107 protein-coding genes, 1 tRNA gene and 3 pseudogenes (1 of these 111 cut by a window edge) are annotated in these 114,415 nt (G+C 56.6%); 94 read left to right on the forward strand and 17 right to left on the reverse strand.

From position 1 onward, the window contains the following. Positions 1-211 precede the first annotated feature (211 nt). A complete protein-coding gene (locus B0T39_RS05495) occupies positions 212-1,966 on the reverse strand; it encodes an AMP-dependent synthetase/ligase (RefSeq protein ID WP_081545174.1) in 1,755 nt (584 codons plus the stop codon). Between the two features lie 234 nt (positions 1,967-2,200). Here B0T39_RS05495 and B0T39_RS05500 point away from each other — a divergent pair, with 234 nt between their 5' ends. The 3 genes from B0T39_RS05500 (at position 2,201) to B0T39_RS05510 (ending at position 5,333) form a co-directional block, all read left to right on the forward strand. Further along, positions 2,201-3,346: a trans-sulfuration enzyme family protein gene (locus B0T39_RS05500; protein ID WP_081545175.1), complete on the forward strand. Its 1,146-nt coding sequence runs from the start codon at positions 2,201-2,203 to the stop codon at positions 3,344-3,346. A gap of 68 nt (positions 3,347-3,414) precedes the next feature. Further along, entirely contained in the window at positions 3,415-4,470 is a 1,056-nt protein-coding gene (locus B0T39_RS05505) for an NAD(P)H-dependent flavin oxidoreductase (protein WP_081545176.1), read from the forward strand. A gap of 80 nt (positions 4,471-4,550) precedes the next feature. Further along, entirely contained in the window at positions 4,551-5,333 is a 783-nt protein-coding gene (locus B0T39_RS05510) for a ferredoxin--NADP reductase (RefSeq protein ID WP_081545177.1), read from the forward strand. A 19-nt stretch (positions 5,334-5,352) separates the two neighbouring features. On the opposite strand, the gene B0T39_RS05515 is transcribed toward B0T39_RS05510, so the two are convergent. Both B0T39_RS05515 and B0T39_RS05520 read right to left on the reverse strand, forming a co-directional pair. Further along, entirely contained in the window at positions 5,353-5,802 is a 450-nt protein-coding gene (locus B0T39_RS05515) for a GNAT family N-acetyltransferase (RefSeq protein ID WP_081545178.1), read from the reverse strand. A 7-nt stretch (positions 5,803-5,809) separates the two neighbouring features. After that, positions 5,810-6,421, reverse strand: a complete 612-nt coding sequence (locus B0T39_RS05520) for a LysE family translocator (protein ID WP_081545179.1) — start codon at positions 6,419-6,421, stop codon at positions 5,810-5,812. A 107-nt stretch (positions 6,422-6,528) separates the two neighbouring features. On the opposite strand from B0T39_RS05520, the gene B0T39_RS05525 reads away from it, so the two are divergent. Continuing rightward, positions 6,529-6,915 (forward strand): DUF488 domain-containing protein, encoded by a 387-nt coding sequence (locus tag B0T39_RS05525; protein WP_081545180.1) that lies wholly within the window; start codon positions 6,529-6,531, stop codon positions 6,913-6,915. Positions 6,916-6,977: 62 nt separating this feature from the next. Further along, on the forward strand, positions 6,978-7,607 hold the full coding sequence (locus tag B0T39_RS05530) for a LysE family translocator (protein WP_081545181.1): 630 nt from the start codon (positions 6,978-6,980) through the stop codon (positions 7,605-7,607). 148 nt (positions 7,608-7,755) lie between these two features. Here the strand turns inward: B0T39_RS05530 and B0T39_RS05535 are convergent, their stop codons facing one another. The 3 genes from B0T39_RS05535 to B0T39_RS05545 form a co-directional block, all read right to left on the reverse strand. Next, on the reverse strand, positions 7,756-9,189 hold the full coding sequence (locus B0T39_RS05535; protein WP_081545182.1) for a sensor histidine kinase: 1,434 nt from the start codon (positions 9,187-9,189) through the stop codon (positions 7,756-7,758). 105 nt (positions 9,190-9,294) lie between these two features. Beyond that, positions 9,295-11,550 (reverse strand): arginine/lysine/ornithine decarboxylase, encoded by a 2,256-nt coding sequence (locus B0T39_RS05540; RefSeq protein WP_081545183.1) that lies wholly within the window; start codon positions 11,548-11,550, stop codon positions 9,295-9,297. Between the two features lie 437 nt (positions 11,551-11,987). Beyond that, complete coding sequence (locus B0T39_RS05545) at positions 11,988-13,508, reverse strand: phospholipase D-like domain-containing protein (protein WP_081545184.1); 1,521 nt, start codon at positions 13,506-13,508, stop codon at positions 11,988-11,990. Between the two features lie 282 nt (positions 13,509-13,790). On the opposite strand from B0T39_RS05545, the gene gltB reads away from it, so the two are divergent. The 44 genes and pseudogenes from gltB (at position 13,791) to B0T39_RS05755 (ending at position 57,891) form a co-directional block, all read left to right on the forward strand. Continuing rightward, positions 13,791-18,239 carry a glutamate synthase large subunit gene (gltB, locus tag B0T39_RS05550; RefSeq protein WP_081545185.1) on the forward strand — a complete coding sequence of 1,483 codons (4,449 nt, stop codon included), beginning with the start codon at positions 13,791-13,793 and terminating at the stop codon, positions 18,237-18,239. Between the two features lie 98 nt (positions 18,240-18,337). Continuing rightward, positions 18,338-19,750, forward strand: a complete 1,413-nt coding sequence (locus B0T39_RS05555; RefSeq protein ID WP_081545186.1) for an FAD-dependent oxidoreductase — start codon at positions 18,338-18,340, stop codon at positions 19,748-19,750. A 189-nt stretch (positions 19,751-19,939) separates the two neighbouring features. Beyond that, positions 19,940-20,920, forward strand: coding sequence for an NAD-dependent 4,6-dehydratase LegB (locus tag B0T39_RS05560; RefSeq protein ID WP_081545187.1), 981 nt, complete (start codon positions 19,940-19,942; stop codon positions 20,918-20,920). Positions 20,921-20,927: 7 nt separating this feature from the next. After that, positions 20,928-22,070, forward strand: a complete 1,143-nt coding sequence (locus B0T39_RS05565; RefSeq protein ID WP_081545188.1) for a LegC family aminotransferase — start codon at positions 20,928-20,930, stop codon at positions 22,068-22,070. A gap of 11 nt (positions 22,071-22,081) precedes the next feature. Further along, the gene (locus tag B0T39_RS05570) at positions 22,082-22,504 is read left to right on the forward strand and encodes a MaoC family dehydratase (protein ID WP_254894497.1); all 423 of its coding nucleotides are present in this window, start codon (positions 22,082-22,084) and stop codon (positions 22,502-22,504) included. A gap of 7 nt (positions 22,505-22,511) precedes the next feature. Continuing rightward, a complete protein-coding gene (locus B0T39_RS05575; RefSeq protein ID WP_081545189.1) occupies positions 22,512-23,309 on the forward strand; it encodes a GNAT family N-acetyltransferase in 798 nt (265 codons plus the stop codon). Between the two features lie 8 nt (positions 23,310-23,317). Continuing rightward, entirely contained in the window at positions 23,318-24,490 is a 1,173-nt protein-coding gene (neuC, locus tag B0T39_RS05580) for a UDP-N-acetylglucosamine 2-epimerase (RefSeq protein WP_081545190.1), read from the forward strand. Beyond that, entirely contained in the window at positions 24,477-25,160 is a 684-nt protein-coding gene (locus B0T39_RS05585) for a PIG-L deacetylase family protein (RefSeq protein WP_081545191.1), read from the forward strand. Before neuC ends, B0T39_RS05585 begins: the two co-directional genes overlap by 14 nt. Continuing rightward, positions 25,157-26,230 carry an N-acetylneuraminate synthase gene (neuB, locus tag B0T39_RS05590; protein WP_081545192.1) on the forward strand — a complete coding sequence of 358 codons (1,074 nt, stop codon included), beginning with the start codon at positions 25,157-25,159 and terminating at the stop codon, positions 26,228-26,230. Before B0T39_RS05585 ends, neuB begins: the two co-directional genes overlap by 4 nt. Further along, complete coding sequence (locus B0T39_RS05595; RefSeq protein ID WP_081545193.1) at positions 26,230-26,871, forward strand: NeuD/PglB/VioB family sugar acetyltransferase; 642 nt, start codon at positions 26,230-26,232, stop codon at positions 26,869-26,871. The genes neuB and B0T39_RS05595 overlap by 1 nt, the downstream gene beginning before the upstream one ends. Continuing rightward, positions 26,872-27,921, forward strand: coding sequence for a nucleotidyltransferase family protein (locus tag B0T39_RS05600; protein WP_081545194.1), 1,050 nt, complete (start codon positions 26,872-26,874; stop codon positions 27,919-27,921). A gap of 2 nt (positions 27,922-27,923) precedes the next feature. Continuing rightward, positions 27,924-28,847, forward strand: a complete 924-nt coding sequence (locus B0T39_RS05605) for a Gfo/Idh/MocA family protein (protein ID WP_081545195.1) — start codon at positions 27,924-27,926, stop codon at positions 28,845-28,847. Beyond that, the gene (locus B0T39_RS05610) at positions 28,844-29,566 is read left to right on the forward strand and encodes an acylneuraminate cytidylyltransferase family protein (RefSeq protein WP_081545196.1); all 723 of its coding nucleotides are present in this window, start codon (positions 28,844-28,846) and stop codon (positions 29,564-29,566) included. The genes B0T39_RS05605 and B0T39_RS05610 overlap by 4 nt, the downstream gene beginning before the upstream one ends. Then, a complete protein-coding gene (locus B0T39_RS05615; protein ID WP_081545197.1) occupies positions 29,559-30,350 on the forward strand; it encodes an oxidoreductase in 792 nt (263 codons plus the stop codon). The genes B0T39_RS05610 and B0T39_RS05615 overlap by 8 nt, the downstream gene beginning before the upstream one ends. Before the next feature lie 23 nt (positions 30,351-30,373). Continuing rightward, positions 30,374-31,348, forward strand: coding sequence for a Gfo/Idh/MocA family oxidoreductase (locus B0T39_RS24825; RefSeq protein ID WP_141111093.1), 975 nt, complete (start codon positions 30,374-30,376; stop codon positions 31,346-31,348). Between the two features lie 15 nt (positions 31,349-31,363). Continuing rightward, complete coding sequence (locus B0T39_RS05625; protein ID WP_081545199.1) at positions 31,364-32,323, forward strand: Gfo/Idh/MocA family protein; 960 nt, start codon at positions 31,364-31,366, stop codon at positions 32,321-32,323. Further along, positions 32,323-33,009 (forward strand): SGNH/GDSL hydrolase family protein, encoded by a 687-nt coding sequence (locus tag B0T39_RS24830; protein ID WP_141111094.1) that lies wholly within the window; start codon positions 32,323-32,325, stop codon positions 33,007-33,009. Before B0T39_RS05625 ends, B0T39_RS24830 begins: the two co-directional genes overlap by 1 nt. A 162-nt stretch (positions 33,010-33,171) precedes the next feature. Next, positions 33,172-33,444 (forward strand): hypothetical protein, encoded by a 273-nt coding sequence (locus tag B0T39_RS05630; RefSeq protein WP_141111095.1) that lies wholly within the window; start codon positions 33,172-33,174, stop codon positions 33,442-33,444. Further along, on the forward strand, positions 33,441-34,409 hold the full coding sequence (locus tag B0T39_RS05635) for an IS481 family transposase (RefSeq protein ID WP_081545201.1): 969 nt from the start codon (positions 33,441-33,443) through the stop codon (positions 34,407-34,409). The genes B0T39_RS05630 and B0T39_RS05635 overlap by 4 nt, the downstream gene beginning before the upstream one ends. 68 nt (positions 34,410-34,477) lie before the next feature. Continuing rightward, on the forward strand, positions 34,478-34,705 hold the full coding sequence (locus B0T39_RS05640) for a hypothetical protein (protein WP_081545202.1): 228 nt from the start codon (positions 34,478-34,480) through the stop codon (positions 34,703-34,705). Next, positions 34,696-35,433 carry an IS5 family transposase gene (locus B0T39_RS05645; protein ID WP_081545203.1) on the forward strand — a complete coding sequence of 246 codons (738 nt, stop codon included), beginning with the start codon at positions 34,696-34,698 and terminating at the stop codon, positions 35,431-35,433. Before B0T39_RS05640 ends, B0T39_RS05645 begins: the two co-directional genes overlap by 10 nt. Positions 35,434-35,441: 8 nt before the next feature. Beyond that, positions 35,442-35,732 carry a hypothetical protein gene (locus B0T39_RS24835; protein ID WP_141111096.1) on the forward strand — a complete coding sequence of 97 codons (291 nt, stop codon included), beginning with the start codon at positions 35,442-35,444 and terminating at the stop codon, positions 35,730-35,732. Positions 35,733-35,800: 68 nt separating this feature from the next. Then, positions 35,801-37,249, forward strand: a complete 1,449-nt coding sequence (locus B0T39_RS05650; RefSeq protein ID WP_081545204.1) for a lipopolysaccharide biosynthesis protein — start codon at positions 35,801-35,803, stop codon at positions 37,247-37,249. Then, the gene (locus B0T39_RS05655) at positions 37,246-38,625 is read left to right on the forward strand and encodes a hypothetical protein (protein ID WP_081545205.1); all 1,380 of its coding nucleotides are present in this window, start codon (positions 37,246-37,248) and stop codon (positions 38,623-38,625) included. Before B0T39_RS05650 ends, B0T39_RS05655 begins: the two co-directional genes overlap by 4 nt. A 59-nt stretch (positions 38,626-38,684) precedes the next feature. After that, positions 38,685-39,872 carry a hypothetical protein gene (locus tag B0T39_RS24840; RefSeq protein WP_141111097.1) on the forward strand — a complete coding sequence of 396 codons (1,188 nt, stop codon included), beginning with the start codon at positions 38,685-38,687 and terminating at the stop codon, positions 39,870-39,872. A 27-nt stretch (positions 39,873-39,899) separates the two neighbouring features. After that, a complete protein-coding gene (locus B0T39_RS05660) occupies positions 39,900-41,048 on the forward strand; it encodes an N-acetyl sugar amidotransferase (RefSeq protein WP_081545206.1) in 1,149 nt (382 codons plus the stop codon). Beyond that, positions 41,045-41,662, forward strand: a complete 618-nt coding sequence (hisH, locus tag B0T39_RS05665; RefSeq protein ID WP_081545207.1) for an imidazole glycerol phosphate synthase subunit HisH — start codon at positions 41,045-41,047, stop codon at positions 41,660-41,662. Before B0T39_RS05660 ends, hisH begins: the two co-directional genes overlap by 4 nt. Before the next feature lie 3 nt (positions 41,663-41,665). After that, entirely contained in the window at positions 41,666-42,451 is a 786-nt protein-coding gene (locus B0T39_RS05670; RefSeq protein ID WP_081545208.1) for an AglZ/HisF2 family acetamidino modification protein, read from the forward strand. Between the two features lie 18 nt (positions 42,452-42,469). Beyond that, complete coding sequence (locus tag B0T39_RS05675; protein ID WP_081545209.1) at positions 42,470-43,498, forward strand: polysaccharide biosynthesis protein; 1,029 nt, start codon at positions 42,470-42,472, stop codon at positions 43,496-43,498. Between the two features lie 3 nt (positions 43,499-43,501). Then, positions 43,502-44,638: a UDP-2-acetamido-2,6-beta-L-arabino-hexul-4-ose reductase gene (wbjC, locus tag B0T39_RS05680; RefSeq protein WP_081545210.1), complete on the forward strand. Its 1,137-nt coding sequence runs from the start codon at positions 43,502-43,504 to the stop codon at positions 44,636-44,638. After that, positions 44,638-45,774: a non-hydrolyzing UDP-N-acetylglucosamine 2-epimerase gene (wecB, locus tag B0T39_RS05685; RefSeq protein WP_081545211.1), complete on the forward strand. Its 1,137-nt coding sequence runs from the start codon at positions 44,638-44,640 to the stop codon at positions 45,772-45,774. Before wbjC ends, wecB begins: the two co-directional genes overlap by 1 nt. Positions 45,775-45,784: 10 nt before the next feature. Beyond that, positions 45,785-46,978 (forward strand): glycosyltransferase family 4 protein, encoded by a 1,194-nt coding sequence (locus tag B0T39_RS05690; RefSeq protein ID WP_081545212.1) that lies wholly within the window; start codon positions 45,785-45,787, stop codon positions 46,976-46,978. 135 nt (positions 46,979-47,113) lie between these two features. Continuing rightward, the gene (locus tag B0T39_RS05695; RefSeq protein ID WP_081545213.1) at positions 47,114-48,217 is read left to right on the forward strand and encodes an MraY family glycosyltransferase; all 1,104 of its coding nucleotides are present in this window, start codon (positions 47,114-47,116) and stop codon (positions 48,215-48,217) included. A gap of 160 nt (positions 48,218-48,377) precedes the next feature. After that, positions 48,378-48,901, forward strand: a pseudogene (locus B0T39_RS05700) (transposase); the annotation flags it as partial. A gap of 119 nt (positions 48,902-49,020) precedes the next feature. Then, positions 49,021-50,158 (forward strand): annotated as a pseudogene (locus B0T39_RS24845) (IS3 family transposase). A gap of 51 nt (positions 50,159-50,209) precedes the next feature. Next, positions 50,210-50,653 (forward strand): annotated as a pseudogene (locus tag B0T39_RS05715) (transposase); the annotation flags it as partial. Between the two features lie 354 nt (positions 50,654-51,007). Beyond that, complete coding sequence (groES, locus tag B0T39_RS05720; RefSeq protein ID WP_081545216.1) at positions 51,008-51,295, forward strand: co-chaperone GroES; 288 nt, start codon at positions 51,008-51,010, stop codon at positions 51,293-51,295. A gap of 49 nt (positions 51,296-51,344) precedes the next feature. Further along, positions 51,345-52,985, forward strand: coding sequence for a chaperonin GroEL (groL, locus tag B0T39_RS05725; RefSeq protein ID WP_081545217.1), 1,641 nt, complete (start codon positions 51,345-51,347; stop codon positions 52,983-52,985). Between the two features lie 120 nt (positions 52,986-53,105). Continuing rightward, a complete protein-coding gene (locus tag B0T39_RS05730; RefSeq protein WP_081545218.1) occupies positions 53,106-53,852 on the forward strand; it encodes a Nif3-like dinuclear metal center hexameric protein in 747 nt (248 codons plus the stop codon). 114 nt (positions 53,853-53,966) lie between these two features. Next, a complete protein-coding gene (gene petA / locus B0T39_RS05735) occupies positions 53,967-54,551 on the forward strand; it encodes a ubiquinol-cytochrome c reductase iron-sulfur subunit (protein WP_081545219.1) in 585 nt (194 codons plus the stop codon). A gap of 14 nt (positions 54,552-54,565) precedes the next feature. Then, a complete protein-coding gene (locus B0T39_RS05740; protein ID WP_081545220.1) occupies positions 54,566-55,903 on the forward strand; it encodes a cytochrome b in 1,338 nt (445 codons plus the stop codon). A 16-nt stretch (positions 55,904-55,919) separates the two neighbouring features. After that, positions 55,920-56,684 (forward strand): cytochrome c1, encoded by a 765-nt coding sequence (locus B0T39_RS05745; RefSeq protein WP_081545221.1) that lies wholly within the window; start codon positions 55,920-55,922, stop codon positions 56,682-56,684. Positions 56,685-56,835: 151 nt separating this feature from the next. Beyond that, the gene (locus B0T39_RS05750) at positions 56,836-57,438 is read left to right on the forward strand and encodes a glutathione S-transferase N-terminal domain-containing protein (protein ID WP_039756141.1); all 603 of its coding nucleotides are present in this window, start codon (positions 56,836-56,838) and stop codon (positions 57,436-57,438) included. A 9-nt stretch (positions 57,439-57,447) separates the two neighbouring features. Beyond that, the gene (locus tag B0T39_RS05755; RefSeq protein ID WP_081545222.1) at positions 57,448-57,891 is read left to right on the forward strand and encodes a ClpXP protease specificity-enhancing factor; all 444 of its coding nucleotides are present in this window, start codon (positions 57,448-57,450) and stop codon (positions 57,889-57,891) included. Positions 57,892-58,180: 289 nt separating this feature from the next. Here B0T39_RS05755 and B0T39_RS05760 read toward each other — a convergent pair whose 3' ends face one another. Together B0T39_RS05760 and glnK are read right to left on the reverse strand one after the other, a co-directional pair. Further along, positions 58,181-59,494, reverse strand: coding sequence for an ammonium transporter (locus tag B0T39_RS05760; RefSeq protein WP_081545223.1), 1,314 nt, complete (start codon positions 59,492-59,494; stop codon positions 58,181-58,183). A 29-nt stretch (positions 59,495-59,523) separates the two neighbouring features. Continuing rightward, positions 59,524-59,862 (reverse strand): P-II family nitrogen regulator, encoded by a 339-nt coding sequence (glnK, locus tag B0T39_RS05765; protein ID WP_081545224.1) that lies wholly within the window; start codon positions 59,860-59,862, stop codon positions 59,524-59,526. A gap of 312 nt (positions 59,863-60,174) precedes the next feature. On the opposite strand from glnK, the gene B0T39_RS05770 reads away from it, so the two are divergent. The 6 genes from B0T39_RS05770 (at position 60,175) to B0T39_RS05795 (ending at position 64,457) form a co-directional block, all read left to right on the forward strand. After that, positions 60,175-60,462 (forward strand): accessory factor UbiK family protein, encoded by a 288-nt coding sequence (locus B0T39_RS05770; protein WP_019103588.1) that lies wholly within the window; start codon positions 60,175-60,177, stop codon positions 60,460-60,462. Positions 60,463-60,467: 5 nt separating this feature from the next. Beyond that, a complete protein-coding gene (locus B0T39_RS05775; RefSeq protein WP_081545225.1) occupies positions 60,468-61,976 on the forward strand; it encodes a YifB family Mg chelatase-like AAA ATPase in 1,509 nt (502 codons plus the stop codon). 149 nt (positions 61,977-62,125) lie between these two features. Further along, complete coding sequence (locus tag B0T39_RS05780) at positions 62,126-62,773, forward strand: SPOR domain-containing protein (RefSeq protein WP_254894498.1); 648 nt, start codon at positions 62,126-62,128, stop codon at positions 62,771-62,773. Between the two features lie 26 nt (positions 62,774-62,799). Next, on the forward strand, positions 62,800-63,411 hold the full coding sequence (locus B0T39_RS05785; protein WP_081545227.1) for a thiol:disulfide interchange protein DsbA/DsbL: 612 nt from the start codon (positions 62,800-62,802) through the stop codon (positions 63,409-63,411). A gap of 83 nt (positions 63,412-63,494) precedes the next feature. After that, positions 63,495-64,316 (forward strand): undecaprenyl-diphosphate phosphatase, encoded by an 822-nt coding sequence (locus tag B0T39_RS05790; protein ID WP_081545228.1) that lies wholly within the window; start codon positions 63,495-63,497, stop codon positions 64,314-64,316. A 64-nt stretch (positions 64,317-64,380) separates the two neighbouring features. Then, a tRNA-Met gene (locus B0T39_RS05795) sits at positions 64,381-64,457 on the forward strand. A 129-nt stretch (positions 64,458-64,586) separates the two neighbouring features. Here the strand turns inward: B0T39_RS05795 and purB are convergent. The 3 genes from purB to ffh form a co-directional block, all read right to left on the reverse strand. Continuing rightward, positions 64,587-65,957: an adenylosuccinate lyase gene (gene purB, locus B0T39_RS05800; protein WP_081545229.1), complete on the reverse strand. Its 1,371-nt coding sequence runs from the start codon at positions 65,955-65,957 to the stop codon at positions 64,587-64,589. Between the two features lie 65 nt (positions 65,958-66,022). Beyond that, the gene (locus B0T39_RS05805) at positions 66,023-66,919 is read right to left on the reverse strand and encodes an ATP-grasp domain-containing protein (RefSeq protein WP_081545230.1); all 897 of its coding nucleotides are present in this window, start codon (positions 66,917-66,919) and stop codon (positions 66,023-66,025) included. A 49-nt stretch (positions 66,920-66,968) separates the two neighbouring features. Next, positions 66,969-68,324, reverse strand: a complete 1,356-nt coding sequence (gene ffh, locus B0T39_RS05810; protein WP_081545231.1) for a signal recognition particle protein — start codon at positions 68,322-68,324, stop codon at positions 66,969-66,971. Between the two features lie 107 nt (positions 68,325-68,431). Here ffh and B0T39_RS05815 point away from each other — a divergent pair, with 107 nt between their 5' ends. Continuing rightward, positions 68,432-69,253, forward strand: a complete 822-nt coding sequence (locus B0T39_RS05815) for a cytochrome C assembly family protein (RefSeq protein WP_081545232.1) — start codon at positions 68,432-68,434, stop codon at positions 69,251-69,253. 31 nt (positions 69,254-69,284) lie between these two features. Next, positions 69,285-69,668: a ComEA family DNA-binding protein gene (locus tag B0T39_RS05820; RefSeq protein ID WP_439896889.1), complete on the forward strand. Its 384-nt coding sequence runs from the start codon at positions 69,285-69,287 to the stop codon at positions 69,666-69,668. Between the two features lie 53 nt (positions 69,669-69,721). On the opposite strand, the gene B0T39_RS05825 is transcribed toward B0T39_RS05820, so the two are convergent. Then, entirely contained in the window at positions 69,722-71,167 is a 1,446-nt protein-coding gene (locus B0T39_RS05825; protein ID WP_081545341.1) for a cryptochrome/photolyase family protein, read from the reverse strand. A gap of 304 nt (positions 71,168-71,471) precedes the next feature. Here B0T39_RS05825 and B0T39_RS05830 point away from each other — a divergent pair, with 304 nt between their 5' ends. From B0T39_RS05830 to yacG, 7 genes are all read left to right on the forward strand, one after another. After that, positions 71,472-72,590, forward strand: a complete 1,119-nt coding sequence (locus B0T39_RS05830; RefSeq protein WP_081545234.1) for a porin — start codon at positions 71,472-71,474, stop codon at positions 72,588-72,590. 221 nt (positions 72,591-72,811) lie between these two features. Continuing rightward, a complete protein-coding gene (gene pilB, locus B0T39_RS05835) occupies positions 72,812-74,518 on the forward strand; it encodes a type IV-A pilus assembly ATPase PilB (protein WP_081545235.1) in 1,707 nt (568 codons plus the stop codon). A gap of 216 nt (positions 74,519-74,734) precedes the next feature. Next, entirely contained in the window at positions 74,735-75,958 is a 1,224-nt protein-coding gene (locus B0T39_RS05840) for a type II secretion system F family protein (protein WP_081545236.1), read from the forward strand. Next, a complete protein-coding gene (locus B0T39_RS05845) occupies positions 75,955-76,824 on the forward strand; it encodes a prepilin peptidase (RefSeq protein WP_081545237.1) in 870 nt (289 codons plus the stop codon). Before B0T39_RS05840 ends, B0T39_RS05845 begins: the two co-directional genes overlap by 4 nt. Beyond that, positions 76,814-77,425 (forward strand): dephospho-CoA kinase, encoded by a 612-nt coding sequence (gene coaE / locus B0T39_RS05850; RefSeq protein WP_081545238.1) that lies wholly within the window; start codon positions 76,814-76,816, stop codon positions 77,423-77,425. Before B0T39_RS05845 ends, coaE begins: the two co-directional genes overlap by 11 nt. Positions 77,426-77,463: 38 nt before the next feature. After that, a complete protein-coding gene (gene zapD / locus B0T39_RS05855; protein ID WP_019100891.1) occupies positions 77,464-78,222 on the forward strand; it encodes a cell division protein ZapD in 759 nt (252 codons plus the stop codon). A 37-nt stretch (positions 78,223-78,259) separates the two neighbouring features. Continuing rightward, positions 78,260-78,448 (forward strand): DNA gyrase inhibitor YacG, encoded by a 189-nt coding sequence (gene yacG, locus B0T39_RS05860; RefSeq protein WP_081545239.1) that lies wholly within the window; start codon positions 78,260-78,262, stop codon positions 78,446-78,448. Between the two features lie 63 nt (positions 78,449-78,511). Here the strand turns inward: yacG and B0T39_RS05865 are convergent, their stop codons facing one another. Together B0T39_RS05865 and tsaE are read right to left on the reverse strand one after the other, a co-directional pair. Continuing rightward, positions 78,512-79,753 carry an N-acetylmuramoyl-L-alanine amidase gene (locus B0T39_RS05865; protein ID WP_081545240.1) on the reverse strand — a complete coding sequence of 414 codons (1,242 nt, stop codon included), beginning with the start codon at positions 79,751-79,753 and terminating at the stop codon, positions 78,512-78,514. Next, the gene (tsaE, locus tag B0T39_RS05870) at positions 79,714-80,199 is read right to left on the reverse strand and encodes a tRNA (adenosine(37)-N6)-threonylcarbamoyltransferase complex ATPase subunit type 1 TsaE (protein ID WP_439823241.1); all 486 of its coding nucleotides are present in this window, start codon (positions 80,197-80,199) and stop codon (positions 79,714-79,716) included. Before tsaE ends, B0T39_RS05865 begins: the two co-directional genes overlap by 40 nt. Positions 80,200-80,242: 43 nt before the next feature. On the opposite strand from tsaE, the gene queG reads away from it, so the two are divergent. Beyond that, positions 80,243-81,280 carry a tRNA epoxyqueuosine(34) reductase QueG gene (gene queG, locus B0T39_RS05875; protein ID WP_368651271.1) on the forward strand — a complete coding sequence of 346 codons (1,038 nt, stop codon included), beginning with the start codon at positions 80,243-80,245 and terminating at the stop codon, positions 81,278-81,280. Positions 81,281-81,283: 3 nt separating this feature from the next. On the opposite strand, the gene B0T39_RS05880 is transcribed toward queG, so the two are convergent. Next, positions 81,284-81,700, reverse strand: a complete 417-nt coding sequence (locus B0T39_RS05880; protein WP_081545243.1) for a MaoC family dehydratase — start codon at positions 81,698-81,700, stop codon at positions 81,284-81,286. 319 nt (positions 81,701-82,019) lie between these two features. On the opposite strand from B0T39_RS05880, the gene B0T39_RS05885 reads away from it, so the two are divergent. The 23 genes from B0T39_RS05885 (at position 82,020) to B0T39_RS05985 (ending at position 105,804) form a co-directional block, all read left to right on the forward strand. Then, positions 82,020-82,769, forward strand: coding sequence for an electron transfer flavoprotein subunit beta/FixA family protein (locus tag B0T39_RS05885; protein ID WP_081545244.1), 750 nt, complete (start codon positions 82,020-82,022; stop codon positions 82,767-82,769). Positions 82,770-82,772: 3 nt separating this feature from the next. Further along, positions 82,773-83,705 carry an electron transfer flavoprotein subunit alpha/FixB family protein gene (locus B0T39_RS05890; protein ID WP_081545245.1) on the forward strand — a complete coding sequence of 311 codons (933 nt, stop codon included), beginning with the start codon at positions 82,773-82,775 and terminating at the stop codon, positions 83,703-83,705. A 216-nt stretch (positions 83,706-83,921) separates the two neighbouring features. Beyond that, the gene (locus B0T39_RS05895; protein ID WP_081545246.1) at positions 83,922-85,703 is read left to right on the forward strand and encodes an acyl-CoA dehydrogenase; all 1,782 of its coding nucleotides are present in this window, start codon (positions 83,922-83,924) and stop codon (positions 85,701-85,703) included. A 695-nt stretch (positions 85,704-86,398) separates the two neighbouring features. Further along, positions 86,399-87,004, forward strand: coding sequence for a hypothetical protein (locus B0T39_RS24850; protein ID WP_141111098.1), 606 nt, complete (start codon positions 86,399-86,401; stop codon positions 87,002-87,004). 887 nt (positions 87,005-87,891) lie between these two features. Next, positions 87,892-88,056, forward strand: coding sequence for a hypothetical protein (locus tag B0T39_RS25565; protein WP_176219490.1), 165 nt, complete (start codon positions 87,892-87,894; stop codon positions 88,054-88,056). A gap of 207 nt (positions 88,057-88,263) precedes the next feature. Beyond that, positions 88,264-88,890, forward strand: a complete 627-nt coding sequence (locus B0T39_RS05900; protein ID WP_081545247.1) for a hypothetical protein — start codon at positions 88,264-88,266, stop codon at positions 88,888-88,890. An 11-nt stretch (positions 88,891-88,901) separates the two neighbouring features. Further along, complete coding sequence (gene gspD, locus B0T39_RS05905; RefSeq protein WP_081545248.1) at positions 88,902-91,058, forward strand: type II secretion system secretin GspD; 2,157 nt, start codon at positions 88,902-88,904, stop codon at positions 91,056-91,058. Continuing rightward, positions 91,055-92,515: a type II secretion system ATPase GspE gene (gene gspE, locus B0T39_RS05910; protein WP_081545249.1), complete on the forward strand. Its 1,461-nt coding sequence runs from the start codon at positions 91,055-91,057 to the stop codon at positions 92,513-92,515. Before gspD ends, gspE begins: the two co-directional genes overlap by 4 nt. After that, positions 92,515-93,726: a type II secretion system inner membrane protein GspF gene (gene gspF, locus B0T39_RS05915; RefSeq protein ID WP_081545250.1), complete on the forward strand. Its 1,212-nt coding sequence runs from the start codon at positions 92,515-92,517 to the stop codon at positions 93,724-93,726. Before gspE ends, gspF begins: the two co-directional genes overlap by 1 nt. A 23-nt stretch (positions 93,727-93,749) precedes the next feature. Next, positions 93,750-94,010, forward strand: coding sequence for a hypothetical protein (locus B0T39_RS05920; RefSeq protein ID WP_081545251.1), 261 nt, complete (start codon positions 93,750-93,752; stop codon positions 94,008-94,010). 30 nt (positions 94,011-94,040) lie between these two features. Then, positions 94,041-94,484, forward strand: coding sequence for a type II secretion system major pseudopilin GspG (gene gspG, locus B0T39_RS05925; protein ID WP_019100905.1), 444 nt, complete (start codon positions 94,041-94,043; stop codon positions 94,482-94,484). Between the two features lie 14 nt (positions 94,485-94,498). Continuing rightward, positions 94,499-94,975, forward strand: a complete 477-nt coding sequence (locus B0T39_RS05930; protein WP_081545252.1) for a prepilin-type N-terminal cleavage/methylation domain-containing protein — start codon at positions 94,499-94,501, stop codon at positions 94,973-94,975. Beyond that, entirely contained in the window at positions 94,972-95,352 is a 381-nt protein-coding gene (gspI, locus tag B0T39_RS05935; RefSeq protein WP_081545253.1) for a type II secretion system minor pseudopilin GspI, read from the forward strand. Before B0T39_RS05930 ends, gspI begins: the two co-directional genes overlap by 4 nt. Continuing rightward, a complete protein-coding gene (locus B0T39_RS05940) occupies positions 95,349-95,924 on the forward strand; it encodes a type II secretion system protein GspJ (protein ID WP_081545254.1) in 576 nt (191 codons plus the stop codon). The genes gspI and B0T39_RS05940 overlap by 4 nt, the downstream gene beginning before the upstream one ends. Before the next feature lie 29 nt (positions 95,925-95,953). Continuing rightward, complete coding sequence (gene gspK / locus B0T39_RS05945) at positions 95,954-96,901, forward strand: type II secretion system minor pseudopilin GspK (RefSeq protein WP_176219491.1); 948 nt, start codon at positions 95,954-95,956, stop codon at positions 96,899-96,901. Continuing rightward, positions 96,888-98,078 (forward strand): type II secretion system protein GspL, encoded by a 1,191-nt coding sequence (gene gspL / locus B0T39_RS05950; RefSeq protein ID WP_081545256.1) that lies wholly within the window; start codon positions 96,888-96,890, stop codon positions 98,076-98,078. Before gspK ends, gspL begins: the two co-directional genes overlap by 14 nt. Before the next feature lies 1 nt (position 98,079). After that, the gene (gspM, locus tag B0T39_RS05955) at positions 98,080-98,589 is read left to right on the forward strand and encodes a type II secretion system protein GspM (protein WP_081545257.1); all 510 of its coding nucleotides are present in this window, start codon (positions 98,080-98,082) and stop codon (positions 98,587-98,589) included. Then, on the forward strand, positions 98,586-99,335 hold the full coding sequence (locus B0T39_RS05960) for a type II secretion system protein N (protein WP_081545258.1): 750 nt from the start codon (positions 98,586-98,588) through the stop codon (positions 99,333-99,335). The genes gspM and B0T39_RS05960 overlap by 4 nt, the downstream gene beginning before the upstream one ends. Positions 99,336-99,603: 268 nt before the next feature. Further along, the gene (carA, locus tag B0T39_RS05965; protein ID WP_081545259.1) at positions 99,604-100,731 is read left to right on the forward strand and encodes a glutamine-hydrolyzing carbamoyl-phosphate synthase small subunit; all 1,128 of its coding nucleotides are present in this window, start codon (positions 99,604-99,606) and stop codon (positions 100,729-100,731) included. A 15-nt stretch (positions 100,732-100,746) separates the two neighbouring features. Beyond that, positions 100,747-101,397: a leucine efflux protein LeuE gene (gene leuE / locus B0T39_RS05970; protein ID WP_081545260.1), complete on the forward strand. Its 651-nt coding sequence runs from the start codon at positions 100,747-100,749 to the stop codon at positions 101,395-101,397. A 91-nt stretch (positions 101,398-101,488) separates the two neighbouring features. Continuing rightward, positions 101,489-104,698 (forward strand): carbamoyl-phosphate synthase large subunit, encoded by a 3,210-nt coding sequence (gene carB / locus B0T39_RS05975; RefSeq protein WP_081545261.1) that lies wholly within the window; start codon positions 101,489-101,491, stop codon positions 104,696-104,698. Between the two features lie 138 nt (positions 104,699-104,836). Continuing rightward, entirely contained in the window at positions 104,837-105,313 is a 477-nt protein-coding gene (gene greA, locus B0T39_RS05980; protein ID WP_081545262.1) for a transcription elongation factor GreA, read from the forward strand. Between the two features lie 62 nt (positions 105,314-105,375). After that, positions 105,376-105,804, forward strand: coding sequence for a DUF4149 domain-containing protein (locus B0T39_RS05985; protein WP_081545263.1), 429 nt, complete (start codon positions 105,376-105,378; stop codon positions 105,802-105,804). Between the two features lie 100 nt (positions 105,805-105,904). On the opposite strand, the gene yhbY is transcribed toward B0T39_RS05985, so the two are convergent. Further along, positions 105,905-106,225, reverse strand: a complete 321-nt coding sequence (gene yhbY, locus B0T39_RS05990) for a ribosome assembly RNA-binding protein YhbY (protein WP_081545264.1) — start codon at positions 106,223-106,225, stop codon at positions 105,905-105,907. A gap of 139 nt (positions 106,226-106,364) precedes the next feature. Between yhbY and B0T39_RS05995 the strand changes: the two genes are divergently transcribed. From B0T39_RS05995 to B0T39_RS06020, 6 genes are all read left to right on the forward strand, one after another. Then, complete coding sequence (locus B0T39_RS05995; RefSeq protein WP_081545265.1) at positions 106,365-106,982, forward strand: RlmE family RNA methyltransferase; 618 nt, start codon at positions 106,365-106,367, stop codon at positions 106,980-106,982. Between the two features lie 83 nt (positions 106,983-107,065). Further along, a complete protein-coding gene (ftsH, locus tag B0T39_RS06000) occupies positions 107,066-108,976 on the forward strand; it encodes an ATP-dependent zinc metalloprotease FtsH (RefSeq protein WP_081545266.1) in 1,911 nt (636 codons plus the stop codon). Positions 108,977-109,074: 98 nt separating this feature from the next. Continuing rightward, positions 109,075-109,917, forward strand: coding sequence for a dihydropteroate synthase (gene folP, locus B0T39_RS06005; RefSeq protein ID WP_081545267.1), 843 nt, complete (start codon positions 109,075-109,077; stop codon positions 109,915-109,917). 78 nt (positions 109,918-109,995) lie between these two features. Beyond that, positions 109,996-111,330 (forward strand): phosphoglucosamine mutase, encoded by a 1,335-nt coding sequence (gene glmM / locus B0T39_RS06010; RefSeq protein WP_081545268.1) that lies wholly within the window; start codon positions 109,996-109,998, stop codon positions 111,328-111,330. 217 nt (positions 111,331-111,547) lie between these two features. Further along, positions 111,548-113,491, forward strand: a complete 1,944-nt coding sequence (locus B0T39_RS06015) for an ExeM/NucH family extracellular endonuclease (RefSeq protein WP_081545269.1) — start codon at positions 111,548-111,550, stop codon at positions 113,489-113,491. Then, complete coding sequence (locus B0T39_RS06020) at positions 113,473-114,063, forward strand: rhomboid family intramembrane serine protease (protein WP_176219492.1); 591 nt, start codon at positions 113,473-113,475, stop codon at positions 114,061-114,063. Before B0T39_RS06015 ends, B0T39_RS06020 begins: the two co-directional genes overlap by 19 nt. Here B0T39_RS06020 and alr read toward each other — a convergent pair. Further along, positions 114,009-114,415, reverse strand: the 3' end of a protein-coding gene (alr, locus tag B0T39_RS06025) for an alanine racemase (protein WP_081545271.1). 667 nt of this gene lie beyond the right edge of the window; the window shows 407 of its 1,074 coding nt (coding positions 668-1,074); its start codon lies off the right edge, out of view; the stop codon is at positions 114,009-114,011. The genes B0T39_RS06020 and alr overlap by 55 nt on opposite strands.

The following is a 114,415-nucleotide window of genomic DNA, read 5'->3' on the forward strand; positions in this document are numbered from 1 at the left end:
GGTCACTGCAAGGGCGTGGACGATCCATTGAGGATCAATTTTCTGAGAAAGAGCAGAGAAATCAGGGTGTTTGTGAGCCTTGCCAACCATAGGGACGGAAATGAGTGAGTCAACATGAGCGAAGTATGAGCAAGATTCGCACCATGAAAAATGCCGTTCACTTGCTTAAGTGAACGGCATTACCGCGTTGCGGGGCTTTGTCGCGTAGCGTTCAGGCCGGGGCGTAGAGGCTTTCTATCATTGCGCGGCAGCGTTCGGCAATGACTTTGCGGCGCAGCTTCAGCGTGGGCGCCAGTTCGCCGGCGTCAACGCACCAGGGCTTGTCGATCAGGGTGAATTTCTTGATGTGTTCCCAGTTGCCGAAGTAGCGGTTGAAGCGCTTGATCTCGCGGTCTATCAACTCGACGATCTTGGGGTGGCAGCTCATCTCGCTGTCGGTGGTGTAGGCGACGCCGTGCTCGGCGCACCATTCCTTCAGTTTCTCGAAGAGCGGGACAATCAGCGCCGCCGCGTATTTCTGACCGTCGCCCACCACCATGATCTGGTCGATAAAGGCGGATTCCTTCAGCTTGTTCTCCAGCGCTTGCGGCGCTATGTATTTGCCGTTGCTGGTCTTGAACATTTCTTTTTTGCGGTCGGTGATGCGCAGGTAGCCATGTTCCAGCACGCCGATGTCGCCGGTGTGCAGCCAGCCGTTGTTCAGCGCTTCGGCGGTGAGTTTGGGCTCCTTGTAATAGCCGAGCATGACATTGTCGCCGCGCACCAGGATTTCGCCGTCGTCGGCCAGGCGCACTTCCACGCCGGGCAGGGGCAGGCCCACGCTGCCGATCCGGGTGTCCCGGGCGTTGAACGGGTTGGCGGAGATCACCGGCGCGGATTCGGTCATGCCGTAACCTTCCGCTACAGAAACGCCGCAGGCCCAGAACAGGCGCGCCAGCCGCGGTTGCAGCGCGGCGGAGCCGACATTGATCCATTTGAGCTCTCCGCCCATGGCCGTCCGCCATTTGCGGTAAACCAGCTTGTCGGCCAGCGCGTGTTTGGCGGCTTCCAGCGGCGAGCGCCGCGCATTGGGGTCGAAGCGTTCGGCGTGCTCCACCGCCCATAGATAAAGACGACGTTTGAGGCCGCTGAATTCGCGCGCCTTGCCCACCAGCTTGTCGTGCACTTTCTCCAACACGCGCGGCACCGCGCTGAAGGTATGCGGACGGATGTCGGCGAGGGCGGAGGATAGACATTCCACGCTGGAGAAATAGACCCCGGCACTGCTGTACATATAGTAGAACACTCCGGCGCGCTCGAAGATGTGCGACAGCGGCAAAAAGCTCAGCGCGCGGCATTCTCCGTGAGGCAGACGGGTGAACTCCGCGGTGGCGATGACGGTGCTGAGCACGTTGCGGTGAGACAGCATCACGCCTTTGGAGCGTCCCGTGGTGCCGGAGGTATAAATGATGGTGTAGACGTCGTCCGGCTGGATGGCGTCGCGGCGGCGTTCCAGCTCGGCTTGACGCTCCGGTTTGGCCAGCGCCAGGATCTCGGTCCAGGACGGGCAGCTTTCGATCTGGGCCAGGCCGTAGATCGGACAGCTGAATTTGCCCAGCGCCTCATGCAATTTGCGTTGCAACGCGGCATTGCCGACGAAAGCGAGCTTGACCTCGGCATGAGTCAGGATATAGCGTGCATCATCGAGGGTCATGGTGGGATAGAGCGGCACGCTGACGGCGCCGATTTGTTGCAACGCCAGATCGGCGAGCACCCATTCGATGGAGTTATCGGCGGCGATGGCGACTTTGTCGCCGCTGGCGATGCCTAATTCCAACAGACCCAGACTGAAGCGGTTGACGCTGTCCGCAACTTCCTCGGTGGACAGCCTGCGCCATTCCTTGCCGGCCTTGGCGGCGAGGCAGTCGGTGCGCGGGTGGCGTGCGAGTTGGCGGGGCAGGATGTCAAATACGCGTTCTAGCTTCATTCGTACAATTGTTTGAATGCGAAACGCTGCAAAATAGTCCTAAAGCGCGTGGATGTAAAGCCAAAGCTGCTAAAAATTTAGTCAAGATCAAGGGAGTAGCCGCCATTTTTGCAGTGGTTTCCTTGAAGTTTTCGAAAAATGATGAAAGAGTCATGGCCGCGGGGCGCTAGGAGCTTGATTGCGGTCAGTTTGTCGGACAATGTAGGCAAGTAAGTGATTTTTTGAGGAAAAGCCGTGAAATTTGCAACCAGATCCATTCATGCCGGCTATGACAACGCAGATCATGGCAAGGCGGTGATGCCGCCTGTGTATCAGACTTCGGTGTTCGAATACGGGCATGTGGGCGAATCCATGCCCTTTGTTTATGCCCGTACCGGCAATCCCACGCGGGCGGCGCTGGAGGCCTGCCTGGCCAGCCTGGAAAACGCCCGCCACGGCCTGGCCTTCGCCAGCGGCATGGCGGCCATCGACGCGGTGCTGCGCGCTTGTCTGAAGCCGGGCGACGAGGTGATCGCGGTGGCGGATCTGTATGGCGGCGCTTACCGCTTGCTAAGCAAGGTGATGGAGCCGGCTGGCGTCAAGGTCACTTTCGCGGATTTGAGCGATAGCCGGAGCTTGTCGGTGCTGATCAGCGCGTGGACCAAGCTGCTGTGGCTGGAGTCGCCCACCAATCCGTTGTTGGGCATGGTGGACATCGCTGAGTTGTCCAAGATCGCGCACGCCCACGGCTCGCGAGTGGCGGTGGACAGTACTTTCGCCACGCCTTATCTGCAGAACCCGCTTGATTTAGGCGCCGACATCGTTGTGCATTCCGCCACCAAGTACTTGGCCGGTCACTCCGACGTCCTGCTGGGTCTGGCGGCGGTCAACGATGATGCCTTGCATCACGAGATCAAATTCATTCAGAACGCGGCCGGCGCGGTGCCGGGGCCGCAGGATTGCTTCCTGACCCTGCGCGGCATCAAGACCTTGCATCTGCGCATGGATCGCCATTGCGACAACGCGGAGCGGGTGGCGAATTACCTGCAATCGCACCCCAAGGTGGAGCGGGTGTTCTTCCCGGGGCTGCCGGAGCATCCGGGTCATGAGCTGGCCCGTCGGCAGATGCGCCGCTTTGGCGGCATCGTCAGCATCTGGCTGAAGGACGACCGCCGCGAGGCGGCCAGCAGATTGGCGGAGCGGCTGCGCTTGTTCGCGCTGGCCGAATCGCTGGGAGGGGTCGAATCGCTGATCAATCACAGCTATACGATGTCGCACGGCGGCATGCCGCCCGAGCAAAAGGCCCGCTTGGGGATCCGCGAAGGCGGGGTGAGGCTGTCTATAGGCATAGAAGACATCGAGGACATCCTAGCCGATCTGGAGCAGGCTTTGGCGGACTGATTGGAGAGCGCTTCTGAACAGCGCAGTCTTTCAACCGACGCCCGCGCGGGCGTAATCTGAGGATAAATATGGCTTCCGCTTTGTGCCGTCGCTGGCAGTTGCGCACCCCTTTGATTCAGGCGCCGATGGCGGGAGGCGCCACCACCCCGACCTTGGTGGCTTCGGTCAGCCAGGCCGGCGGCCTGGGTTTCCTGGCGGCGGCGTTGCTGCCGCCGGAACACCTGATCGGCGAGGCCGCCGCGGTGCGGCGCCTCACGGACAAGCCTTTCGGCATCAATCTCTTTGTACAGGACGATCCCGTTCCCAGCAGGGAGGCCTTGGAACAGGCGTTGGCATGGCTGGCGCCGCTGCACCGGGAGCTGGGGCTGCCGGCGCCGCAAATTCCAGAGCGCTTTTGCGAGCCGTTCGCACGTCAGTTCGAAGCGCTGTTGGAGGCTAAGCCGGCGGTAGCCAGCTTCACCTTCGGCATCCTCAACCGCAATCAGCTCAAATTGTTGAAGCAGGCCAAGATAGACGTGATCGGCACCGCCACCAATATGGCGGAAGGGTTGGCCTGGGCCGAGCTGGGCGCTGACGCGATCTGCGCCCAGGGCCGGGAAGCGGGCGGCCATCGCGGCACCTTCATCGGCCGGCCGCAGGACAGCCTGCGGCCCACGCTGTCGCTGGTTTATGAACTGGCGCAGAACCAACCGCTGCCGGTGATCGCCGCAGGCGGCATCATGCATGGGCGAGATATCGCCGCCTCGATGCGCCACGGTGCGCAAGCGTGCCAGTTGGGCACCGCGTTCTTGCGTTGTCCGGAGTCCGGCATTTCCGCCTTGTGGAAAAGCGAGCTGGCCAAGGCCGCTCCCGGCGGCACCCGTTTGACCCGAGCGTTTTCCGGGCGCCACGCGCGCGGCCTGAGCAACCGTTATATGGAGTTGATGGCCGACAAGGAAGACCTGGTGCCGGCTTATCCTGTGATGAACGCCTTGACCGGGCCCTTGCGCGCCGCGGCAGCCAAGGCCGGGCTGAGTGATTTTCTGTCCTTGTGGGCCGGGGAAAACGCGGCCGCCGGCCGCGAGCTGCCGGCGGGGCAACTGGTCGCCGCGCTGCATGAGGAATGGTTGGCCGCCTATCGTTGAGCGCCGCGGCGGCGCAGGCTTGAAGGCGTAGCCGATCTGGAGGACAATACTTGAGTGATTTACTTGGGTATTGGCGAGCAATGGATACAGCGATCGAAGAGAAATACACGGTTCAACCCATTTTGTGGTTGCGGCGCTGGGCGGACAATCTGCTCAGCTTCCGCTTGCGGCGTCCGGACGCCTATCGTTTTGAGCCAGGGCAGTTTGCGCGTTTGGGCTTGCCGCTGGGCGATCATGGCGGCCAAGTTTGGCGGGCGTACTCGATGTGTTCGGCGGTGACCGACGAGTATCTGGAGTTCTATTCCATCGTGGTGCCGGAAGGCCAGTTCAGTTCGCGTCTGGCGCAGCTGCAAGTGGGCGCAGAAGTGATGTTGGACAAGAAGGCGATGGGCTTCTTCCTGGCGGACCGGCTGCCGGCGGGCAAGGATCTATGGCTGCTGGCTACCGGTACTGGTTTGGCGCCGTATCTGTCGATTCTGCAGGATCCGGGGCAGTGGCGGCGTTTCGAGCGCATCGTGCTGGCGCACTGCGTGCGACGCGCCGAGGAGCTCAGCTACCAGGATTTCATCGCCGCTTTACGCGAGCATCCACTGTGGGACGAGCACGGCCATAAATTGCAATACCTGCCCATCGTGACGCGCGACGCGCCGGAAGGCGTGTTGGACGAGCGTATACCGGCCTTGCTGGCCAATGGGCGTTTGGAGCGGGCGGCGGGGCTGGCGATGTCGCCGGAAGACTCGCGCTTCATGATCTGCGGCAACCCGGCCATGGTGGAGGACACCCATAGGCAACTGATGAAGATGGGCTACCGGATGAGCCGGCAAAGCGCGCCCGGCCACCTGGTCTTGGAGAACGGCTGGTAGCCGTTACGCTCCAACAGGCCTACAAGGCTTTGCTCATGAACAGGCTGAGCGGATCGGGAACGTAGGCGCCGAATGGAGGACAGGGGCTGAAGCCGGCGCGTTGGTACAGGCCGATGGCCTCTGGCTGCGACACCCCGGTTTCCAGTTTCAGCGTGGATAGGCCGGCGACGCGGGCCTCCTCCTCCAGGCGGGCCAGTAGTGCCTGGGCCACGCCCTTGCCGCGTTGGGACGGAGCCACGAACATGCGTTTGATTTCGCCGCAATCCTCATGTTGCACCAGCGCGGCGCAGCCGACCGCCACGAGCTTCTCGTCGCGGGCAACGATGAAGCGTACCTGAGGTCGCTCCAGCGCCGCTGGGTCCATCAGATGATTGCTTTCTGCCGGATAGAGGGCGGCTTGGTATTCGTCCAGTTGGCGGATTAGCTCCAACACATCGTGTTGCCGCGGTGATTCCAATTGCAGATGCATGGCGTTTTTACTTGTTGGCGTTGGCGAGCAGAGCGCCGAACAGCAGGAAGGTCATGCCACCGGCTTTGTTCACCCATTTACCGCCGCGCTCGCTGGTCAGCCAGCGCCGCGCACGTTGCGCGGTCAGTGCGTACACGGTGTGAATCAGGATGATCAGGCTGCTGAAAGTGCCGACCAGTAATAGGAATTGCGGCGCGTAGGCGCCTTGGATGTCGATGAACTGCGGGAAGATGGATAGAAAGAAGAAGATGGATTTGGGATTGGTCAGCTGTACCGCCATGCCTTCTCCAAAGCGTCGGTCAAAACCGCGCGGCTGGGTTTGAATCTCATCAAAGCGGAAAGCCGGCGCGCGAAGCAATTTGACGCCCAGATAAAACAGATAAGCGGCGCCTATCCATTTCATCACGGTGAAAGCCAGCGCCGAGGCCGCCAGCAACAGGCCGAGGCTGGTGGCCGACACGCTGGCGACGATGAAGGAGCCGCAGGCGGTGCCGAGAATGCCGCCCATTGTGCCGCGTAGGCCGAACCGCAGAGAATTGGTCAGGGTCATCAAAATGCCGGGGCCGGGGCTGAGCACGGTGGCTGCCGCCATCAGTAGATAAAGCGGATAGTGTTGCATAAGGATTGTTCTGGTTGGAGGCAGGTCCTTAGTCTACTCAGGGTTCGCCATCGATGACAATGTTGTTCCGCGCGGCGCAGGGGCCGCGTAGTTTCGGAGAACGAGCTATGACGATACGCGTGGTGCAATTGGGCAGTCCGCGTCACCCGCAGGAGGGCACGCGCATCGGCACGGTGCGGAGGCCGCCGCGCGGTGTGCCCAAGGAGGCATTTGCCAGTGGTGATTGGTACGACGTGTGGTTTCCCAACCTGGCGCCCAGCGCGGAACTGGTGAAGCAGGCGCAGGCGGCGCAGAGCTCCGCCGAATGGCAGGCGTTCGAGCGGGCGTATCGCGCGGAGATGAAGGCGCCGGCGCAAAGCCGCGAGCTGGATTTGCTGGCGGCGCTGTCGCACGGCAGTCACTTTTCCATAGGCTGTTACTGTCAGGACGAGACGCGCTGCCACCGTTCGGTGTTGCGAGCCTTGCTGCGGGAGCGCGACGCGGCGCTGGATTGAGGCTTTGATTCCGTCGGGCCGGCTTGTATCATATCCATCTATATCTATTCGGAATGTCCGTCATGCCTGATTTGTCTACGTTATTGTTGTTCAGCCTCGCCTGCGTCGCGCTCGCGGCGACGCCGGGTCCGGATATGCTGTTGATCGCCAGTCGCAGCGCCAGCCAGGGGTGCAGGGCCGGCTTCGCCACCTTGGCGGGCATCCAGATGGGTACTTACTGCCACGCTCTGGCGGCGGCCTTCGGCTTGGCGCAGCTGTTCGCGCATGCGCCGCTGGCTTACGATGCGGTGCGCATCGCCGGCGCCGCCTATCTGTTCTACCTGGCCTGGACCACACTGCGAAGCGGCAGCGTGTTAAGCGTCCCAGGCGCGGCGGGCGCGCAGGCGATGCCGCGCATCGTGGCCCAAGGTCTGATCACCAACCTGCTTAACCCCAAGATGGCGCTTTTCGTGTTGGCTTTGTTCCCCCAATTCGTGCACCCGTCCGCGGGGCCGGTTTCCCTGCAGATCATGGTGTTGGCGACCTTGCTGAACGCGATTGGCCTGCTGATCAATGGCGCGATCATCTTGGCGGCCAGCCGTTTCGGACGCGCGCTTGGCGACAAATTGGGAAGCAGCCGGCTGCCGCAATGGCTGCTGGCGTCTGTGTTTGGCGGGCTGGCTTTGCGGCTGGCGCTGGCGAGCAAGGACTGAGAACCTGTTTACGATCTGCTACGCGTCGTGGAACGTTACACGGTGAGTACGTCTTCAAAATGCTCATGTACCGTGTGTACACTCCGCTTTTTCAGCCGCAACGCCTTGTCTCGCCCTTGCTGCGAGATCGTAAAGAGGTTCTGAGGCATCACGCGCCGCGCTTGGCCCAGGGCAATATCAGTTGGGCGATGACGCCGCCGTTGGCGGCGTTTTGCACGTGGAGCTTGCCGCCTTGGGCCCGTGCCAAGGTCTCGCAGAGCGGCAAACCCAGGCCCATACCGCGAGAGCGGGTGGTGAAGAAAGGCAGGAAGATCTTGGGCAGGATGGCGTCGGGAATCCCCGGGCCATTGTCCATGACTTTGAAACGATAGTTGTGCCCGTCGCTTTCGCCGCTGATCACGATGCGGCCTCCTTGTTCCTGTAACGCGTCGCAGGCGTTCTGCACCAGATTGTGCAGGATCTGTTCCAGCGCCGTGCGTTCCGCACGCGGCCATTCATCCGGGCTTAAGTTATGCCATTCCAGAGTGATGTTTTGGTTGGCTAGTTCGGCCTGGCGTAGGAACAGTAGGGAGCTCACCAGGGCATCTGGGTCCAGCGGTGTGGTTTCCGTGGCTTTGGGATGAGCTAGCAGGCGGCTGAGCCGACTGATTAAGGCGGCGGCGCGGCGCGCTTGAGCGCCGGTGGCCAGCAGCGTGTCGCGCACGGTTTCGCGCTGAGAGGGCTCGTCCAGCGTCCGCTCCAACTGGCGGGTGTTGGCGATGATGGCGGTTAGCGGCGGGTTCAATTCCTGCGCCAACCCGGCCATCATTTCATTCAGGGTGTTGAGCCTGGCTTGAGCGGCCAGCCGGTCCTGCTGCTGCTGGCGCTGTTGCGAGGCGCGTTGGCGATGTCTGGCGTATAGGGCGACGGCAATGGCCGCGAGCAGCGCGTTCCACAGCAGGATTTCTATCCAGGGCAAGCTGTTCCAACTCAAGGCGGTGCGGCTGGATAGACGGAAGGGTTGGCTGGCGCTGGGCAGTTTGCGATCCAGGCTCAGGTCCCAGTCATTGGCCGGCGCGCCGGCCTTGCGTTGCAGCAATTCGATGCGGTGGCCGCGCAATTGCAGGGAGATGTTTTCCAGCGGTTCGGGCAGTTCGGCTTGGACCAGCATGCGGAGCGGGTCGATCAGCAGCGCCCAGCCTTCGGGGCTTTGCAGCCAGTAGCGCTGTTGCGCGTCGAAGCCGAGGATGGTCTGGCCTTGTTGCTGGGCCTGCCACAACAAGGCCAACGGCGGGCGGAGACCGCCGGGGTCGCCATGCCATTGCTGTTGCCGCCAGTAACCAATGGCGCTGAGCTGGGGCATAGCCGTTTGCAGGCGCTTGAGCATGTCGGCCGGCAAACGGCTTTGCTCCGAGGCGGCCAGGGTGGCCAGCACCGCGTCGTGTTGCGAGGCTTTCTGGCTCAGCAGGCGCAGAGTAATAAAGGATTCCTGGCGGAAGCGCTGCTCCAATTCGCCAAACTGGCGCCAGCCCAGCCATAGGCAGCCGGCCAGGCTGAGTAATAGCCAGGCGGTGAGGGCGTAACGGCGGTCCAATGACATCATGGCGGCGATTATCGCACGCCGCCGCGAGCGCGCCAGCCTGGAGTGTTAAAGATTATTGTGTAGAAATTGTGCGGCGGCACATTGGCCGAGCGCCGCCGCCGTTCCTCATTTCACACAGTCGACGCAGTAGATCTTGCGGCCGTTAAGATCCGTCGCCACCAGCCCATGCACATCCGTCTCGAAACCGGGCAGCTCGCGGTTGAAGTCCTGGGCGAAGCGCAGGTAGTCGACGATGGTCTTGTTGAAACGCTCGCCGGGAATCAGCAAGGGGATGCCCGGCGGATACGGCGTCAGCAGCACCGCGGTGACGCGGCCTTCCAGCTGCTCCACCGGCACGCGTTCGATCTCGCGGTGGGCCATCTTGGCGAAGGCGTCGGCTGGGCGCATGGCCGGCTCCATTTCCGATAGATAGATCTCCGTGGTGATACGCGCCACGTCGTGCTGGCTGTAGAGAAGGTGGACGCGCTGGCACAGATCGCGCAGGCCGACACGCTCGTATTGCGGGTATTTGGCGATGAACTCCGGCATGACCCGCCACATCGGCTGGTTCTTGTCGAAGTCGTCCTTGAACTGCTGCAAGAGGGAGATCAGCGTATTCCAGCGGCCCTTGGTGATGCCGATGGTGAACATGATGAAAAAGCTGTACAAGCCGGTTTTTTCCACCACGACGCCGTGCTCGGTCAGATACTTGGTGACGATGGCGGCGGGAATGCCCATCTCCTCGAAGCTGCCGTCCACATCCAGGCCCGGCGTCAGCACCGTGGCCTTGATCGGGTCTAGCATATTGAAGCCGTCTTCGATGCCGGCGAAGCCGTGCCAGCGTTCATTCGGGCGCAGTTGCCACTCGGCGGGGTCGCAGATGCCGTCGTCTGACAGGTCGTCCGGTCCCCAGACGCTGAACCACCAGTCGCGGCCGTACTCCTCGTCCACCTTGCGCATGGCGCGGCGGAAGTCCAGCGCCTCCACCAGCGATTCTTCCACCAGAGCCTGTCCGCCTGGCTGTTCCATCATCGCCGCTGCCACATCGCAACTGGCGATGATGGAGTATTGCGGGCTGGTGGAAGTGTGCATCAGATAGGCCTCGTTGAACCAGGCGGTGTCCAGCTGTCGTTGCTCCGGATCTTGCACCAGAATCTGCGAGGCCTGGCTGATGCCGGCCAGCAGCTTGTGGGTGGACTGGGTAGAGAAGATCAGGCTGTCTTTGCAGCGCGGCCGGCCTTCGCCGATGGCGTGGAAGTCGCCGTAGAAATCGTGGAAGCTGGCGTGCGGCAGCCAGGCTTCGTCGAAGTGCAGGGTATCGACCTCGCCGTCCAGCAGATGCTTGATTTCCTCGACATTGTAAACAATGCCGTCGTAGGTGGACTGGGTCAGCGTCAGGATGCGCGGCTTGGCCCGCGGGTTCTTGGCCAGCGCTTCGCGGGCGAAGGGATTGGCCTGGATTTTCTTCTTGATGTTGTCGAGCTGAAATTCGGATTTCGGAATCGGGCCGATGATGCCGTAGTGGTTGCGCGTCGGCATCAGGAATACCGGGATGGCGCCGGTCATCATGATGGCGTGCAGATTGGATTTGTGGCAGTTGCGGTCCACCAGCACGATGTCTCCGGCCGCCACGCAGCTGTGCCAGACGATTTTGTTGGAGGTGGAGGTGCCGTTGGTGACGAAGAACAGATGGTCGGCGTTGAAGATGCGCGCGGCGTTGCGTTCGGAGGCGGCGATGGGGCCGGTGTGGTCCAGCAACTGGCCCAATTCGTCCACCGCGTTGCAGACGTCGGCGCGCAGCATATTTTCGCCGAAGAACTGGTGGAACATCTGGCCCACCGGGCTCTTCAGGAAGGCGACGCCGCCGGAGTGGCCGGGGCAGTGCCAGGAGTAAGAGCCGTCGTGGGCGTAATCCACCAGCGCGCGGAAGAACGGCGGCGCCAGGCTATCCAGATAGCTCTTGGCTTCGCGGATGATGTGGCGGGCGACGAACTCCGGCGTGTCCTCGTGCATGTGGATGAAGCCGTGCAACTCGCGCAGGATGTCGTTGGGAATGTGGCGCGCGGTACGGGTTTCGCCGTACAGATAGACAGGGATGTCCGGGTTGCGGCGGCGGATTTCCGCGACGAAGCCGTAGAGCTTGCCCAGCGCTTCCTGCGCCGCGTCTTCGGTGTGGAATTCCTCGTCGTCTATCGACAGGATGAAGCCGGCTGCGCGGCTTTGTTGCTGGGCGAAGGAAGTCAGATCGCCGTAGCTGGTGTAGCCGATCACGCTCATGCCTTCCGCCTCCATGGCGGCGGCGAGTTCGCGGATGCCGGAGCCGCTGGTGTTTTCCGAGCGGAAGTCCTCGTCGATGATTACGATGGGGAAATGAAAACGCATACCTGAGTCCTTGGTTGCTTTAACTCGGACACGCGCGGCGGGCGGGACGCGGGGAGGCCGCCGGTTCGCCCTAGGGCGGGGCCGGAGCCGCGGGCACCTGTAACCCTTTGCGGTGTCACTCGGTGCGCGTTGGGGCGCAGTTCTGTACGCACGGGCAGACCGGGGTCCGCCGCCGCCATGGAGGCTGGCCTTGAGGCGCGAATAAAAACAGGGCGCTTTGCGCCGCGGTCCGTAGTTGGCGCGCATCTCGATTCAGTCTGCGCGCGCTTCACGTCTGCCGGCCTGGAGAACATCCCAAGAAAGCGCGCATTTTAGACCTTTTGCTTGTCATGTTGTTGCGCAGCAAAAACTTTTCCGAGAAAAAAGCGACTGGCGACGGTCAGGCGCGGTGCGGCGGGGTTCTCCTGAAGACGTCGCCATAGGTCAAAGAGTTGTTTTTAATCGCATTTGTCCTGAGGCGCGCCATCTTGAGCGCTTGCCGGCGCGGCCGGCGGCGGCTGTTGTTTTTTGCCACGCCTTGCCCAGTACAAACCCAGGGCCTTGGCGACGATGGCCCCGCCGCTGAGCAGCAGCAGAAAGAGCAAAGGCGCCGCCACCAGCCAGGGGAAGAAAGCGATCAGGCCGGCGAAGATCAGCAGGGCCATGCCTATGGTCAGGAAGGCGGACGCTTCGCTGGCGTCGACACTGCGGGTGCCGCGCACCACCACGCCCAGCGCATCGCCAATCCGGGCTGCTTGTCGCGCGGCGGCGCTGGCGCCGCTGAGGGCGGCGGTATGCGGAGGCAGCAGCAGGCCGTGATAGTCTTTGGGGCGCGGCTTGGTCAAAGTCGGCCGACGGCGTTGCCCGGCCAGAATCACTTCGGTGGCGTGGTCCAGATCCTGCAGGAACCGCTCGGCCAGCTTTTCCGCCAAGGCCTGGTCCTCCACCGCCACGTCCAGTTCGCGGTTGGCCAGCCAACTGGAGAGGTTGAGATTGGTGGAGCCGATGCGCGCCCAGCGTCCGTCCGCCACGGCGGTTTTGGCGTGGATCATCGGGCCGTCCCATTCGAAAACGCGAACGCCGGCTTCCAGCAGAGGGCGGTATTGGGTGCGCGACACGGTGGCGATCCAGCCGATGTCGCTGGAGCGAGGCACCAGCAAGCGGACGTCGACGCCGTCGCGTGCGGCCTGTTTCAGCGCGGTCAGATACATGCTGGTGCCCATGAAGTAGGCGTCGGTCAGCCACAAGGTGCGCCGGGCGAAGCAGGCGATCAGCAAATCCAGCCGCATCATTTGCGCGGTGGCGGGCGTGGTGGCGATCAGGCGCGCCGCCACCGCGCCGCAGTTCTCCGGCGGCGGCGGAGTTATCCATTCCGCGGGCAACGGGCCGCCGCAGCTGGCCCAGCTGTCGGCGAAGGCCGCCAGCGCGTCGGCCGCCAGCGGCCCGCTGAATTTGACGCCGGTATCACGCCAGGGCTCTTGGCCGCGCTCCGGGCGACCTTCCCAACTGGAACTGATGCACAAGCCGGACACGAAGACGGTTCGGCGATCGATCACGATCAGTTTGCGGTGATTGCGGCCCAGCATGCTGAGGCCAGCGGTCAGCGATGGCGGGTTGTAGGCGCGCAGCTCCGCTCCCGCGGCCTGCAAAGGTTTGAAGAAACTACCCAGATGCGTTTTCCAGCTGCCCAGCCAGTCGTAAAGCACGCAGACCTTCATTCCGGCGCGCGCGCGTTCGATCAGTAGATCCCGGATTCGCAGGCCAAACGCGTCGTTGGCGAAGATGTACATTTCTATGAACACCGATTCCCGGCTGTCGGCGATGGCTTGCTCCCAAGCCGGGAAGTTTTCCACGCTGTCGTAGAGTAGTTCCAAGTGATTGCCGCCCACCAGAGGGGCGCCGGCGGAGCGGGAAAACGCCTGCTCGGCTAGGTGTCGGATCAGCTCCTGATTGGCAGGGTGGGGGGACAGAATGGGCATTATTTTTGGCTATTGTTTGACAATATACTTAATTTGATTGAAATGGCCATTTTGGATGTCCTTGACAAGGTGGCTTGACAGTCGTTTTATTGAACGTTCGCGTCACAAAATAACAATTAATCCGTAGCGAAAATACGATTTTTCGACATCGAAAAATCAAAAAAACATCTGTAACATGATGATTTTTATCGTCTAATGCGGTGCACAAAAACCGGTTGCAGGGTCAAGCTCCTTGCCCTTAGAATCGAAACATTCGTTTCACATTATAAGCAGGACAAAGCTATGGACAGACAACGCTGGCTACAGGGCACCCTGTACCATCCGGACTTCGAACAGGACAGCTGCGGTTTCGGCTTGATCGCCCAGCTTGACGATAAACCCAGTCACTGGCTGGTGGATACGGCCATTTCCTCGCTGGCCAAACTGACCCACCGCGGCGCCGTGGCCGCCGACGGCAAGTCCGGCGACGGCTGTGGCCTGCTGTTTCGCAAGCCGGACGGATTTTTGCGCGAAGTCGCCGCTGAGGCCGGCTTGACGCTGAAGCCAGTGTACGCCGCCGGGCTGGTGTTCCACCATCCCGAGCCGGAACAGGGGGAGCGCAGCTTGCGCCGTCTGCGCGAGTTTCTGGAATCCCAAGGCTTGGAGGTGGCGGGTTTCCGACAGGTTCCCACCGACAACAGCGCCTGTGGGGAGGCGGCCTTGGCATCGCTGCCCGCCATGGTCCAGGTCTTTGTTAACTGTCCATTCGGCATGGACGAATTAATGTTCCAGCGCCGTTTGTATATGGGTCGTCGCCAGGCTGAGAAAGCCAATAAGGCAGACGACCCATTTTTTTATCTGCCGACTTTGTCGCCGCACACCCTGTCCTACAAAGGCTTGGTCACACCGGAGAACCTGCCCAAATTTTTCCTGGATTTGAACGACTCCCGTTTCGAGTCCAGCCTGGCCGTGTTCCACCAGCGCTTCTCCACTAATACCTGGCCGCAATGGAAGCTGGCGCAGCCTTTCCGTTTTCTCGCTCACAACGGCGAAATCAACACTGTGCAGGGCAATCGTCATTGGGCGAGAGCGCGCGAGCGCATCATGGCGTCTCCGCATCTGGACATGGACGCGGTGCGTCCCATCGTGCAGACCGACGGCTCCGACTCGATGTCGCTGGACAATATGCTGGAAGGCCTGCTGATGGGCGGCATCCCGCTGTTCCGCGCGCTGCGTCTGCTGGTGCCGCCGGCCTGGCAGAACGTCGACTCCACCGATAAGGACTTGCGCGCCTTCTACGAATTCAACTCCATGCATATGGAGCCCTGGGACGGCCCGGCCGGCATCGTGCTCACCGACGGCCGCTACGCCGCCTGCATGCTGGACCGCAATGGCCTGCGGCCGGCCCGCTGGGTGCTGACCCGGGACAATGTGCTGACCATCGCCTCCGAAGTGGGGGTGTGGGACTACCAGCCTGAAAACGTGGTGCGCAAGGGCCGGGTCAAGCCGGGTCAGCTGTTCGCCGCGGACTTGGCCACCGGCGAGCTCTTGTTGCCGGAGGAAATCGACGCCCAGCTCAAGAGCGCCAAGCCGTATCGGCAATGGATCAAGGACAGTGCCAAATACCTGGAACTATCGATCGAGGACGATGCCGGAGTCGAGCCTTTGTCCAAGGATGAACTGGCGCGTTTGCAAAAGCTTTTCAATATCAGCTTTGAAGAGCGAGACCAAATCCTGCGCGTGCTGGCCGAAGACGGCCAGGAGGCGGTGGGTTCGATGGGGGACGATACGCCGATGGCGGTGTTGAGCCGGAAAGTGCGTTCGCCCTTCGACTATCTGCGCCAGCAATTCGCCCAGGTGACCAACCCGCCTATCGACCCGATCCGCGAAGCGGTGGTGATGTCGCTGAATACGGTGTTTGGGCCGGAACGCAATATGTTCGAAGAGAGCGCCGAGCACGCCAAGCGGCTGGAAGTGCGCTCCCCGGTGCTGTCGCACGAGAAATTCACCCGCGTCACCACGCGGCCGGAGCCTTATCTGAAGGCGACGACCTTCGACCTGTGCTATGACCCCAGCGAAACCGATTTGCGCCAGGCGTTGGAAACGCTGACCCGGCATGTCGTGGACGCGGTCAAGGAGGGTACTGTCATCGTGGTGCTGTCCGACCGCCATGTGACGGCGCAACGCCTGCCCATCCCGGCCTTGTTCGCCACCGGCGCGGTGCATCATGCGCTGATCGACAGCGGCCTGCGTTGCAAGACCAATATCCTGGTGGAAACCGGCACGGTGCGCGACGCGCACCAGATGGCCTGCATCATCGGTTACGGCGCCACCGCGGTCTACCCCTATCTGGCTTATCAAAGCATCATCGAGCTGGTGCAGAGCGGCGAGGTCAAACTCAAGCTCAACGAAGCCTTGCAGCACTATCGTAAGGGCATCAACAAGGGCTTGCTCAAAGTGCTGTCCAAGATGGGCATTTCCACCATCGCCTCCTATCGCGGCGCGCAGCTGTTCGAAGCCGTGGGCATCCACGAAGAGGTGGTGGAGCTATGCCTGAAGGGCACGGTGTCGCGAGTGTCCGGCGCGGGTTTCGCCGGCTTCGAGGACGATCAGCGCAAGCTGGCGCGTTTCGCCTTCAACCCGATGCGGCCGATCTCACACGGCGGCTTGCTCAAGTACGTGCATGGCGAGGAATATCACGCTTACAACCCCGATGTGGTGACCTTGCTGCAAAAGGCGGTGCAGAACGATGACTACCAGATCTATCAGCAATACGCCGAGGCGGTGAACCAGCGCCCGGTGGCGATGCTGCGCGACCTGATGCAGGTGCAGCCGCTGGGCGAGCCCATTTCTATCGACGAAGTGGAGCCGGTGGAAGCCATCCTCAAGCGTTTCGACTCCGCGGGCATGTCGCTGGGCGCTTTGTCGCCGGAAGCGCATGAAGCGCTGGCGATCGCGATGAACCGTCTGGGCGGTCGCTCCAACTCCGGCGAAGGCGGCGAAGACGCCGCGCGCTACGGCACCGAGAAAATGTCCAAGATCAAGCAAGTGGCTTCGGGGCGCTTCGGCGTCACGCCGCATTACCTGGTCAATGCCGAAGTGCTACAGATCAAAGTGGCGCAAGGCGCCAAGCCAGGCGAAGGCGGCCAGTTGCCTGGCGACAAGGTGTCCGGCCTGATTGCGCGGCTGCGCCACGCCAAGGAAGGCATCAGCCTGATCTCACCGCCGCCGCACCATGACATCTACTCTATCGAAGACCTGGCGCAACTGATTTTCGACCTCAAGCAGGTCAATCCGTCCGCGCTGGTGTCGGTCAAACTAGTGGCCGAGCCCGGCGTCGGCACCATCGCCGCCGGCGTGGCCAAGGCCTACGCCGACCTGATCACTATTTCCGGCTACGACGGCGGCACCGGCGCCTCGCCGTTGACCTCGGTCAAATACGCCGGCTCCCCATGGGAGCTGGGCCTGTCCGAGGCGCAACAAGTGCTGCGCGCCAATGGCCTGCGCGGCCGAGTGCGGGTACAGACCGATGGCGGCTTGAAGACCGGTCTGGATGTGATCAAGGCGGCGATGATGGGGGCGGAAAGCTTTGGCTTCGGCACCGGCCCCATGGTGGCGCTGGGCTGCAAATACCTGCGCATCTGCCATCTGAACAACTGCGCCACCGGCGTCGCTACCCAGGAAATCAAGCTGCGCTCCAAGTACTTCACCGGCTTGCCGGAAATGGTGATGAACTATTTCCTGTTCATCGCGCGCGAAACCCGCGAGTGGATGGCCAAGCTGGGCGTGCGCAATATGGAAGAGCTGATCGGTCGGATGGACTTGCTGAGCCTAGCTGCCGGAGACACCGACAAGCAGCAGAAGCTGGACCTGTCGCCGCTGCTGTCGCAAGGCCGGGTGCCGGACAGCGAGCCGCGTTTCTGCGTCAGCGCCAGCAATCCCTCTTTCGACAAGGGCGAATTGGCGGAATCCATTCTGCAGGATGCCTTGTCCGCCATCCACAATAAGCAGATGCTGGAACTGAGCTACCCGATCGAAAACACCCACCGCTCCATCGGCGCGCGCCTGTCCGGCGAGATCGCCCGCGTTCACGGAGCATCTGGCTTGCCGTTCGGCTGCCTCAAGATCAAGTTCAGCGGTAGCGCCGGGCAAAGCTTCGGCGTATGGAACGCGTCCGGTCTGCACCTGGAGCTGGAAGGCGACGCCAACGACTATGTGGGCAAGGGCATGGCCGGCGGCCGGGTGACCATCTATCCGCCCAAGAACGCGGGATACCGGGCGGGCGAGTCCATCATCATCGGTAACACCTGTTTGTACGGCGCCACCGGCGGCCAGTTGTTCGCCGCGGGCGTGGCGGGCGAGCGTTTCGGCGTGCGCAACTCCGGCGCGCTGGCCGTCATCGAAGGCGCCGGCGACCATTGCTGCGAATACATGACCGGCGGTAGCGTCATCGTGCTGGGCGAAACCGGCTACAACTTCGGCGCCGGCATGACCGGCGGCTTTGCCTTCGTCTACGACCCGAATGAGAAATTCGCTTATCGCTATAACAACGAGCTGATCGACATCCACCTGATCAACGGCGAAGCCATGGGCATGTATCGCGCCTATCTATTGGAGAAGATCGCCAAGCACGTTGAATTGACCGGTTCCGAGACGGCCAAAGCGATGCTGGAGAACTTCGACGATTACGTCGATTACTTCTGGCTGGTCAAACCCAAGGCGGCCAAGCTCGACAGCCTGCTCAAGGATTAAGACGCGCAAGGCGGAGCGGCCCTTGCGTCGTCCCGCCAATACCTCATTCAAAACCCGAGCGCCTGCGGGCGACGGGCCTAGCAAGACAGGAAACAACCATGAGCGATGTTTTCCAATTCATGAAGCTTTCACGCAACCCCGGGGACAAGGTGGACGCCTCGGTGCGCAAGATCGAATTCAAAGAAATCTACCAGCCGTTACACAGCGTGGACGCGGCCGACCAGGCCGGCCGCTGCTTGTCCTGTGGCAACCCGTATTGCGAATGGGAGTGCCCGGTGCACAACTACATCCCCAACTGGTTGAAGTTGGTGGAGGAGGGGCGTCTGTTCGAGGCGGCGGAAATGTCGCACAAAACCAATAGCCTGCCGGAAATCTGCGGCCGGGTCTGCCCGCAGGACCGGCTGTGCGAAGGCGCGTGCACTTTGAACCAAGGCGGCTTCGGCGCGGTCTCCATCGGCAGTATCGAAAAATACATTACTGATGAGGCCTTCAAGGCCGGATGGCGTCCTGATATGTCCAAGGTGGTGTGGACGGACAAGAAAGTCGCGGTAATCGGCGCCGGCCCGGCCGGACTCGCTTGTGCTGACGTCTTGGTGCGCAATGGCGTCAAGGTGGTGGTGTTTGACCGCTACGAGGAAATCGGCGGCTTGCTGACCTTCGGCATCCCTGAATTCAAGTTGGAAAAGTCCGTGATCAAGCGTCGCCGCGAGATCATGGACGGCATGGGGGTGGAGTTCGTGCTCAACACCGAGATAGGCAAGGATGTCCAGATAGAAGAGCTGCTGGAACAATACGACGCTATCTTCATGGGCATGGGCGCGTACAAGTATATGAAGGGCGGCTTTCCTGGAGAGGATTTGCCTGGAGTGTTGGAGGCTTTGCCTTATTTGATTAATAACGTTCGTCAGGGACTGGGTACGTTGCCAGAGGGCGAACCGCCGATCACGATGCAGGGCAAGCGTGTTGTGGTGCTGGGCGGGGGGGATACAGCGATGGACTGCAACCGCACCGCAATACGTCAAGGCGCGAAAAGCGTGGTCTGTGCTTACCGGCGTGATGAGGCGAATATGCCGGGCTCAAAACGGGAAGTAGCGAATGCGAAAGAAGAGGGGGTTGAGTTTTTATGGAATCGCCAGCCTCTGACCATAGAGCCGATGATAGGCGGCACGCTGGCGGTGAAATTGGCTGAAACTCATCTTGCAAGCGCCAAAAGTCGTGGAACCGTAGAGCTTGTGCCAGGAGGGGGGGGGGTCTTAGAATGCGACCATGTTATCATAGCGTTCGGCTTCCAGGCCAAGGCTGCAGCATGGTTTGATGGCTGCGGAGTACAAGCTGAGCATGGTTTTGGTAGGACAAAGGTTTCGCTGATCGGCAAATACCCTTACCAAACTAGCAATCCCAGAATATTTGCTGGTGGAGATCAGGTGCGTGGCGCTGATCTTGTTGTACGGGCTGTGTTCGAGGGGCGTCAGGCCGCGGAGTCTTTGTGTGCGTACTTGTTTGCCGAATGAGAGTGAGGTCCGGCTTTGCCGGACCAGCCATCTCGCGGCAAGACATTGCGCAAGGAAGTGAGGTCGGCTTATTCATTGAGTGAAATCCGGTCGGCCCGCGGAAACGCTATTTAAGCTGTCTCGCGAGAAGGATCGCTTACTGCGAGCAGCTAATTTTTCTGTATAAAATATCTACTCGCGTGGTGTTTGATGAAAACTGTTCTTGTTACCGGTGCAGATGGTTTTATTGGTTCCCATCTGACCGAGATGCTCGTGAAGCAGGGGTATAAGGTTAAGGCTTTATCGCAATACAATTCGTTCAATTACTGGGGCTGGCTGGAGGATGTAGATTGCCTTTCAGAAATTGAGGTGCTGAATGGCGATGTTCGTGATCCGCATTATTGTAAGCATATTACCAAGGAGGTGGATACGGTGTTCCATCTTGCTGCGCTGATTGCTATTCCTTACTCTTATGTAGCTCCTGACAGCTATGTGGATACCAACATCAAAGGCACGTTGAATATTTGTCAAGCAGCGTTGGATAACGGTGTTAGCCGAGTCATTCATACCTCGACCAGCGAGGTATACGGCACTGCGCGTTATGTGCCTATTGATGAAAATCACCCGCTACAACCTCAGTCGCCTTACAGCGCTTCGAAAATCGGTGCAGATGCGATGGCGATGAGTTTCTATAATGCTTTCGATTTGCAGCTAACTATCGCCCGTCCATTTAACACCTATGGCCCCCGGCAATCTGCTCGGGCGGTAATACCAACAATCATTAGCCAGATCGCTAGTGGTAAAAAGCAGATCCAGCTTGGGGATGTTACTCCTACCCGTGATTTTAATTATGTCGCAGACACTTGCCGTGGATTTATAGAGCTTGCGAATTGTGATAAGGCTATTGGCGAAACGATAAATATCGGTTCTAATTATGAGATATCGATAGGTGATACTCTTAAATTGATTCGCGAGCTGATGGGGAGTGATGTGGAATTTCTGGCTGATGAGCAACGTATTCGACCAGAAAAGTCGGAGGTTTTCCGCTTGTGGTGTGATAATGCAAAGATTCATGCCATGACGGGATTTGTGCCAAGCTATGATATTCGATCAGGACTGAAATCTACCATCGATTGGTTTGTCAATCCAGACAATCTGCGGAAGTATAAAATCGATATTTACAACGTATGAGGTAGTTATGATTGATGATCTTATTTGCTTTGTGCGCGATCAGTATCGTACTAAGGATTTCATACCACTTCATGCGCCAATCTTTCGCGGTAGAGAGCGCGAGATGGTTCTCGATACCATTGAATCCACTTTTGTCTCCAGTGTCGGTGCCTATGTAGATCGATTTGAGATGGATATGGCCAGTTTCACGGGGAGTCCGCGAGCCGTTGCAGTAGTAAATGGGACTGCTGGATTGCATACTGCGCTTAAATTGGCAGGTGTATCGCAGGGGGATCTAGTTGTAACTCAATCTTTGACATTCGTGGCTACCTGTAATGCAATTGCTTACTGTGGAGCTGACGCATTATTTGTTGATGTTGACAAAGATACGTTAGGCATGTCTCCGACAGCCTTGGAAGCTTGGCTGTCGGAACATGCATTTATAGATGATGAGGGCAATTGTAGAACACGCGAAGGGCATCGTAGAATTAAATCGTGTATTCCGATGCATACCTTTGGCCATCCTGTCGATTTGGATGCTTTAATTATTGTTTGTAAGCGCTGGAATCTCTTTCTTATTGAAGATGCTGCAGAGTCATTAGGTAGTTATTACAAAAATCAGCATACTGGTACGCTTGGTCAGATTGGTGTGTTGAGTTTTAATGGAAATAAAATCATGACTACCGGCGGCGGTGGCATGTTACTTACGAATGATATATTTGGAAAAAAAGCCAAGCATCTAACTACTACTGCGAAAATTCCACATCCATATGAGTTTTTTCATGATGAGATAGGGTATAACTATCGGCTGCCTAACCTTAATGCTGCTCTTGGCTGTGCGCAATTAGAGCAGTTGCCATTTTTTCTGAAAGCAAAGCGTGAATTAGCTTCGAGATATATTGATTTTTTCCGCGGGATTGGTTTGCAGCCGATTGTTGAGCCCGAGGGATGTTGTTCAAATTACTGGCTTAATGGAGTGATTTGTTCAGACATTGAACAGAGAAATGTACTACTCAAGGCGACCAATGATGCTGGGGTTATGACGAGACCAATTTGGATGCTGATGAATCGGCTTCCGCAATTTGAAAGTACAATTATGGGTCCGTTGCCAAATTCTGAATGGTTGGCAGAGCGAGTGGTAAATTTACCTAGCAGTGTACCTCAATATTAAGGAAAAATTAAGTGGGTATTTTTTTTGCTGACAAATCAATTGATGATCTTGCCGTGGGGATGTCGGAATCGTATTCACAAACAATAACAGATTCTGATATAAAAGCATTTGCGGGATTGTCAGGTGATAGAAATCCTGTACATCTTGATGAAGATTTTGCTTCTAATTCACGTTTTAAAGGCCGTATAGCACACGGTTTTTTGTCTGCATCATTTTTTTCAGCAATTTTTGGAACTAAAATACCAGGTCCTGGTTGTGTATATGTATCGCAGTCACTCAATTTTAAACGTCCAGTTTATCTTAATGATACAGTGGTAGCAACTGTTACTGTCTCAGGGATAGATATAGAGCGGAGGCGGGTGACTTTCTTAACCTTATGCACTGTTCGTGGGAAAACCGTTATAGACGGGGTCGCCGAACTATTTATTCCCTGATTAAACCATGAAGATAACATCTATTGCGAGTAAGAACGATTTGCTGTTCTTTCGGGAAGAAATTGAGGATTTGTTTTATTCTTGCTTTGGGCAGCGTTCTATAGGGGCTGTTTGGGACTGGGCGTACCTTGATAATCCAAACGGTGAACCAATCGTTACACTTTGCCATGATAACGAAAGGCTTGTTGGGCACTATGCAATTGTTCCAATGCCGCTGAGTAACGCTTTTCAAAGTAAAAATTCATATATTTCAATGACGACTATGGTCGCTGAGTCTCATCGAAAGTTTGGCTTATTTACTATGCTTGCACAAGCCTCTTATAGCCTGGCGGCTGAGAATGGTGTCGATTTTGTTTTTGGGTTTCCTAATGGTCAGTCGACGCCAGGATTCAGAAAGCGACTAAATTGGATGCTGCCAGAGTCGGACTATGTCGCTACTATCGATAAAAATGAGTTGGAGGCGTTTGTTAAGAAGGGGGGGGGTAAAAAGTATGATCTTTTGGGCTTGAATCTCATGGATCAAAATATACGAGAGTGGCGACTATCTCGGCCAGGTGCCTTCTATCAATTTGAAAATGGTGTTGCGTTTAAGGTTCATAATGATTCGTTAGATTTGCTTTGGTGGGAATCTCCTGAGTGTTTGTACTCTTTGCCGGATGATAAATTGATTAATTTCTTGGTTTTAGCAGATTCTGGGCTTCAGCGAAATATAGAGTTTGATTATCAATTCGGAGGGATTGGTCTTTGCTCTTCATTTGATGCTGCTGGGATCAATCGAGAGATGGCCATTTCTGATTTGTTCTGAGCTAGATTATGAAACGAATATTGGGTATGACTTCCATTAGGTCCGATTATGATCTAATGAGCGGTGTTTATCGCAGATTAAGCCAAGAGCCAGACGTAGATTTTAAGGTTTTGGTTTCGGGTGCTCATTTGTCGGCTCAGTATGGGTATTCCATTGATCTAATTAAAAATGATGGCTTGGATATTCTTGCTGATGTAGAGACTTTAATAAATGGTGACAGCAAGGCTGCTCGATTGAAAACAGCTTCGGGGCTGCTGAGCGGAGCGCTAGATTTGGTGAAAAATTTTCACCCTGATGTGTTGATTTATGCCGGTGACCGCGAGGATGTTCTTATCGGAGCAATGCTGGGGGCATTTCTCGATATTCCAACGGTTCACTTTTTTGGGGGGGATCATGCCGCTGATGGGCATGTTGATAATCCAGTTCGGCATGCGACATCGAAGCTTTCGACTGCGCACTTTGTTAGCATTCAAGAGCATGCCAATCGATTGGCGTGCCTGGGTGAGGATATGAGTCGCGTTTTCGTTATTGGGAGTGTCGCGTTGGATAAGTTCGTTGCGGAGCCTCGACTCGATAGAGACGCAACACTATCTGGTATAGGTGCTAAATCGCATGCCTTCCAGGGCCCCCCCCTCGCGATCCTAATTTTTCATCCTGTTGATCAGGAACGCCAATTGGCCCCTAGCTATGTTCGTGATGCGACTGAAATACTCATTGAGCGTGGATTTCATGTCTTGATTGGTGCTCCAAATGCGGACCCTGGAAATGCTCCGCTATTGAAAACAATGCACGAATTAGCCCGAGTTCCTGAGGTAACTTTCTACGGTAATATGGCACGGTTACACTTTGTGAATTTGATGCGTCATGCAGCATTGATGGTTGGTAACTCGTCAGCAGGAATACTAGAGGCGGCTTCAGTTGCTTTGCCCGTAATTAATTTAGGTGAGCGCCAGCGTGGTCGTCTTTGCGGTCAAAATGTTATTTTTTGCGATGGAGATCCTGAATCCATTACAAAGGCTCTCAGTCGTATTAGTGATGATGGGTATACAGCGGCAATGCACGGGATCGTAAATCCTTATGGTGATGGTCACAGCGAGGCTCGCGCAGTGGATCTGCTTAAGAGGCTCGATTTTGCTTCCATATTCAAAAAAACAGAGGATCCTCTGTATGTTCACTCCTGAACCCAAAATCATTGCTGTAGTGGCTCCACATCCTGATGACGAAACACTTGGTTGTGGGGGAACGATACTCAAGCACGTCGCACGTGGCGATCGCGTGCACTGGATTATTTTTACAAGTATTTCGACCGGGCAAGGCTTTACTGAGGAGCGCGTACGATCTCGAGAAGATGAGATTGAACGAGTTTCGAAAGCCTATGGTTTTCACGATGTTCATCGATTTTCTTTTGCTAGTATGCAGCTGGATCAATTGCCAAAATCAGATCTTGTTGGCACTCTAGGAGGGCTAATAAAGAAGCTCGGTGTTCAAACACTATATGTGCCATACCGCAATGATGCCCATAGTGATCATGCAGCTGTTTTTGATGCATGCGCTTCTTGTTCCAAATCATTTCGTTATCCTTCTGTTACATCCGTGCGAGTTTACGAAACTCTGTCAGAAACTGAATATGGCCTGAAACCTGAGGATCCAGGGTTTCGGCCTAATTTGTTTATAGATATCGCTGACTTTATCGATAAAAAACTCGAGATTATGAGTTTTTATGCTGGCGAAATGGCTGAATTTCCCTTCCCTCGCAGCGAAGTCACACTACGAGCCTTGTCACAGCTACGAGGAAGTCAATGCGGAGCAAATGCAGCCGAAGCTTTCATGCTTCTGAAGGAGATTGAGTGAAATCGAACTATGTCTATATAATTGCAGAGGCTGGTGTCAATCATAATGGTAGTCTTGAGCTGGCACGCAAACTGGTAGATTGTGCAGCTATGGCAGGCGCAGATGCTGTTAAATTTCAAACGTTTGATGCAAAAAAATTAGCTACTAATTCGGCTCCAAAAGCAAGTTATCAAAAAAAGACTACAGATGCATCAAAATCCCAGTTGGAGATGTTACATAAGCTCGAGTTGCCACGTGATTGGCATCATGAGCTGCGTGAGTATGCCTATACGAAAGGTATCCAGTTTTTATCTACGGCTTTTGACATTGGCAGCCTTCACTTTTTAGAAGGGCTTGATATGCCCTTTTATAAGGTTCCGTCTGGAGAGCTAACTAATGGGCCATTGCTTTGGCAGTTCGCTCGGCAGCGTCGGCCTCTGGTAGTTTCAACGGGCATGGCGACGATTTCAGAAGTAGAGCAGGCGTTGGCGGTCATTGCGCATGCTTTTAACGTCGATCGGGAGCCGCTGAGCGAGGCGGAAGTATGGGAGGGGTGGAGCAAACCGGCTTGGCGTGAGTCCTTACAGGGGCGAGTGACGCTACTGCATTGTACATCGCAGTATCCTACGCCGATGGCTGAAGTCAATCTAAAAGCCATGGATTCCTTGTGTGTTTTTGGACTCCCAGTTGGTTATTCCGATCACACAGAAGGTGTCCTGATTCCTGCGGCGGCTGTTGCTCGAGGAGCAGTTCTGATAGAAAAGCATTTTACGTTGGACCGTTCCCTGCCAGGTCCGGATCACCGAGCTTCACTGGAGCCTGATGAGTTGGCACTTATGGTGAGCCAGATTCGTCAGCTGCAAGATGCTATGGGAGATGGGGCCAAGTGTCCTCAGCCCAGTGAATGGAGTTCGCGTCAGGCTGCTCGCCAGCAAGTTGTGGCGGCCAGGGCGATCGAAGAGGGAAGTATCCTGACACGTGATGATTTAACGACTTCGCGCTGCGGCAGAGGCATGATGCCAAATGTTCTCTGGGAATTGGTTGGCTTGCGTTGTCCGCGCGCATATGAACAAGGCGAAGTTATTGAGTGATGAGTGTTCCTTCTATTATTGTTGTCGGCGCCGGCGGACATGCTGTTGCAGTGGCTGATGCGCTCCTGGCGCAAGGACGGTCGGTAAAGGGGTTTATTGACCCGGCTATTTCTATGAAAAACCGTTCTTTTTGTGGGTTACCCGTACTCGGTGGCGACGAAATTCTTGAGCAGTACAACAGTTCAGAAGTAATGCTGGTAAACGGAATCGGTGGAGTTGGGAGTACTCAAGTTAGAATGCGAGTGCAAAATCGCCTTCAGGACTTGGGGTGGAAGTTTGACGGAGCTATTCATCCCTCAGCGCTTATATCGCCGTTTGCAAAAATCGACTCAGATGTTCAAATATTGGCCCGTGCGGTAGTACAACCCAATGCACGTATTGAGACTGGTTGTATTGTTAATACCGGCGCGATTATTGAGCATGATGTATATCTCGGTGCTTGGACACATGTGGCTCCTGGAGCCATAATCTGTGGCGGCGTTCAAGTGGCTGAAGGTTGCCATGTGGGAGCCGGCGCGATCATGAAGCAAGGAATAAGGCTTGGTTCACAGACAGTGGTGGGTGCAGGTGCTGTTGTTGTACGTCCTTTTGAGGGATGTGGAACTTTGGTGGGTGTCCCGGCCCATAAGTTGGAGGTCTGAATGACACGTTGGGAGAAAGCGCTAATCAGTCCGGAAAGCACTTTGCGCGAAGCGCTGGAGCGGATAGATTCTTGTGGATGCCAAATGGCATTGGTAGTCGACGACTCGCGTAAATTATTGGGGATGTTAACTGATGGGGATGTGCGTAGGGCATTGTTAAAGGGTACGTCTCTCACAGACTTGGCCTCAAGTGTTATGAGGACTCGTCCGCATTGTGTCCATGTAGGAGACGATCGCGGTACAATTTTAGCCTTAATGCATGAACTCGGAGTTCATCACATTCCTGTTCTCGATGCCAACGATGTTATCGTTGATCTCGAAATGGTTGAAGATTTTTTGTTGCCAAGAGTGCGTGATGAGTGGGTGATTGTAATGGCTGGAGGTTTAGGAACTCGCCTCGAGGATCTGACGAGAGATACTCCTAAGCCAATGCTTAAGGTTGGTTCTAGGCCTTTGCTCGAAACTATTGTTCACAATTATGCGGATCAAGGTTTTAGAAAATTTTACTTCGCGGTTAACTACAAGGCCGAACAGATAGAGGCTTATTTCGGCGATGGCACAGAATTAGGTCTTGAGATTCGATATCTCAGGGAAAACAAGAGAATGGGTACTGCAGGGGCTTTGACATTGCTGCCTGAAAAACCTAATGCACCGATTATTGTTACGAATGCCGATTTACTGACTAAGCAAGACTTTGGACAAATGATGGATTTGCATATTGCCTCCCGTGCTGATGCGACAGTTAGCGCGCGCGATTATGAAATACAAGTTCCATTTGGAGTGATTTGTGAGTCTGGTGGTCGAATGCAGGGTATACAAGAAAAGCCAACCCATAGTTTTAACGTTAGTGCGGGCGTGAATATTCTGTCTCCTAATGTTCTGAATCTGATTCCAAAAGACACATTCTTTGATATGCCATCGCTATTTGAAGCGATGATGAGCCAAAGCTTGCATGTCCGAGTCCATAAATTTAATGGCTATTGGTTAGATATCGGGCGGTTAACTGATTATGAAAAAGCTAATTTAGATTTTGAAAGGGAGTTCTATTGAGCATGCTTTCAAAAAAAAATTGCTTAGTGGTTGGTTATGGATCAATTGGCTCTCGGCATTCACGCATTCTCCAGGAGTTAGGCTGCGATGTTGCGGTCGTCAGTCGGCGTGTTCAAGTTGGTCTGAATGCCTATGCGAGTATTGATGAGGCAGTAAGGCGGTATCAACCAGAGTATGTAGTGATAGCGAATGAAACAGCTTTACACCATGATGCATTGATTCAACTGATCAATGCGGATTATCAAGGGGCCGTTTTAATGGAAAAACCCTTGTTTGATTCTTCGCGGAAGGTTCCAAGTCATAAATTCAATAAATTGAGGGTTGCATACAATCTGAGGTTTCACCCGGTTCTTGTACGTCTAAAGTCATTGTTGGCTGGGCAGAGTGTTTTATCAGTTCATAGCTATGTTGGGCAGTATCTTCCAAACTGGCGGCCTGGAACTGATTATAAACAGTCATATTCAGCCCGGTCTGATATGGGGGGCGGAGCCTTACTCGATCTGAGCCATGATTTAGACTATTTAATATGGATGTTGGGTGATTGGGTGCAAGTCTCCGCACTTGGTGGGCACATGAGTGCGCTTGAGATAACAAGTGATGATTTATTTAGTATGCTTATAAGGTTCTCGCATTGCCCCGTTGCGGCGATTCAGCTCAACTATCTGGATCGTAGAGGACGGCGAGGGATTGTAGTCAATACTGCTGAAAACACCTACGAAGCAGATCTGATTGGAAATAGACTGATTATAGATGCAACTGAAGAATTGTTTTCCGTTGAGAGGGATGATGCCTACCGCCTTATGCATTTAGCTATGCTTGGGGTTGGCGAGGATTTTAGTTGCACAATTGAGGAAGCAATGACGACCCTGCATCTTATTGATGCATCCCGGCAGTCTTCCCATAAAAGTGAATGGATAACAAGATGAAGCAGATTTGTACTATTTGCGCCCGGGGAGGGTCTAAAGGTGTAAAAGGTAAGAATTTCAGGCTGCTACTAGGAAAGCCACTAATCGCATATAGTATTGAGCAGGCTCGTGCGTCAGATCAGTTTGATGTAATTGCAGTTAGTAGTGACTCGGAACATATCTTAAATGTTGCGCTAGAATATGGCGCAGATATTTTAGTAAAACGTCCAGATGAGTTGGCTACAGATAGGGCAGCAAAACTACCAGTAATAAGGCATTGCGTAGAAGAGGCAGAACGAATTTCCGGCCAGGTATTTGATGTCTGTGTTGATTTGGATGCAACTTCACCCCTTCGCTCAATCGATGATATCAAGCGGGCAGTTGAAATGCTAAAGTCACATAATGGGCTGAATGTTATCACTGCAATGCCTGCTAGGAGGTCTCCATATTTTAATTTGATTGAAGTTTTGAATGATGGAACACCGCGGCTAAGTAAAGTATTGGATCAAGCTATTGTACGTAGACAAGATGCTCCCGCATGTTTTGACATGAATGCGTCTATTTATGTTTGGACTAGAGAAACTCTATTTTCAGAATTGGGGCTATTTAATGAAGGGACTAAATTGTATGTGATGCCAGAAGAGCGTTCAATCGATATTGACTCTGAAAATGATTTTCTTTTTGTTGAGTTCCTGATGAAGCATACATGGGAGAAATCACAAGGAGGCAAAAGTGAGTGATATTATGCAAGAGCGACCTCTTAGTCATAAAGTCGTAGTCGTAAGCGGCGGAGCCGGTTTGCTAGGGCGTACTTTCAGTTTCTCTATTGCTGCTGCTGGCGGCATAGTTGTGGTAGCGGACATTAAATTAGAAAATGCTCAGCTAGTAGCAAACGAAATTTGTGCGGAATACCCTGATCGTGCTCTCGCCATAGAACTGGATATTACTAGTAAAGAGTCGATTGCTAAGGCAATTACGCTAGTGTGTGAAAAGTTTGGTACGATAGATGCTGTTGTGAACAATGCTTACCCTCGTAATACAAATTATGGTAGGCAAGTCGAAGATGTAACTTATGAAGATTTTTGTCAGAATTTAGGGTTACATGCAGGTGGGTATTTTCTTGTAATGCAGCAGTTCTCTGCCTACTTTAGTTTACTGGGACATGGAAATATCATAAATATTTCATCCATTTATGGGGTAATTTCTCCTCGTTTTGAAGTTTACGAGGGAACGACCATGACAATGCCGGTTGAATATGCGGCCATAAAGGCAGGTGTGATTCACTTAACAAAGTACTTTGCACAATACCTGAAAGGTAAGAATGTGCGCGTGAATGCTATTAGTCCTGGTGGTGTTCTAAATCAGCAACCTGAAGTTTTTCTAAATAAGTATAAAATGTATTGTAGTAGCAAGGGGATGCTAGAGCCCAGCGATATAGCAGGTGTTCTGCTATTTTTATTGTCGGATTCTTCTCATTATTTGACAGGGCAAAACATCATTGTGGATGATGGTTTTTCACTTTAAAATAAATTATTAAAGTAATAAATATGTATAATATTGCCGTTGTTGGTGCTGGACAGCTGGGCAGCCGACATCTCCAAGGTTTGCTGAAGTTGGATTTGAGGTGTCAATATTTTGTCACGGATCCTTCCGAGAATTCTTTGAAGGTTACCCAGAGCAGGGTTGCTGAACTGGGAATGCCTGAAAATTCTTTTAAAATTACTTACACAACCACACAAAGTGAGTTGCCAGAGCATCTCGACTATGTGGTAGTTGCTACTACCGCGGATGTTCGTCTTGAGGTGTTGAAGAATTTGCTTGGCAAGCATTCAGTTGGCAATTTGCTTCTTGAAAAAGTTCTCTTTCAGTATACAGATGACTACGAGGTTGCCGCAGAGTTAATTCATAAATCAGGCACCAAGGCTTGGGTAAATTGTCCTCGGCGTGCATTCCAGATATACCAGGATGTGCGCAATTTTTTTGCAAATCAAAATTTACTGCATTTCCATGTGCATGGAGGAGATTGGGGACTCGGATGTAATAGTATTCATTTTTTGGACTTGCTTGAATACCTAACTGATGAAGCTCCGAGCAAGCTATCAACCTCTGGATTAGATCGCTCTTTGATTGCAAGTAAGAGGGAAAATTTTTATGAATTTACAGGGTCGCTGAGGGGATTTAGTGGTGCAGCATCTTTTGAGATTACATCATTAGCATCATCAAAAGCACGGTTGATGGTTTTATTGCGTTCAGAAGAACGAACCTGTCTAATTGATGAAGCAGCTGGTCAAGCTTTTTTCTATGATATCAGATCACCCCAATCTTGGCTTCAAAAGGAGTTCAAGAGCCCGCTATTGAGTGAGCAGATTACAAGTATTGCTAGAGAAACCTTAGTCAATACATGTACATCACTGACTGATTTTGATAAGTCTGTTCAAATTCACTTGCCACTCATCAGTGCGTTGGGAGCTCACGCTGCAGAAATACTGCGCACATCTGAAGATTTTTGTCCAATAACATAATTTTACTGCTTAACTATGAATACATTGAATATTTGGCTTGTTGGTGCAGGTGGAATGGCTGTCGATTATGTTAAAGTCCTGAACGACTTAGAGGCCACTGTTACAATTATTGGTCGAGGTGAGGAGTCGGCTCGGCGTATGGAGGAGAAATGCGGCATACCTGTCGTGCGTGGTGGGCTTGAAGCATTTTTGAAAAATACCACTACTATCCCTGATGCTGCTATTGTCGCGGTAGGTGTAGAAGGACTTGCTTGTACTGCGATGCAATTGATTGAGGCTGGCGTTAAGCGTGTTCTCTTAGAGAAGCCTGGTGCATTATATTACTCTGAATTACAAGCACTGCATCAACGAGCGGAAAAATTTAATGCGGAAGTAAAAATTGCTTACAATCGAAGAATGTATTCTTCGGTATTAACTGCTCGGAAAATGATCGAAGAGGATGGTGGTGCCCAATCGATGCATTTTGAATTTACTGAATGGGGGCATGTTATAGAAGCATTGACTAAAGCTCCTGGTGTTAAGGAAGCGTGGTTGCTAGGGAACTCAACTCATGTAATTGATTTGGCATTCTATCTGGGGGGGGTACCAATTGAGTTGTACAATTTGAATAATGGCAGTCTGTCTTGGCATCCAAGCTCTTCTGTTTTCGCTGGCGCGGGGAAAACTGATCGAGGAGTTTTATTTTCGTATAATGCAAATTGGGATGCGCCGGGTCGTTGGGGACTTGAAATTCTTACTTCACAAAGAAGATATATTTTCCGCCCAATGGAGTCGTTACAAATTATGAAACGTGGCTCAATCGAGATAGTCCCGGTTGAGATTGATAGTGTAGAAGATATAAATTTTAAACCAGGTTTGTATAATCAAGTACAGGAATTCCTTTCGGTTGAAGGTAGTATTGGTCTTTGCTCGCTTAAAGAGCAATTAGAGATGTGGCCCATCTATGAAAAAATTGCCGGTTATGTGAGAGGGTGATGTCACTATCATCTCTGTCCGCTCATGAAAATGCAGAGCAGCCTTATATTCTTATATTTACTGATTCACTAGGGTTTCCTCGGTCTGAGCCTGAGATGGTTCGCTATGAAGAAACATATGTAGCGTTGTTGAAAGTTAATTTTCCTGACTATGATTTTATTCATGTTGGCAGGGGGGGCGCTACGATAGTTGATCTCTATAAGCATACGAACTACTTTCATGGCACGATTAAGCCCGCACTGGTGTTGATCCAGTGCGGTATTGTGGATTGTGCACCACGAGCACTTAAGCTGGTTGAGCAGCAAATCATTTCAAGAGTGCCGGTGTTCGGTTCATTGATTGGTCGTATTGTGAAGCGTTATGCGAAATCTATTCGACGGTGGAGAAAGATAAGCTATACCCCCCTCTCCATCTTTGTTGAATATAAGAACCGTTTTGAATTAATTTTTCCCAATATTTATTGGATAGAAATTTTACCTGCGGTTGATGAGTATGAAACTTCGATTGATGGGATATCAAAAAATATTCGCCAATACAATGAAGTTCTTGCTCGTGGAAACTCTATTTGTACTAACGACTTTTCAGGCGAACAGATTATGTCAGATTACCATCACTTGAATACTGACGGACATAGGAAAATGTTTGAAAAAATATCTTGCTTAATTTATAGCCAGATTTCGCGATAGCGTCAAAAGATATTGGAATTATTTATTGGGTGGGAGTTTTCTATTGAAATTAGACGTTGCTTTTGCTTGGGATTATAAATAATTTGGTTACAATTTAGTGAAATGAAATGTCTATTTAGAGACTAGTTACAGGCTTTTATCAGTACTTGTAAGCTGACGAAGATGATTGAAATAGTAATGCCCTTTCTTGTGAAGCTAATCATCAATATTCCAAAGCCAACGGCGGGTGACTTATTCATTGCAGGAGCAATGTCGAAGATGCCGTTGGCAACATCGGATCTAAAATTGAGTGTGGCTAATTCGCAATACATGGTCATTACGAAACTTAGGTGTCGTATCCCGGACGATCATCTGAGTAAACGTATCTGGAAGCTTACCCTGGCCCGTAAAGGTTTGGGTAAGCTTCTGGAGTCGCTCAAGGCTCAAGCAAAATGATCGTCAAACTGCACAAACGGGCTTGCACCACGCCAGCTACTCGCATGGAAATCCAGCAAGCCACCGGCACTCAGGCGGAGCTGGCTGCCCGCTACAACGTCACCATCGATACGATCCGCAAATGGAAAAGCCGGGATAGCGTCGAAGATCGTTCGCATACGGCGCACAGGCTACAAAGCACGCTGACACCGGCTCAGGAACGCGTCGCGGTTGAGCTACGCAAGACCCTCAAGTTGGGTCTGGATGATCTGTTGGTGGTGATTCGGGAATTCCTGAATCCAGCCGTGTCCCGATCTGGGTTGGATCGTTGTTTGCGTCGCCATGGCGTGGCTAGCCTGCGTGACCTGGAGCCTGTCACGGCGACAAAAAGCAGCAAGCCATTCAAGGCTTACGATCCGGGCTATTTCCACATCGACGTCAAATATTTGCCACAAATGCCGGACGAAACGGCTCGACGTTACCTGTTTGTGGCCACCGACCGAGCCACCCGCTGGGTATTCGTACAAATCAAACCCAACAAAACGGCGGCTGCCGCCAAGGCTTTCCTGAATGCCCTGCAGAAGGCGACCCCATGCCACATCCGAGCTATTCTCACCGACAACGGCAGCGAGTTCACGGATCGGCTGTTCAACAAACAAAAGCAGGCCAGCGGCGAACACGAATTTGACCAACTGTGCGTTGCTTTGAGTATCGAGCATCGCTTAACCAAGCCGAGCGGCCCGCAAACGAATGGGATGGTCGAGCGCTTCAACGGTCGCATCAGCGATGTGCTGGCGACACACCGTTTCGAGTCGGGGGAGGACTTGGCCCAGAAGCTGGGGCGCTATGTTCTGCTCTACAACCAACATCTCCCGCAGCTGGCTTTGCAGCACCAAACCCTCATTCAGGCGATGAAGAGTTGGCAGAAACAGCGGCCGGAATTATTCAAAAAGCCGGTCAGCAATCGTCCGGGACTGGACACTTAGGGATTGTCTGAACAAGCCCTGGCCTTCCTGTAAAATAACCCCATCTCAGACTGACCCAGGATGCAGCAATGCGACAACAGGTGACCTCCACCAATCTCGAACTCGCCGTTAAGAAGAAAGGGACCTGCTGCGAAGTCTTCCTAGCCGAGATTGAGCAGACCATACCTTGGGAGCAGCTCAAAGCCGTCATCGGCCCGGTCAATCCCAAGCCTGGCAACGTCGCTGTCCCTATCCACTGTCCGCTTGTTATGCATCTACGGCCTGCAGCAGTGGGGCTGCTTATCCGATGGAAGTAAGCCTGTACAAGATCGCCTCCAGGCGCCAGTTTGCTGGCTTCACTCAGGATGCCATCCCGAATGAAACTACCTTGCCCTACTTCCGCCATCTATTGGAGAAGCACCTCCTGACCCATGCGCTGTTTACCGCTATCAACGAGCATCTCTCCAATATGGAGCTGATGTTGATGCAAGGTACTATTGTTGATGCAACCTTGATTCACTCGACCGGCTCTACTAAGAACCCCCAGGACGAGAGCGATCTGGATATACATCAAACCAAGAAGGGGAAGCAGTGGTGTTACAGCAAGAAGGTCCATATCGGGGTGGATGCTGATTCCGGCCTGGTGCATCATGTGATCGTTCCCGTCCCCAACGTGGCGGATGTCACGATGGTCGATCAGTTGCAGCATAGCAAGGAAATCGATGCATTTGGCGATGCTGGTTTTACCGGTGTGTGCCAGCGAGTCGAACAGCGCTCGTGGAAGGTGCGCAGATGTCTCGCCTTGAAGTCAGGCCAGTGCAAAGCGTTGACCGATTTCGCAGATGAACAGCGTACCTGCTTGGTCGACACGGTCAACGCCAAGATCCGAGTCAAAGCCGAGTATCCCTTCCGGGTCAACAAACAACAGTCTGACTATATGAAAACGCACTACCAGGGTTTGAAGAGGAGCGCTGCGCAACTGATGACGCTGTTCGGGCTGGCTAATATCTGGCTAACGAGAGGGACTTTATTGATGGGCGGTTGAAAGGGCAGATGACTGGAGAATCTGGCCTTCCCGCTGGCGAAATACCTGAAATTGAGGAGTCAATTGCCACCAAAGTTCCTACAAGGAAATTGCATTTCTGTCAGCCGGGTGTGATTATTCAAACTTTCCTTAGTGGTGATTTATTCATGCTGCATCGACTTTTCGGAATAAAATTTTGTCAAATCTGGTCTGATCAAAAGTATGTCTCAAGTTTGAGAACAAAAAAATTTGTTTTTGATGTTTTTTTATTGAAACTGAAGCAGTTCTTGATAGTAAAATCACCAGATTTTCTCATTTAATTCGAGGGATTTTAGTGCATTTACTGTTTGGCCTATATGCTGTATAAACTAAAAATATAAAGCCATAATTGAATAGCGTATCAGAAATTGCAGAATTGGACAAAAAGCAAGTGACTAAGCCTGAATCTAAGCGAGAACGCATTGGTTGGCAAGTTTTGAATCAATTTGGGGTAGCTGTTGTAAGTAAGTTGAGTGCACTTGCGTCTATTTTTATTTATAGCCACTTTATCGGAGTTGCGGATTACGGTGTATTAAATATTAGTCAATCTTACTTTTGGATTTTCTTGCTGTTTTTGTCCTTTAATTTACATATTGCTGTTGGGCGCTATATATATGAGCCAGGAGCGGATGAAAATACTTTTCTTGGCGGAACCATTATTGTTGTTGGATTTGTTTTTTTGTTTAGTAGCGGCGTACTTTATTTTACAGCTAGCTGGTTGGCTCCGCTATTAAATTTGCCGGCATCTGTGATTTTAATAATCCTCCCGATTGTGCTTGGAATGCTTTCAGAGTCATTGTTGACGCAGTTGGCAATTCATGATCGAAGAGGGGGGGTGCTCTTCATTACTCTTGCAACTAAAGCATTGCTTAGCTTTTTTGGCAGCATAATTTTGCTTCAAACCCTAACGAAGGAGAAGTTTTTAGCAGTTCTTTTCTCTGAGTCGATTGCAAGTATAGGCTTATGTGGGTTTGTAATTTATTTCTTAAGGCATAGGGTTACTTGGAGATTGCGTAGTAGCGATGTCGCATATATGGTAAAATATGCGGTTCCCCTTATCCCATATATGCTTTCACTCACGCTTATGTCTCAATTTGATAGAGTTTTGGTGAGTAAATTTTACGGAAATGTCGTGACGGGTTATTACAGTCTTGCATTTAATGTTGGTGCTTTACTTACGATGGCAGTGAGCGCTGTGCTCAATGCTTTGACCCCGTCATTTTTTGATGCACTAAACAAAGATGATGTGTCTCAGTTAAAAAGGGACACAGCTGCAATATTTAACTGCTCCGTCATTGCTGCTGCTGTAATTGTTCTATTTGGTATTGATTTTGCAAATTGGATATTGCCTACGCGGTATAATGAAGGATTTAATTTAATTCCTATAGTTGCAGTTGGCGGATTGTGTTCTGTTATTTTCCAGAGCTGGATTCGTGTTTTAGCTTTTAAGCATCGCACTATGCTAATTGCAGGATTGGGTATGCTGGGCTGTGCCTTAAGTATGGGGCTTAATTTGTGGCTGTTACCTATAACGAGCTATAAGATAGCAGCTTATACAAATATGGCAACTTATCTCTTTATTAGTATTTTATGTGTAGTAATTGTAAATAAAGTGAGTTCATTCAGTATTTCATTGAAGAGAGAACTAAAATGGATTGGCTTGATGGGGATGTTGTTGCCATTGTCCCTCGTGAAACAAACACCCCAGTTGCTGCTGTTAAAAGCTATAATATTAGTTTGCTGTGTTTGGTCGCTTAGACAGAGTATCCAGTTATTGATTTCAAGGAAGCGGAGATGAGCATGGGTAGGCAGCTAAAATTTCTATTTTACGCATCGTTGATTATATTTTTGAATGTAATGATGCTGGCCCTGCCATGGGGAAGTGCTTATCTATCATTGATCATTATTGCAACCTATCTAATTTTTAGACCGCACCATGTTTTTCATCCGAATAATATGGTTTTTGCATCATATGGTTTGTATGTTGTTGTTTCAAGTACATTGACTTTGATATTGGATCTAATTGACTGGGAATATGTCTTGCCTTGGGGGCAGACAGTTTTCTGGAAGGAAATGTCTTTATATCTTTTGTTTCAAGTAGAGTTTACATTTTTAATTTTGTTTTTTGGGCTGCATTATTTTAGCCGGTCCAAAGGTATCGCAAGTAAGCAAGTTGTAGAAAGTTTTAGTGTCAAGGAAAATTTCACTAATGCGCTATATGTCGCATGTATTTTGTTAGTTTTCTTGTTTATGCAGTTGACGGCAGGTGTGAGTGAGTGGGTTGAAAATTATAGCTATACCTATCTCACAAAGCGGGAAGGGTTTGGCTTGCTTAATGTGACAATTATAGTGCTTGGGAATATTGTCGTATATTTGCTTGGGTTGCAGACAATAACGGCTCGCTGTAAATTCCCGCTGATCCTGAAGGCGATTTTCCTTTGCATGATACTTTCAGTTATTGGTGGAATTAAAAGCAGATTTATATTTCTTTTAATTGTTTACTTGTCACCGCGGTTTCTACATCTAAGCTTTAAACTGCGGTCTGTCGTTATGTTTTCGGTTGCATTTTTTGTGTTGTTGTATTTGGGTACTTTATTCAGGACAGATTTCTTTTATGCATCTGCGCCCTATTTCTTAGAAATGCTAATTGGTTACTTTAACTCGTATCAGTTGCATGATTTAGTTGTTACCAGTCGTGATTCTGCCTTTTTCCAAACGCTGTCGCAATTCTTCGTAAAACCTCTCCAAATTTTGGGTATTGAGTCGAAAGATGCAAGTTTTGATATTAGTATTATGCTGACAAAGGAGTTTTTTCCTGAGCAATGGGAGAATGAACACGCTACGCAACAATGGCCAATCGAAACTGAGATGTATCTAAATTATTTCGGATTTTACTTGTCTTGGGTGCCATTGTTATTGTATGCGGCTGCTATAGGCTGGTTATATAGAATAGCTATTATAGGTCGGAATTATTGGCTGTTACTGATTTATGTTATGGAGTTTCAACGTATTTTTAGCACATTGCGAGGGACATTAATCCCTTGGGAGATGCCAGTATACATTGTGCAGTATTTTTTAATATACATAACTTGCAAATATGCATGTCAAGTTAACACTAGTCGGGTGCAATCAAGTATAAGTTCAAATGAGCTTCTGAGCTATAAGCGGTGTTGACTAATTATTATTGAAGTTGTCTCTGTCGTCGTTTATCAAAGGCAAATTAGGTATAACAAATGAAATTTATTGGTATTGTTCGAGTTGTTTTAAATGATTGCTGGTTGCTAGCAAGATTGGTTTTTAACTCGTTGGAAAATGAAAGAGCAATTGATGTTAAACAGCGTGGGGTATATGTTAAAGATGAGGATGCAGGCTTTATACCAAATTATAAAGTAATGAAGCAAGTGGCTCTTACTAAACGTTTGGGTAAATTTTACCGTGTTTTTATTTTTATTTCTCCAGTTTTAATTGTTCTGTTGTGGCCTTTCCATTGGTTTTTGGGGGTTCTAGGTGGTGCGTTCAAAAGAGATGTATTTTCTGGTGTGAAAAGATATATCGTGGTAACTCCTAGCCGAGGCGGAATGAGTTTAATAAACTCAGCCATTTGTTTTGATATAGATGCTCAGGATGCAGCTATAAGTGAGCAAGAGTTATCATGCTATAAATTGGGCCGTACAATAGGTCTTGTAGAGGTGTTTTTAAGTATTGTTACACATTTTTTATTTCTATATTTTATTTTCACCTCCTCCCGTGGCATACGGAAGGATATGATGCTGCATGCAAGAGATTCTTTTTCTCTCTGTATGTTGGCAAATAGTAAATCGCTTAGGCAAAGCACGGTGCTTACCGATGACCACTATCAGCGATGGAGCTATATTCTTTCGCATTTAATCTCTGATTTCCGTATCGTACAACATGGCTTTCTTGATATTGACCTCGTGCTTCCCAATCCTTATGGGAAAGTCAGTTTGCTGTATTTGCGGGATCACCGCTTTTTAGAAGATTTTCAAAAGTTTTATCAAGTATTGCTCTGGCGGTTATTTGTTGTAGAACAAGTATTTGTTAAAACTAATTTTCCGGAGAAGTCTATATTTCTTGCTTCATCATTTCCCGCGATAGACTCTGAAATTGAGCTGCTGACTATGTTGAAGGAGCGGTGTAGCATTCCAATATTTGTCAAATTTCATCCCGCGCACTTGTATGATGGCAGAAAAAAAAAGTTGGCTAATTTAGCTGATGGCGTATTTGAGGGAGAGGGTAATCCTGTATGCGGAGCATTCGTTAGTTACAACTCTTTCATGGAGTTTGATTATAGTAGTCACGGAGTAGCAACGGTTTCCATCGTTCGATCTGGTAGTGTAAACCGAGCATGTTCTGATTTATTAAACCATATCCAGGAAATAGATCTGGTGCTGGCTAAATAGAGTCGGTTGTTTTTATGGTGAAATGCTATGAGTCACAATAATTCTTATCAAATCTGTTCTAATTGTATTATGGACACTTCAGACCAACATATTCACTTTGATGAAAATGGCGTCTGTGAGTATTGCAATAATTTTAATACTACTATCAGACCAGTTTGGCATGATCATATGATGAACGGTCAAAAACTGATGGAGATGAGCAGGTCCATTAAGGAAGATGGAAAGGGAAGCGACTTCGACTGCATTATTGGTTTGAGTGGTGGCCTTGATAGCTCTTATGCGGCTTATATAGCCAAAGAGAAAATGGGTTTACGACCACTATTATTCCATGTCGATGCTGGTTGGAATACCGATCAGGCTGTTGGAAACATTGAACGACTCGTCGATGGCCTAGGACTAGATCTGTACACGGATGTTGTGAATTGGGAGTCGGTCAAGCGAATGCAAGTTGCATTTATGCGGGCGGGTATACCGGATCTTGATTTGGTTCAAGATGCAGCTTTTTTCTCCGGGTTATATAAGTTTGCTCGGAAATATAAGATAAAGCATATTATAACGGGATCAAATTTTTCAACAGAATGTTGCCGCGAGCCTGAGGACTGGGGTGGGTATCTTGGTATTGATAAAACATTATTTGGAAGTATCTGGCAGCAGTGTGGCGATGGCAAGCAGAATGATGAGTTTCCTCTGGTAGACATCATGATTTATAAAATTTTTTATCAGAAAATTTTAGGTATGAAAGTGCATCACCCTTTGAATTGTGTGTCCTATGTCAAGCGAGAAGCTGAAAATGAACTGGATCAGCATTTTGGTTGGAAACGATTTCAGCATAAGCACCATGAGTCGCGTTTTACACGTTTCTATGAAGATTATTGGCTCCCGCGACGGTTCGGTTTTGAAAAGCGCCGGGCACACTTTTCTAGCCTAATTATGACGGGCCAAATGACGAGGGATGAAGCTCTGGAACGCATCTCAAAGCCTGAGATGAGTGAACACTTTCTTACTCAGGAATTTGAATACGTTTCGCACAAGCTGGGGTTAACTGTAGAGGAACTGCAGAAGCTTTTTGAATTGCCTAAGAAATCTTATCGTGATTACAAAAATAAGCGTTGGTTAATTACTCTAGGGGCTAACGCTATGCGCATGCTTGGTCTGGAGAAAAGGTATTTCCGATGATCTACTTAGTTGATTATGGTGTTGGTAATATACAGGCATTTCTGAATTTATTTAAGCGCCTTGGAGTTCATGCGCGTCGCGCTGAAACTTCTGAAGTTCTAGAGGATGCCACGAGGCTGATTTTACCCGGTGTAGGTCATTTTGACCATGCCATGAAACGACTCAATGATTCAGGTATGCGCTCTAAGCTTGAAGAATTAGTTTTAGAAAAGAAAATACCAATTATTGGAATTTGTGTCGGCATGCAGATGCTAAGTGAAGGCTCAGATGAAGGTGAGATGCCGGGCTTGAACTGGATTCCTGGCAGAGTAAGGGCATTTGCAAGTCAGACTGAAAGTGCGGCACTGCCTATGCCTCACATGGGTTGGAATGAGTTAAAACCCACTACGGGTAGCAAATTGTTTGCTACCGGGTTTGAGGATGGGGCGCAATTTTATTTTTTGCATTCTTATTTTTTTGATGCTGCTGATAAAAAAGATGTTGTGGCTACCGCGAATTATGGTTTGGATTTTGATGCAGTTGTGTCGAGGGGTCATATTCATGGTGTTCAATGCCACCCTGAAAAAAGCCACCATTGGGGTGAACAACTTCTAAAAAACTTTGTGGAGCTGTAAAGTATGTTGCGTCCTCGAATCATACCCTGCTTGCTGGTGCATCAGGGAGGGTTGGTCAAAACTCAAGGGTTCAAAGAACCAAAGTATGTTGGTGACCCGATTAATGCTGTTAGGATATTCAATGAGAAGGAGGCCGATGAGCTTATGATTTTGGACATCGATGCAACCGTCAAAGGGGTGTATCCAGATTTTGGTTTAATCGCGAAGTTAGCCGCAGAATGCCGTATGCCTTTATGTTATGGTGGTGGGGTCACCAAGGCCGAAGAGGCATTGCGCATTGTCGATATGGGAGTGGAGAAGGTGGCTGTAAGTGCCGCAGCTATTGCGAACCCGTCGGTATTAACGGAAATAGCTGCTGCGGTGGGACGTCAGTCTGTTGTAGCGGTTCTTGATGTGCGTAAAAGGACTGGACTGTTCTCCAAAGGGTACGAAGTATGCACGCATAATGCAAAAACAAGTTACAAAGCGGATCCTGTTGAGTTGGCAAAGCAATTGCAGGAAGCAGGTGCTGGCGAAATTGTTATTAATTCAGTTGATCTAGATGGCCAAATGAAAGGCTATGATTTGGATTTGGCTGCCCAGTTCAAGAGCGCGTTAAATGTGCCTGTGACCTTTTTAGGTGGAGCAGGGTCTTTGGAACATTTAGGTAAATTGATTGAAAAAGTTGGTGTAGTTGGTGCAGCGGCGGGTAGTTTGTTTGTATTTAAGGGCAAATATCGCGCGGTTTTGATCAACTATCCAACTCCAGAACAAAAGCTTCAACTTTGTCGTGAAGCCTTAAAAATCTAGTGTTTTCGAAAGCCTTTTATGTTTAAAAATAAAGTGCTCCTCATTACAGGGGGAACAGGCTCTTTTGGCAATGCAGTTTTGCGTCGCTTTTTGGATTCGGACTTGCGTGAAATTCGAATCTTTAGTCGAGATGAGAAAAAGCAAGACGACATGCGGAAAAAGTACAATAGTACAAAGCTAAAATTTTATATTGGAGATGTCCGAGATTATCAGTCGGTTTTGAGCGCGGTACGTGGTGCCGACTTCATTTATCATGCGGCGGCACTAAAACAAGTCCCCTCGTGTGAATTCCATCCACTTGAGGCTGTCAAAACTAATGTGCTTGGGACAGAGAATGTACTAGAGGCAGCAATTAACTGCAATGTTAGTAGAGTTGTTGTGCTTAGCACTGATAAGGCGGTTTATCCAATTAATGCTATGGGTATTAGTAAGGCAATGATGGAAAAGGTTGCCGTGGCTAAGTCTCGAAGCAGTAATAGCACAATAATAAATGTCACCAGATATGGCAATGTCATGTGCTCGCGTGGTTCAGTGATACCCTTATTCGTCAATCAAATACGTGCTGGTCAACCTATTACAATCACTGATCCAAGCATGACTCGTTTTATGATGACGCTGGATGATGCCGTGGATCTAGTTTTGTTCGCTTTTAAAAACGGCCAACCTGGTGAAATTTTTGTTCAAAAGGCACCTGCGGCTACTATTGAGGTATTGGCTAGGGCGTTGACTGACATGCTTGGTATGCCGAGTCATCCTATAGATATTATAGGTACTCGCCATGGAGAGAAACTGTTTGAGGTATTATTAAGTCGCGAGGAAATGGTGGCTGCACAAGATTTAGGTAGATACTTCCGAGTGTTACCAGACTTGCGCGACTTGAATTATGGTAAGTTTGTTGAACAGGGTGAGGTTAAGATTTCTGAGTCTACTGAATACAACTCGCATAACACAAATCGTCTAGATGTACCCAGCATGCAAGAGCAGTTGAAGAGGCTGCGCTTCATGCAGTCCACCATGCATGGTGAGCAAGTTGAAGCCGAGGAGTAACTTATGGGTGAGATTAGTCGTCGCATTCTGGTCACCGGTGCGAATGGTTTTATTGGAAAAAACCTAACACTTCGGCTGAGAGAGCGAGATGGCAATACGGTTAGTACGTTTTTGCGTGGTGACGATAGTGACCGGTTAGCGGCCTTAGTTGCCCAGGCTGATGCTGTTATTCATTTGGCGGGTGAGAATCGTCCGGCTGATGAAGATAGTTTTGCTGAGGTAAATACGGGGCTGACTGTTGCAATTTGCCATGCGATAAAAAATGAGTACAAAAACAGTGGTCGGCATATTCCATTGCTACTGGCTTCTTCTATTCAGGCCGACCAAAATAATCCCTATGGTCGCAGTAAATTAGCAGCAGAAGAGGCAGTTGAATCTCTGTCCCTAGCTACTGGTAATCCTTGTGTAGTATATCGTTTGCCTGGAGTCTTTGGGAAGTGGTGCAAACCTAATTACAACTCGGTTGTTGCGACTTTTTGTCATAATATTGCGAGAGATTTGCCAATACAGATTAATAATCCAGAAACTTTTCTGCAGTTGGTGTATGTCGATGATGTTGTTAGCGCCTTACTAGCTTCTCTCGAAGCTCCGGTGCCAGGGCTAAAAAAAGAGAAGGTTGAGCCAGAGTATTCTATTAGTCTTGATACATTAGCTGAGCATATACTTGGTTTTAAAGAGTGCCGAACAACGCTGATGACCGATCGAGTGGGGCAAGGGCTGATTCGTGCGCTCTATGCCACTTATGTGAGTTTTTTGCCGAATGAGAGTTTTGCTTACGAGGTGTCTCGATACGTTGACCCGCGTGGTGTTTTTGTAGAAATGCTGAAGACGCCTGATTGTGGTCAATTTAGCTATTTTACGGCGCACCCAGGCATAACGCGTGGTGGCCATTATCATCATACTAAAAGTGAAAAATTTCTCGTAATCAAAGGAAATGCTTTGTTCCGTTTTAGACACTTGGTGACTGATGAGTTATTTGAACTCAAAACTAGTGGTATGGAAGCACAGATCGTAGATACAATTCCTGGTTGGTCGCATGATATTACGAATATTGGCACTGATGAGCTGGTGGTGATGCTTTGGGCAAATGAAAACTTTGATCGGGAAAAACCTGACACAGTGGCTCATAAGGTTAAGTAATGAAAAAATTAAAAGTAGTTTCGGTTGTTGGGACACGGCCTGAAATCATTCGATTGTCCCGAGTTTTGACAGCTTTAGATCTTTACTGCGATCATGTGCTTATTCATACGGGTCAAAACTATGATTACGAGTTGAATCAAGTTTTTTTTGATGATCTAGGGATTCGAAAACCTGACTTTTTTTTAGGTAGTGCCGAGGGTAGCACCAGCGCAGCCAACACGATTGGTAACCTTATTACCGCTGTTGATGGTGTGCTGGCTCAGGTGCAAGCTGAGGCGATGTTAGTTTTGGGCGATACAAATAGCTGCTTATCGGTAATTCCGGCGAAGAGGCGTAGAATGCCGATTTTCCACATGGAGGCTGGAAATCGCTGTTTTGATCAGCGTGTACCTGAGGAAACAAATCGCCGCATTGTCGATCATACTGCGGATATTAATCTCACCTATAGTACGCTTGCGCGGGACTATCTATTGCGAGAAGGCTTGCCTCCGGATCAGGTTATCAAAACTGGCAGTCCAATGTATGAAGTGCTCCATCATTATCTACCACAAATTAAGGCGTCTGATGTACTGAGTCGACTTGGCTTGCAGCCGGGTGGCTATTTTGTGGTCAGCTCGCATCGCGAAGAGAACATCGAATCGGATAGATCGTTTTCAAAGTTAGTGACTGTTCTGAATGCGCTAGCAGAAGACTATAGCCTGCCGGTGATTGTGTCTACACATCCACGTACTCAAAAAAGAGTGGATACGATGGATGTTAAGTTTCATTCATTAGTACGGCTTATGAAGCCCTTAGGCTTTCATGACTATGTAAATTTGCAAATGCAGGCAAAGGTTGTCTTGTCCGACAGTGGTACCATTAATGAGGAGTCATCCATTCTTAACTTCCCTGCACTTAACTTGCGCGAAGCGCATGAAAGGCCAGAGGGAATGGAGGAAGCCGCCGTTATGATGGTAGGCTTAGAAGTAGAACGGGTTCGTCAAGGACTGGCGATTTTACAGAATCAGCTTCGTGGTGAGGATCGTAGCCTGCGTCTTGTTGCTGACTACAGCATGCCTAATGTGAGTGAAAAGGTGGTACGCATTATTCACAGCTACACTGACTACGTGAACAGAGTAGTGTGGAAAAAGTACTGAGGATTGATTGATGAAGATTGCGCTTATCGCGGATACCTTTCCACCTCTTCGTAATTCTGGAGCAGTGCAGTTAAGGGATCTGTCGCGCGAGTTTGTACGTCAAGGTCATGCTTTGACGGTTCTCTTGCCATGTTCAGATCAGACGGCGCCTTGGTTGTTAGAGGAGCTTAATGGTGTGCAGGTATTGCGTTTGCGAGCTCCCAAGACTAAAGATATTAGTTATGTCCGACGAACCTTAGGTGAGTTGGCCATGCCTTTCGCCATGCTGCGGCAGTTGCGCAAAAGTCCCTTAGCTCGTGAGTCTTGGGAAGGGGTAGTGTGGTATGCGCCATCTATTTTCCATGCTCCGCTTGTTAGTGCTCTGAAGAAGTCAACTAAATGTAAAGGCTACCTTATCATTCGTGATATCTTTCCTGAATGGGCGGTAGATATGGGGTTGATGGGACGTGGGTTGCTCTATCGTTTCTTTAACGCTGTTGCCCGTTATCAGTATTCGATAGCAGATGTCATTGGAGTGCAAACACCTGGCAATAGAATGTATTTTGAGCAATGGCAAACACGACCTGGGCGTCAATTGGAGGTTCTGCAAAATTGGCTAGACAAGCCCGCAGATGTTCGTTGTTCGATTCAAATTTGTGAAACAGCTCTGGCGGGTAGAAAAGTTTTAGTGTACGCCGGCAATATGGGTGTAGCTCAAGGTATGGACATTTTGTTGGAGCTGGCAGATAAGCTGCGTAATCGGCAGGATATTGGTTTTTTATTTGTTGGTCGTGGAAGTGATGCAGGCCGGCTGAAGCAAACTGCTTTTGCAATGGGGCTAGAAAATGTTCTTTTCTTTGACGAAATCCATCCGGATGAAATACCTGACTTGTATGCTCAATGTAGCGCTGGTATTGTTGCATTAGATAGGCGCCATAAATCACATAATATTCCTGGTAAGTTTTTGACCTATATGCAGAATGGTCTACCTGTGTTGGCTAATGTGAACTCTGGTAATGACATTGCTCATTTGATCCGTGAGGAACAGGTTGGACAAGTTTGTGAAAGCAATCAAGTAGATGAGTTACTGCAGTTGACTGGCAAGTTAATGTCTCAGATTGAAGTTGATTCAACTCTTTCAGATCGCTGTAATCGACTTTTTCTACGTGATTTTTCTGTTGAACGGGCTGTGCAGCAGATAGTTGAGGCGCTATCTGATCGATAGGTTTAACGTTAGTTTTTTGAGCCTGATGAGCACTTTTCTATTTTTGGTTCACCTATCTGTCTAGAACATGAAACTATAACGGTTAATTGTGCGATTTCTTTGCATTCTTTCGTGGAATATAGACGAGGCATATTAATGCTAATAATCCTATTGTTGGCTACATTTCTTTCTTTGGCTGTTGGTATGTGTTTGATTCATTTTTCTCATTTGCATGGGGAGTTTACTGCAGATCATGATCTAAGTGGAGTACAGAAATTTCATGCGAGACCGGTGCCTCGCATAGGAGGAGTACCAATTGCGGTAGGATTGACGGGGGGGTGTGTTCTGCTGGCATGGTTACAAAATGATACAACAGGATTGTTGCTATTGTTTGTAGCATTGCCTGCTTTTGCGGCAGGGATAGTTGAGGATGTGACAAAAAAGGTCGGGCCATTACCGCGCTTGCTCGCTACTTTTATAGCGGCAGTCTTGGGATATTTCATGTTGAATGCTGGATTGCAGCGTCTAGATATTTCTTTGTTAGATGGTTTGCTCTCGAAGTTTTGGCTGCTGTCCTTGCTTTTAACCGTTATAGCAGTTGGTGGTGTGGCACATGCAGTAAATATAATAGATGGGTATAATGGCTTGTCTGGAGTGGTATCTGTTTTTATTTTTCTGGCTATGGCATATGTTGCGTTCAAGGTTCAAGATTTAGCCTTGATGGGTGTCTGTTTCGCTATGATAGGGGCGATTGCTGGATTCCTATTTTGGAACTTTCCTCGAGGCTTAATCTTTGCTGGTGATGGCGGGGCTTATTTGGTCGGTTTCATGATTGCAGAGGTGTCTGTATTGCTTGTGGCCCGCCATTCACAAATTTCTCCCTGGTTTCCATTGCTATGTGTAATTTATCCAGTCTTCGAAACATTATTTTCCATTTATCGCAGAAAGTTTTTACAAGGGCGTCGGATTGGTTCTCCGGATGCATTACACCTTCATCAATTGGTTTATATGCGTTTGGTCCGCTGGATGGTAGGAAGTCGTGACGCTGATCACAAGACAATGCGTAATAGTCTAACCTCTCCTTATCTATGGGCACTATCATCAGTATCCGTTGTGCCGGCCATGTTGTTTTGGGATAATACAAAGATATTAATGTGTTTCGTCTTCGTTTTCATGTTAACTTATGTGAACCTGTACCGAATGATTATACGCTTCCGTACGCCTCGTTGGTTGATGCTACGTAAGTCAGCACATCGTTGATCTCTGGACGTGCATTGATCCGACGATCACTATGCCAATTAACGTAAGCAGCGTGCCTCTTCCCGTCTAGGTTGATGACTTAAGGGCACCTCGACAAACCTAGACGAGCCCACCTGCTGTTAAAATTACGCTGTCCTGAACCTTGCCGAGCTTGAGCCCGATGAAACAGGGCAACGCCATCAAGAACGACCTGTTCGCCGCCGATCATCACCGCCAGAAGATCGACCGGCTGGGCGATCCGCTCTCCGAGATCGAGCAGCACATCGACTTTGCTGCTTTAGCTGCTGAGATCGACCGGGGGCACCGAGACCGGTCTGCCCACAGGGCGGTCGGCCGCCGTTTCCGATTGAAACGATGGTGCGGATTCTGGTGCTCAAGCGGCTTTACAACCTGTCCGACGAGCAGATGGAGTATCAACTGCTCGACTGTATAAGTTACCAGCGTTTCTGCGGTCTGAACCACGCCGTTAATATCCCTGACCGCACCACGATTTGGACCTTCGAGAACCGGATCGGCGAGACCGGCGCTAATGCGCTGTTCGACGGTGTGTCGACCCAGTTGCTCAAGCATGGCTATATCGCACGAGGCGGTCAGATTATTGACGCGACGCTGGTGCCGACGCCGAAGCAGCACAACAGTCGCGGCGAGAAAGAACTGCTTGATCAGGGCGCGACGCCGGCCGGTTAGAAACCGGACAAGCGGCGCCAGAAGGGCCAGGAGGCAAGCTGGACCAAGTGACCTGCTCCCCCTAAACAGGGCCATCCGAAACTTAGTAAAGTTCGTTTTACACAGGGGGAACGAACTTGAAGAAGCGTTTCACGGAAGAGCAAATCATTGGATTTTTGAAGCAGGCCGAGGCTGGCGTTCCGGTGAAGGAATTGTGCCGCCAGCATGGCTTTAGTGATGCTTCGTTCTACAACTGGCGAGCCAAGTTCGGTGGCATGGATGTCTCTGACGCCAAGCGGTTGAAGGAGCTAGAGACTGAGAACGCCAGACTGAAGCGCTTACTGGCCGAGGCGATTCTTGATGCCGAAGCACTCAAAGTGGCCCTCGGCGTAAAGCGTTAACCCCGCAGCAGAAGCGTGAGGCGGTGCAGCGAATGCGCGAGATGACCTCTATCTCGGAGCGACGGGCCTGCCGGCTGGTGGGGGGGCACGCAGCGTCCATGCCTATCAGGCAAAGACGTCGGACCACAATACGCTCTTGAAGGACCGGTTGATTGAGTTGGTCCACGAGAGACGCCGCTTTGGGTATCGCCGCCTGCACATTCTCCTGCGCCGAGATGGTGTCAGAGTTAACCACAAGCGGGTCTACAGGCTATATCGTAAAGCCGGTTTGATGGTGAAACACAGGAGGCGGTGCCATGGTGTAGCCGTTGAGCGAGAGCCGCTGGAGCGCCCTGGGAAACCGAATGCGGTATGGTCGATGGACTTTGTCTCCGATGCGCTAGCCAACGGGCGTCGCATCAAGGTGCTCACCATCATGGATGATTTCAGTAAGGAATGTATCGACCTGGTTGCTGATTACGGAATCTCCGGACATTACGTCGTGCGGGTGTTGGAACAGGCCGCTCGATTTCGGGGCTATCCAGCGGCAATCCGTACCGACCAGGGACCGGAATTCACCGGCAACGCGCTGGATCAATGGGCCAGTGTCAGAGGAATCACGCTGAAGCTGACCCAGCCGGGCAAACCCACGCAGAATGCGTATATCGAAAGTTTCAACGGGCGCTTACGCGATGAATGCCTGAATGAGCACTGGTTCATGAGTCTCTCGCATGTTCGGGTCGAGCTTGCCGTGTGGCGGAAGGATTACAACGAAGCACGACCACACAGCTCGCTGAACTATCAAACGCCAGCCGCATTTGCGGCGGGCTTCCGCACGGGGGAGCAAGCGGAGCTGGAGCAAAAGCAGGAATTTTTAACCGACTTTACTAAGTAGGCCTTGACCCTAATCCGGGGGGCAGGTCACAAGAGGCACAGCAATTCCTAGTTTGGCTACAAGCTGTCGGTGAACATCGACAATAAATACAAACTGATCCGCAAGTTCGCGACCGACACCGCCAGCACGCACGACAGCCAGCATTTCGACAACGTCTTCGATACCGGCAACACAAGCCGGGACATTTACGCCGACCGCGGCTACCCGTCTGAAGCGCGTGAAGCTCAGCTTGCATAGGACGGATTCCGGAACCAGATTCAGCGGCGGGGGTACACCAACAAGCCGCTGTCCGACTGCCAGCAGCGACGTAACCAGCGCATTGCCAAGGTGCGTGCCCGTGTCGAGCATGTATTCGCCGTGATCGAGCAGATGGGTGGCAAGTTAGTCCGCACGATTGGCCAAGCGTGTGCGAACTTCGGGCAGACGATGATGGCGACCTGCTACAACCTGAAGCGATTGGTATTTCTCCGCAAGGCGGGAATCCAAGCCTTCTGATGCTCGAACTCGCCTGAATCGCCGGGTTTGAGCGGAGAACCGAGCGAAAAATCGCGTGACGCGCCCCGAAAAACGGCAGTTCATCTGGGAAGTTGCGCCGAATGTGGTCGCGGCAATCATGTTGTGGCCGGGTTCACTGAAGATCTCGGGTTATTCGAGGCGCCCTAATGGTTTGCGAGAAGAGGCTAGCCAGCCGTCCGTGGGTACAGATGGTCATCACAAAATTAGCGAGATGAACTCTTGAAATCGCGCCCGCTCGTCCCTATCATTAGCACTCGTAGCAGGTGAGTGCTAACGCCCGCCTCAACTCAAACAGGTTTCAACTCTCAACAGCCACTGTAATAGGAGAGATCCATGGCAATTCGTCCTTTGCACGACCGTGTTGTTATCAAGCGCCTCGAGGCTGAAGAAAAAACCGCTTCCGGCATCGTTCTGCCGGGCGCAGCCGCAGAGAAGCCGGACATGGGCCAGGTGTTGGCCGTAGGCAACGGCAAGATCTTGGACAACGGCGAGCGTCGCTCGCTGGAGCTGAAAGTTGGCGACAAGGTCATCTTCGGCAAGTACTCCGGTCAGACTGTCAAGGTTGACGGCGATGAAGTCCTCGTAATGCGCGAGGAAGATGTAATGGGCATCGTTGAGTAATCCGACCCGCATCTGAACTTCCCTTACTCAGAATTCTGGAGATTTAAGAATGGCTGCTAAAGACGTAAAGTTTGGTGATTCCGCTCGCGCCAAGATGGTAACCGGCGTCAACATCCTGGCTGATGCCGTTAAAGTGACTCTGGGCCCGAAAGGCCGTAACGTGGTGCTGGACCGCTCCTTCGGCGCTCCGACGATCACCAAGGACGGCGTATCCGTCGCCAAGGAAATCGAGCTGAAAGACAAGTTCGAGAACATGGGCGCGCAGATGGTGAAAGAAGTCGCTTCCAAGACTTCCGACGTTGCCGGCGACGGCACCACCACCGCCACCGTGCTGGCTCAAGCCATCGTGCTGGAAGGCATGAAGTACGTTGCCGCCGGCATGAACCCGATGGATCTGAAGCGCGGCATCGACAAAGCCGTTGCCTCGCTGGTGGGCGAAATCGCCAAGATTGCCAAGCCGTGCGCCACCACTAAGGAAATCGCTCAGGTTGGCTCCATCTCCGCCAACTCCGATTCCGACATTGGCGACATCATCGCCAATGCCATGGAAAAAGTGGGCAAGGAAGGCGTGATCACTGTTGAAGACGGCAAGAGCCTGAACAACGAGCTGGACGTGGTTGAAGGCATGCAGTTCGACCGCGGCTACCTGTCCCCGTACTTCATCAACAACCAGGACAAGCAGATTGCCGCTCTGGACAATCCCTTCATCCTGTTGTTCGACAAGAAGATCTCCAATATCCGCGACCTGCTGCCGGTTCTGGAGCAAGTGGCCAAATCCGGCCGTCCGCTGCTGATCATCGCTGAAGATGTGGAAGGCGAAGCGCTGGCCACTCTGGTGGTCAACACCATCCGTGGCATCCTGAAAGTGGTAGCCGTTAAAGCCCCGGGCTTTGGCGATCGTCGCAAAGCCATGCTGCAGGATATCGCTTTCCTGACCGGCGGCACCGTGATTGCCGAAGAAGTGGGCCTGACCCTGGAAAAAGCTTCGCTGGAAATGCTGGGCCAAGCCAAGCGCGTTGAAGTGGGCAAGGAAAACACCACCATCATCGACGGCGCCGGCCAGGCTACTGAGATTCAGACGCGCGTGGGCGAGATCCGCAAGCAGATGGAAGAAGCCACTTCCGATTACGATCGCGAGAAACTGCAAGAACGCGTGGCCAAGCTGGCCGGGGGCGTTGCTGTGATCAAGGTTGGCGCTGCCACCGAAGTGGAAATGAAAGAGAAGAAGGCCCGCGTTGAAGACGCGTTGCATGCTACCCGCGCCGCTGTGGAAGAAGGCGTTGTGGCTGGTGGCGGCGTTGCTCTGCTGCGTGCCCGCTCCACTCTGGACAGCTTGAAGACCGACAACGCCGATCAAGACGCCGGTGTTAAGATCGTGCTGAAAGCCATCGAAGCGCCGCTGCGCCAGATCGTCAAGAACGCCGGTGAAGAGCCGTCGGTTGTGGTGAATAAGGTGCTGGAAGGCAAAGGCAACTTTGGTTACAACGCGGCTAGCGGCGAGTACGGCGATATGCTGGAAATGGGCGTGCTGGATCCGGCCAAGGTGACCCGATCCGCTTTGCAGCACGCTGCTTCCGTTGCTGGCCTGATGCTGACCACCGACTGCATGATCGCTGAACTGCCGGAAGACAAGCCGGCGGCTGGCATGCCGGATATGGGCGGCATGGGCGGTATGGGCGGCATGATGTAAGCTGACGCCTCATCGGCTTTGAACAACCCCGCTACGGCGGGGTTTTTCTTTTGTGGCCTTAAAATGAGTTGGCTTCTGGCAAAATAAAGCTGGGGCATATATTAAATTAAGGAGTGCGCGATGGAATTGAAGGCGTTGCTGAGTAGTCTGGACACGATGTTGGAGCCGTGGCGGTTCAAGGACTACGCCCCCAACGGGCTGCAGGTGGAAGGCCGGCCCACGGTGTGCAAGTTGGTGACTGGGGTGACGGCCTCCCAGGCCTTGATTGATGAGGCGGCGTTGCGTGGAGCGGACGCCGTGTTGGTGCACCACGGTTATTTCTGGAAGGGAGAGGACGCCCGGATTTGCGGTATGAAGCGCCAACGGGTCAAGGCATTGCTGGAGCATGATTTGAGCTTGTTGGCTTACCACCTGCCTTTGGATGCTCACCTGGAGTTGGGCAATAACGCGATGCTGGGCAAGGTGCTGGATTTGGACGCTCTGGGGCAGGGGGGCGAGCAGGGCTTGCTATGGCATGGATCATGGCGGCGTGGAGGCCGCGCGGTGGATTTTCGCGAGCACGTTTCCGCTCGCCTAGGGCGCGAGGCCTTGCTCTTGGGCAGGGCGGACAAGCCGATTTCGCGCGTGGCCTGGTGTACCGGCGGCGCGCAGAGCTTCTTCGCCGAAGCCATCGATCTGGGGGTGGATGCTTTCATCACCGGAGAAGCGTCAGAGCAAAATCATCATATGGCAATGGAGTGTGATGTGGCTTTCATCGCCGCGGGGCATCACGCCACGGAGCGTTTTGGCATCAAGGCTTTGGGCGAGCGCATGGCTCAGCTTCATGGCATAAGTGTTGAATTTGTAGACATTTCCAACCCGGTTTAAGAGGCTAAGCGGGGCTTCGGCCAATTTATTTGCATAGAAGCTTCAAGTCCCTACTCGGAATCGGGTAAAATCAGGCAGTTTTGGGCTCGGTTTCCACGTTTGAGGATGACTGTAATGAGTGAACAACAAGTCGATGCGGGGCGCCGTCGCTTTCTGACGGTTGCAACCAGCGCTGTTGGTGGTGTGGCGGCGGCCGGAGTGGCTACGCCGTTTCTGATGAGTTTCTTCCCGTCCGAGAGGGCAAAGGCCGCCGGCGCTCCCGTCGAGGTGGATATCGGCAAGATCGAGCCGGGCCAGAAGATCAACGTTGAGTGGCGCGGCAAGCCGGTATGGGTGCTGAACCGCACGCCGGAGCAATTGAAAAACCTGCCGAAGCTGGACGAGAAGCTGGTGGATCCGAAGTCCGAGATGGATCAACAGCCGGCCTATTGCCAGAACGAGCATCGCTCGATCAAACCAGAGTTGCTGATTGCCGTCGGCATCTGCACGCATTTGGGCTGTTCGCCGACCCACCGTCCGGATATCGCGCCCGCCGATTTGGGCCCGGACTGGCTGGGTGGTTTCTACTGCCCCTGTCATGGTTCCAAGTTCGATTTGGCCGCGCGCGTTTACAAAGGCGTGCCGGCGCCGAAGAACCTGGAAATTCCGCCGCACAAATATCTGTCCGACACCCGCCTGCTGATTGGCGAAGACAAATAAGCTGAGGGGGCTACATGACTAAAGGACAAAAGCTGCTCAACTGGGTAGACGAGCGTTTTCCGCTATCGTCGATGCTCAAGGAGCACGTTACCGAGTATTACGCGCCGAAGAACTTCAACTTTTGGTACTTCTTCGGTTCGCTGGCCATGCTGGTACTGGTGATTCAGATTGTCACCGGCATCTTCCTGACCATGAACTACAAACCGGACGGCACCTTGAATGGAGCCGGCATCCCGGTTGCCTTTGCTTCGGTCGAATACATCATGCGCGATGTGGCCGGAGGCTGGATCATCCGCTACATGCACTCCACCGGCGCATCGATGTTCTTCGTGGTGGTGTATCTGCACATGTTCCGCGGCCTGATCTACGGTTCCTACAAGCAGCCGCGCGAACTGGTGTGGGTGTTCGGCACGCTGATCTTTCTGTGCCTGATGGCCGAGGCCTTCATGGGCTATCTGTTGCCTTGGGGCCAGATGTCGTTCTGGGGCGCGCAGGTGATCGTCAACCTGTTCGGTTCCATTCCGGTGATCGGTCCCGACTTGTCGGTGTGGATCCGCGGCGACTACGTGGTGTCCGACGCTACGTTGAACCGCTTCTTCGCGCTGCACGTGATCGCGGTGCCGCTGGTGCTGTTGGCCTTGGTGGTAGCTCACCTGATCGCCTTGCATGAAGTAGGCTCCAACAACCCGGACGGCGTTGAGATCAAGAAACTGAAGGACGATAAGGGCATTCCGCTGGACGGCATCCCCTTCCACCCGTACTACACCGTTAAGGATGTGCTGGGCGTGGTGGTGTTCCTGATCGTATTCTCGGCCATTGTCTTCTTCATGCCGGAAATGGGCGGTTACTTCCTGGAGCATCCCAACTTCGACCAGGCCGACCCGCTGAAGACCCCACCGCATATCGCGCCGGTATGGTACTTCACCCCGTTCTACGCCATCTTGCGCGCCATCCCGTCCTTCCTGGGTACCCAGGTATGGGGTGTATTGGCGATGGGCGCGGCCGTGGTGCTGATCGCCTTCCTGCCGTGGCTGGATCGCTCGCCGATTAAGTCCATCCGCTACCGCGGTCCCAAGTTCAAGTTCATGCTGGTCCTGTTCATCGTGTCCTTCATCGGTCTTGGCATTCTGGGCGCCTTGCCGTCCACCAATGCCCGTACCGTGATCGCGCAGGTGCTCTCGTTCGTCTACTTCGCCTTCTTCCTGGGGATGCCGTTCTATACCAAGAACGATGTGGGCAGCATTCCGGTGCCGACGCGGGTGACCGATACCAACGCCCAGCGCCAAATCCGGTTTGCGGTGCTAGTGGTGGTGACCATAGTGGCCGCCGCCGTATTCGCCATGAACGTGTAAAAAGGGGAGAGGACTCATGAAAAGCAAAATCCGCCACCTGATCGCGGCCATGGCGCTGGCGTTGCCGTTCAGCGCCACGGCGTTGGCTGCAGGCGAAGGGGCCAAGCTGCCCAAGGCGCCTATCAATATCCAAGATACGGAAAGCCTGCAACGCGGCGCGCAGATCTTCACCAACTACTGCCTGTCTTGCCACTCGGCCAGCGCGATGCGCTACAACCGCCTGACCGATATCGGCCTGACCGAAGAGCAGATCAAGGCGAACCTGCTGCCGGAAGGGGTCAAGATTGGCGATCAGATGAACATCGCGATGAACAAGAAGGATGCTCAAGCCTGGTTCGGCGCCACGCCGCCGGACTTGTCGCTGATCGCGCGTTCTCGCGGCGCCGACTATCTGTACGGCTATCTGCGCGGCTTCTATCGCGATCCGAGCCGGCCTACCGGCTGGAACAACGCGGTGTTCGACAAGGTGGGCATGCCTCACATCTTCTGGGAATGGCAAGGCGAGCAGGTGCTGAAAACCGAGAAGAACGCGGAAGGCCATGAGGAGCACAAGCTGGAGCTGATCAAGGCCGGTACTCTGACCAAGCTGGAAAACGGCAAGGCCAACACCGTGGAGTTCGACAAGCGGATGGCGGACCTGACCAACTTCCTGGTCTATGTCGGCGAACCGGCGCAAGTGAAGCGTCAGCAGATCGGCTATGTTGTATTGATGTTCCTGTCGTTGTTGCTGTTGCCGCTGGCGTATTTCTTGAAGAAAGAGTACTGGCGCGACGTGCATTAAGCGAGTTTTTCAGCTTTGATCAAGGCGGAGAAATCCGCCTTTTTTATTTTCAAATCATGGGCTTATGATGCAGTGCTGGAAATGGGGTGGGGGAAAGTGCTAGAATGCCCAGCTGAATCAACCCATTGTTAGTTAAGGATTTCCTCCTGCCATGATGACTCTTTACTCCGGAATTACCTGCCCGTTCAGCCAGCGTTGTCGCATCGTGCTTTTTGAAAAGGGAATGGATTTCGAAATCATTGATGTGGACATCCATAACAAGCCGGAAGATCTGGCAGTGATGAACCCCTACAATGAGGTGCCGGTATTGGTCGAGCGCGATTTGATCCTGCACGAATCCAATATCATCAACGAGTACATCGACGAACGCTTCCCGCACCCGCAGCTGATGCCGGCGGACCCGGTGATGCGCGCGCGCGCCCGTTTGTTCCTCTACCGTTTTGAAAACGAGCTGTTCATCCACGTCAAGGCGCTGGAAGCCGGTGCCACCGGCAAGGAAGCGAACAAGGCTCGCGAGGCCATCCGTGACGGTTTGACTACGATCGCGCCGATTTTCGCCAAGCAGAAGTTCATGTTGGGCGATGATTTCTCCATGATCGACGTGGCGATTGCGCCGCTGATGTGGCGTTTGGAGCATTACAATATTGATCTGGGCAAAAACTCCGCGCCCATCCTGAAGTACGCCGAGCGTATTTTCCAGCGCCAGTCCTTCATTGACTCGCTGACGCCGTCCGAAAAGGCTATGCGCAAATAAGGATTGCCAATGAGCTCCAGCACCAAGCCCTACATGATCCGAGCGCTGCACGAGTGGTGCGGCGACAACGGTTTCACGCCCTATGTGGTGGTATGGGTCAACGAGCGCGCCGATGTGCCGCACGAGTACGTGAAAAATAACGAAATCGTGTTGAATATCGGTCTTTCGGCCACCAAGAACCTGCGTATCGACAATGACTGGTTGTCGTTTTCCGCTCGCTTCGGCGGCGTTTCCCGCGACATCTGGGTGCCGATTGGCAATGTGATGTCGATTTTTGCACGGGAAACCGGTGAAGGCATGGGTTTCGAAGTCGAGTTGGGAGAGGCTGAAGCCGCCGCGCCGGCACTGAAACCGGTGGTGGCCGACGACGAAGCCAAGCCAGCGGACAGTCCGGCGGAGCCTGAGGCTCCGATCAAGCCGACCGGGCGTCCTAGCCTGCGCATCGTCAAATAGCGGTTTCAATGCCGTAAGCGAAAGCCGGTCCGTATAGGGCCGGCTTTTTCACGGGCGTCTTAGAACCTGTTTACGATCTGCTGCGCGTCAGCGATACGGCGTTGAAAACACTTTCGAAATGCTCATGTACCGCAAGGACATTCCGCTCCCTTAGCTGTTTTCGCCTTGTCTTGCCTTAGCTCGCGAGATCGTAAACACGTTCTTAGCTCGTGAAATCGTAAACACGTTCTTGTAAAAAAAGGGCGCCAGCGGCGCCCCAAGTCCCTTACCACAACAAGAAAATTTGGGTTTACTCGACGCGCTCCCCGTGCAGGATCACGTCCAGCCCTTCGCGTTCTTCGTCTTCCGCGACGCGCAGTCCAATCGCTACATCGATCAGTTTTAGCAGGATGAAGGTGATGATGGCGCAATAGGCCGCGGTGACGCCCACGCCGAGCGCTTGAGCGGCTAGGCTGCCTTCCGCGCCGCCGATTTCTTTGACGGCGAAGACTCCAGTGAGCAATGCGCCCAGGATGCCGCCGATGCCATGCACGCCAAAGGCGTCCAGGGAGTCGTCATAACCCAGCATGTGCTTGAGTCCGGTGGCGCCCCAGAAGCACACCACGCCGGCCGCCAGGCCGATGATCAGCGCGCCTTTGACGTCGACGAAGCCGGCCGCAGGCGTGATGGCGACCAAACCGGCGACCGCGCCCGAGGCAATGCCCAGCACCGAAGGCTTTTTCTTGGTGAGCCATTCGGCAAACATCCAGGCCAGCGCGGCGGCGGCGGTGGCAAGCTGGGTAGTGACCATGGCCATGCCGGCGCGGCCGTCCGCCGCAGCGGCAGAGCCGGCGTTGAAGCCGAACCAGCCCACCCACAGCATCGATGCCCCCACCAGGGTCAGCACCAGGTTATGGGGGGGCATCGCTTCCTTGCCGAAACCCACGCGCTTGCCCAGCACCAAGGCGGTTACCAAGCCGGCGATACCGGCGTTGATATGCACTACGGTTCCGCCGGCGAAGTCCAGCACGCCCTTGTCGGCCATCCAGCCACCCGGAGCCCAGACCCAATGGGCCACTGGCACGTAGACCAGCAAGGACCACAGGGCCATAAAGACCAACATCGCGGAAAACTTCATTCGCTCGGCGAAGGCCCCGGTGATCAGCGCGGGGGTGATGATGGCGAAAGTCATCTGAAAGGTCATGAATACCGATTCCGGTATGGTGCCGGCCAGCGGATGTACTGCCAATTTGCCGGCATCTTTCAGGTAAACCATGCCGTCCAGCATCACGCGGCTCAAGTCGCCGAGATAAGGCGTGCCGACGGTGAAGGCCAGGCTGTAGCCGATGACCGCCCAGAGCACCGTGATCAGCGCGGTGATGGCGAAACTTTGCATCAGCGTCGCCAATACGTTTTTCTTGCGCACCATGCCGCCATAGAACAGGGCCAGGCCGGGAATCGTCATGAACAGCACCAAGGCAGTGGAGATCAGCATCCAGGCGGTGTCGCCGGCGCTGATGCTCTTGGCGTCGGCAATCGCGGGGCCGGCCGGCGCGGCGGCGAACGCCAGCGGAGCCATTAGACCCAGGCCGGCGAGCTGAATGGTTGCGAGCAGTTTTTTCATTGTCGTTTCCCCTAAGTCTCTATTGCGGTTCAGACCGCGTCGGCGCCGGTTTCGCCGGTGCGGATGCGCACCACTTGTTCCAGGTCGTAGACGAAGATCTTGCCGTCGCCGATCTTGCCGGTGCGGGCGGATTTTTCGATGGCCTCCACGACCTGGTCGAGCAAAGCGTCGTCGATAGCGATCTCCAGTTTGACCTTGGGCAGGAAGTCCACCACGTATTCGGCCCCGCGGTAGAGTTCGGTATGCCCCTTCTGGCGACCGAAGCCTTTGACTTCGGTGACGGTGATGCCTTGCACGCCGATGGCGGACAAGGTTTCTCGGACTTCGTCCAGCTTGAAGGGCTTGATGATGGCAGAAACGAGTTTCATGACTGCTCCTTGGGTCTGATGATCCGGTGTCTTGAGTTGAGGGCTGCTATCGCGTCAATACGCATGAATCGTGCCAGGCCGGATTGGCGCAAAAGAAAACGCTAAGATCATGTTGCAACGCAAAAAAGGTCTGTACTGGCCTTTTTGGCACTTTCCCGGTGCATGCGGCGTTGGGGCTCCGCACTGATTTGGTGCCGTTAGGGCGCGGAGTTGGGAGAGGCGCTCGTCAATGGGGACGCGCTGGCGAGTGATGGGCTTGGCTTTTTGCTACACTCTGCTCTGTTATCACTTACTCACTCAAGGAGCCGCGTCATGTTGAGCCAAAAGCTGTTCGAGGAAATCGGCAACAAGATCAGCGAAACGATTGCCGCCAGCCCGGCCAAGGACATCGAGAAAAACGTCAAAGCGATGATGGCCTCCACCTTCAGCAAAATGGATCTGGTGACGCGCGAGGAGTTCGACGTGCAGCAGGAAGTGTTGGTGCGGACTCGGGAGAAGCTGGCTCAACTGGAGCAGAAGCTAGCGCGCTTAGAGGCGCAGGTGTTCCCGGAGGAAGCGCGAGCCACGGTAGAAGCCCAATCAGAACTCGGCCACTCCTGAGCGACATGGCGCTGGCCGTGGTCGCAAGTCGGGCGCTGGCCGGAGTGGACGCGCCTGAGGTTGCGGTGGAAGTGCATTTGGCCAACGGCTTGCCCGCTTTCACCATTGTCGGCTTGCCGGACCTTGAGGTGAAGGAAAGTCGGGAGCGGGTCCGCGCGGCGATTTTGACCTCTGGTTTTGAGTTCCCGGCCCGGCGCATCACCGTCAATTTGGCCCCGGCCGATCTTCCCAAAGACTCCGGCCGTTTTGATTTGCCCATCGCCATTGGCATTCTTGTTGCCAGCGGACAGGTGCGCTGTCCCCAGTTGGCGGAATATGAAATCGCCGGAGAGCTGGCGTTGACCGGTGCCCTGCGGCCGGTGCGCGGTGCTTTGGCGATGGCGTGCAAGACGAGGGAAGCGGGGCGCGCCTTCATCTTGCCGGTAGCCAGCGCCAAGGAGGCCGCCGTGCTTGAAGGAATGCCCTTGTATGGCGTGAGCACCCTGGTTGAGGCCTGTGCCTTTCTCAACGGTCTTTCCGCGCTGGAACCGTATAGGCAAGAGGGCGGCTCGTCCCGATCGCTTCCGGATTACCTTGATCTGTTGGATATCAAAGGCCAGTCCTTGGCGCGTCATGCGCTGGAAGTGGCCGCGGCCGGACGGCACAGCCTCTTGTTGATCGGACCGCCAGGCACCGGCAAATCCATGTTGGCAGCCCGCCTGCCCGGTATCTTGCCCGGTATGCCGGATGAAGAGGCGCTGGAAAGCGCCGCCGTGCGTTCTTTGGGGACCGATGGCTTCGCTCTGGACGATTGGGGCGTACGGCCGTTCCGTTCCCCGCACCATACCGCGTCCGCGGTTGCGTTGGTGGGCGGCGGCAGCGATCCCCGGCCTGGGGAAATCAGCTTGGCGCATCATGGCGTCTTGTTTCTGGACGAATTGCCGGAGTTTGATCGCAAAGTGCTGGAAGTCTTGCGCGAGCCGCTGGAGGCCGGGGTGATCCACATCTCGCGCGCAGCACGCCAAGCCAGTTTTCCCGCCCGATTTCAGCTGATTGCGGCAATGAATCCCTGTCCGTGTGGCTATCTTGGGCATTTCAGCGGAAAATGCCGGTGCACGCCCGAGCAAGTGGGGCGCTATCGAGGTAAAATATCCGGCCCCTTATTGGATCGCATCGATTTGCATGTTGAAGTGCAGTCCTTGCCTGCCGACGAGCTGGTGGATGGGGTCGCCGGCGAGCCGAGCGCTTTGGTGCGTGAACGGGTAGAGTCGGCGTATCGTCGACAATTGGCGAGGCAGGGAAAGGCGAATGCCGGCTTGAGCGGGACTGAATTGGAGGCGCTTGGCGATTTTCACGCCGAGGGGCTGGCATTATTGCGGCAAGTTTTGGACAAGATCGGCTTGTCGGCGCGCAGTTATCATCGGATACTTCGAGTTTCCAGAACCATTGCCGATTTACAAGGTCAGGCTATGGTCATGCGGGAGCATGTGTTGCAGGCAATTCAATTACGACGCGCTGCAATGCCTAATGGCTAACAATAAATAAAGAATTGATCAATCCAGATAGTTTTTTGAACTATTTGATTAGTTAAAAGCGTAAGTGCTGCATGGCAAATCGAGATTTAAAAAATTCCTCCCGTAGTTCCCGCGGCCGCTCATCCAGCTCCAGAAGCGGAGGCGGCGGCATGGTGGCGGGCATCGTCATCGGCCTGATTGTCGGGGTTGCCGTCGCGGTAGGCCTCGCCATGTATCTGAATAAGTCCTCTACGCCGTTCAGCAACTTGGAAAAGTTGGATCGCAAAGCGGCCAGCGCTTCCGCGCCGCCAACGGAGTTGCTGGCGCCGGGCACCCGCATTGCGGACGCCGCTTCGGAAACCGCCACTGCGCCGGCCCCGGTGAGCAAGCCGGCTCAGCCGCCATCCGCTCCACCGCCGATGCCGGCGGAAACTCCGGCCAAGCCGACCTCGGCCGCACCGGCGGCCAAGGAGGCCGGCAAGGACGAGCAACGCTTTGATTTCTACAAGATCTTGCCTGGCCAGGTGGATGCGGTGCCAGGCAAGAACGGCAAGGCGGCGGAACCTTCTGCTCAGCAGGCGGCCAAAAAGGTCTACTTGCAGCTGGGTTCTTTCCAGAATCAGGACGAGGCGGACAACCTCAAGGCCAAGCTGGCTTTGTTGGGCGTAGAGGCCAAAATCCAGTCGGTAACTGTGCCGGAAAAGGGACTGGTGCATCGGGTTAGGGTGGGGCCGTATAGCCGCCAGGACGAGGTGGATCGGGTGAAGGCTCAGTTGAAGCAGGATGGCATTGGCGCGACAGTCGTCAAGGCGGAATAAACTCTTCCTCTATTAGGGAATCGATAATGAAAAAGTGGTTATTGCTTTCGTTGATGCTGTTCAGCGGCCTGGCAAACGCGGCGATTGAGCTGGGCAAGGATTACACCATGCTGGCGACGCCGCAGCCGGTGGCGGATCCGAAAAAGGTAGAGGTGATCGAGTTCTTCTCCTATCACTGCATTCACTGCCTGGAGCTTGAGCCGGCGATGAGCGCTTGGGAAAAGAGCAAGCCCGCCGACGTGGCTTTCTCCAAAGAGCAGATCGTGTGGCAAAAGTCGATGGAAGGCTTCGTGCGCATGTTCTCCGCCTTCAAGACCTCCGGCGCCTACGACAAACTGCACCGCCCGGCTTTCGAGGCTGTGGTGAAGTCGCGCGTCAACCTGTCTGACGAGGGGGTGTTCGCCAATTGGCTCAAGCAGCAGAAGGGCGTTGACGCCGCCAAGGTGATGCAGGCGTACAAATCCTTCGGCGTGAACGCGCAGGTGGCCAAGGCGGCCAAGATGACTCGCGATTATGCGATTCAGGGTACCCCGACGGTGATCGTCAACGGTAAATACGTAGTGACGCCGGTGGCGCCGGAGCGCATGGTGCAGGTGATTAACGAGCTGGTGGCTAAAGCCCGAGCCGAGAAAAAATAAGAATCGAGCAAGACGCTTGGTGAAGAAGGCAGCCCCGGGGCTGCCTTTTGCGCATATTAAACCTTGATGGGGGATGGGTGGACATGGATTTGATGCTGTTGGCTAAGGCTTTATTGCTGGGCATCGTCGAAGGGGTGACGGAGTTTTTTCCGATTTCCAGCACCGGACACTTGATTGTGGTGGGGGACCTGATCGGTTTTCAAAACAATGCTGACGTGTTTGAGGTGGTGATTCAGCTGGGGGCAATCCTGGCGGTGGTTTGGGAATACCGTCAGCGTTTTCTGGGCGTGGCGCAGGGCGCTTTGCAGCGGGATGCGCAGTCGTTGCGCTTCATCGGCAACTTGCTGGTGGCCTTCCTGCCGGCGGCGGTCATCGGTTTCTTCGCGATCAAGGCGATCAAACACTATTTGTTCAACCCGCTGACGGTGGCGCTGGCCTTGATAGTGGGCGGCGTCATCATTCTGCTGGTTGAGCGCAGACAGCGCGTGCCGCGGGTGAGCAGCGTGGACGCGATGAGCTGGCAAGACGCGTTGAAAGTGGGGGTCGCTCAGGTGTTCGCGATGGTGCCTGGCACATCGCGCTCCGGTTCCACCATTATCGGCGGTATGTTGTTTGGCCTGGACCGCAAAGTAGCCACCGAGTTTTCCTTTTTCCTGGCGGTGCCTACCATGTTCGCGGCCACGTTCTACGACGTGTACAAGCATTGGCACCAGTTCACCGCCGCGGATGTGCCGGTGATAGGCGTTGGCTTCATCGCGGCCTTCATCAGCGCTTTCTTCGCGGTGCGTGGTTTGATCCGCTATGTGTCCAGCCACAACTTCAATGCGTTCGCCTGGTATCGCATCGTATTCGGCCTGGTGATTTTGGCTACATGGCAGCTGGGTTGGGTGGATTGGAGCATCTGAATTGGCTCAAGATAGAAATATCTTGACAGCCAAGAGCGGCTTGTATAATATGCAACCTCTCTGACGCGGGGTGGAGCAGTCTGGTAGCTCGTCGGGCTCATAACCCGAAGGTCGTAGGTTCAAATCCTGCCCCCGCAACCAAATTCAAAAACCCAGCTTTCTTTGTGAAAGCTGGGTTTTTTGTTTTCCCGGCGGCCTGTCTGATTAATGGCCGCTGAATAAAAAAACCGCCGGGTAACGGCGGTTTTTTTATTGCTCGCGCAGGCGTGATTAAATGCGCTTGGCCAGTTCCGAGGCCTTGCCGATATAGCTGGCCGGGGTCAGTTCCAGCAGGCGAGCTTTTTCCGCTTCGGGCAATTCCAGGTTCTTGATGAAGGCGTGCAGGGTTTCACGGGTAATGCCGCCCTTGCCGCGCGTCAATTCCTTCAGCTGCTCGTAGGGGTTGGGTACGCCGTGGCGACGCATCACGGTTTGCACCGGCTCCGCCAGCAGCTCCCAGCTGTTGTCCAGCTCGGATGCGATTGCCTGCGGGTTTATTTCCAGCTTGTTCAAGCCCTTCAGGCAGGCTTTGAGGCCCAGAATGGTGTAGCCGAAGCCCACGCCCATATTGCGCAGCACGGTGGAGTCGGTCAGGTCGCGCTGCCAGCGCGATACCGGCAGCTTTTCCGCCAAGTGGCCCAGGATGGCGTTGGCCATGCCCAGGTTGCCCTCGGCGTTTTCGAAGTCGATCGGGTTGACCTTGTGCGGCATGGTGGAGCTACCGACTTCGTCCTTCTTCACCTTCTGCTTGAAATAGCCCAGCGAGATATAGCCCCAGATGTCGCGGTTCAGGTCGATCAGGATGGTGTTGACGCGCGTCAGAACCTGATACAGCTCGGCCATATAGTCATGCGGTTCGATCTGGATGGTGTAGGGGTTGAAGGTCAGACCCAGGCCGGTGACGAAGCGGCCGCAGAAGCTTTCCCAGTCGATATTGGGGTAAGCGACCAGATGGGCGTTGTAATTGCCTACCGCGCCATTGATCTTGCCCAGGATTTCCTGGTGTACCAGTTGCTCGCGTTGGCGTTTCAGGCGGTACACCGTATTGGCCAATTCCTTGCCCATGGTGGACGGCGTCGCCGGCTGGCCGTGGGTGCGGCACATCATCGCGGTGTCGGCCAGTTCGTGCGCCAGTTTTTGCAGTTTGTGGATGACTTCGTCGATCGTGGGCAGCACCACGGTGTTGCGCGCGGTTTTCAGCATCAGCGCGTGCGACAGGTTGTTGATGTCTTCGGAGGTGCAGGCGAAGTGGATGAACTCGCTGGCCGCCATCACTTCCGGGTTGCCGGACAGGCGTTCCTTCAGCCAGTATTCGATGGCCTTCACGTCGTGATTGGTGCGCGCCTCGATGGCTTTGACCTCTTCGCCGTGCTGCACGTTGAAGTTGGCGATCACGTCGTCGATTTCACGGATGGTGGCCTCCGAGAAGGAAGGCACTTCCTCGATGCCTGGCTCGGCGGCCAGCATCTTCAGCCATTCCAGCTCCACTTTAATGCGGAACTTCATCAGGCCGTACTCGGAAAACAGATTGCGCAAGGCCTCGACTTGGCCGGCGTAGCGGCCATCCAGGGGGCTTAGGGCGGTCAGCGTGGTCAGGTTCATGCTGGGTAGTTCCAAACGTGGGTTGCCGGTGTTCTGGCGGGTTGCGGTACAAAATCGCTCATTGCTCAACGCAGGCGTCGCGCGAGCGCCGCGGCCAACTCCTCCGCGGCTTGCGGCCGAAAGCGGAAAAACAGCTCCGGTTCGATCATTTCCAATTCCATGACCGCCAGGCGGCCATGGTTGTCGCGAATCACGTCGACGCGCGCGTACAGCACGTCGAAAGGCACTGCTCGTACGGCGGCCTCTGCGAAGGCGATCTCTTGCGCGTCGGCCTGGTGCGGGTGAACCTGGCCGCCGTGGTCGTCCTGCACGCGGAAGTCGCCGGACTTCGGCGTTTTGCGGATGGCGTGGCTGAAATGGCCGTCGATGACGATCAGGGACAGCTCCCCCTGGCTCAGCACGCTGTGTTGCATGGGTTGCAGCAACATGGCTTCTTGTTGGATCAGTTCGGCGTACGCGCATTCCAGCATTTCCGCGTTGGCCGGGACGACGCGATATGTGTGCCGGGCGGCGCCGGAGACGGCCGGCTTCAAGATGGCGTCGTTCCAGCCTCGCTCCGCCAGCAGTTGGCGCAGTGTTTGCGGCGCGCCTTTCTCAATGTAGCGGGTGTCCACCGTATGAACAGCATTTTGTTGCAGTTCGGACAGGTAATGTTTGTCCAGATTCCAGCGAATCAGTCCAATCTCGTTGAATAGCCGTGTTTGACCGGCCGCGCGCGCCAGCCAGTCGGAAAACGCGGGCAGGCGCTCGAAGTAATCCCAAGTGGTGCGGAACAGCGCGCAGCGCGCGCCGGCCCAGTCCATGTCAGGGTCGTCCCAGGCCAGGCGGCGGGCGCGCAAGCCCTGGCGCTGTAGCGCTGCCAGGACCAAGCCGTCCTCATGATGAACCTGGCGGCGATACCAGTCGCTGTCGTCAGGCGGCAGCAGGCGCGAATCGGTCAGAACGACAACATCGAGCGACATCGAAATCCTTTTACATCAAGAAAAACGGGTGCTAGGCACCCGTTTCAGCTTACATGCCGGGCATCATGCCCTTCATGCCGCGAAGCATTTTCATCATGCCTCCCTTGGAGGAGAACTGCTTCATCATTTTCTGCGTCTGCTCGAACTGGTTCAGCAGTTTGTTGACTTCCTGCACCGTCACGCCGGCGCCGGCGGCGATGCGTCGCTTGCGGCTGGCCTTGAGCAATTCCGGTTTGTGGCGTTCCTGCGGCGTCATTGAATTGATGATGCCTTCGATGCGGCGCATGGCTTTCTCCGCCTCCGCGCCCTGCACGCCTTTGGCCATTTGGCCCAGTTGCCCGGGCATTTTCTCCAGCAGGTTGCTCATGCCGCCCATTTTTTTCATCTGCTGCATCTGGGCCTTGAAGTCCTCGAGGTCGAAACCCTTGCCGGATTTCAACTTCTTGGCCATGGCGGCGGCTTCGTCCTGATCGATGCCTTTTTGCACCTCCTCGATCAGCGACAGCACATCGCCCATGCCCAGAATGCGGCTGGCGATCCGGTCCGGGTGGAAGGGTTCCAGGCCAGACACCTTTTCGCCGACGCCGATGAATTTGATCGGCTTGCCGGTGATGTGGCGGACCGACAGCGCGGCGCCGCCTCGGGAGTCGCCGTCCATCTTGGTGAGGATGACGCCGGTCAGCGGCAGCGCTTCATTGAAAGCCTGGGCGGTGTTGACGGCGTCTTGGCCCTGCATCGCATCGACGACGAACAGGGTTTCCACCGGATTCAGCGCGGCATGCAGCGCTTTGATCTCGGCCATCATCGCCTCGTCGATGGCCAAACGGCCGGCGGTGTCCACCATCAGGACATCGAAGAAGTGACGCTTGGCGTGATCCACTGCGGCGCGGGCGATGTCGACGGGATTCTGGTCGCCGGAGGAGGGAAACCATTCGACTTCGACCTGTTGGGCCAGCAGTTTCAATTGTTCGATCGCGGCGGGACGGTAGATGTCGGCGGAGACGACCAGTACTTTTTTCTTCTGGGTCTCTTTCAACAGCTTGGCGAGTTTGCCCACTGTGGTGGTCTTGCCGGCGCCCTGCAGGCCGGCCATCAGCACAATGGCGGGGGGCACGGCCGCCAGATTGAGGGCGTCGTTCTTCTCGCCCATTAATTTGGTCAATTCCTCATTGACCACGCCCACCAGGGCCTGGCCCGGAGTCAGGCTGCCGGCCACGTCCTGGCCAAGGGCACGTTCCTTGACCTGGGAGATAAAGGTTTTGACCACGGGCAGGGCGACGTCGGCCTCCAGCAGGGCCATGCGCACTTCGCGCATCGCGTCCTGGATATTGGTCTCGGTCAAGCGCGCATTGCCGCGCAGATTTTTCATCACGCCGGACAGGCGGCTGGTCAGGTTGTCTAGCATGGTGCGTCCTTACTTCTGCCAACGGCTTGCCGGTTGGTGTAGACTCTCAAACCATTGATTTTACCACGAGCCGCCGGGCAGCACCCGGTTTTGATAAAACACTCGCCATGACCAGCTTCCTGCTCGTACTTTCTATTGCGCTGATCCTCTCTTACGGGGTCTTTACCTGGCATTACTTCGCCAACTGGCGCGGCCTGGCTTGCTGGCCGCGCAAGCCGCGGCTGGAGCACAGCCTATTGGGCGTGTTGCTGCTGCTACAGGCGATAGCCGTGCTGTTGCCGCTGACTCAGGGGGCTTTGCTGTCTCTTGGCGTTGGCCGCGCGCTGTCGGTAATGGTATGGATCATGATGCTGATTTATTGGACCTGCAGTTTTTTCTATCGCGTGGAAGGTTTGCAGCTGTTCATGATGCCGCTGGCGATGGCTGCGCTGGGTTTCGCTCTGCTGTTTCCAGGCCAACACGTGGTCCAGGACCTGAGCAATCCGGCTTTTGTACTGCATATCCTGGTGTCCTTGTTTGCCTATAGCCTGTTCGCCATCGGCGCCCTGATCGCCATTTTGATGCTGTTTTTGGAAAAGGCTCTGCACGATAAACGGGCGTCTCCGCTGCTTAGGCAATTGCCGCCTTTGCTTTCCCTGGAAAAAATGATGTTCCAAGTGATTGGCGTCGGCTTTTTGTTGTTGACGGTTTCTTTGTTGACCGGGGTGGTGTTTTCCGAGGAAGTGCTGGGGCACGCCGCGGCGCTGACGCACAAGACCGTTTTCGCCGTGTTGTCCTGGCTGCTGTTCGGCGGCTTGTTGATCGGCCGCAAGTTGCAAGGCTGGCGCGGTCGGGTGGCGATTCGCTGGACTTTGGCTGGTTTCCTGTCCTTGGCGCTGGCTTACATTGGCAGCAAGGTCGTCATAGAATTGATCCTGCAACGCGGTTGAGGTTGCTCAGTCCTGTCTCACAAGGAGATCAATGATGAAAAAATTGTTAGCCCTGTTTGCCGCCCTGATGCTGATTTGCGGTACGGCTTTTGCCGCCGTCAACATCAATACCGCTAACCAGCAGGAGCTGGAGGCGCTGAACGGCATCGGCCCGGTCAAGGCCAAAGCCATCGTGGAATACCGCGCCAAGAACGGGCCGTTCAAGAGTGTCGACGACCTGAAGAGTGTCAGTGGAATCGGCGACAAGACCTTGGAAAAGCTGCGTAGCGAGATCTCTGTCAGCGGAGCGTCCAGCGCCGCCCCGAAAGCGGCGGCCAAGCCCGCTGCCGCCGCCAAACCTGCTGCGACGGCTGCCAAGCCGGTGGCCGGTGCCAAGAAAGAAGCCTCCAAGCCGGCGGCCAAGAAAAAGCCTTGATGCTTGCCAGGTAACGGTTTGCTGGAAACAACGCCCGCGGATGCGGGCGTTTTTCATTGCTTGCCGAACAGGGCCAGAGCCAGCTGCCGTTGCTCGGCGTGGTCGACGATGGGGAGCGGATAGTCGCGGCCCAGCTCGAAGCCTTCCGGCAGCGCCTTGGCTTGCCAGGGAGCGTGAATCGCCTGATCGTTTAGTGCCGCCAGCTCCGGTACGTAGCGGCGGATGAAGCGGCCGTCCGGGTCGAATTTCTGCGATTGAGTCACTGGGTTGAAGATGCGGAAATAGGGCTGTGCGTCGCAGCCGGTGGAGGCGGCCCATTGCCAGCCGCCGTTGTTCGACGCCAGATCGAAATCCAGCAGTTTCTCCGCGAAATAGCGTTCTCCCAGACGCCAGTCAATCAGCAGATCCTTGACCAGAAAGCTGGCGGCGATCATGCGCAGCCGGTTGTGCATATAGCCGGTTTGGTTCAGTTGTCGCATGGCCGCATCAATCAGCGGATAACCGCTTAGTCCTTTCTGCCAGCTTTCCAACCAGTCCGGGCGATTGGGAAAGGGCAGGTCGCGGTATTGCGGCTTGAAGCTGTGAGTGGAGGCATCCGGAAAGTGCCACAGCAGTTGCTGATAAAACTCTCGCCAGATCAACTCCTTCAGCCAGCACATAGCGCCCTCGCCGCCGTCGAAGCAGGCGAATTGCACCAATTGGCGAATCGAGAGGGTGCCGAAACGCAAGTGGGTGGAGAGGTAGGACACGCCCTTTACGCCGGGATAGTCTCTTTGTTGATGGTAGCGTTGGATGCGTTGCTGACAAAAATCGGCAAACAGTTCTTTTGCGCCGGACGCGCCCGGCGCCAGTAAGCAAGGCTCGGTCTGGGCAAATCCTAATTCTGCCAGGCTGGGTATGGCCGGCGTTCCCGCTGGCGGGCGCAGCCGGCCGGTCAGCGGCGGCACGGTCAGCGCTTGGCTGTGCTGTGGGCTCAGCCTTTTGAGCCAGGCATTGCAATATGGGGTAAACACGGTGAATGGTTTGCCGCTGGCCGTGAGCAGTTCGTCCCGGGCGAAAATGACCTGGTCCTTGTAGGCGTGGAAGGTCTTGCCCATCGTCGCCAAGGCTTGAGCGACCTGCGTGTCTCGCTGGCGCGCATAGGGCTCGTAATCCTCGTTCGCGTAAACGGCGTCGGCGCCTAGCTGAGCCGCTAGCCTGGGGATGATGTCTGGCGCCGGTCCGGTTTCGCACCACAGCTCGCCGCCCGCCGCGCGTAGGGTGTTCTGAATTTCCCGCAGGGATTGCCAGATGAAGCCGAGGCGCCGATCGGTGGGGGAGAGCGTGTCTAGAATATTGCTGTCGAAGACAAAGACGCATTGAACTGGGAGGCCCGAGGCCAGCGCTTGCTGCAAGGCGTGATTGTCTTCCAGACGCAAATCGCGCCTGAGCCAGTAAAGTGCAGCCTTGCTCGTAGGTAGATTCGCTGTGGTTTGATTGTCTGACAATGAATGGTCCATTTTTATGCCTATGAGCTTGTTGCTTTTTTGCACTAAATTACTGCTTGTGTTGCGTAACTGCATCTAAATGGCGGTGGTACTTAGCTGTTGAGTTCATGTAAAACAATGGCTTGTGATGCTTGTGTTGTTTTTTTGAGTGCTTTTTTGTCGAAAGTACATGCTGTTTTTGTTTTTTCGCAACGTCAGTCTTATATTGAGGCTAGCGATCACCGAAGCATATCGGTGGCACATAAATGTCCGGGTTCTCTGGCTTTAGAACAGCGAAATCAACAGGACAACATCAACTGACTTGAAAGGAACTGCAATGAACAAGACGCATATCGCTCTTGCAATCGCCGCCCTGATGCCGGCCGCCGCCGCGATGGCCGACGTCACCGTTTACGGTGAAATCCGTGGTGGTTACGAGTACAACAAGTCTTACAGCTCCACGATCAACCTCGATGCCAACGGCAAGCTGCAAGGCGGCTCCGAGATCAATGACTGGACTTCGCGCATCGGTTTCAAGGGCAACGAAGATCTGGGCAATGGTCTGAAGGCGATCTGGCAAGTGGAAAGCCGCGTGCATATCGATGGCACTAAAGGTACTGCTAACGAGCCGAGCTCTGATGGCTTTGCTACTCGTGACAGTTTCATCGGTTTGGCTGGCGACAGCTGGGGTAAGATTCGCTTGGGCAAACTGTCCAATTACGCCAACGATATGATGGAGCAGGTTGACCCTGGTTACTATAGCAGCCAGAGCGTTGGCGGCCTGGGGATGTTTACCCGCCTGGATGATCGTGTGACTAATGCGGTCCGTTATGATAGCCCGAATTGGAATGGTTTCAGTTTTGCCTTGTTGTACGGCACCGATGAAACCCGCAAGGTTGTTAGCGGCTCCACTACCAATAACCAGACTTGGAACCTGGGCCTGAGTTATGAGAACTCCGGTTTCTTCGGTAAGTACAACTACCAGAATTGGAATGATGCCAGCAAGCTTGCTAGCGCCAAAGACTGGCACCGTCTTGAGGCCGGCTATATGGCCAACAACCTCTACGCCGCTTTGGGCTATCAGCAGATTCAGGGTTATGGTTTTGGCACCTTCTATAACGGGTCGCTGAGTTCCAGTTATAACACTGCGGCATTGGCAACTGGCGCGACCCAAGCTCAGATTGATGGGGCTAAGCTGAAAACCAAAGAACTCGCTTTGACTCTTGGTTACACCTTTGGTGCCTTCACTCCGTACTTCTCCTATGTCAAAGGTTACGATGCCAGCTTGAACGGCAATACCATCGACAAGTCCGGTTACGATCAGTTTGTTTTGGCTCTGGACTATGCGTTGTCCAAGCGGACCGAGGTTTACACTTCTTACGGTCATGTGAAGTGGAAAGACGGCGCTTTGGACAAGGAAAACTCCTTCGGCCTGGGCCTGGTGCACCGCTTCTAAGCACATTTGAGTTTGAGTTTGAAAGGACTGCTTCGGCAGTCCTTTTTGTTTTTGCGCGGATGCTTGGCGTAATCCGGCTGCGCCGGGATTTAAGTCAAAGCAGCCCCCGCATTTTGCATATAATGTTGTAACGGTAGTGCGGCTGTCTTCAAGGTGGCGAGCTCTGACGCAGGAGCGCCGCGCGGTGTCGTCTAATCTGTTCACTGGTGAGTTGCAAGCGTATGGAAGCTTCGGCTGGCATTTCCGGCTTGGGTCGGGCCTTGGTGCAAAACAATATGCTGTTGCAGCAGGATGCGGATGCGATCCTGCGTCAGTCTCAGGCATCGCATATCAGCTTTGTCGAGCAACTGATTCAGAGCAAGAAGATGACGGCGCAGGATGTGGCGATGTTCGCGTCCAAGACCTTTGGCTATCCCTTGTTGGACATGTCGGCCATCGATCTTGATCAGTTGCCCAAGGGCGTGGTGGATGACGAGCTGATCGCCAGCCGGCGCTTGCTGCCCCTGCTCAAGCGAGGCAACAAGCTGTATGTCGGCACCTCCGACCCCACCCAGACTTCGGCCTATCACGCCATCACCTTCAAGACCGGGATGACGGTGGAGGTGGTGGTGGTGGAGGACGATAAGCTGGGCAAGATGCTCGGCAAGTATAGCGAGGACGCCACCGCCGCGATCAAGGCCCTGGAGAACGAGGATTTTGGTGATCTGGAATTCGCCGATCCGGATGCGCCGACCGATACCGGCCCACAGCCGGATGTCGACGATGCGCCGGTGGTCAAGTTCATCCATAAGGTGCTGTTGGACGCGATCAATGGCGGCGCGTCCGATATCCATTTCGAGCCCTATGAGAAGTTTTACCGCATTCGCTATCGGGTGGACGGGGTGTTGAAGGAGATTTCACAGCCGCCCCTGGTATTGAAGGAAAAGATCGCCTCCCGGATCAAAGTGATTTCCAAGCTGGATATTTCGGAGAAGCGAGTGCCACAGGATGGCCGGATGAAGCTGGTCATCTCCAAGGTGCGGGCGATCGACTTCCGGGTCAGCACCTTGCCCACCTTGTACGGTGAGAAGATCGTGATGCGTATCCTGGACTCGTCGGCGGCGAATCTGGATATCGAACAGCTGGGTTTCGAGCCGGAGCAGAAGCGCTTGTTGCTGGAGGCGATCGGTCGCCCCTACGGGATGGTGCTGGTGACCGGGCCTACCGGTAGCGGTAAAACGGTATCGTTGTATACCTGTCTTAATTTGTTGAATAAGCCGGACATTAATATCGCCACGGCGGAGGACCCGGTGGAAATCAACTTGCCGGGCATTAACCAGGTCAATGTCAATGAGCGCGCCGGGCTAACTTTCGCCTCGGCCTTGAAGGCTTTTTTGCGGCAGGATCCGGATGTGATCATGGTGGGCGAGATCCGGGACTTCGAAACGGCTGACATTGCGATCAAGGCGGCGCAAACCGGCCATATGGTGTTTTCCACCCTGCATACCAATAATGCGCCAGCGACATTGACCCGGATGTTGAATATGGGGGTGGCGCCGTTCAATATAGCTAGTTCAGTGCTGCTGATCATGGCGCAGCGCTTGGCGCGCCGTCTGTGCGCGCATTGCAAGAAGCCGGCGGACATTCCCGAAGAGGCGCTGCTGCGAGCGGGTTTCAAGAAAGAGGAGTTGGACGGCAGTTGGAAGCCCTATGCGCCGGTGGGCTGCGAGGAGTGCCGCAATACCGGCTATCGCGGCCGTTCCGGCATTTACGAAGTGATGCCGATTACCGATGCGATGACGCGTTTGATCATGCAGAACGGCACCGCCATCGATATCGCCGACTTGGCGCGCAAGGAGGGCATGGTGGACTTGCGCCATGCCGGTTTGCTGAAGGTGAAGGCGGGGTTGACGTCGTTGACGGAGATTGAGGCGGTGACTAACGAGTAAGAATCTGTTCAATGTCTGCTGCGCTTCAGCAGGATTGTTTAGATAAGGGCGTTGAAACCGACTTCAGAATGCTTATGTAATGTATGGACACCCAGCTTCTTAAGCCGTTTGCGCTCTTGCTCGCGAGACTTTGAACAGGTTCTAAGAGCGGTTTTTCACCTCCGGCAGCCGCCGGAACGCTGACTTAACGGCTTGGAATAAGAAAGAGGCCATGGAATGGCAGTCACGGTAGCAAAAAAAGCGACGCCGGGCTTTGTCTGGGAATGGGAAGGCAAAGACAGGGCGGGCAAGGCGATACGCGGGGAGTTGCGAGCGGAGTCCGAGGTGGTGGCCAAGACTCAACTGCGGCGCCAGGGCATTAATGTCGTCAAGATCAAGCGCCGGCGCGCTGGTTTTGGCAAGCGCATCACCGAGCGGGACATCACCTTGTTCACCCGGCAACTGGCGACCATGATGCGCGCCGGCGTGCCCTTGTTGCAGGCTTTCGATATCGCGGCCAAGGGCCACAACAACCCCGCCGTGACCAAGATGCTGCTGGAGGTGCGAGCCGACGTTGAAACCGGCTTGTCGCTGGCGGAATCCTTCCGCAAACGTCCCTTGTACTTCGACAAGCTGTTCTGCAACATTATCGCCGCGGGCGAAACCGGCGGCGTGCTGGACTCCTTGCTGGACAAATTGGCCACTTACAAGGAAAAGGTGATGGCGATCAAGGGCAAGATCAAGTCGGCCCTGATCTATCCGTCTGCCATTGTCGGCACCGCCTTCATCATTACCGCCGTGATCATGATCTACGTGATTCCGGCGTTCAAGGATTTGTTCTCCAGTTTCGGCGCCAATTTGCCGGCACCGACGCTGTTTGTGATCTGGCTGTCGGATGGCTTCGTCCATTACTGGTGGCTGATTTTCGGGGTGATTTTTGGCAGTCTGTTCGGCTTTCTCTACGCCTTCAAGCGCACGCCTAAGCTGCAAGAGCGGATGGATCGCATCCTGCTGCGTCTGCCGGTGATCGGCGATATCATCCGCAAGGCCACCATTGCGCGCTGGGCGCGCACCTTGTCCACCTTGTTCGCCGCCGGGGTGCCGTTGGTGGAAGCGCTGGATTCGGTGGGCGGCGCCTCTGGCAACCAGGTGTATGCGGATGCCACCAAGCGGATTCAGAACGATGTCAGCACCGGTTCCAGCCTCAACTATTCGATGCAGCGCACCGACTTGTTCCCTAATATGGTGCTGCAGATGACCTCGATTGGGGAGGAGTCCGGTTCGCTGGACCAGATGTTGGACAAGGTGGCGGATTTTTACGAAGAAGAAGTCGACAATGCGGTTGCCGCGCTCTCCAGTTTGCTGGAGCCGGCCATTATGGTGATTCTGGGGATCTTGATCGGCGGTTTGATCATTGCGATGTATATGCCGATTTTCAAAATGGGGCAGGTGGTTGGATGATTGAGGAGTGGCGCTGGATCGCCGGTTCGTACCCGCTGGCTTTCGCCGGCGCAGCGCTGGCGTTGGGCTTGTTGCTTGGCAGCTTTTTGAATGTGATCATCCATCGCTTGCCGAAGATGTTGGAAGCCGAGTGGCGACGCAATTGCGTTGATTGCCTGCAGTTGGAGGAGGGCGAGGCGTCCGAGCCCTACAATTTAATGCGGCCGGGCTCGCACTGCCCGCAATGCCGGGCCGCGGTGCGTCCGTGGCAGAATATCCCCGTGCTGAGCTTTGTGTTGCTGCGCGGACGCTGTGGCAGCTGCCGGACCAAGATCCCTTGGCGCTATCCGGTGGTGGAGCTGTCGACCGGGGCGTTGTTCGCCTTCCTCGCCTGGCGCTTCGGCTGGTCGGAACAGCTGCCGGCCTATATGGTTTTGACCGCGGTGCTGTTGGCCCTGACTTTTATCGACGCGGATACGCAGCTGCTGCCGGACAACCTGACTTTGCCCTTGTTGTGGGGAGGCTTGTTGTTCAATTTGCTGACCGGCACCGTGCCGCTGGCCGATGCGGTGATAGGCGCGATGGCTGGCTATCTGAGTCTGTGGTTGCTGTTTCACGGCTTCAAGCTGGCCACTGGCAAGGAAGGAATGGGCTATGGCGACTTCAAGCTGCTGGCGGCTTTGGGCGCGTGGTTGGGATGGACTTTGCTGCCTTTGGTGATCTTGTTGTCTTCACTGGTGGGCGCGGCGGTGGGCGTGGTCTTGATTTTGCTGGCCAAGCATGGCCGTGGTCAGCCCTTGCCGTTTGGCCCTTATCTTGCGGCCGCTGGTTGGATCGCTTTGATATGGGGGCAGGACATCGTGAATTGGTATTTGCATGCCTATTAAAGTCGTGGGCTTGACCGGCGGCATTGGCTCCGGCAAAAGCGCGGCGGCCGATCGTTTCGCCGAATTGGGCGTGCCGGTGATCGACACCGACGCCATTGCTCACGAGTTGACCGGCCCGTGCGGCGCGGCGATGCCGGCCTTGGAGGCGGAGTTCGGCGCGGGGGCGGTGCGAGCCGACGGGGCTTTGGATCGAGGCTGGATGCGCGAACGGGTGTTCGCCGACGCAGGCAGCCGGCAGCGGCTTGAGAGCGTGTTGCATCCGCTGATCCGGCGGCAGAGCGAGGCCAGGGTGGCCGCTGCGCGCGGGCCGTATTGCGTGTTGGTGGTGCCCTTGTTGTTCGAAACCGGGCATTATCTGCCGATGCTGGCGCGCACCTTGCTGGTGGATTGCGAAGAGTCGGTGCAACTGGAGCGGGTGATGCGGCGCAACGGCATGGACGAAAAGGCCGTGCGCGCGATCATGGCGGCGCAATGTTCGCGAGCGCAGCGACGTGAACGCGCCGACGATATAATTTGTAATAATGACAGCTTGGCTGCATTGAGGCTTCAAGTCGACGCCAAACACGATTATTATCTTGCCAGCCTAGCCGATAGATCATAACCGGGCTCTCGCGAGCCAAGCAGAAGGGCCGATGCGCCGTGATCAGTTTTGAGTTTCCCGTCACCGAGCGAACCCGCATCCTGCTCCGCCTGGAGCATCTTTACGCACGTCTTGGGTATTTCATCGGCAAGGACCATCCGTATGATCATCATGCGGCCCTGCTGGTGTTGTTCGAGCTGATGGAAACCGCCTCGCGCGCGGACTTGAAGGCGGATCTGCTGCAGGAGCTGGAGCGGCAGAAACAGATGCTGGAAGCGCTGCGCGAGAATCCGCAGGTGGCGGAGGAAACCCTGGAGGGCGTGCTGGAGGACATCGAGCACGCGTCCAGCCGTCTGCTGGCGCTGACCGGCAAGTTCGGCCAACACTTGCGTGAAAACGAATGGCTGATGGCGATCAAGCAGCGCGCCGGCATTCCCGGCGGCACCTGCCAGTTCGATTTGCCGTCTTATCACCAGTGGCAGCAGAAGTCGGCTGAAGTGCGGCGCCAGGATATCAAACGCTGGGCGTCGCCGCTGATGCCCACAGCCGAGGCGGCGGGCATTCTGTTGACCCTGTTGCGCGACAGCGGCAAGACCCACCATTACGTGGCGCGCCGCGGCGTGTTCCAGCAGATGTCCGGCGGCAAGGTGGTGCAACTGATCCGCGTGGCCTACGACGGCGGCCTGGAACTGTTGCCCGAGCTGTCCGCCAATAAATACGCGCTCAATATCCGCTTCGTCAGCGCGGTGACCGGGGAATCCCGGCCGCGGCAGACTGAGCAGGATGTCGAGTTTCACCTGACCAATTGCAAGTTCTGACCGACGTGCGCCGGTCTTTGCCCCGTTTTGAGAAGCCATGTCTGATTCTGTTCGTGTTGTTGCCTGCCCCACTTGTCGCGTCCCGGTGCGCTGGGAGCCGCAAAGCCAGTTCCGTCCGTTTTGCAGCAAGCGTTGCCGTCTGATTGATTTGGGCGAGTGGGCGACGGAAAGCTACCGAGTGCCAGCGCAGGAAGAGTCGCCGAGCGAGGCGAGCAGCGGCGAGTAAGCGCCCGGCCTCAATGAAAAACAGGTCCCATACGGGACCTGTTTTGTTTGGGCGGAGGGGAATTCAGGCTCGGGCGGCCAGCGCCGCGCCTTGCGAAAAATAACCCTTCATGCCGGTGAAGATGGCATTGGCCATTTGCTGTTGGAAGTCGCTGCTGAGCAGGCGCTGTTCTTCCTCCGGGTTGGAGATGAAGGCGGTTTCCACCAGGATGGACGGGATGTCCGGCGCTTTCAGGACTGCGAAGCCGGCTTGCTCCACTGCGCTCTTGTGCAGTTTGTTGAGGCCGCCCAGATGCCCCAGCACGGTCTTGCCCAATTTCAGGCTGTCGTTGATGGTGGCGGTCTGGGTCAGATCCAGCAGGGTATGCGCCAGGTATTTGTCCTTGCTGCCTATCTTGACGCCGCCGATCAGGTCGGCGTCGTTCTGGCTTTGCGCCAGGGCTTTGGCGAAGGCGCTGGTGGCGCCTTTTTCCGACAGCGCGAACACCGAGGATCCGCGCGCTGCGCGGTTGGGCGCGGCGTCGGCGTGGATGGAGACGAACAAGTCGGCGTTCAGCTTGCGGGCCTTGGCCACGCGCACGCCCAGGGGGATGAACACGTCCTCCTCGCGGGTCATATAGGCCTTCATATTGCTTTCCGCGTCGACCAGCCGTTTCAACTGCTTGCCGATGCGCAGCACCACGTCTTTCTCGCGGGTGCCGTTCAGGCCGACGGCGCCGGGGTCTTCCCCGCCGTGGCCCGGGTCCAGCATCACGATGATGGGGCGGTTGCTGTCTTTTTTCTTGGGCTTGATCTGCGGCGCCGGTTGTTCCAGCTTGCCCTTGTTGTAGTCCTGAAGCAGGGCGAGCAGGGGATCGTCTTGTTGGCCGCCGGCCGGGTAGAGGTCCACCACCAGCCGATGTTTGTATTCGGCCACCGGCGCCAGGGTGAAGGCTTGCGGCTTGACGTCGGCCTTCAACTCCAGCACCAGGCGCACGGTTTCCGGATCGAACTGGCCGGCGCGTGCTGTTTTGATATAGGGATCGGCGGCGGAAATCTGTCCGCCGATGTCTTTTAGCACGCTGTTGAGTTGCACGCCTTGCAGGTCGATCACCAAGCGGTTGGGGTTGGCGATGGTGAACTGCTTGTATTGGATGGCCTCGCTGGCCTCCAGCGTGATCCGGGTATAGGTCGACGCCGGCCAGATGCGCAAGGCGACAACCTGGCTGCCGGAGGCGAAGCCGACGCGGCTCACCGACAGCATGAAGGTGGCGGCCGCGGCGCCGATCAAGCGGCGGCGGATGGGATCGAAAGTCGAATCAGGCATGACTGTCCGGTTTCTGAGTGGGCGAGTAAACGATAATTGCGACCATTTCCGGCCACGGCTAGTTCCAGTACGATGTCGGCGCGCGGCAGCAAATCCGCGGCCTTGTCCGGCCATTCAACCAGGCACAGGCTGTCCGGGCCGAAGTATTCGCGGAAGCCGGCATCCTCCCATTCCTCGGGATCGGCGAAACGGTACAGGTCGAAATGGTGCACGCTATAGTGAGGAAAAGAATAGCTCTCCACCAGAGTATAGGTGGGGCTCTTGACCTTGCCGGCATGGCCGAGCGCGGTCAGTAGGCCGCGCGTGAACGTGGTCTTGCCGGCGCCCAGGTCGCCTAATAGATAGACGACGAGGCCGGCTCGCGCCGCTTCGGCGAAGGCTTTGCCCAGCGCCAGAGTGGCGGTTTCATCTTCCAGGTAGCCGCAGCGAACGCTGGTATCATCCATGGCCATGACCGAAAACTCTTTACAAAAAACGGATTATCCCGAATTGGCGCGCCAAATCAAAGCCTGGGCGTGCGAATTGGGCTTCGCCGACGCCAGAATCGGTCGCGCCGGCCTGCCGCCGGAGGCGGAACAGAAGTTGAACGCCTGGTTGGCCGCCGGTTATCACGGTGAGATGGACTATATGGCCCGCCACGGATCTTTGAGGGTCAAGCCGGCGGATCTGGTACCCGGCACTCTGTCCGTTATTTCTCTGCGCATGCATTACTGGCCTCAGGCCCGCGCTTCGGCCGAAGTGCTGGCCGACGGCGGCAAAGCCTATTTATCGCGTTACGCGCTGGGGCGAGACTACCACAAGGTCTTGCGCAACCGACTGCAGGCGTTGGCGGACCGAATCAAGCGGGAAATAGGCGATTTCGGCTATCGGGTGTTCACCGACAGCGCCCCGGTGGCGGAGGTGGCGCTGGCGGCCCAGGCCGGGCTGGGTTGGCGCGGAAAACACACTCTGCTGCTGACCAAGAACGAGGGCTCCTTGTTTTTCCTGGGCGAGGTCTTCACCGATCTGCCCTTGCCGGAGGACGAGGCAGAGGACGGCCATTGCGGTCGCTGCACCCGCTGCATCGATGTCTGTCCCACGGCGGCCATCGTCGCCCCCTATACCGTGGACGCGCGGCGTTGCATTTCCTACCTGACGATAGAATTGAAGCGAGCGATTCCGGAGGAGATGCGGCCCTTGATCGGCAACCGGGTTTACGGTTGTGACGATTGTCAGCTGTTCTGTCCGTGGAACCGTTTCGCGGTCGATACCCGTGAGACCGATTTTGCGGTGCGTCATGGTCTGGACGACGTGAGCTTGCTAGAGTTGTTCGCTTGGAGCGAGGCCGAGTTCAAGGAAAAGATGGCCGGCAGCCCGATTTACCGCATCGGCTACCTGAAGTGGCTGTCTAACTTGGCGGTGGGCCTGGGGAACGCGCCAACCACGCCGGAAGTGGTGGCGGGGCTGCGGGCGCGCTTGGATTTTCCCGACGAGATGGTGGCCGAGCCGGTGCGCTGGGCGCTGGGCCGGCACGGCGTCATCGTCTGAAGCTCAGGGTTTGCTGGGCGCCTTGACCAGAGATTCGCCTTCCAGCACCACCTTGCCGCGGACCGAGCATTGAGTCGCTAATTTGACGAAGTGTTTGTCCGGGTTCAGCTCTATCACGGTGGCGCGGGCGGTAACGGTATCGCCGATACGCACCGGCGCTTTGAAGCGGGTGGATTGCGATAGATAGATGGTGCCGTGGCCGGGCAATTGGGTCCCCACCACCGTGGAGATCAGGCTGGCGGTCAACATGCCGTGCGCGATGCGTGTCTCGAACGGCGTTTGTTCCGCGTATTCCTGATTGATGTGCACCGGGTTGTTGTCGCCGGATACGGCGGCGAACATCAGCACGTCGGCTTCGGTGATGGTCTTGCTGAATTCGGAGAAATCGCCGAGCTGAAGATCTTCAAACCAAACAGTCATGACCGCTCCTGACTTGATATGACGAGGAAATGCTGCGGTGCATTGTGACAGCTTTTGGCCGAAATGCAAATTGCCGAGAAATCACGTACTATCGGCGATAAGTTGCGTTTTTGCCACGCTGTATGCAATACAAATCAACCAAACGCTCGTTTGAATTTGTCCTTGGGGCATAATCAGGCTTGCTTCGGCAATAGCTGCTTCCGCGTTCGATCAATCCAGACGGCGGCATTTCTGAAACGGCCGCGCTTGGCGGCGCGGCGGTGGCAATCAGCCGCTCCAGGTTTCTTTTTAGAGATGTCCAGAGGTTTGTTGGAGGAATATGAAAGTTCTAGTCGCTGTGAAACGCGTTGTGGATTACAACGTGAAGGTTCGGGTCAAGGCCGACGGCACTGACGTGGATATCGCCAACGTCAAGATGTCGATGAACCCGTTTGACGAAATCGCGGTGGAAGAGGCGGTGCGTCTCAAGGAAGCCGGCAAGGTCAGTGAAATCGTCGCGGTGTCACTGGGCATGAAGCAATGCGAGGAAACGCTGCGCACCGCGCTGGCGATGGGCGCGGATCGCGCCATTCTGGTGGAAACCGATGTGGAGCTGCAGCCGCTGGCTGTGGCCAAACTGTTGAAAGCCGTGGCGGAGAAAGAACAGCCGCAGCTCTTGATCGTGGGCAAGCAGGCGATTGACGACGACGCCAATCAAACTGGCCAGATGGTGTCCGCGCTGTTGGGCTGGGGCCAGGGGGCTTTCGCCTCCAAGGTGGAACTGTCGGCCGAGACCGTAGATGTCACTCGCGAGATCGACGGCGGTTTGGAAACCGTCAAGCTGCGTCTTCCTGCGGTGGTCACTTCCGACCTGCGCCTGAACGAGCCGCGTTTTATCAAGCTGCCCAATATCATGGCGGCCAAGAAAAAGCCGCTGGACAAGACCACGCCGGCGGAACTGGGCGTGGACGCGGCTCCCCGTCTGAAGACGTTGAAGGTGGCGGAGCCTTCCAAGCGCAGCGCCGGCATCAAGGTGGCCAACGCCGCCGAGCTGGTCGCCAAACTGAAAACCGAAGCAAAGGTGCTGTAAGCCATGGCCATTCTCGTTATCGCTGAACACGACAACCAGAGCCTGAAAGCAGGCACCCTGAATACCATTACCGCCGCCGCCAAGCTGGGCGAAGTGCACCTGCTGGTGGCTGGCCATAACGCCGCCGCCGCCGCCGAGGCCGCCAAGAGCGTGGCCGGCGTCGCCAAAGTGCTGCTGGCCGATGCCGCGCACTACGCGCACGGCCTGGCGGAGAACCTGGGCGCGCTGGTGTCCGGCCTGGCCAAGAGCTACAGCCACGTGCTGGCGCCGGCCTCTTCCTTTGGCAAAAACCTGCTGCCGCGCGTGGCCGCGCTGCTGGACGTGGCGCAGATCTCCGAGATCGTCGCCATTGAGTCCGCCGATACCTTCGTGCGGCCCGTCTACGCCGGCAACGTGCTGGCCACCGTGCAGTCCGCCGACCCGATCAAGGTCATCACCGTGCGCACCACCGCCTTCGACGCGGCGGGCCAGGGCGGCTCCGCCGCGGTGGAGGCCGTGGCCGCGGCCGCCGACGCGCAGCTGTCCAGCTTTGTGGGTCAGGAACTGACCAAGTCCGATCGTCCGGAACTGGGCTCGGCCAAGGTCATCGTTTCCGGCGGCCGCGCGCTGGGTTCTGAGGAACAGTTCAAGGCGGTGATCGATCCGCTGGCGGACAAGCTCTCCGCCGCCGTAGGCGCTTCCCGCGCCGCGGTGGACGCCGGCTACGCGCCAAACGACTACCAGGTGGGTCAGACGGGCAAGGTGGTGGCGCCGCAGCTGTACTTCGCGGTCGGCATTTCCGGCGCGATCCAGCACTTAGCCGGCATGAAGGACTCCAAGGTGATCGTCGCCATCAACAAGGACGAGGAAGCGCCTATTTTCCAGGTGGCGGATTACGGCATCGTCGGCGATCTGTTCACCGTGGTGCCGGAGTTGATGGCCGAGTTGTCCAAATAATCCCGGATCCGCGCCGCGAGTCTCTCGCCGGCGCGGACAGCGGGCCGGGCGAGCCGCCCGGAACAATAATATTCAGCCGGCAACGCCCGCGCGCAGTCATCGGCCCGATGCGGGCCGGACCCGCCGCGGCGCTTGCCGGCTTTTTCATGTCTGCGAATAGAAACCGATTGCCGGCGGCAGAGGCAATCCCAGCCATCCAAACACGAGGAGAAGGCGATGATTTATCAAGCACCGATCAAGGACATTCAATTCGCGCTCAACGAGCTGGCCGAGCTGCCGGCCGTCTGCGGCCTGCCGGGCTATGGCGAGTGCTCGGTGGAACTGGTGGACGCTATTTTGGAAGAGGGCGCCAAGTTCGCCGAGGGCGTGTTGGCGCCGATCAACAAGCAAGGCGATCAGGGCGCAAAATGGCGCGACGGCGAAGTCAGCGCCGCGCCTGGCTTCAAGGACGCCTGGCGGCAATACGTCGAGTCCGGCTGGGTGGGCCTGCGCGCGCCGGAGGCCTACGGAGGTCAGGGCATGCCGGCCCTAGTGGCCACCGCGGCCGAGGAGATGTGGTGTTCCGCTAACCTGGCCTTCTCGCTGGCGCCGCTGTTGACGCTGGGCGCGATCGAGGCCATTCATCATCACGCCTCGGAAGAACTCAAGAGCGTCTATCTGCCGCCGATGTCCAGCGGCGCCTGGACCGGCACCATGAATTTGACCGAGCCTCAAGCCGGTTCAGACCTGGCCCAAGTGCGCAGCAAGGCGATGCCGCAGGCCGACGGCAGCTATCGCGTCAGCGGCCAGAAAATCTTCATCACCTGGGGCGAGCACGATATGGCGGACAACATCGTCCATCTGGTGTTGGCCCGCCTGCCGGACGCGCCGGCGGGGGTGAAGGGCATCTCCTTGTTCATCGTGCCCAAATTCCTGGTCAACGCCGATGGCAGCCTGGGCGCGCGCAACGACGTGCGCTGCGTGTCGCTGGAGCACAAGCTGGGCATCCACGGCAGCCCCACCGCGGTGATGAGCTTCGGCGACCAGGACGGCGCGGTCGGCTATTTGGTCGGCGAAGCCAACAAGGGCCTGAACTATATGTTCACCATGATGAACCATGCGCGTCTGGGCGTGGGCATCGAAGGCCTGGCGGTGTCGGAGCGCGCCTACCAGAAGGCGGTGGAATACGCGCGCGAACGGGTACAGAGCCGTGCCGTGGGTTCGCCCGATCCGTCCGGCGTGGCCATCATCCAGCATCCGGACGTGCGCCGCATGCTGCTGACCATGCGCGCCCAGGTGGAGGCGCAGCGCGCGCTGGCCCTGTATACCGCGGCGGCGCTGGACCGCGCCGCGCGCCATCCGGTGGCGAGTGAAAAAGCTCGCAACCAGGCGCTGGCCAATTTCCTGATCCCCATCGTCAAGGGCTGGAACACCGAGCAGGCCAATGAAATCACCAGCCTGGCGCTGCAGGTGCACGGTGGCATGGGATATATCGAGGAAACCGGCGTAGCGCAGTACTATCGCGACGCGCGCATCACCGCCATCTACGAAGGCACCACCGGCATTCAGGCGTTGGATTTGATCGGCCGCAAGACCGCGGGCGAGGGCGGTGTCACCGCGCGCGCCTTGCTGGAAGAAGCCGCCGGCTGCGTGGCCAAGCTGCGCGCCGCCGGGCTGGCCAGCCCGGCGGACAATCTGGACGAAGCGGTCAAGCAGGCGCGTCGCAGCGTCGATTTCATCCTGGCCACCTTCGCCGGACAGCCGCAACGGGCGGCGGCCGGATCCGTGCCCTTCCTTAAGCTGATGGGCATTGTGCTGGGTGGCTGGCAGATGGCGCGCGCGGCGCTGATCGCCAAGGCCAAACTGGGCGAGGCCGACGCGGATCAAGACTTCCTCAACGCTAAGCTGGCCACCGCGCGCTTCTACGGCGAACATCTGCTGCCGCAGGCGGGCGGCTTGGCGGCCGCCATCGTTGACGGCGCGGACAGCGTGCTGGAGATGGACGAAGCCTGGTTCTGAAACCGTGTTAGGCCGTTGGTAAAAGTCGCGCTATAAGCGCGACTTTTTTTGTTATTTATTAAATATATTTATTTAATGTGAGTGGATATCAGATGATTTAATGTTTATGTTGTTATGTTGATGCGATTTTAAAAGATTGGATAAGTTTGGTTGACTTTGATGGCTTTTCTGACCTCAAATGGAAAGTGCATCTCATTGCTATTGATAATTGGTCAATGTGATTGCATTGTTATTGAATTTATCTAATCAGGAGGTTTTATGTTCAAGTTAGGACTAAGTATAATTTTAACCATGTCTGCCCTTTTTGCCTCCTCGGCTGTATTTTCCGCTCCATATCTTGGGAATATTTTAAGCAGAGCTAATTGTGCGACATTTAATGAGTCGGTAACTTGGGATCCAAGAGGAACTGGGCACTCAGCCTATGTTGAGTCTCATCAGCGAGATAGAGCTTCTGGCCGGGTGGATGTATTAAGGTCGCCAAGTCCCTACTCGAGTAGTTGGAGGCATTATGCTGGGAGGAATGTGTTGAACTCAAACTTCAGCATTCAAGGATGGCACTGGGAGCGCTTGGATAATAATAGTCAGGTTTCTTTTAGGACTATTGCCGCAACTGGTTGCAATCCAGGTGATTGGTGAATTATATGAATATCCCGCGTCATTGTTAATGACGCGGGACTTGATCGGAGGGTTTGCTTATGAAGACCGTTCTGATATTGTTTTTGTTTGTCTTTGTAGGGGTGTGGTTTTTAAAGGGGGAAGATAAAAATTTGAAACAGTCTTTTTCAGGGAAAAGTGTGGTAAATGGGCTGGTGAATAAGGTTGAAGCAGATCAGATGGGTGGGGGTAAACCGGTTGTGGCTAGTTTGTTAAAGTCTTGGGCTCCAGATTTTGATGAACCTAGTGCTGAGGTTTTATTGACCTCAATAGCTTCCTCTAACTATCCTGAAGAAATGAAAAAAGAATTTAGAAAGTCATCTGATAATTTAAAAATAAAGGGTAGCTTTAGCGGTGGTAAGGTGACGCATGAGTTTGTTAGCGATGATTTTTTAAAGCGAAGAGCTTTAGAGCTTGGTGGGGTGGAGGGCGTGAGAAAAAGGCTAAGCTACTCTTCAGTTGATCTTGCTCGTGTGTTGCCGGATATGGATATTGTCGGGGCAGATCGCACAGGTGTTTTTACCCCCGAAAAGGGATGGGGGGCTGCATTCTATTTATTGAGTGAGAGAAATGGTGTGAGACGAATTGAATTGAGTGAAATTTACTTGGGTAATAATGATACGAGTGTTCGGCGGTTTTTCCGATAATGTGAATGATTATATTGCCGGCGCTCCAGCAACCGTTGAGCGTCTGTATGACTCAAACAAGAAGGAAATTATCAATGTACATTGGTCGAGTGGCGGTAGAGATTTTTCGATCAGTACTCTGAATATGAATAGAGCGGAGGCGATGGCGATTGCAGAGAAAATCAGTCTAGATGTAAAAAAGGTCAATGAGCAGAATGGAAGCAGGCAATGAGGCCGAAATTAGGAGTGAGGTTGGGTTTGTGGGTGGGTTGGCTTTGCTTGTTATTATCGGTAGGGGCTTTTGTGGCCAGTTTGGCTTTTACGCCTGCTATTTTCGCAGCTTTGCTTGCTTTGTGTGGAGCTATTGGCTCTATGTGGGCAGGGGGGGGGAGAGTTGCAATATTGATCGTGTATTTTTCCCTTTCAACGGTTCTCGCTAGTCCATTTTGGGGGGAGAGCACACCATTCTGGCTGATCTCTCTGCTTCTCTTCGTTGGTATGGGCTTGTTAGTGGCACTCTGTTTTCATTATGTAAAAGGCAAGTAGTTTCTATTATTTGTATCGGTATTGATGAGTCATCATGGTTGACTATCAGGATTGTACTGAAGCGTTGCATCATCCTTCCTTGAAGAGGGGCTTGCAGTGTCTTGACTTGCTCACATGGCTGCCGTACCCATATCAGCTATCCAATGTATGTCGAGCGTGGTGAGGGCTAACACTGAGAGCGCCGCTTCGAAGTTCATGTGCTGTGCAGCTAGCTACTTTCTCCCTTTTCTCGCTCTCTGTTCGCGAGACTTTGAACCGGTTCCAAGCCCAAGCTTGCTGCGAGTCGACACGCCGCGGCGTTTTTGCATGGCCGTGCGGGCAAGAGCGATTCTTGCATGAGCTTGTAATCAGGCTTTGAGATAATGGAAAAGACCTTGTTGTGGGTTGCTGCGGCGCGGCATCAAAAACTGTTTGTCATTAAAAATATTTTGCCGCATAGTGTTTGCACCGCCCCTTGCTACGGGCGGTATGCGAAATCAGGCGGAAAAATAGTTCTTAATAGAAGAATTAATCGCATGGCGCGCTGATATTCGCTTGAATATTGCCTGGCTATGCAATTCGGTCTTTTTTTGGATTGACCGTATCCTGATGGCGTGCAAATAATCCGCTGCATGACTCACAGCCAAGCTCGAGCCAAGTCCCGGCCGATCCCATCGCGGCGCGAGGCGCCCGCTTGAACTTGGCCGCAAGGTCCGCGCTTAGATTTCAAGAATGAATACAGAAGCCAGGATGCAATGAAGCAAGTGGTCCATTGGAGTGAAAAGGGGAAGCGGTTGTTGCCGTCGGCGGCGACGCTGGGGCGTCTGGTCGCCGCTTTGCCTTGGCTGGCGCTGGCAAGCGCCGCCGTGTGGCTGGGTACGGTCGCCGCGCCGTTGCTGGGGCCCGCCGCCAAGCAGTGGCGAGGCTTAAGCGAGCCGGCGCCGCAGTCCGCCGCCGCCAATGTGGCGATGGCGCACTGGTTTGGCGAGCCGGTGGCGCAACAAGCCGCGGCTTTGCCGCCGGTCAAGTTGATTGGTGTGTACGCGCCGCAGACTTCCGGCGTGCCCGGCTTCGCGGTAATAGACGACAATGGCCGTTCGGTGGCCTTGTTGCTGGGCAAGACGACGCCGGATGGCTGGGAACTGGCGCAGATCACCGCCTCCGGCGTGCTGATGCGTTCCGGCGGCAGCGAGCAGTTCGTGCCCTTGGTTGAACGCGTGCCCGGTGCGGGCGCCGTTGTCGGCGGCAATGCCCCGCCGGCGATGCCGCCGCCGATTTCTCCTCCTTCCCAGGCCCCCGTTTCTCCCCCCGCCGTGGTCCCTGTGAATCCTGAAACCCCGCCGCAACCTGGGCTGGATTCCGCCAGCATGGTTCGCCAATAAGAAGACTGAATATGCGTATCCACAAACTTGTCGCCATTCTGGCCCTGGTCTACGGTTGCAACGCCGCATTGGCCGCCACCCCGCAGAACGACGGAGTGATGCTCAACTTCGTCAACGCCGACATCGAAACCGTGGTCAAGGCGATAGGCGAGATCACCGGCAAGAACTTCATCATCGATCCGCGAGTGAAGGGCACGGTCAACATCGTGTCCAGCAAGCCGGTGCCGCGCGCGCTGTCTTACCAGATCCTGTTGTCCTCTTTGCGTTTGCAGGGCTTCTCAGCGGTGGAGGGCGGCGGCGTGGTCAAGATCGTGCCGGAGGCCGACGCCAAGTTGCACGCCAAGGCCAGCAAGAGCATTCCGCGCGGCGATGGCGATCGCTTGATCACCAAGGTGTTCACGCTCAAATACGGCAACGCTAATCAGCTGGTGCCGGTGATCCGTCCCATCGTGTCGCCCAACAACACGATCGCAGCCTACCCGCAGTCCAACGCGCTGATCGTCACCGACTACGCGGACAATATTCAGCGCATCGAGTCCATCATCGATTCGATCGAGAGCGCCGCCGCCGGCGACACCGTGGTGGTGCCGGTGTTGTTCGGTTCCGCGGTGGAGCTGGCCGGCAGCCTGAACAAGTTGTTGCAGGACAGCGGCGCAGGCGCCGACGGCGGCAAGACCACCATCATTCCGGACGCGCGCGCCAATGTGCTGATGGTGCGCGCCGACACCCCGGGCAAGATCGGCAAGATCAAAAGCTTGCTCAAGCTCTTGGACCAGCCCAGCCAGGCCGGCGCCAATGTGCGTGTGGTCTATCTGAAGAACGCCGAGGCCGGCAAAGTGGCGCAGACGCTACGCGCCTTGATGACCGGAGACGCCGGTCCTTTGCAGGGGCGCACCGCGGTGAGCACTAACGGCGGCTCCAGCTCCAGCCTGTTGAATCAGAGCGGCTCGGGCAGCGGTTCCGCCTCTTCGTCTAGCGGTTCCGCCAGCGCCGCGCAGGCGGCCAGTCCGGTGGGAGGCGACAGCGCGTCCGGCAGCGGAGGCGGCAGCGGTAGCGGGGCTGGCGGCGGCGGATCCATGATCCAGGCCGATCCCACCAACAACGCATTGATTTTGAACGTGCCGGATTCCATGTACCAGAACCTGCGCAACGTTATCGACTTGCTCGACAAACGCCGCGCCCAAGTGCTGGTGGAAGCACTGGTGGTGGAAGTGGCTGCTCAACGGGCGATGGAATTAGGCGTGCAATGGCAGGCGCTGGGGGCGCTCAACGGCAACGGCGCCGGCGTGTTCGGCGGCACCAACTTCCCCGGCAACAGCGGCCCGGGCATCATAGGCTTGTCCGGCGGCGCATTGGCCGGCGGCACCGCCGCCACGCCGCTTGGTACCCTGGCGGGCTCCGGCGGCCTGAACGTGGGTTGGGTCAAGGGCACAGTCAACATCCCTGGCATCGGCACCGTGTTGAATATGGGGGCGCTGGCCAAGGCGATGGAGACCGAGGTGGGTGGCAACATTGTGTCCAGCCCGTCCTTGATGGCGATGGACAATGAGAAGGCCAAGATCCAGATCGGCCAGGAAGTGCCCATCCTGACCGGCCAATACAGTAATACCGGGGGCAGCAGCGGCGGCGCGGTCAATCCCTTCCAGACCTATGACCGCAAGACTATTGGTTTCAATCTGGAAATCACACCGCAGATTTCCGAGGGCGGTTCCATCCGCATGAAGATTTTGCAGGAAGCGTCCACCATCGTGCCGGGCACCGAGAAGAACCCGCAAGGGCCAACCACCAATAAGCGCTTGATAGAGACCATCGCCAATGTCGACGACAGCGGCATCATCGCGATCGGTGGTCTACTGCAGGAAACGGTCAGCGACAATGAGAGCAAGGTGCCGCTGCTGGGCGACATCCCGTGGCTGGGCGCTTTGTTCCGCTACAGCAACAAGCAGCGCAACAAGACCAATCTGATGATTTTCATCAAGCCCACCATCATCCGCGATGATCTGGGCGCGCGCTCCATCGCCACTGATCGCTACAACTACATCATCGGCGAGGGCCAGAAGGCGGAGAGGGAGAAGCTGCAGATGAACCTGGATTCGGCGCTGAAATCGCTGCCGGAGGGTGGCATCCGCTCGACGCTGGAGCAGAGCCTGAAAGCGCAGCCAAAATGAACAAGCCCAAGCTGTCGCCGGCGCTGGGTTTTCCGTTCGCGCGCGCCAACGGCGTGATCCTGTTGGACGGCGAGAGCGGCCGCCATCTGCTGCTGCGCGAAGACTGCCGGCCCGAGTCCTGGGCCGAGGTGCTGCGCCTGCACGGCCAGGGGCTGGCCAGCGTGGAGACGCTGGAGGCGGCCTTGTTCGACAAGCGGTTGTCCGAGCATTATGCCAATCGCGACGGCGCGGCGGCCGAGGTAGTGGACGATATCGGTCAGGATTTGGACCTGACCCAGATGGTGGAGTCCTTGCCGACGGTGGAGGATCTGCTGGAGAGCGAGGGCGACGCGCCCATCATCCGCATGATCAACGCCTTGCTGACCCAGGCGTTGCGCGACGGCGCCTCGGACATCCACATCGAGGCCTTCGAAGACCGATCGGTGGTGCGTTTCCGCCTGGACGGCTCGCTGCGCGACGTGGTCAGCCCGCACCGCGCGCTGCACGCGGCAATGGTGTCGCGGATCAAGATCATGGCCAATCTCGACATCGCCGAAAAACGCATTCCGCAGGACGGCCGCATCTCGCTGCGTTTGGGCGGCCGTCCGGTGGACGTGCGGGTGTCCACGCTGCCCACCAGCCACGGCGAGCGCGTGGTGCTGCGTCTGCTGGACAAGGAAAACGCCCGTCTGGATCTAGCCACGCTGGGCATGGCGGCGGATACGCTGCAGGCGGTGGATAAGGTGATCCGCCAGCCGCACGGCATCCTGCTGGTCACCGGCCCCACCGGCTCGGGCAAGACCACCACGCTGTACGCGGCCTTGTCGCGGCTGGACGCGCGCCACACCAATATCATGACGGTGGAGGACCCGGTGGAGTACCACCTGGACGGCGTCGGTCAGACCCAGGTCAACCCGCGCATCGACATGAGTTTCGCCAAGGCGCTGCGCGCGATTTTGCGCCAGGATCCGGACGTGGTGATGATAGGGGAGATTCGCGATCTGGAAACCGCGCAGATCGCGGTACAGGCCTCGTTGACTGGTCACCTGGTGCTGGCCACGCTGCACACCAACGACGCCGCTTCGGCGGTGACGCGGCTGGTGGACATGGGCGTCGAGCCCTTCCTTTTGGCGTCCAGCCTGCTGGGCGTGATGGCGCAACGGCTGGTGCGCCGGCTGTGCCCGCACTGCAAGGCGCCGCATCCGGTGCCGCTGGAAGGTTCGGAGGACACGCCTCACTACCGGCCGGCGGGTTGCCCGAATTGCGGCCATTCCGGCTACAAGGGGCGATACGGTGTTTATGAACTGCTCTTGGTCGACGATCAATTGCAGCGCTTGATCCACGATCGCGCTTCCGAGCAGAAAATGCGCGATTACGCCGCCCGCCACGGCATGCGCTCGCTGCGCGACGACGGCCTGCGTTGGGTCAAGGCCGGCGAAACCTCGCTGGAAGAAATCATGCGGGTGACGAGGAACTGATGGCAGCCTTCCGCTTTACCGCTTTCGACCCTGCCGGCAAGGAGCAAAAAGGCTTGCTGGAGGCGGACTCCGCGCGCGCCGCGCGCAGCCAGCTGCGCGAGCGCGGCCTGCTGCCGCTGGAGGTGGAAAGCGTCAGCGCCAAGAACGGAGACGCCGGCAGCTCGGCGCTGCGCCGCGGCCTGCCGCGGGCGGAACTGGTGATGATCACCGAACAGCTATCCACCCTGCTCAACGCGGGTCTGCCGCTTGAAAAGGCGCTGACCGCGGTGACCGAGCAGTGCGAACACCCGCGCAGCCGCACCGTGCTGGCCGCTTTGCGCAGCGATATTCTGGAAGGCAAAAGCTTCGCCCAGGCGCTGTCCGCCGCGCCGGGCGTGTTTTTCCCCTTGTATCGTTCGCTGGTGCAGGCTGGAGAGCAATCCGGTCATCTCGACACCGTGATGGCACGCTTGGCCGAATACCTGGACAAGCGTCAGAACACCCAGCAGAAAGTGATGCTGGCGATGGCCTATCCCGCCGTGGTCACCGTGGTGGCCATCCTGGTGGTGGCCGGCCTGATGAGCTATGTGGTACCGCAGGTGGTTAGCGTGTTCGCCCAGACCAAGCAGACCTTGCCCTTCCTGACTCGCGCGTTGGTGGCCGCTAGCGATTTTCTGCGGCAATGGGGCATTGCGTTGCTGGCGGGCATCGTCGCCGCGCTCTTCCTGACCGTGCGCGCCTTGCGCGCGCCGGCGCTGAAGCGACGCTTCCACGGCAGGCTGTTGAAGCTGCCGGTATTCGGCCGCCTGCTGCGCGCGCTCAACACCGCGCGGATGGCCAGCACTCTGTCCATTCTGGTGGGCAGCGGCGTGCCGCTGCTGACCGCGTTGGAAACCGCGCGCGGCCTGATGACCTTGCTGCCGATGCAGGACGCGGTCAGCGAGGCGATGGCCAAGGTGCGGGAAGGCGTGGCGCTGTCGCGCGCGCTGCACGCCACCCGTCAATTCCCGCCGGTGCTGATTCATCTGATCGGCAGCGGCGAATCCAGCGGCACGCTGGCGCATATGTTGGACCGCGCCGCCCAGCAGCAGGAGCAGGAGGTGGAGCGCAAGCTCGCCACCTTCACCACCCTGATGGAACCGCTGCTGATCCTGTTCATGGGCGGCATGGTCTTGTTGATCGTACTGGCCATCATGATGCCCATCATCGACATGAACCAGATGGTGCATTGATTTTCGCGGAAAGAAGCACGGCAATGTCTCACAAGGCAGTACTACAGCAATGGGTGTTGGAAGCGCTGGCCGCGCACGGCGGCAAGGCGGATCGGCTGACGGTGGCCAAGCACATCTGGCATGCGCGCGGGCGCGAGCTGGAAGGAACCGAGTTGTTCTACACCTGGCAATACGATATGAGCTGGGCGGCGAGCGAGCTGAGAAAGCTGGGCCAGCTCAAGCCGGCCAATGCCGGACCCGCCGGCGTCTGGGAGTTGTCCAGCGACGGCCCCTCCCTGTTTTGACCCTTTGAAACCTCGGTAGTAGGAGTAGATATGCGACACCTTTCCAAAGCGGCCCAGCGAGGCTTCACCCTGATCGAAATCATGGTGGTGATCGTGATTCTCGGCGTACTCGCGGCGTTGGTGGTGCCCAAGGTGATGAGCCGCCCGGACGAGGCGCGCGCCGTCGCCGCCAAGCAGGATCTGGGCGCATTGAGCCAGGCTTTGAAACTGTATCGGCTGGACAATGGCCGTTATCCCAGCAGCGAGCAGGGCCTGCAGGCGCTGGTGCAAAAGCCAACCTCCGCGCCGGAGCCGAAAAACTGGAAGCCGGGCGGCTATCTGGAGCGCCTGCCCAAGGATCCGTGGGGCAATCCCTACCAGTACGCCAACCCGGGCACTCACGGTGAAATCGATATCTGGAGCTTCGGCGCCGACGGCGAGCCGGGCGGCGAGGGCGTGGACGCCGACATCGGCAACTGGGACGCGGTCAAGTAAGACCGGAGCCACTGATGAACTCCTCCCTTCCGGCGCGCGGCTTCACCCTGATCGAGGTGATGGTGGTGATGCTGATCATCGGCGTGCTGGCCACCACGGTGACGCTCAGTATGCGGCCGGACACTCACCGCCAGGTCTCGGACGAAGCCTACCGATTGGCGCGGGTGCTGGAGCAGGCGGCGGATGCCGCTGAAATGGGGGATCCGCTGGCCCTGATGTGGGATGCCAAGGGTTACGGCTTCCGCCGCCGCGGCGACAACGGGGACTGGGGCGGCGCCAACGACGAATTGCTGGCCGACCGGTTGTGGCCGGAGGGCGTGCACGGCGGCGCTTTGTTGCTGGACGGCCAACCCTGGCCGGCGGGGCGGCCGCTGCCCTTGTGGCAGGACGGGCGCGCCAACGCGCTGGCCCTGCAGATCAAGACCGAGACGCGCGGCCTGGCCGTGACCCTGTCGCCGTTGGGACGAAGCAGGGTGGATGAAGGCTCATGAAGCGCGAGCGCGGCTTTACCTTGTTTGAAGTGTTGGTGGCGCTGGCCATCATCGCAGTGGCTTTGGGCGCTTTGTTGCGGGCCACCGGCCTGGCCGCCGACAACGGCGAAGGGATGAAGCGCCGGATGCAGGCCGCTTGGGAAGCGCAGAACATGATCGCGCTGATGCAGGCGCGCCGCGAATGGCCGGACGTGGGCGAACAGGCGGGAGAGCTGGACGACGACGGCGCGCGCTGGCGTTGGCAGCGCGTGATCAGCCAGACGCCCAACCCCAATTTCCGCAAGGTGGTGGTGCGCGTGCTGGCCCAGAGCGACGGCCGTTACGTGCTGGCCGAGATGACCGGCTACCTGCGCATGAATGTTGGAGGCGGCTCGTGAGGCGCGGCCGGCAGGACGGCATGACCTTGATCGAGATTCTGGTGGCGATGAGCTTGCTCGCCATCTTGTCGGTGCTCGGCTACAAGGCCTTCGGCTCCTTGCTGATCTCGCGCGAACGACTGATGCAGACCAGCGAGCAATGGGTGGACGCCGCGCGCGCTTTCCGGCGGCTGGAAGGCGATTTGACCGGCCAGATGCCGGCGCCGACGCAAGGGCAGGGGCCCAGTCTGGGCGGCAGCCAGCTATTGCTGCAAAGCGACGGCGACGGCCAGACGCTGACCTTGCAGAGTTTTTCCGCCCGCTATCCCGGCGGCCAGGAGCGCATCAGCTACCATGCCGGCGCTCAGGGCCTCAGCTGGGCGGCGGGCGACGCCCAGGGCGCGGCGCCGACCGCCTACGTGCTCTTGGGCAAGGACGCCGCGGTGCGCTGGCGCGTGCTGCTGGACGACGGCAATTGGCTGGACAACTGGCCGCCGCGCGAGGCCAGCCCGGCGCACAGCCCGCGCGCGCTGGAAATGCGCATCCGCATGCCGGGCAATGAATGGGCGAAACGGATATGGGCGCTGCCATGAGGACGCCGGAAAGCCGGAAGCAGCGCGGCATGGCGGTGATCATGGCCTTGCTGATCGTGGCGCTGGCCACCACCGCCGCCTCGCTGGTGCTGTGGCAGCAAGGCCTGTGGTGGCACCAGCTCGACAACGACCGCAATCGCGCCCAGCTGCGCCTGGTGGCCGACGCCGGCCTGGGCTGGGCGATGGAAATCCTGCGTTTCAACAACGGCGCGGCCGGCAACGGCGTGGTGGCCCTGTCGCAGCTGTGGGCCCAGCCCTTGCCGCAGACCGAGGCCCAGGGCGTGACCGTGTCCGGCCGGCTGAGCGATCTGCAAGGGCGCTTCAATCTGAATTCGCTGGTGCAGAACGGTCAGACCAATGCGCGCCAGCTGGTGTTCTACAAGCGGCTATTGACCACGCTGGGTCTGCCCACGCGCTTGTCCGAACCGCTGGTCAAGCAACTGCGCGGCGGCAAGGATCCGGAGGACGCCAGCCAGCCGGCGGGAGAGGGCCGGCCGCCGGAGCCGGGCGCTGCCCAGCCCGGCAACCCCTTGCTGCGGGTGGAGATGCTGCGCTGGCTGCCGGGTTACACCCCGGAGGTCTTGGACAAGTTGCTGCCGCATGTGGCCGCCTTGCCGGCCGACGTCAGCCAGATCAACATCAACACCGCCACGCCGGCGGTGATGAAGACGCTGCTGCCGGGCGTGGGCGAAGGCAATCTGCTGGTGCTGCTCAATCAGCGCAAGGTCAATTACTACAAGGACGCCAATGATTTCAAGGCGCGGCTGCCAGCGCCAGGCATCATCGCCGACACCGATATCGCGGCGGCGTCCAATTACTTCATGTTGGACAGCTCGGCCCGGCTGGAGCGGGCGCGGCTGGAAATGCGGGCGCTGATCTACAGCAATATGAACGTGGTGAAGACGCTGTGGCGGCAAGACGGCGCGGCACGCCCGCCGCCGGCCAGGGGAAACGGAAACCAGAATGACAACGCTTAGACTGTATTTGCGGGCCGGTTGGCCCGATAGCGAACCGGGGCTGCCCTGGGCCTTGTTGGGCCCGCGCGGCGAACCGAGCGCTCAGGGCGACAGCGCGCCGAGGGGCTGGCCGCGCGCCGATCGTTGCGAACTGATCCTGCCCGCCGGCCGCACCCTGTTCACCCAGGCGCGGCTGCCGGCCGCGGTCAAACAGCCGACGGCGGCGATGATGGGTTTCGCTCTGGAGGAGGGGCTAATCAATGATCCCTCCACCAATCTTTACGCTCTTGGCGGGGAGTTGCCGGACGGTAGTCGGGCGGTGGCGGTGACCGAGGCTTTTCCGGTACGCCGCGCCGTGGCCATGCTCAAGAGCGCGGGGCGGCTGTGCGACCGCATCCTGCCGGAGGAAAGTCTGCTGCCGTCGCCGGCGCGCGACGGTTGGAGCGTGGCGCGTGGCAGCGAAGGCTGGTTGCTGCGGCTGAGCGCCACGCGTGCGGCCTGGCTGCCCTATTGCGGCGAAACTACAGAACAACTGCTGTTCGCGCGGCTGGCGACACAGCTGCCGCCGGCCAGCCTGACCGTGTGCGGGGCTGAAGCGGCGGGGTTGATCGGTTCGCGCCTGCCGGCGTGGCAAGGCGAGCCCAAGCAATTGGCCGCTCATGATTGGCGGCAGGGCCAGGCGCAACAGGCTTTCGACTTCGCCAACGGCGAACTGGCGGCCAATCGGCGCTGGCGCGACTGGGGGCCGGCGCTGAGACGAACCGGCCTGGTGTTGGGCGGCTTGTTGGCGGCGCAACTGGCGCTGACCCTGGGCCAGGCCGGCTGGTACGCCTGGCAGAAACAAAGCCTGTCGGCCGACATCCGCGCCGCCGCCAAGCCCTGGATCGGCGGTCAGGCGATGCCGGGCAGCAGCGCGCTGGCAATGACGCGGGCGGTGGACAAGCTGCGGCTGAGCCACGGCCTGCCGGCTCGCGACGACGCCTTGGAGCTGATGGGCGCGCTGGCCGCGCTCAGCGGCCGCGATCTGCAGACCCGCACGCTCAGCTACGAAGGTGGGCGGCTCAAGCTGCAAGTGGCGGACGTGCCGGCGGAAACCCTGCAGCGCTGGCGCAGCCAACTGGGGGCTAAGCAGATCCGCTTGGACGTGACCGCCACTCAGCAAGGGACCAAAGAACTCAGCCTGTCCCGGGAGCCTTGAAATGAAGCAATACCGTGAACAATTCGTCGCCTACTGGCGACAGCGCAGCCGCCGCGAACAAGGGTTGCTACTGGCGATGGCCGTCGTGCTCGGCGTCGGCGTGCTTTACGCTGGCGTTTGGGAGCCGGCCGGCAAATCGGTGGAGCGCAACCGCGCCGCCGCGGCGCGTCTGCAAGCCGAGCTGAGCTATGTGCAGTCTTTGGCTCGCGAGGCGGAGCAACTGAAGCGTCAGCCGGCGCAAGCGGCGCTGCCGGCCAAGGAACTGTTGCCGGTGATCCGTCAGGTGGCGCAGAGCCAGGGCTTGTCCGAGGCCGGCTGGCAATTGAGCCCCGAGGGCGAGTCCGGCGTGGCGATGGAGGGGACGATGGCGTTCGACGCTTGGGTCAAGCTGGCCGGCGTGCTGGCGGCTCAGCATCAGGTACGCGTGCTCAGCGTGAGGGCGGAGGCGCAGCCGATGCCGGGTCAAGTGCATATCAAGGCGCTACTGGCGCATGCCGGAGGCGGCGCATGAAACGGAAGATTCTGATAGGCGCGCTATTGGGCGCGCTGTTTCTGGCCGGCCTGATCGCCGCCTTGCCGGCGAGCTTGCTGTCGCTGCCCTTGTTGCGCGCCACCGGTGAGCGCTGGCAGTTCAGCGGCGCGCAAGGCACGGTGTGGCAGGGCAAGACACAGTTGGTCTATGTCGGCGACAAGGGCGAGGTGTTGCCTATGAGCCGGATTGGCTGGCATTTCCAGCCCAAGGCCCTGTTGTCGGGCCGGGCGATCTGGTTGCTGGAGAGCGACGGCCAGGACGGCAGGCTGGAGTGGGGTTGGGGCGGCGTGGAGGTGAACGGCGTGAATTTGATGCTGCCGGTGGCTGCCTTGGCGAATTTGTCCAAGACCTGGCAGGCGGCGCGGCTGGGCGGCTATCTGCAGTTCAAGGTCGGCCAGTTCAGCCGCAAGGGCGGCCAATTGGCCGGCAATCTGCAGCTCAGCTGGCTGGGCGCGGCCTCGCCCTTGAGCCCGTTGTCGCCGTTCGGCTCCTACCAAATGGACGTCAACGGGGCCGGCGCGGGCGTGGCCTTGAACGTGGCGACGCTGGACGGACCCTTGAATCTGAGCGGGCAGGGGCAGTGGCAGCCGGGGGCGGCCTTCTCGCTGGCCGGCAGCGCCGACAGCCCGCCGGAAAAATACGACGCCTTGAAGCCGCTGATGTTGATGCTGGGCAAATCGAGCGGACCGACCAGCGTGCAGTGGCAGATCCGTCCCGGGGCTTGATGGTCGTTCATTTGTCATGTTATGGAATTTTCTTGTGGTTTTTCCTGTTCAGCGTTACTATAGAAAGGTTTAACCAAACGGGACTGATGCGCTAGGCATCGAGTCCCGTTCTTCACATAAAGCAATTCGAAAACTTAGGGTAGGGACAGATCCCCTCTGTCGCGGCGGCGGTCTTGCGCGAGCAAGGCGGCCGGGCAGGCGGACGGGGTCAACAAAACCGGCGCAGCCGGTTTTTCCTTACCCGTCGCAAACGCAATAGGAGCAGCTTGTGTCAACCGTACCCGCAATACTTGTCTTGGCCGATGGCACCGTGTTCAAGGGCAGTGCTATTGGGGCCGCCGGACATACGGTGGGCGAGGTGGTGTTCAATACCGCCATCACCGGCTATCAGGAGATTTTGACCGACCCCTCCTATACCAAACAGATCGTCACCCTGACTTATCCCCATATCGGCAACGTCGGCGCGAATTCGGAAGACACCGAATCTCGCGCCGTTTTTGCATCCGGCCTGATCATTCGCGATCTGCCGCTGTTGCATAGCAACTTCCGCGCCGAAGACTCCTTGTCCGCTTATCTGAAGCGGCACAATGTCGTCGCCATCGCCGACATCGACACCCGTCGCTTGACCCGCATTCTGCGCGAAAAGGGCGCCCAGGCCGGCTGCGTGATGGCCGGGGATGTCGATGAGGCGCGTGCGCTGGAGCTGGCGCGGGGCTTCGGCTCCATGGCAGGCCAGGATCTGGCCCAGGTGGTCAGCTGCGACAAGCCTTACGCCTGGACCGAGCGCGAGTGGACATTGGGCGCCGGCTATCAAGTGCAGTCGTCTACCCGCTTCCATGTGGTCGCCTACGACTTCGGCGTCAAGCACAATATTCTGCGCATGCTGGCCGAACGCGGCTGTCAGTTGACGGTGGTGCCGGCCAAGACCCCGGCCGCCGACGTGCTGGCTCTGAATCCGCACGGCGTCTTCCTGTCCAACGGCCCTGGCGATCCGGAACCGTGCGATTACGCCATCGCCGCCATCCGGGACATTCTGGACGCCAAGCTGCCGGTATTCGGCATTTGCCTTGGCCATCAACTGTTGGGTCTGGCTAGCGGTGGCAAGACGTCCAAGATGAAGTTCGGCCACCACGGCGCCAACCATCCGGTGCAGGACCTGGACAGCGGCCGGGTGATGATCACCAGCCAGAACCATGGTTTCCAGGTGGATGAAACCAGCCTGCCGGCCAACGTGCGCGTCACCCACCGCTCCTTGTTCGACGGCACGGTGCAGGGCATCGCATTGACCGACCGTCCAGCCTTCTCCTTCCAGGGCCACCCGGAAGCCAGCCCGGGGCCGGAAGACGTCGCTTATCTGTTCGACCGTTTCATCGCCTCGATGGCGGAACGCGTTTAAGCGGGGAGCGGGGACATGCTGGGGATTACCGATCTCACCACCTATCTGCTGGGCGCCGTTCTCATTGTGCTGTTGCCGGGGCCCAACTCCATGTATGTGCTGTCGGTGGCGGCGCAGCGCGGCACGCGCGCCGGCTTTGCCGGCGCCGGCGGCATCATCATCGGCGACTTCATCCTGATGACGCTGGCGGCTACTGGCGCGGCTGGTCTGCTGAAGGCCAACCCGATGCTGTTCGCCGTGGTCAAGTATCTGGGCGGCGGCTATCTGGCCTGGCTGGGCTTCAATATGCTGCGCGGCGCGCTGACGGCCTGGCGCCGCTCCGCCCGCGGCGAAGCGGCCGAGGCCAAGTCGGTGCTGGTGGGAGAGGAAAATCCTTTCGTCAAAGCCTTGCTGATCAGCTTGATGAATCCAAAGGCCATCCTGTTTTTCGTGTCCTTCTTTGTTCAATTCGTTGATCCCGCTTACCCGCATCCGGCGCTGACTTTCGTCGCGCTGGGGCTGATCGTGGAAGTATGCAGCACGCTGTATCTGACCGCGCTGATCGTCGCCGGCCACCGGCTGGCCCAGGCCTTCCGCCGTCGCCGCAAGTTGAGCGCGGCGCTGGGCGGCTCGGTGGGCGCGCTGTTCGTCGGCTTCGGCGCCAAACTGGCCGCGGCGAGCCTGTAAGGCAGAGATTTAATATTCGCCGTGAAGCGGCCAGGCGTCTCAGGCGTCCGGGCTTCGCGGCAAACAAAATGCAATCATAAAGAGTAGAACCATGCCAAAGCGTAGCGACCTCAAAAGCATTCTGATCATCGGAGCCGGCCCCATCGTCATCGGCCAGGCCTGCGAATTCGACTACTCCGGCGCACAAGCGTGCAAGGCCCTGCGCGAAGAGGGCTACAAAGTCATCCTGGTGAACTCCAACCCGGCCACCATCATGACCGACCCGGACATGGCCGATGTCACCTACATCGAGCCCATCACCTGGAAGGTGGTGGAAAAGATCATCGCCAAAGAGCGTCCGGACGCCATCCTGCCGACCATGGGCGGCCAGACCGCGCTCAACTGCGCGCTGGACCTGGCCAAGAACGGAGTGCTGGAAAAATACAAGGTGGAGCTGATCGGCGCCACCGAGGACGCCATCGACAAGGCCGAAGACCGCGGCCGCTTCAAGGAGGCGATGGCCAAGATCGGCCTGTCCTGCCCGCTGTCCTTCGTTTGCCACACCATGGAAGCGTCGCTGGAAGCGCAGGCCAAGGTGGGCTTCCCGACCTTGATCCGTCCGTCCTTCACCATGGGCGGCTCCGGCGGCGGCATCGCCTACAACCGCGAAGAATTCCTGGCCATCTGCGAGCGCGGCTTCGAAGCCTCGCCCACCCATGAGCTGCTGATCGAGCAATCGGTGCTGGGTTGGAAAGAGTACGAGATGGAGGTGGTGCGCGACAAGAACGACAACTGCATCATCATTTGTTCGATCGAGAACTTCGACCCGATGGGCGTGCACACCGGCGACTCCATCACCGTGGCGCCGGCGCAGACGCTGACCGACAAGGAATACCAGATCATGCGCAACGCCAGCCTGGCGGTGCTGCGCGAGATCGGCGTGGATACCGGCGGCTCCAATGTGCAGTTCGCCACCAATCCGGCCACCGGCGAGATGATCGTCATTGAAATGAACCCGCGCGTGTCGCGTTCGTCGGCGCTGGCGTCCAAGGCTACCGGCTTCCCCATCGCCAAGATCGCCGCCAAACTGGCGGTGGGCTTCACGCTGGACGAACTGAAGAACGACATCACCGGCGGCGCCACCCCGGCCTCCTTCGAGCCGTCCATCGACTACGTGGTTACCAAGATTCCGCGTTTCGCCTTTGAGAAATTCCCGCAGGCCGACGACCGCCTGACCACCCAGATGAAATCGGTGGGCGAGGTGATGGCGATGGGCCGCACCTTGCAGGAATCGATGCAGAAAGCGTTGCGCGGCCTGGAAACCGGCCTGGCCGGCTTCGACCCGGTGACCAGCGACGAAGCGGCGATCCGCCACGAACTGGGCACGCCGGGGCCGGAACGCATCCTGTACGTGGCCGATGCCTTCCGCATCGGCATGAGCCGCGACGACATCCACGCGGTCAGCAAGATCGATCCCTGGTTCTTGGCCCAGATCGAAGACCTGATCGGCGAAGAACAAGCGCTGGCCGGCCGCAAGATTGAAGAACTGGACTACGCCGAGCTGCGCCGCCTGAAGCGCAAGGGTTTCTCCGACCGGCGGTTGGGCGAACTCTTGGGTTCGGATCAGGCCGCGGTGCGCGCCAAGCGCTGGAGCTTGAACCTGCACCCGGTGTACAAGCGCGTGGACACTTGCGCGGCGGAATTCGCCACCAATACCGCCTATATGTACTCGACCTATGAGGAAGAGTGCGAATCCAATCCCTCCGACCGCAAGAAGGTGATGGTGCTGGGCGGCGGACCCAACCGCATCGGCCAGGGCATCGAGTTCGACTACTGCTGCGTGCACGCGGCGCTGGCGCTGCGCGAATCCGGTTTCGAGACCATCATGGTCAACTGCAACCCGGAAACCGTGTCCACCGACTACGACACCTCGGACCGCCTGTACTTCGAACCGCTGACGCTGGAAGACGTGCTGGAAATCTGCCGTATCGAAAAACCGTTCGGCGTCATCGTCCAGTACGGCGGCCAGACCCCGCTGAAACTGGCGCGCGCGCTGGAAGCCAACGGCGTGCCCATCATCGGCACCACCCCGGATATGATCGACGCCGCCGAGGACCGCGAGCGCTTCCAGAAGCTGCTGCACGAGCTGGGCCTGAAGCAGCCGCCCAACCGCACCGCGCGCGCGCCGGCCGAAGCGATGAAGCTGGCCGAGGAAATCGGCTATCCGCTGGTGGTGCGCCCCTCCTACGTGCTGGGCGGCCGCGCGATGGAAATCGTCCACGAGCCGGCCGACCTGGAGCGCTATATGCGCGAGGCGGTGAAGGTGTCCAATGACAGCCCGGTGCTGCTGGACCGCTTCCTCAACGATGCCATCGAAGTCGACGTCGACTGCGTGTCCGACGGCGAGAACGTGGTGATCGGCGGCATCATGCAGCACGTGGAACAGGCTGGGGTTCACTCCGGCGATTCCGCCTGCTCGCTGCCGCCCTACAGTCTATTCCCTGCGGTACAGGACGAAATCCGCCGTCAGACCGTGGCCATGGCCCGCGCGCTGAACGTGGTTGGCCTGATGAACGTGCAGTTCGCCATTCAGGGCGACACCCTCTACGTGCTGGAAGTGAACCCGCGCGCCAGCCGCACCGTGCCCTTTGTCTCCAAAGTGACTTCCGCGCCGCTGGCCAAGATCGCGGCGCGCGCGATGGCCGGCATCGGCCTCAACGAGCAGGGCTTCACCAAGGAGGTGATCCCGCCGTTCTACGCGGTGAAGGAAGCCGTATTCCCCTTTATCAAATTCCCTGGCGTGGACACCATCCTGGGTCCGGAAATGAAGTCCACCGGCGAAGTGATGGGTGTGGGAAAAACCTTTGCCGAAGCCTACGTCAAAGGCCAGTTGGGCGCAGGCGACCGTCTGCCCAAGACCGGCAAGGTGTTCTTGTCCGTGCGCGACAGCGACAAGAACGGCGCGGTGGAAGTGGCGCGCGAACTGCAGCGCCTGGGCTTCGGCGTCTGCGCGACGCGCGGCACCGCCAAGCACTTGTCTGCGGCCGGCATCGTGGTGCAGGTAGTCAACAAGGTCAATGAAGGCCGCCCGCATATTGTCGACATGATCAAAAACTCGGAAATCGATCTGCTGATCAACACCGTCGACGAAAAGCGCCAGGCGATTCAAGACAGCCACTCCATCCGTCGTTCGGCCTTGCAGGCGCGGATTCCGCAGTACACCACCCTGGCCGGCGCCAAGGCGGTATGCGTGGGCATGGCTCACGCCGAGGAGTTCGACGTCTACAGCGTGCAGGAACTTCACAGCCAGATTCAGGGCTGAGTCCTGACGCGGGGGCTTGGAAGCGGGAGGGGTTTGCCGTTACAATCCCTCCCATAACCCGCTACTTCAAGCCGCCGTCCAGTACGGCGGCTTGTGCTTTTGATGAAGGCGGATGCCGCCTCTGGAGAGAATTCTGAAATGATCAAAGTCCCGTTGACCGTGCGCGGTGCCGAGCTGCTGAAAGAAGAGCTGCAACGCCTCAAGAGCGTGGAGCGTCCGGCCGTGATCGAGGCGATTGCCGAAGCACGCTCGCATGGCGACCTGTCGGAGAACGCCGAATACGACGCGGCCAAGGAGCGCCAGGGCTTTGTCGAAGGCCGTATCGCCGAGCTGGAAGCCAAATTGTCCAATGCGTTGGTGGTGAACCCGGCCGAACTGGACGCCGACGGCCGTGTGGTGTTCGGCGCCACCGTCGAGCTCATGGAGCTGGAGACCGAGGAAAACGTCACCTACCAGATCGTTGGCGACGACGAGGCTGACATCAAGGTGTGCAAGGTGTCGGTCAATTCCCCGATCGCGCGCGCGCTGATCGGCAAGGAAGCCGGCGACGTGGCCGAGGTGGTGGCCCCGGGCGGCATCCGCGAATACGAAGTGCTCGACGTCAAATACATCTGAGTCCCGCCGGCGAGCGGGCTTGACGGTCCGCGCGCGGCGTGGCGTGGGAGAGGGGCTGAGACATGGATGGATTGCGTTCCATCGCCAAGACGTTCTGGATTGGCGGCTTGTGGGTGATCGGCATCATTGTGGCACCGGTGCTGTTCGCCATGCTGGACCGGGTCACCGCCGGCATGGTGGCCGGCAAGCTGTTCGCCAGCATCGCCTGGGTGGGGCTGGTGTGCGGGGCGATCCTGCTGGTAGACCATATCCGCCGCAACGGCGCGGCGGGGATCAAGGAAAGCGGTTTTTGGCTGGTGATGGGCATGCTGGCCTGCACGCTGATCAATCATTTCGCCGTCACTCCCATCATCGCCAACCTCAAGGCGCAGATGAATCATGCGGCCGAAGGCCTGTTCGGCGGAGGCTTCGCCACCTGGCACGCGATTTCCAGCCTAATCTATCTGGTGCAGAGCTTGATGGGCTTGGTCTACGTCTGGCGCAACGATTAAGGCGCCGTTCACGGTCCGTGAATATCCCGTCTGGAGCGGACAAAACAAAAGCGGTGGCATGCCACCGCTTTTCTTCAAGCGCGATCGCTGCGAACGGCGTTCAGCCCTTCAGCGCCTGCTTGTTCTTAGGCAGAACAATGCGCTCTTTATCGCTGGGGCGCCACAGCACCAGCAACTTGCCGATGTGCTGGACCGGGGCGGCGCCCAAGTCTTCGCAGATCTGCTCGAACATGGCGACGCGCGCTTCGCGGTCGTCGCCCAGCACGCGGACTTTGATCAGTTCGTGGGCGTCCAGATTGATGGCGACTTCGCGGATCACCGCTTCGGTCAGGCCGTTGTTGCCTATCATCACCACCGGGTTGAGGTCGTGCGCCAGTCCCTGCAGATACTTGCGCTGGAACGGCTTGAGTTCAATTTTCATGAGAAATACGGATTTACAAAGCAAAAGCCGATTCTACTCGAGTTGAGCGCTTTCCCAAAGTCCGGACCTAAAATAAATGAAAAACAACAGGATAGCGCGGCTGACCTGTTGCCCCATCTAAATATAAAGAGCATGCACAATGGCTAGAAGCAAGACCAGCAATGGCTGGCTGAAGGAACACGTCAACGATCCCTACGTCAATCAGGCGCAGAAAGACGGCTACCGCGCGCGCGCTGCGTACAAGCTGCTGGAAATCAACGACAAGGACAAGCTGATCGGTGTCGGCACGGTGCTGGCCGACCTCGGTTCCACCCCCGGCAGCTGGTCGCAGGTGGCGGCGCGCATCGTCGGCGACAGTGGCAAGGTGTTCGCGCTTGACATCCTGGACATGGATCCGGTGCCCGGCGTCGACTTCATTCAAGGCGACTTCCGCGAAGAGGAAGTGCTGGCGCAATTCGTGCAATTGCTCGGCGGCCGCGAATTGGACCTTGTAATTTCCGATATGGCGCCCAATATGTCAGGCATGAGCGCCATCGACCAGGCCAGGAGTTTTCTGCTGTGCGAACTGGCGTTGGAATTTGCGCGAGATCACTTGAAACCTGGCGGTCATTTTCTCGTCAAAGTGTTCCAGGGCAGCGATTTCCAAGCCTATCTCAAGTCCATGCGCGAGCTGTTCGACGAGGTAGTCACCCGCAAGCCGAAAGCGTCGCGCGACCGTTCCAGCGAAATTTACCTGCTGGGCAAAGGGCGACGCTGACATAAAGTGGCTCGCGGCGTACAATCAAAGCAAATATCTAGACAAGCAACCAAAAAGTCAGGGCACAGAGGAGTCCGCCACTCGTGAACAATATCGGCAAAAACATCGCGATATGGGTCATCATCGGTTTGGTACTGATGACGGTATTCAATCAGTTCAACAAGCGTCAGGATACCCAAAATCAGCTTGAATATTCGCAGTTCATCAGCGATGTCGAGTCCGGCAAGGTCCAGTCCCTGACCATAGAAGGCCACCCGCTGCGCGGGCAATGGCTGAAAGGCAAGCTGACCGACGGCTCCGCGTTCAGCACCTACGCGCCTTACGACCCGCAACTGGTCGACGACCTGATCAAGAACAACGTCCGTTTCTCAGCCAAGCCGGAAGAAGAACCGTCGATGCTGATGAATATTTTCATCAGCTGGTTCCCGATGCTGCTGCTGATCGGCGTATGGGTGTTCTTCATGCGTCAGATGCAGGGCGGCGGCAAGGGCGGCGCGTTCTCCTTCGGCAAGAGCAAGGCCAGAATGCTGGATCAGGACGCCAATACCGTTACTTTCTCCGACGTCGCCGGTTGCGACGAGGCCAAGGAAGAAGTGAAGGAGATCGTCGATTATCTGCGAGACCCTTCCCGCTACCAGAGCTTGGGCGGCCGCATTCCGCGCGGCGTCCTGCTGGCCGGCTCGCCCGGTACCGGCAAGACCTTGTTGGCCAAGGCCATCGCTGGCGAGGCCAAGGTGCCCTTCTTCAGCATTTCCGGCTCCGACTTCGTTGAAATGTTCGTCGGCGTGGGCGCGGCCCGCGTACGGGACATGTTCGAGCAGGCCAAGAAGAACTCGCCGTGCATCATCTTCATCGACGAGATCGACGCGGTGGGGCGTCAACGCGGCGCTGGCCTCGGCGGCGGCAACGACGAGCGCGAACAGACGCTGAACCAGCTTCTGGTGGAAATGGACGGTTTCGACACCAATTCCACCGTGATCGTGATCGCCGCGACCAACCGTCCGGACGTGCTGGACCCGGCCTTGCAGCGTCCGGGCCGTTTCGACCGGCAGGTGGTGGTGCCGCTGCCGGATATTCGCGGCCGCGAACAGATTCTGGGCGTGCACATGCGCAAGGTGCCGATCGCCGCCGACGTCAACGCTGAGGTGATCGCGCGCGGCACGCCGGGTTTCTCCGGCGCCGACCTCGCCAACCTGATCAACGAAGCCGCCCTGTTCGCTGCGCGCCGCAACAAGCGCCTGGTAGACATGGAGGATCTCGAGTCCGCCAAGGACAAGATCATGATGGGCGCGGAGCGCCGCAGCATGGTGATGACCGACGAAGAGAAGCGCAACACCGCTTACCACGAGTCCGGCCACGCCGTCGTGGCCAAGCTCTTGCCCAAGGCGGATCCGGTGCACAAGGTCACCATCATCCCGCGCGGCCGCGCATTGGGCGTGACCATGCAGTTGCCGGAGCAGGACCGTTTCGCTTACGACCGCGGTTATCTGCTGGATCGCGTCGCCATTCTGTTCGGCGGCCGCATCGCGGAAGAGCTGTTCATGAATCAGATGACCACCGGCGCTTCCAACGACTTCGAGCGCGCCACGCAAATGGCGCGCGACATGGTGACCCGTTACGGCATGAGCGACAAGCTGGGCCCGATGGTGTACGGCGAGAACGAGGGCGAAGTCTTCCTCGGCCGCTCCATCACTACCCACAAGAATCTGTCCGAAGCCACCATGCAGCAGGTGGACGCTGAAATCCGCCGCATTATCGACGAGCAATACGCGCTAGCGCGCCGCTTGCTGGAAGAGAACCGCGACAAAGTGGAGGCGATGACCGCCGCGCTGCTGGAATGGGAAACCATCGATGCGGATCAGATCAACGACCTGATGGACGGCAAGCCGCCGCGCCCGCCCAAGCCGGGCGCCGGTTTCGCGGCCAAGCCGCAGGAAGACAAGCCGACTCCGCCGGCCGCCGAGGCGACCTCGGATCCGGCTCAGGAAGTCTGAGTCTCTCCGTCACGAAGCCGGGCAAGCCTTGAAGGGCTTGCCCGGCTTTTTTGCGACAATCCGTTCTCATTTCTTCCTCTCCATAGTGTAGCCAGATCATGAAACCCTCTTTGCAATGCGGGCGCTTCACGCTCGATCTGTCCCGTCCCTTGGTGATGGGCATTCTGAACGTCACCCCTGACTCCTTTTCCGACGGTGGCCGTTTCAACGGCCTGGAACAGGCGCTGCGCCACGCCGAGCGGATGCTGGAGGAGGGCGCGGCCATCCTCGATATCGGAGGCGAATCTACGCGACCCAACGCTCCCCATGTCAGTCCGGAGCAAGAGATGGAGCGGGTGCTGCCGGTGCTGGAGCGTCTGCGCGACATCGGCGCGCCGCTGTCGCTGGATACCCGCCGCGCGGCGGTGATGCGCGAAGCGTTGGCCTTGGGCGCGGTGGATTTGGTCAACGACGTGTCGGCGCTGGAAGACGCGGGCGCGTTGGAGCTGATGGCGGCTGCCGACGTCGCGGTTTGCCTGATGCACAAGCAGGGCAACCCGGACACGATGCAGGATCGGCCGGAGTACGCGGATGTGGCGGCTGAAGTGGCGGGCTACCTGGTTCGCCGCGTCCAGTTGTGTCTGGACGCCGGCATCGCCCGCGACAGGCTGCTGGTTGATCCCGGCTTTGGTTTTGGCAAGACGCTGGAACACAACCTGGCCTTGCTGCGCGGCTTGCCGGAGATTGAACGCGCTGCCGGTGCGCCGTTGTTGGTGGGCTTGAGCCGCAAATCCATGTTGGGCGCGATCACCGGCGAAGCGGCGCCGGCGGAGCGGCTGGGCGCCAGCGTGGCCGCGGCGTTGGAGTCGGCGCGTCGCGGCGCGCGCATCATTCGCGTGCACGACGTCAAGGCCACCCGTCAGGCCTTGCAAGTGCTGGGCGCTTTGGAAAGTTTGAACTGAGAGTGGTGTCTGGCGCACAATAGCCGGCGTAGCGATTACAGCGGTTGGCCAGAAGCCGGCCGGATTCGAGAGAAAAACATGAGCCGTAAATACTTTGGCACCGATGGCGTGCGCGGCGAGGTCGGTCAATTCCCGATCACGCCTGAATTCGTGATGAAACTGGGCTATGCCGCCGGCCGCGTATTGGTCGACCACGACAAGGCGCATCGTCCCACGGTTTTGATCGGCAAGGACACCCGGATTTCCGGCTATATGCTGGAAGCGGCGCTGCAAGCCGGTTTTTCCGCCGCCGGCGTCAATGTGCTGCTGACCGGCCCGTTGCCGACGCCGGGCATTGCTTACCTGACCCGCGCGCTGCGCCTGGAGGCCGGGGTGATGATCTCCGCTTCGCACAATCCGTTCCAGGATAACGGCATCAAGTTCTTCGCCGAAGGCGGCAAGAAGCTGGACGACGCCATTGAGCTGGAAATCGAGTCGATGCTGGAGCAGCCGATGGCGACCAATCCGTCCGAGGAATTGGGCCGGGTGCGCCGCATCGAAGGCGCGGTAGAGCGCTACATCGAGTTTTGCAAAAGCAGCTTTCCCAACGATCGCGATCTCAAGGGCTTGAAGTTGGTGGTGGATTGCGCCCACGGCGCCACCTACCACGTCGCGCCCAAGGTGTTCCATGAACTGGGCGCCGAGGTGGTGACCATAGGCGGCGAGCCGGACGGCTACAACATCAACGAGAAGGTGGGCGCCACCTATCCCAAGACCTTGCAGGTGGCGGTGCTGGAGCACCATGCCGATTACGGCATCGCGCTGGACGGCGACGGTGACCGTCTTATCATGGTGGACCGTGAAGGCACCGTATACGACGGCGATCAGCTGATCTATGTGATCGCCAAGGCGCGCGCGGCCAGGGGCGAGCTCAAGGGCGGCGTGGTCGGCACGGTGATGACCAATCTGGCGATGGAGCTGGCGCTGAACAAACAGGGCGTGGAGTTTGGCCGAGCCAAGGTGGGCGACCGCTATGTGTTGGAAATGCTGCATGGCAAAGGGTGGCAGGTGGGCGGCGAAGCCTCCGGCCATATCTTGTGCCTGGACTGCCACTCTACCGGCGACGGCATCATTTCCAGTCTGCAAGTGCTGGCCAGCCTGACCGATCTGGGCATGAGCCTGGCCGACGCCTGCAGCGACTGGCAGCCGTATCCGCAGACGCTGATCAATGTTCGCCACAACGGTTGCGATTGGAAGAGCGCTTCCGCGGAATCCCTGGCCGCTGCCGAGCAGGCCTTGCAAGGCCGCGGCCGCGTGGTGTTGCGTCCATCCGGCACTGAGCCGGTGGTGAGGGTGATGGTGGAAGCCGACGACAAGGCGCTGGCCGATCAGTGGGCGCAGTCCATTGCGGCGGCGATCCAGAGCGTCGCCTGATCGCGACAGCCGGCTAGCGCCGGCATCAGCATGAAAACGCCATACATTGTTTGTTTGGCGTTTTTTTATTGCCTGAATTTGAAAAGAAGCGGAGCTTACTGTTTTCAGGTGAAACATACAGATAGCGACTTTGCGTGCAACTGTATCTAATGACATCTTTTTGTCATTGCGCACTGGTTAGAATCAGCGCTCCTTACGCTCGTGATGAACCCAGACAATGAAGACAGCAAACGCATTCAAAGCGCTGAGCCCCATCGCCATGGCAGTGGCGTTGGCGATTCCGGCCCTGGCCCAGGCCGCTTGCGGCGGCGCCGGCGCCACTTTGATCCATGAGGTGCAGGGCCGCGCCGTCGGCAGTCCGATGCAGGGCAAGACCGTCACGGTGGAGGGCGTTGTCAGCGGCGCCTTCACCGGAGCCGGCCAACTGCGTGGTTTCTACTTGCAAGAAGAAGCGCGGGACCAGGACGCGGACCCGGCCACTTCGGAAGGCGTGTTCGTCTTCCTCGGCAATCTGGCCGCGCCGGCGCTTAAGCCCGGCGACGTGGTGCGCGTCACCGGCAAGGTGTCCGAGTACAGCCGCAAGGGCGACGCCGCCAGCGAGACCCAGATCACCCCGACCACTATCGCCGCGGTGGAGCAGTGCGCCTACCGCGAGCCGCTGACCTACGCCAGCCTGCGGCTGCCCTTGAAGTCCAGCGCCCAGCTGGAGGCGCTAGCCGGCATGGCAGTGCGCCTGGAAGGTCCTGTCTACGTCGCCGCCAATTACGACTATGGCCGCTACGGCGAACTGACGCTATCCAGCCAGCCGCGGCTGTGGACCGCCACCCAGCGCTTTCTGCCCGGTAGCGCCGAAGCCAAGGCGCTGACCGAGGCCAATCAATTGGAAAAGCTGACCCTGGACGACGGCTTGCAGATCCAAAACGCCAATGCCTGGCTGCCGGCGCCCGGCGGCCTCTCCGCCAGCCAGACCTTGCGCAGCGGCGACCGTCTGGACGGCGTGACCGGCGTGGTCAGCTACGCCTTCGGCAAATATCGGCTGCAGCCGCTGGCCGCGCCGCGCGTGACGGCCGGCAATCCGCGCCCCGGCGCGCCGAAGCGTCAGCCGGAAAGCGTGCGTTTCGCCAGTTTCAATGTGCTCAACTTCTTCAATGGCGACGGCCAGGGTAAGGGTTTCCCAACGCCGCGCGGCGCCAAGACTCTGCAGGATTTCGAGCGCCAGCGCGCCAAGATCGTGGCCGCGATCCGTCAACTGGACGCTGATGTAGTGGGCCTGATGGAAATCGAGAATGATGGCTTCGATCGCTACTCGGCGATTCAGGACCTAGTTAATGCGTTGAACCAGGGCCAGCCCCAGCCCAAGCAATACCAATTCGCCAACCCCGGCCTGCCGCAAGTGGGCAGCGACGCGATCACCACCGGCCTGATCTACCGTCCGACCGTGGTGACGGCGGAGGGCAAGGCCGAGGTGAGGGTGGTGGGCAATCCGCAGAAGAATCGGCCGGCCTTGTTGCAGACTTTTGTGCTGGACGCCAAGAGCAAGACCCGGGTCACGGTGGCGGTCAACCATCTGAAGTCCAAGGGCAGCAGTTGCGCCGACGTGCTGGTGGACGGCCAGGCCGACGTGGATAAGGGCGACGGTCAGGGTAATTGCAATCTGACCCGGGTGCAGGCGGTGCGCGATCTGATGGCGTGGTACGCCACCCGTCCGCAGCCCGGCCCTAACGATGGCATGCTATTGCTGGGCGATATGAATTCCTACGCCAAGGAAGATCCGATCCGCGCCTTTGAAAGCGCGGGCTTCAACAATCTGCTGGCGCGTTGGAGCCGCGATGCCTATTCCTATGTATTCAACGGTGAATCCGGCAACCTGGACCATGCCTTGGCCGATAAGCCGCTGAGCTCCATGGTGCTGGCCGCCGGGGAGTGGCACATCAACGCCGATGAGCCGACGGCGCTGGAATACAGCAGCGAGTTCAAGAGCGCGGAGCAGCAACAGAAATACTACGCGGCGGACGCTTATCGTTCTTCGGACCATGATCCCTTGTACGTCGACGTGGCGCGTCGCGGCAACGCGGTGGCGGCGGCGGATGAAGGCGGCTTGGCTCTGTTGCTGGGCTTGGGCGCATTGGGGGCGACGGCGCTGTGGCGCCGCAAGCGCTGAAGGCCTTGGCCGGCCGGCTGCAGCTGGGTTTGGGCCTCGCCGTCCTGCTGCCGCTGGCCGCGCCCTGGGGCGCGGCGGCGTTGGCGTGGCGTTTCGAGCCGTGGAACGCCGAGGAGTGGTGGCGGGCGCTGAGCGGCGGCTGGGTGCACGCCGACGCGCGTCATGCCTGCCTCAACAGCGCGGCGCTGGCGGTGCTGGCCTGCTTGGGGCGTGACCGGGCGTCGTTGCTGCTGGGGTTGGCGCTGGCGGCGCCGCCTCTAATCGCAGTAATGCAGTGGCTGTGGCCGACGCCGCAGGCCTTTGTCGGCGCGTCCGGCCTGGTTTATTGCTGGTGGGCGGCGCTGGCCCTGACGCAGCCGCGCTGGCGCGGCTTGTGGCTGGCCGCCCTGCTGGCCCGGCTGGTTTGGCAAAGCCTATTTCCGGGCAACTGGAGCGGCGGCGAGCCGGTATTGACGTCGGCGCATTGGAGCGGCGCGGTCTTGGGTGTGTTGGCCGCCTGCGGCTGGCTGCGCTGGATTCAGTTATTAACGAGGCGCGGCACTCTCGGCGCCACTGCGCACATCAGTTCGTAGCCCAAGGTGCCCGCGCCGGCGGCGACTTGTTCTATCGGCACTTGAGGGCCCCACAGTTCAACCCGGCTGCCAATGCCGGCCTGGGGCAGAGCGCTCAGGTCCACCGCCAGCATGTCCATCGATACCCGGCCGACGATGCCGCTGGGCAGGCCATCCACCGCGACCGGCGTGCCGTTGTCGGCGATGCGCGGATAGCCGTCGGCGTAGCCGCAAGCGACGATGCCGACGCGCATTTCGCCTTCGGCCACCAGGCGGCGGCCGTAGCCGACGGCGTCGCCGGTCGGCACCCTTTGCACCGCGATGACGCGGCTGCTCAGCGTCATCGCCGCCTGTAGGCCCAGGCCGGCGGCGT

Source organism: Chromobacterium haemolyticum (assembly GCF_002081825.1).
GTDB classification, from domain to species: domain Bacteria; phylum Pseudomonadota; class Gammaproteobacteria; order Burkholderiales; family Chromobacteriaceae; genus Chromobacterium; species Chromobacterium fluminis.

Bases quoted from the DNA above. Each gene is read 5' to 3' on its own strand.
- B0T39_RS05495 (WP_081545174.1), bottom strand. From the start codon at position 1,966: ATGAAGCTAGAACGCGTATTTGACATCCTGCCCCGCCAACTCGCACGC.
- B0T39_RS05505 (WP_081545176.1), top strand. From the start codon at position 3,415: ATGGCTTCCGCTTTGTGCCGTCGCTGGCAGTTGCGCACCCCTTTGATT.
- B0T39_RS05510 (WP_081545177.1), top strand. From the start codon at position 4,551: ATGGATACAGCGATCGAAGAGAAATACACGGTTCAACCCATTTTGTGG.
- B0T39_RS05515 (WP_081545178.1), bottom strand. From the start codon at position 5,802: ATGCATCTGCAATTGGAATCACCGCGGCAACACGATGTGTTGGAGCTA.
- B0T39_RS05520 (WP_081545179.1), bottom strand. From the start codon at position 6,421: ATGCAACACTATCCGCTTTATCTACTGATGGCGGCAGCCACCGTGCTC.
- B0T39_RS05525 (WP_081545180.1), top strand. From the start codon at position 6,529: ATGACGATACGCGTGGTGCAATTGGGCAGTCCGCGTCACCCGCAGGAG.
- B0T39_RS05530 (WP_081545181.1), top strand. From the start codon at position 6,978: ATGCCTGATTTGTCTACGTTATTGTTGTTCAGCCTCGCCTGCGTCGCG.
- B0T39_RS05535 (WP_081545182.1), bottom strand. From the start codon at position 9,189: ATGATGTCATTGGACCGCCGTTACGCCCTCACCGCCTGGCTATTACTC.
- B0T39_RS05540 (WP_081545183.1), bottom strand. From the start codon at position 11,550: ATGCGTTTTCATTTCCCCATCGTAATCATCGACGAGGACTTCCGCTCG.
- B0T39_RS05545 (WP_081545184.1), bottom strand. From the start codon at position 13,508: ATGCCCATTCTGTCCCCCCACCCTGCCAATCAGGAGCTGATCCGACAC.
- gltB (WP_081545185.1), top strand. From the start codon at position 13,791: ATGGACAGACAACGCTGGCTACAGGGCACCCTGTACCATCCGGACTTC.
- B0T39_RS05555 (WP_081545186.1), top strand. From the start codon at position 18,338: ATGAGCGATGTTTTCCAATTCATGAAGCTTTCACGCAACCCCGGGGAC.
- B0T39_RS05560 (WP_081545187.1), top strand. From the start codon at position 19,940: ATGAAAACTGTTCTTGTTACCGGTGCAGATGGTTTTATTGGTTCCCAT.
- B0T39_RS05565 (WP_081545188.1), top strand. From the start codon at position 20,928: ATGATTGATGATCTTATTTGCTTTGTGCGCGATCAGTATCGTACTAAG.
- B0T39_RS05575 (WP_081545189.1), top strand. From the start codon at position 22,512: ATGAAGATAACATCTATTGCGAGTAAGAACGATTTGCTGTTCTTTCGG.
- neuC (WP_081545190.1), top strand. From the start codon at position 23,318: ATGAAACGAATATTGGGTATGACTTCCATTAGGTCCGATTATGATCTA.
- B0T39_RS05585 (WP_081545191.1), top strand. From the start codon at position 24,477: ATGTTCACTCCTGAACCCAAAATCATTGCTGTAGTGGCTCCACATCCT.
- B0T39_RS05595 (WP_081545193.1), top strand. From the start codon at position 26,230: ATGAGTGTTCCTTCTATTATTGTTGTCGGCGCCGGCGGACATGCTGTT.
- B0T39_RS05600 (WP_081545194.1), top strand. From the start codon at position 26,872: ATGACACGTTGGGAGAAAGCGCTAATCAGTCCGGAAAGCACTTTGCGC.
- B0T39_RS05605 (WP_081545195.1), top strand. From the start codon at position 27,924: ATGCTTTCAAAAAAAAATTGCTTAGTGGTTGGTTATGGATCAATTGGC.
- B0T39_RS05610 (WP_081545196.1), top strand. From the start codon at position 28,844: ATGAAGCAGATTTGTACTATTTGCGCCCGGGGAGGGTCTAAAGGTGTA.
- B0T39_RS24825 (WP_141111093.1), top strand. From the start codon at position 30,374: ATGTATAATATTGCCGTTGTTGGTGCTGGACAGCTGGGCAGCCGACAT.
- B0T39_RS05625 (WP_081545199.1), top strand. From the start codon at position 31,364: ATGAATACATTGAATATTTGGCTTGTTGGTGCAGGTGGAATGGCTGTC.
- B0T39_RS24830 (WP_141111094.1), top strand. From the start codon at position 32,323: ATGTCACTATCATCTCTGTCCGCTCATGAAAATGCAGAGCAGCCTTAT.
- B0T39_RS05630 (WP_141111095.1), top strand. From the start codon at position 33,172: ATGATTGAAATAGTAATGCCCTTTCTTGTGAAGCTAATCATCAATATT.
- B0T39_RS05635 (WP_081545201.1), top strand. From the start codon at position 33,441: ATGATCGTCAAACTGCACAAACGGGCTTGCACCACGCCAGCTACTCGC.
- B0T39_RS05640 (WP_081545202.1), top strand. From the start codon at position 34,478: ATGCGACAACAGGTGACCTCCACCAATCTCGAACTCGCCGTTAAGAAG.
- B0T39_RS05645 (WP_081545203.1), top strand. From the start codon at position 34,696: ATGGAAGTAAGCCTGTACAAGATCGCCTCCAGGCGCCAGTTTGCTGGC.
- B0T39_RS24835 (WP_141111096.1), top strand. From the start codon at position 35,442: ATGACTGGAGAATCTGGCCTTCCCGCTGGCGAAATACCTGAAATTGAG.
- B0T39_RS05655 (WP_081545205.1), top strand. From the start codon at position 37,246: ATGAGCATGGGTAGGCAGCTAAAATTTCTATTTTACGCATCGTTGATT.
- B0T39_RS24840 (WP_141111097.1), top strand. From the start codon at position 38,685: ATGAAATTTATTGGTATTGTTCGAGTTGTTTTAAATGATTGCTGGTTG.
- B0T39_RS05660 (WP_081545206.1), top strand. From the start codon at position 39,900: ATGAGTCACAATAATTCTTATCAAATCTGTTCTAATTGTATTATGGAC.
- hisH (WP_081545207.1), top strand. From the start codon at position 41,045: ATGATCTACTTAGTTGATTATGGTGTTGGTAATATACAGGCATTTCTG.
- B0T39_RS05670 (WP_081545208.1), top strand. From the start codon at position 41,666: ATGTTGCGTCCTCGAATCATACCCTGCTTGCTGGTGCATCAGGGAGGG.
- B0T39_RS05675 (WP_081545209.1), top strand. From the start codon at position 42,470: ATGTTTAAAAATAAAGTGCTCCTCATTACAGGGGGAACAGGCTCTTTT.
- wbjC (WP_081545210.1), top strand. From the start codon at position 43,502: ATGGGTGAGATTAGTCGTCGCATTCTGGTCACCGGTGCGAATGGTTTT.
- wecB (WP_081545211.1), top strand. From the start codon at position 44,638: ATGAAAAAATTAAAAGTAGTTTCGGTTGTTGGGACACGGCCTGAAATC.
- B0T39_RS05690 (WP_081545212.1), top strand. From the start codon at position 45,785: ATGAAGATTGCGCTTATCGCGGATACCTTTCCACCTCTTCGTAATTCT.
- B0T39_RS05695 (WP_081545213.1), top strand. From the start codon at position 47,114: ATGCTAATAATCCTATTGTTGGCTACATTTCTTTCTTTGGCTGTTGGT.
- groES (WP_081545216.1), top strand. From the start codon at position 51,008: ATGGCAATTCGTCCTTTGCACGACCGTGTTGTTATCAAGCGCCTCGAG.
- groL (WP_081545217.1), top strand. From the start codon at position 51,345: ATGGCTGCTAAAGACGTAAAGTTTGGTGATTCCGCTCGCGCCAAGATG.
- B0T39_RS05730 (WP_081545218.1), top strand. From the start codon at position 53,106: ATGGAATTGAAGGCGTTGCTGAGTAGTCTGGACACGATGTTGGAGCCG.
- petA (WP_081545219.1), top strand. From the start codon at position 53,967: ATGAGTGAACAACAAGTCGATGCGGGGCGCCGTCGCTTTCTGACGGTT.
- B0T39_RS05740 (WP_081545220.1), top strand. From the start codon at position 54,566: ATGACTAAAGGACAAAAGCTGCTCAACTGGGTAGACGAGCGTTTTCCG.
- B0T39_RS05745 (WP_081545221.1), top strand. From the start codon at position 55,920: ATGAAAAGCAAAATCCGCCACCTGATCGCGGCCATGGCGCTGGCGTTG.
- B0T39_RS05750 (WP_039756141.1), top strand. From the start codon at position 56,836: ATGATGACTCTTTACTCCGGAATTACCTGCCCGTTCAGCCAGCGTTGT.
- B0T39_RS05755 (WP_081545222.1), top strand. From the start codon at position 57,448: ATGAGCTCCAGCACCAAGCCCTACATGATCCGAGCGCTGCACGAGTGG.
- B0T39_RS05760 (WP_081545223.1), bottom strand. From the start codon at position 59,494: ATGAAAAAACTGCTCGCAACCATTCAGCTCGCCGGCCTGGGTCTAATG.
- glnK (WP_081545224.1), bottom strand. From the start codon at position 59,862: ATGAAACTCGTTTCTGCCATCATCAAGCCCTTCAAGCTGGACGAAGTC.
- B0T39_RS05770 (WP_019103588.1), top strand. From the start codon at position 60,175: ATGTTGAGCCAAAAGCTGTTCGAGGAAATCGGCAACAAGATCAGCGAA.
- B0T39_RS05775 (WP_081545225.1), top strand. From the start codon at position 60,468: ATGGCGCTGGCCGTGGTCGCAAGTCGGGCGCTGGCCGGAGTGGACGCG.
- B0T39_RS05780 (WP_254894498.1), top strand. From the start codon at position 62,126: ATGGTGGCGGGCATCGTCATCGGCCTGATTGTCGGGGTTGCCGTCGCG.
- B0T39_RS05785 (WP_081545227.1), top strand. From the start codon at position 62,800: ATGAAAAAGTGGTTATTGCTTTCGTTGATGCTGTTCAGCGGCCTGGCA.
- B0T39_RS05790 (WP_081545228.1), top strand. From the start codon at position 63,495: ATGGATTTGATGCTGTTGGCTAAGGCTTTATTGCTGGGCATCGTCGAA.
- purB (WP_081545229.1), bottom strand. From the start codon at position 65,957: ATGAACCTGACCACGCTGACCGCCCTAAGCCCCCTGGATGGCCGCTAC.
- B0T39_RS05805 (WP_081545230.1), bottom strand. From the start codon at position 66,919: ATGTCGCTCGATGTTGTCGTTCTGACCGATTCGCGCCTGCTGCCGCCT.
- ffh (WP_081545231.1), bottom strand. From the start codon at position 68,324: ATGCTAGACAACCTGACCAGCCGCCTGTCCGGCGTGATGAAAAATCTG.
- B0T39_RS05815 (WP_081545232.1), top strand. From the start codon at position 68,432: ATGACCAGCTTCCTGCTCGTACTTTCTATTGCGCTGATCCTCTCTTAC.
- B0T39_RS05820 (WP_439896889.1), top strand. From the start codon at position 69,285: ATGATGAAAAAATTGTTAGCCCTGTTTGCCGCCCTGATGCTGATTTGC.
- B0T39_RS05825 (WP_081545341.1), bottom strand. From the start codon at position 71,167: ATGGACCATTCATTGTCAGACAATCAAACCACAGCGAATCTACCTACG.
- B0T39_RS05830 (WP_081545234.1), top strand. From the start codon at position 71,472: ATGAACAAGACGCATATCGCTCTTGCAATCGCCGCCCTGATGCCGGCC.
- pilB (WP_081545235.1), top strand. From the start codon at position 72,812: ATGGAAGCTTCGGCTGGCATTTCCGGCTTGGGTCGGGCCTTGGTGCAA.
- B0T39_RS05840 (WP_081545236.1), top strand. From the start codon at position 74,735: ATGGCAGTCACGGTAGCAAAAAAAGCGACGCCGGGCTTTGTCTGGGAA.
- B0T39_RS05845 (WP_081545237.1), top strand. From the start codon at position 75,955: ATGATTGAGGAGTGGCGCTGGATCGCCGGTTCGTACCCGCTGGCTTTC.
- coaE (WP_081545238.1), top strand. From the start codon at position 76,814: ATGCCTATTAAAGTCGTGGGCTTGACCGGCGGCATTGGCTCCGGCAAA.
- yacG (WP_081545239.1), top strand. From the start codon at position 78,260: ATGTCTGATTCTGTTCGTGTTGTTGCCTGCCCCACTTGTCGCGTCCCG.
- B0T39_RS05865 (WP_081545240.1), bottom strand. From the start codon at position 79,753: ATGCCTGATTCGACTTTCGATCCCATCCGCCGCCGCTTGATCGGCGCC.
- tsaE (WP_439823241.1), bottom strand. From the start codon at position 80,199: ATGGATGATACCAGCGTTCGCTGCGGCTACCTGGAAGATGAAACCGCC.
- B0T39_RS05880 (WP_081545243.1), bottom strand. From the start codon at position 81,700: ATGACTGTTTGGTTTGAAGATCTTCAGCTCGGCGATTTCTCCGAATTC.
- B0T39_RS05885 (WP_081545244.1), top strand. From the start codon at position 82,020: ATGAAAGTTCTAGTCGCTGTGAAACGCGTTGTGGATTACAACGTGAAG.
- B0T39_RS05890 (WP_081545245.1), top strand. From the start codon at position 82,773: ATGGCCATTCTCGTTATCGCTGAACACGACAACCAGAGCCTGAAAGCA.
- B0T39_RS05895 (WP_081545246.1), top strand. From the start codon at position 83,922: ATGATTTATCAAGCACCGATCAAGGACATTCAATTCGCGCTCAACGAG.
- B0T39_RS24850 (WP_141111098.1), top strand. From the start codon at position 86,399: ATGAAGACCGTTCTGATATTGTTTTTGTTTGTCTTTGTAGGGGTGTGG.
- B0T39_RS25565 (WP_176219490.1), top strand. From the start codon at position 87,892: ATGGAAAAGACCTTGTTGTGGGTTGCTGCGGCGCGGCATCAAAAACTG.
- B0T39_RS05900 (WP_081545247.1), top strand. From the start codon at position 88,264: ATGAAGCAAGTGGTCCATTGGAGTGAAAAGGGGAAGCGGTTGTTGCCG.
- gspD (WP_081545248.1), top strand. From the start codon at position 88,902: ATGCGTATCCACAAACTTGTCGCCATTCTGGCCCTGGTCTACGGTTGC.
- gspE (WP_081545249.1), top strand. From the start codon at position 91,055: ATGAACAAGCCCAAGCTGTCGCCGGCGCTGGGTTTTCCGTTCGCGCGC.
- gspF (WP_081545250.1), top strand. From the start codon at position 92,515: ATGGCAGCCTTCCGCTTTACCGCTTTCGACCCTGCCGGCAAGGAGCAA.
- B0T39_RS05920 (WP_081545251.1), top strand. From the start codon at position 93,750: ATGTCTCACAAGGCAGTACTACAGCAATGGGTGTTGGAAGCGCTGGCC.
- gspG (WP_019100905.1), top strand. From the start codon at position 94,041: ATGCGACACCTTTCCAAAGCGGCCCAGCGAGGCTTCACCCTGATCGAA.
- B0T39_RS05930 (WP_081545252.1), top strand. From the start codon at position 94,499: ATGAACTCCTCCCTTCCGGCGCGCGGCTTCACCCTGATCGAGGTGATG.
- gspI (WP_081545253.1), top strand. From the start codon at position 94,972: ATGAAGCGCGAGCGCGGCTTTACCTTGTTTGAAGTGTTGGTGGCGCTG.
- gspK (WP_176219491.1), top strand. From the start codon at position 95,954: ATGGCGGTGATCATGGCCTTGCTGATCGTGGCGCTGGCCACCACCGCC.
- gspL (WP_081545256.1), top strand. From the start codon at position 96,888: ATGACAACGCTTAGACTGTATTTGCGGGCCGGTTGGCCCGATAGCGAA.
- gspM (WP_081545257.1), top strand. From the start codon at position 98,080: ATGAAGCAATACCGTGAACAATTCGTCGCCTACTGGCGACAGCGCAGC.
- B0T39_RS05960 (WP_081545258.1), top strand. From the start codon at position 98,586: ATGAAACGGAAGATTCTGATAGGCGCGCTATTGGGCGCGCTGTTTCTG.
- leuE (WP_081545260.1), top strand. From the start codon at position 100,747: ATGCTGGGGATTACCGATCTCACCACCTATCTGCTGGGCGCCGTTCTC.
- carB (WP_081545261.1), top strand. From the start codon at position 101,489: ATGCCAAAGCGTAGCGACCTCAAAAGCATTCTGATCATCGGAGCCGGC.
- greA (WP_081545262.1), top strand. From the start codon at position 104,837: ATGATCAAAGTCCCGTTGACCGTGCGCGGTGCCGAGCTGCTGAAAGAA.
- B0T39_RS05985 (WP_081545263.1), top strand. From the start codon at position 105,376: ATGGATGGATTGCGTTCCATCGCCAAGACGTTCTGGATTGGCGGCTTG.
- yhbY (WP_081545264.1), bottom strand. From the start codon at position 106,225: ATGAAAATTGAACTCAAGCCGTTCCAGCGCAAGTATCTGCAGGGACTG.
- B0T39_RS05995 (WP_081545265.1), top strand. From the start codon at position 106,365: ATGGCTAGAAGCAAGACCAGCAATGGCTGGCTGAAGGAACACGTCAAC.
- folP (WP_081545267.1), top strand. From the start codon at position 109,075: ATGAAACCCTCTTTGCAATGCGGGCGCTTCACGCTCGATCTGTCCCGT.
- glmM (WP_081545268.1), top strand. From the start codon at position 109,996: ATGAGCCGTAAATACTTTGGCACCGATGGCGTGCGCGGCGAGGTCGGT.
- B0T39_RS06015 (WP_081545269.1), top strand. From the start codon at position 111,548: ATGAAGACAGCAAACGCATTCAAAGCGCTGAGCCCCATCGCCATGGCA.